Genomic DNA, 115,343 nt, shown 5'->3' on the forward strand with positions numbered 1-115,343 from the left:
TTCAAATCGTTTAAGATTCAGAAATCAGAAATAGAAGCTCTTGAACGTGCCCGCAAGCAACACCAGCTTAAACAGCCCAATAATAAAGACCGTATTAATGCCGCCTTTTACCGCGCGTGGGAACCACAGGCTTATAACTCGCTGGTGGTAAATATCAGCCACCTGGATATGGTAGTGAGCGAAGGTTTTTTCATAGCACCCAAAACCGATACTATTGTTACCAAGCTCGATACCGGGTTGATGAACCTTAACAAAAAATACAATAAGCCTATTATTGTATCGCTGTCAAACTACGTAAACATTGACAATGCTCATGGAGGTTATGACACTAAGGATGTTGATCGTATTGTTAATAACAAAACCCTTCGTAGCAATTTCATCAATAGCATAGTCAACTCGCTCACTAAACATAAGCTGAAGGGTATCAATGTTGATTTTGATGAACTGCGCGACCGCAACAGCAAAAACTATATCGCCTTCCAAAACGAGCTTTATAATACACTGCATGCCAAAGGCTTCCTGGTTACGCAAAACGTAGTACCCGAAGATGAAAGCTTTGATATTACGAGACTTCAACATGTAAACGACTTCCTGTTCATCATGGCTATTGATGAACACTATGAGGCCACTAATGCCGGCGATCTTTCAAACCAGCGCTGGGTTGAACAGATTCTGGATGATGTGTGCTCAAAAGTGCCGTCAGAGAAAATCATCTTAACTTTTGCTGGTGGCGCTTATGACTGGCCCGAAAACAGCGTAGGTAAAACCATCGGTTACCAGCAGGCAATCAGTACCGCCGAAGAGCAAAAAAGCAAGATCACTTTTGATCCAAACTCGGCCAATCTGCACTTTACATACATGGACAAGGACAGCCTTGACCATACCATTTACTTTACCGATGCCGCTACCAACTTTAACGTGATCCGCATGGCCGATGACTGGGCAACCGGAGGTGTGGCTTTATGGCGTTTAGGTGCCGAAGATCCTCGGTTGTGGACCTTCTTCCAGAAAAACCTGTCGATAGATTCGTTGAAGAAAACCGGCATCGACATGCGCAAACTTACCTCGGTAGGCTTGAACAACCGCGTAAATGTTGACTATGATGGCGATGGAGAGGTGCTCGACCTCATCACTACCCCTACTACAGGTGTAATCGATGTAAAAATGGACAGTTCCACTTTTACCATTCTTGATCAGCATTATATCAAATTGCCAACCAAGTATGTGATCCGCAGATATGGTTATGCACCTAAAAAAGTGGTTTTAACTTTTGACGACGGTCCGGATCCCGACTTTACCCCACGTATTTTAGATATTCTTAAAGCCGAAAAAGTACCGGCGGCATTCTTTGTTGTGGGCTCAATGGCCGAAAAGAATATGCAGCTGCTTCGCCGCGAGTATGAAGAAGGTTATGAAATAGGTAACCACACCTTCTTCCACCCCGATATTTCAACAATCAGCTTAAAAAGGGTAATACTGGAGCTTAACTCCACCCGCAAGCTTATTGAGTCGGTAACGGGACGAAGTACTATCCTGTTCCGCCCCCCATTTAATGCCGATGCCGAACCGCAGACACTTGCCGAGGTTATCCCGGTTGCTGAAAGTCGTCGCCAAAGCTATATCACCATTGGCGAGTCTATCGACCCATGGGATTGGCAGCCAGGCGTAACAGCCGATAGTATCATTGCCCGTACCATCAGGCAAAAAGATAACGGTTCGATGATCTTGCTGCATGATGCCGGCGGCGATACCCGTGAAGAAACGGTTAAGGCCCTGCCCGAGATCATTCATTACTTTAAATCGCACGGTTACGAGTTTACTACCATTGCCGATGTATTGGGCAAAACCAAGGATGATTTGATGCCGCCAATTAAAAATGATCCAAGCACGGGAATTTTCGGTCCGGCGTATGACGTTTTTGTACATGGCTATTATTACATTAATTGGGCACTGATCTATATTTTCCTTTCAGCGATATTCCTGGCCATTGGTCGTATTGTGCTTATTGGCATCCTGGCTGTAAGGCAGCGTAGCGTAGATAAAAAATCTAAAAAGCTTGATCGTGATAAAGACACGATGCCAGCAGTGAGCATCATTGTACCGGCTTATAACGAGGAAGTTAACGCGGCAGCAACCATCCAGAGCTTACTCAAAACCGATTACCCATCGTTCGAGATCATCTTTGTTGATGACGGATCAAAAGATAAAACATTTGAGGTTGTGGAAGCTGCCTATAAAGGTAACCCACTAATCAAAATCTTAACCAAACCTAACGGTGGCAAAGCATCCGCGTTAAACTTTGGTATCACTCATGCCCAAAATGATTTTGTGGTTTGTATTGATGCTGATACCCAATTGAAAACAGATGCCGTTTATCAGCTCATGACTTACTTTACAGATGAAGAAATAGGCGCAGTAGCCGGAACGGTTAAAGTTGGTAACGAAACTAATATCATTACACGCTGGCAGTCGATAGAGTATATCACCGCCCAAAATATGGACCGTCGCGCATTTGACCTCATCAACAGTATTACTGTTGTGCCGGGAGCTATTGGCGCGTTCCGCAAGTCGGCTATTTTCCGCGCGGGTGGCTTCACTTATGATACCCTTGCCGAGGACTGTGACCTTACTATGCGCATCTTGAAACAAGGCTATGTGGTACGTAACTGTGCCGAGGCTGTTGCTTATACAGAAGCACCTGAAACCATAAATATGCTGCTTAAACAGCGTTTCCGCTGGAGTTTTGGCGTAATGCAAAGTTTCTGGAAAAACCGCGACGCGCTGTTTAACAAAAAATATAAGTTTTTTGGAATGGTCGGGATGCCTAATATCCTTATTTTCCAAATCATATTACCGTTGTTCTCGCCGCTGGCAGATCTGATGATGCTGTTCGCCCTGTTTGGCGAAAAACCAGAGAAGATGCTGCTCTATTACGTGGCGTTCGTTGTGGTTGACTTCATCGTTGGCATCATCGCCTTCCGGATGGAAAAAGAGGATTACAAGAAACTTATTTACATCATCCCACAGCGTTTTATGTGGCGCCAGCTGATGTACTACGTGCTGTTTAAATCGCTGCGTAAAGCATTAAAAGGTGAATTAAGCGGCTGGGGAGTACTTAAGCGTACAGGTAACGTAAAAGTAGACGGATCAAGCGGCAAAAAAGCGCAGCCTATATATATTGTAATCGGCGTAGCGATAGTTGCTGTGATCATATATTTGCTGTATAAGCATTATAGTTAGACTTGCTTGAGCCTGTAGTTACAAACTACAGGCATACAAATTCGAAGTCAGAGACTTCGAATAGCTTTTTTATTCTTCGCTTCTATTTTAACGCTGTCCGAAGTCTTTGACTTCGGACAGCTATGCCTGTAGTTTGCAACTACAGGATTCAATACAAACAATCTATAATTTGATCTATCTCCGCATAGTTTGACGCGCTCGAATAAATGTAATCTTCCGCACGATAAACCAATCCTGCCCTAACCGGATTTTGATGGATGTAATCTATCTTTTGTTGAGTAACAGCGGGCGAAAAAAGTTCAATGAAATGATTATCATGATCCCAGAGTTGATAGTGCTCATTCCGGCTGTGCCTGGATGCATAATACTTAAACTGATGTAACATCCACTCTTTGCGGCTTTCGGTATTATTTGATTCGATATCCTCTAAAATACGTTTAGCGGTAAACTTCTTACAATCCCTTACAAATGCGCTAATAGTAAATCCATCATCAACAGAAACAATAAGATGCGTATGGTTTGACATAATTACATAAGCATGTAAATGCAATCCCTTATGTTCCTGGCAATACTTTAATGATTCAATTACGATATCGCGATATCGCTGCCTGGAGAAAACATCTATCCAACCTACTACAGTAAAAGTCATGTAATAAATCGCTTGCTGATCACGAATTACATAGCCTTTTTTAAACATATCGCAATAAGTGTTAGGTTTTTATTTCATGTATGTAGTTACAAACTACATACATAATGATTCGAAGTCAGAGACTTCGAACAGCAATTCTTGTCTTTTTTCTATACTATTTATTCGCTATCCGAAGTCTCCGACTTCGGATTTATATGGCTGTAGTTTGTAACTACAGGCTACTCCCGCTCAATCAAACAAACAGCGTAAGCAACTACACCTTCCTCCCTGCCTATAAAGCCCATTTGCTCATTGGTAGTAGCTTTAATAGAGATGTCCTCTTCGCCGATACCGGCGGCTTCGGCTATATAAGTTTTCATTGCCGGAATATGCGGATTGATCTTTGGCGCTTCGAGGCATACCATGGCATCGATATTGCCAATAACAAAACCTTTCTCTTTGATCAGCGCCACCACATGTTGTAAAAGGATCAGGCTGCTGATACCTTTCCAACGATCGTCTTTATTTGAAAAATGGAAGCCAATGTCGCGCAGATTTGCAGCCCCAAGCAGGGCATCGCAAATGGCGTGTAACAATACGTCGGCATCTGAGTGGCCATAGGCACCCGCATGGTGCTCAAGCTTTACTCCGCCTAAAACAAACGGGTGATTTTCTTTTAACTGATGTACATCAAACCCAAAACCTACCTTAATTTTACCCATTATCTTCTTGAAGCATTTGTTGTGCCACCAAAACTTGCCGACAAAGTGAAGCGCAAAGTATTGGCCAGGGCACTATTTTGCTGGCTGGCCGCCAGGTATGAAAAGTCGAAATCAAAAACACTATACTTAAACCCTAAGCCCATGGTAATATAATGCCTGTCGCCTTTGTTAGGGTTTTCGTAAAAATAGCCCGCCCTCAGCGCAAACTGTTTATTATACCAATACTCAACACCGGGCGAAAAACTGATCTCTTTCAGCTCTTCACTGAAACCACCCGGCGCATCACCAAATGATTGAAAAAGACCGGCAGGAACTGATACATTATCATCCTTGCCTTTGATGATATTACCATTCTGATCGCGCAGAGGCGGGGTAGGAACTAACAGCTTGTTGATATCAAAAGTTGCAGTAAACTCGTTAACATCATCTAACTGCCAGGTATTAGCCACACCCAACTTAAGGTTGGCCGGTAAAAAATATTTATTACCTACATCGCTGTAGCTGATTTTGGTACCAATATTTGATATGTGTGCTCCAAAGGCAAAAAGATTGCCATCACCATAAGGAGCTGTATAGTATAACGAAACATCAGCAGCGAAAGCATTGCCCGCTTTTGCGGCCTGGCTTGAGCCGGTAGCAAACGAGATGCTTGAAATATTAGAATGTATGTACCGCGCGGTTAAACCTAATGAAAAATTATCACCAAACTTACGGGCAAATGAAACATCTAACGAGTACTCATTAGGAGTATAGGTGCCCTGATCGTTGGTATTATCATCAGTAAGCTGGATAGAACCGTAATTGAAATACCGGAGCGAGGCGCCTAAAGTATTGCGCTCATCAATTTTATGGGCATAGCTTAAATATGACAAGCTGATATCAGGCACCAAATGCCTTAACCACGGGCTGTATGAAACCGATAACGCGTCATTACTTTCCAAAAACGCAAGCTTGGAAGGGTTCCAGAAATTGGCATTAACATCTGGAGACAGCGCCACACCCGCATCACCCATTGCTCCCGAACGCGAATCGGGCGAAATATTTAAAAAAGGTACTTCGGTAGGGATTGCATTAATATTACTCCCGTTAGGATTTGTTTGCGCCGAGGCTGCAAAAGGTATTAAAAAGGGGGTAATAAAAGCAAGGCCTCGAAATGTAAAAAGCTTCATTTGTAGGAGTTAGGTTGCAAAATTTTATTGTATGGTATGTAATAGTAACGTGCATTGCCCGTTTTATGTTACATCCCATTTGTTGAAAGTTAAATCAAAAATTCAAATCAACGCAACTAATTTCATCAATTTTTCGTTAAAACCCCTGATAACTGTACTATTTATTTATAAATAATGATTTACGAGCGTAAGCAACGTATCCATTTTTTTATAAATTTACCACACATTAGAACTGTAAAAATATGAAAATACTTTTTACTAAAACTGCTTTGGGATTGTTGGCTTTAGGGGCCGTGCTTAGCAGCTGCAGTAAACGTGAGCAATCGCAAAAAACGGGGATAACTTATAACGATAAAAATAACGGCGGTTACGAGCGTTTCAGACAAAGTCATCCTTCTCCGGGCCCCGGATTGGTGCCTATTGAGGGCGGTACCTTTGTTATGGGTGGTAGCGCAGATCAGGATATTACTTACGATTATAATAATGTGCGTCGCAGGGTTACCGTACCATCTTTTTACATGGACGAAACGGAAGTATCAAACCAGGATTGGCTTGATTACCTGCACTGGATCAATATTACCTTCCCTCAGGACCGCGAATTATATTACAACGCAACACCTGATACCTTAGTTTGGCGCCATCCTTTATCATACAATGAGCCTTATGTAGATAACTATCTGCGTCACCCTGCATTTCAGGATTATCCTGTAGTAGGTGTAACCTGGGATCAGGCACAAGCTTATTGCGCATGGCGTACCGATCGTACAAACGAAAATATTTTACGTGAAACCGGTAAACTGGTAGCATGGAAAGATCAGGGCAAAAAAGGCGGCGGCGGTGATGCCGGTGCTGCAATTAATGGCCAGCCTTTCAATACCGACATTTATCTGAACGGTCAGATGACAGGTGCAGGTATCGATGGTAAAAAAATGATGCCAAACCTGAGCCCTAACGCCCAGGCTGGTACAGGTAAAGGCGGTAAAGCCGTTAGGCCGGTACGTATGGAAGATGGTATCCTGAAACAAGCTTACCGCTTGCCTTCAGAAGCTGAATGGGAATACGCCGCATTAGCACTTGCAGGTAACACCCAATTTGAAAATATCGACGACGGTAAAATGTATACCTGGAACGGTATGGGTGTACGTTCGGCAAAAAGCAAAACCCGCGGCTTAATCATGGCTAACTTTAAACGTGGCAGCGGTGACAATGCCGGTGTTGGCGGTTACCTGAATGATAAAGCCGACATTACAGCTCCTGTACGTTCTTACGCTCCAAACGATTTTGGTTTGTATAACATGGCAGGTAACGTTAACGAGTGGGTTGCCGATACCTACCGTCAAACATCATTTGAAGAGTTTGAAGACTTTAACCCTTTCCGTGGTAACGAGTTTACAAACAAGCGTCTTTCAGATCCAAGCAAAGGCCTTTATGCTAAAGATAAATATGGCAAGCCGATCAAGGATCCTGCACATGCTAACAAAAAATTAAAATATAGCGAGCTTTTGGCCTTACAACAGCAAACTACAGCTGCGCAAAGTGCTAATCCAAACGCGCCGCTTTCAACTACGCAAACAGGTTCGCTTCCGGTTGATTCATTGTTGCCTAAAAATTCAGGTAAAGCATATAACCCTGACGCGAGAGGTGACAAAGATGAAGTTAACAAAGCCCTTTACGGTACAACCACCCTGGTTAACGACCACTCTAAAGTGTACAAAGGCGGCTCATGGAACGATATGGCCTACTGGTTAAATCCTGCCACCCGCCGTTTCATGGATCAGGACGAATCAAGTGCCGAAGTTGGTTTCCGTTGCGCAATGACTCTGGTAGGTGCTCCTGAAATTAACCCTAATGGTAAACCTCATTATCCGGTAAAAAAGGCAAAACCTTTTAAAGCAAGATAATTTTAACGCATAATACATGCAAGGCCTTTTCAGAAATGATAGGCCTTGTTTGTTTTATACCACGTTCATTGCTTCAAACATTACATTATCCGTCAATAGGCTCAACCCATTGGCTTCGCCATGCAGGGGCTTCAAAAGGATCAGCAAAGTACTGCGTTTCATGTATCACCTTCCCATCACGAAACTCCATAATACTTACCGTGTATGCCGGCTTTTCCTGGTAGTTAATGGTATATTCGGTAATCCACGTATCCCCGCTTCCCAGGATCCTCCTTACACGAAAACCTGACGGTTTACCGGGGTGATGCTCTCGCAAGGCTTGTAAGTTCGTTCGCCCAAAAATCCGCTCGCCCGATTGTGGATAATCGCAGATTACATCATTATCATAAATATCATGCTCCGCGTTGATATCACCGTCTGCTGATGCCTGCCAATGTGCATTCAGGGCTGCAAATATTTGCTCATCTTCCATGGTGTTTTAGGTTTCGGTTAGATTTTGTTTTTATAAAAAAATCCCGGTGACGTTTCGTCACCGGGACATAAGCATTTTAAATCATATAATTATTGCTAATAGCCTTCATTTTGTACCAGGTTTTTGTTAGCATTCATTTCCTGCAAAGGTATCGGGAACACTAATTTAGGTGAATTATATGGCAATGAAGCAACATTTTGCTTAAGGCGTTTTGCATCATGCAAAAAGAAACCACCCTCAAATGCTAACTCCAATCTTCTCTCTTTTAATATTTGTGCAAGAGTAACTGATGTAAGAGAGCTTAGGTTAGCCCTATTTCTGATCACGTTAATGTCGGCAACAGGTGTAGCACCTGTAGATGTGCCTAATCTTGAATTTGCTTCGGCACGGATAAGATAAAGCTCTGCCAAACGTATAACGCGCACGTTTCCGTACAAATTATCAAATTTATCTACCCTTAGCGATCCGTCTGAATCCTCATTATATACCGATAAACGGTCATCCCCTTCTTCAAATTCATTAAGAAAGCTACTCTTTAAGGAAATATCGCCACGGCCACCGTAATCAGCAGAGCCATAAAAAGTATTTAAATCGTTGATACCTTGCTGAGCGGTAACCTGTATAGCAAATATATCTTCAGAAGTGTTATCAACATGCGCTGCATTTTGATTCGGGAAAGGGAATTCATCAGCATAGTTTGCAACTAAACTATAAGCACCGCTGCTAATTACTTTAGTGGCTTCTTGCGCCGCTTTAGCGTATTGCCCCTGTTGCAGGTAAATACGTGCAAGGATTGCCGATGCTGAATAACTATTTGCATAAAACGAAACGCTCGTACCAGCTTTAGCTTCTGCATCAGTAAGATCGGAGATAGCTTGTGCATACACAGCTGCTACAGTTGCTCTGGCAGGGTATGAACTGGAGTTGACTTCAGTTGTAGGCGTTAAAACTATAGGTACGGCCAAATTTGTATTAGGGTCACCATCGTTCCATGACTTACCAAATAAACGTGCGAGATCAAAGTAAATCAAACCCCGTAAAAATTTAGCTTGCCCCTCCACTGAGTTTTTATTTGCTGCTGTAACCTTATCAAGGTTGGCCAGCACGTTATTTGCCTGGTTGTTTATGCGATAGGCATCAAGCCATAATGTATTCACATAAGCATTGTTGATGGGAATTTGCTGGCTTACCATCTGTGTAAGCTCCTGATACGTGCCCGACCAATCTATTACGCTTTGGCTTGCCATTAAATCTGGCATCAAAAAAATATCGCCTCCGTATACAAATGATAAACCGGCACGGTTGTAAGTACCCACTAATGTACTTTGTACATCCTTTTCAGTTTTGATGGCCTCGCCTGATTCTATGTAATCAAACGGTTTAAGTTCCAATTGTTTTTTGCAGGCCCCGGCTGTAATAACAATACCGAAGCCAACAATTAATTTAATATATGATGTAAATCTTTTCATTTCTTTAGCTTTTAGTTATTACAAACCTATGTTTACGCCAAAAGTGATTGTACGAGGTTGGGGCGCTGAATAAAAGTCGACACCAAGATTAATATTACTTGCCTGGTAGTCTGAATTCACCTCCGGATCCCAACCTTTATACTTAGTTATCAGGAATAAATTGTAAGCGTTTACAAAAACACGAGCCCTGTCGATTTTTATTTTCGACAAGATATTTTTAGGAATATTATAACCTAATGCTACCGTTTTTAAGCGAACATACGAGCCTCCGGATAAATAACGGCTTGAGGCATTTGCACCATTTGAATAAAACAGTCGGGGTTCTGGAACATCAGTAATATCTCCGGGCTTATTCCAGTACGCCAATTGATCAAGTGTTTGGTTATCAAATCCGTTACTTCCATTATCGCTCATATATTGGCCAGCACTGTTAAAAATCTTATTACCAAATGAACCCTGGAAAGTAAATGCAAGATCAAATCCTGCATATGACAACGTATTGGTTATACCGCCGGTAAACTTAGGGGTTGGGTTGCCCAAAACAACGCTTTCGGCTTTATTATAGTCATTGGTCTTTGTGCGGTCAATTACCTTACCGTTAGCGTCATGAGTGTTAGTCCAATATAAAGCATCTCCATTAGCCGGATCTACACCTGCATATTCAGGTCCGTAAAACACACCTATAGGCTGTCCTTCTATTACTCTGTTTAAATCATTGGTACCAATGATCAACTTATTCACATTTGTAACAACGTTTTTGTTATACGCTATGTTAAATGCTGTTGACCATTTAAACTTACCTACAAAATTATCTGACGATATGGTTACCTCATATCCCTGATTGTACAACTTACCTATGTTTTGGGTCTGAGTTGCAATACCCAATGTCTGTGGAACATTGACATCAAGCAATAAATCACGGGTGTTTTTTCTATAATAATCAAACGTTGCTGTTAGCCGATTATTGAAAAAACCAAGTTCAAGGCCCGCATCGATCTGCGCAGTAGTCTCCCACTTTAAATTGGGATTAGCCAACTGATAAAAGCGTTGTCCGGGAACTCCGTTATAACCAGCGTCTCCGGAAAATAAACCTAAAGATGCATAGTTTGGAATTTCGGCATTACCTGTTAAACCGTAACTTACTTTAAGTTTTAAATTGCTTAAATACTTCGAGTTTTTCAAAAAGTCTTCCTGACTAATCACCCAGCCTGCAGAAGCCGCGGGATAAAAGCCGTACCTGTTATTTTTGCTAAACCTTGATGAGGCATCGGTACGTGCACTGGCAGATAAAAGGTATTTACTCTTATATGCATAATTTGCCCGTGCAAAATATGAAACGAAACTATATTCAGACTGAGATGAATATCCTCCTGATTTTATTGCGGCAGAAACTATCTGCTTGTATGCATCTGAAGGAAATTGGGTTCCCTGAATATCATTACCCATGTAATGATTATATTCATAGCTTGTACCCAAGGTAGCATCTAAGCTATGGTCTGTTCCGAATAAAGTCTTATATGAGAAATAGTTATTTATTGTGTAGTGAATTATGCTGGTATTGGTATTTTCCCCAAATCCATTTGCCTGGCTTGTATTCCTAAAAGTTGCAGTTCCAGAATAGTTGTCCTCATTTTGATTTGTTTGATCGATACCAAACTCCGATCTGAAAGTTAAGCCTTTTGCTATTTGCAGGTTTCCGTAAATATTTCCTAATGTCCTATAGATGTTAGTATGAAAATAAGCATTATCAACATTAATTAACGGATTATAATAAACCGGATAATTACTTGATGCTCCGGGAGGTGTACCACTCAACAGACCGCTGCGAGGGTCGATAATAGGTGTTACAGGCGATAATGCAACAACTTGTAACGGGGTACCAAAAGAGTTATCGTTATCAACGCGCTTATTTAATGAGTGGGTAAAATTAAAGTTCATTCCCACATCAAGATTCTTATACAACTTGGTGGTTAAATTTAAACGACCCGATGCCCTTGTGAAATTGTTTCCTTTAAGAATGCCTGTCTGGTCAAGATATTGGCCGCCAATATAGTACGTTGTTTTTTCGCTCCCGCCGGAAACATTTAAGTCATATTGTTGCTGTGGTGCATGCTGAAATGCCTGCTTTTCCCAGTCGGTGTTGGTTTTAGACCAATCTGTACTTCCGGCCGAATATCTTGTAAACCTACTTTCAACAAATGACTTTTCATCAGCAATTGCGTCTTCAACAGTAGCATAATCTGGGTTGTCAGGATCCTGATTTAAGAAATCCTGTTTACCGGCCCCTTCGGCCGCACGTTCAAATAAAGCGAGCCATTGTGTTGTATTAAGAAACTTCCTATGACGGGAAGGGTTACTTGTACCCCATTGTGCCGTAAAGTTCACTTTGGCATCACCGGCTTTACCCTTTTTTGTCGTAATCAATAAAACACCATTCGAAGCCCTTGCACCATATATAGCGGAGGCCGATGCATCCTTCAGTATTTGTACCGACTCCACATCGTTAAAATTAATATCTGCAAGTGGATCGGTAGCTGCCGAAGTCGTTGATATATCGCTGCTCGTTATGACAATTCCGTCAACAACAACCAATGGCTGATTGCCGGCGGTTATAGAAGCATTACCACGGATACTAATTTTAATACCCTGCCCCAGCTTACCATTGTTCGCCTGGATGTTTACACCTGCCGCCTTGCCCTGAATGGCCTGCTCAAGTGTAGTAACAGGTGTGTTTTGTATTTCTTTCGAACTAACCGTTGCTATAGACCCTGTAATTGCCTGACGCTGTTGGGTTCCGTAACCTACTACTACTACTTCAGTAAGCTGTTTGGAATCGCTTTCTAATTGCACATTAAGCACCGAACCTGTAACAGCAAGTTCAGCTCGCTTAAATCCTAAAAAACTAAAAGTCAAAATTTTTGCTGTTGCCGGCACGCTAAGCTTGTAGCTACCGTTAATATCGGTTTGGGTGCCCACCCCCGTAACACCTTTTACGGTTACGCTTACCCCAGGTAAGGGCGAGCCGTCTTTCTGATCTGTTACTTTACCTGTAATAACCCGGTTTTGAGCAAAACCAAAGGTAATACAAGTACATAACAACAGGATTGTCAGTAAATGTTTCTTCATAAAAGTTAATATTGTTAATTAAGAAAGTAAGTTCGTAAAAAAAATGTGTAGAAACAACAAATACCTCAAAATCACGTTGCGTTCTTTACAAAAATGTTATTATCGCACATTTAAAACCATGACAATCAAATAAAAACACATTACCACCTTTCTTTTATCGGCTCGATTTTCAGCGGTTTATCAATATGTTTTTTTAATTGTGCTCTCTTCCGGTAATTATTGGAGCCCTTAATTTCCATTCGGGCAGATGCAAAGCAGCCAACGCAACACCACAACACAAACCACTCATTTACAATAATTTTCACAACAAACCTTGTGATTACAATCTTTACTTCGCTGGTATTGGCGATATTCAAATCCCTTATTTCAAATTATTCTTACCAAAATCAGCCGGGGTAAAACGATTAACCTTTATTTTATTCACATTTTCCCTCCTGTTAAAATTAACTATCAGGAAATTATAACAACGCACTGATTAATCCATTACCAGCCATTAATACTTGATCTGTAAAAGAGATGGTTTGCTACACAGCCGATAACTAAATTGCGTCGGCGTTGATATAAAACTAAGCATATAAATTTTATCAATGGCGGTGCAATGGGCAAACTCAACCCTTAATTGACAGTACAGGAAAAAAAATTGTCGGAAGGAAAGCCGCGGGTAAAACCGGTGGCTATTGAGTGAAGATATACTGAATTAAATTTGCGCCCATTTTTAAGGCTTTCTGGCGGGCTTCCTGGGTATCGCCGGCATAAGTACCATAATCTTCCCAACCATTGCCTAAATCGCACTCATAGGTGTAAAAACAAACCAGCCGGCCTTTGTATATTAAGCCAAATCCCTGCGCACGCTTACCATCATGCTCATGAATTTTGGGTAGTCCGTTGGGGAAGTCGTATTTTTGATGGTAAATGGGATGATTTACAGGTAGCTCCACAAAGTCAAGTTCGGGAAATACCTTTTTCATTTGCGGGCGGATGTATTGATCAAGCCCATAGTTATCGTCAATATGCAAAAAGCCGCCTCCTGTAAGATATTTGCGAAGGTTACGGGCTTCCTGATCGGAGAAGATCACATTGCCGTGCCCGGTCATAAAAGTAAAAGGGTAATTGAATAACGAAGAACTACCCACCTCAACAACCTCGTCATCATCGTCAAAATTAGTTTTGAGATTTTCGTTGCAGAATTTGATCAGGTTGGGTAGTGCCGTGCGGTCGCCATACCAGTCGCCACCGCCACTGTATTTAAGCCGGGCAATTTTATAAGCAGGCGCATTAAAGCTGCTCATCGCTATAGCTGCAAACACAACAACCAACGCTACCCATATTCTTTTCATATCCTGTTTAAAAAATTCACCTCAAAGCAGGCTTCCAGCGCGGCAGTTTCTGTACGCAGGCGACTTGTACCTAAAGATATTGGTTTAAAGCCATTTTGCAAGGCCTTGTCGATCTCCATGGAAGTAAAATCACCTTCCGGGCCTATCAGTATCAAATAACGTCCCTGCAGGCTTATTTCGTCTTTCAGGCTAAGCTTTTCTCCAGGCTCGCAATGGGCAATAAACTTTTGACCATCGAAAGGCTTATCAAGCAGTTGGTTTAACGTCACCGGTTCGTTTAATACAGGATGGTATGCTTTAAGGGATTGCTTGATTGCAGCCGTAACAATTTTATTTAAACGCTCAACCTTGGCTTCCTTACGTTCCGATCTCTGAGTGATGATCAGCGATACTTCGTCTATACCTATCTCTGTGGCTTTTTCCAAAAACCACTCCAGGCGTTCGATATTTTTGGTTGGCGCAACCGCTATATGAAGGTAATGGTTCCGTTTTTCAAATTCGGTACTTACAGATGTTATCTTAAGAATGGTGCGCTTAGGATGCGCATCATGAATTTGAGCAGTATAAAGGCCTCCCCTGCCGTCAATTAACTGCACCTCATTACCCACTTCAAGACGCAGCACACGTATAGCGTGTTTGCTTTCTTCTTCGCTCAGAAAGTATTGTGGATGCGAGGCATCGATATCAGGTGTATAAAAAAGTTGCATTATGGAAAAGCAGATTAATGTAAATCTACTGCATCTTCTTCATTTATCAGTAATTCGAGTTTAACTGATTCGATATTCTGGTCGGATTTTTTTAATACAGTGATGTTATATCCGTTAGATTCCTTTTGCTCGCCAACATCCGGGATCTTTCCGAAGATATCGCCAAGCCAGCCGGATACGGTATCAAAGTCGCCATCTTCGGGTAAATCATGAGGCAGGTGTTCGTTCACATCGTAAATAGAAGCAAGCGCGTTTACGATAAACTCACGTTCATTTACCTTTTCAACAATAGGCTTTTCTTCATCGTATTCATCCTGGATTTCACCAACAAGCTCTTCAACAATATCTTCGAGGGTAACCATGCCTGCAGTGCCGCCAAATTCATCAAGCACAATGGCTATCTGAATGCGTTTCTGCTGCAGCTCGGCCATCAGATCGTTGATCTTCTTTGTTTCAGGGATGAAGTATGGTTTACGGATAATGTCTTTCAGAACAATTTCCTCGTTGCGGGCCAGTAAGGGCAAAATATCTTTGGCATGTACAATACCAATGATCTTATCAATTACATCATCATAAACGGGCATACGTGAGTATCCTTCATCGATGATCATATCCAATAACTCTTCTTTTGTTGAAGCGATATCAACGCCCGATATTTTGGTACGGGGCACCATGATATTTTTTACAACACGCTCATTAAAATCAAACACATTCTGGATCAGTTCGTGTTCATTTGAATCAAGCGCACCGGTTTCTTTACCCTGCTCCAACAGGTATTGCAACTCTTCAGAACTGTGGTGTGTTTCTCCGCCCTCAACAGCGCTTATACCTAACAGTTTCAGAATGAAATTGGCAAAGTTATTTAGCACCCATATAAATGGCCTGAAAACCACAAAGAAGAACCTCAGCGGCAATGAAACAGCCATTACTGTACGCACCGATTTTTGAATAGCTAACGACTTAGGCGCAAGCTCACCAAAAACGATATGCATAATGGTAATAAAACTGAAAGCTAAGATGTGACTGGCAGTAATATACCCGGGAGAAAGGGTTATACCTACACCCAGGAAGGCGCGGATAACAAGGTTAGTGGCAACCTCTTCACCCACCACACCAAGGGCCAGTGAAGCAATGGTAATACCCAGCTGCGTTGCAGCCAGGTAACCATCTAAATTATGTAGTATGCCCCGGGCAACTTTGGCTACGCCGCTGCCGCCTTTGGCCTTAATTTCAATTTGCGAACCCCGAACCCTCACCATGGCAAACTCCGCGGCTACAAAGAAGCCATTGAGTAAAACCAAAAATATGGTAGCGAAAATGTAAAATAAACTAATCTCGTAATGTGCGGGGTCCATTTATTTTTTATGATTGATAAACAGGGAACGTCGATTTGTACAGCTCCAAACTTTCGTTAATCACTTTGTGGGCATAACGTACGCCTAACAGATGCTCGATAGTTACGTTTTTGCCTTCCAATTTTTTGTAATCTTTAAAAAAGCGAACAATCTCAGTCATAGCGTGCGGAGGCAGCTCATTTAAATCATTGATGTAATTTACCGACATATCGTTCTTAGCTACTGCAATAATCTTATCGTCCTGCTCGCCGTTATCAACCATGTGCATTACACCTACCACTTTAGCCTCGATGATTGACATTGGGAAAACGTCAATTGAGCAAAGTACAAGGATATCCAAAGGGTCTTTATCGTCGCAGTAAGTTTGTGGGATAAAGCCATAATTAGCAGGATACATTACAGATGAAAACAACACACGATCAAGCTTTAACAAACCCGATTCCTTGTCAATTTCATATTTTGCTTTTGAACCTTTAGGGATTTCAATGATAGCATTTACTACTTCAGGAATATTATCACCTGGTGAAACCTGGTGCCAAGGATGTTGAGTACTCATTTATTTTTTTATTATATAAAATTATTAACTAATCAGTTTATTCGCCCTTCTCGGTAAATTTCTTCTTAAGATAAGCAATAACCAGCGGAATTGTTGTAACTACAATTAATCCAAGTATGATATATTGCAAATAATCTTTCAATTGCGGGAACCTTCGCCCTAAAAAAAAACCACTTAAAGTAAATACGCACACCCAGGTTACGCTGCCGATAAGGTTGTAGATCGAAAATTTCCTGATATCAACCTTAACCACTCCTGCAAATATAGGAGCAAATGTCCTAACTATAGGGAAAAATCTCCCTAAAATAAGCGCCATCCCCCCATGCTTGTTGTAAAATTCGCTTGCTAACACTACGTAGCGCTTCTTGAAAAAGAGCGAGTCGTTTTTATTGAATAACACCGGCCCCGTTCGGTAGCCAAACCAATAACCGGTAAAATTTCCTAATACCCCGGCCCCTATTAACGATAGTACCAGTGTGGTTATAGATACATCAACCTTACCCGCCGCGCATAATAAACCGGCCATAAACAGCAGGTAGTCGCCGGGCAAAAAGAAACCGAAAAATAAACCGGTTTCAGCAAAAACAACAATAAGCAAGAGATAAAAACCACCCCTGCTTATTATGGATTGAGCGTCAGTTAAATTTTGAAGGTATTCCCAAAAACTTTCCATTCACTATATCTGTAAAACTACAAATATTATATCAATTTGCAGTTATCATTACTGATTATATGAAACGGGCTATAAGATCGGGATAAACACCTATAAGAATTGTAGCCAGGGCTGATAGCGCGAATACAACTTTGTAGTAAACCGGCACTGTAAGTTCGGCGCGTTCGTCGGCACGGAAATACATCGCTATAATAACCCTGAAATAGTAGAAAATACTAATGATAGCATTAATTACGGCTATAATAACCAAACCTATATGGTAACGGCTTACCGCTCCCGAAAACATGAAGAACTTACCAATAAATCCTGCAGTAAGCGGGATACCTGCCAATGACAACATAGCAACGGTTAATACAAATGCAAGGAAAGGGTTCCTTTTGCCAAGCCCGTTAAAGCTTTCAAAGTTATCGCTTCCGCCTTGCTGTTGTACTAATATCAAACCACCAAATGCTATAATTGAAGCAATTGAGTAAGCCGTAGCATATACGAATACCGAGTTACCAGAAGCAGCACCTAATGATACTATTGCAAATAACAAGTAGCCTGCGTGTGAGATACTCGAAAACGCAAGCATTCTCTTAAAGCTTTGCTGATACAGCGCGGTGATATTACCAATAAATAAAGTGATAATGGTAATTACCAATAATATTGGCGTCCAGAAATCTGATAATGGTTGGAAGCAGGCAGAGAACAAACGCAGAAATGCCGCGAAGCCTGCAGTTTTAACCACTGTAGACATGAATGCAGTAATCAATGTTGGCGCCCCTTCATATACGTCCGGAGTCCAGAAATGGAATGGAGCAGCGCCTACTTTAAAGCATAAACCTACAATTAAAAGCGCTATACCTGTATAGAACATCGGGTCGATATGAGGGTGGTTAACCACATATTCCCTGATAGCGTCCATATTGAACGAACCAGATGATCCGTATAACAGGGCCATACCAAACAACAGGAAGCCGGTTGAAAAAGCGCCCATCAGGAAGTATTTTAAAGCAGCCTCATTTGAAGCAAAATCACTCTTTTTAATACCTGCCAGGATGTACAAACTAACCGACATGATCTCGATGCCGATAAACAACATCACCAGGTTATTGAAAGATACCATTACGATGATACCTGCCAACGAAAACAGGATAATGGCATAATACTCGGCAGTGTGCCTGCTAATGCGTTCAAAGTAACCTTTTGATAATAACAGGATCAGTATAGTTGATACGATGGTAACACTTGAAAATACAACAGAAAAATTATTGAACAACAGCATGCCGGTATAAATCGGCGCGGCTGTATCTTTTGCAGTCCATTGGCAAATTGCGCAAGCTAAGGCAGCCAGTAAGCCTATAACGGTAACCGGAAGCAAAGCCTTTTGCGCTTTATATAACCCTAAATACAGAAGCACTATAGGTAAAACAGATATGATGATTATAGTATTCATTCTTTTCTTTAAAATCTTAAACCTACATTGTAAACTTTGAACCTATCTGGTTTACCAACTGCGTAACCGCAGCCTCAGATATATGCAGAATAGGCTGAGGATAAATACCTAATGCGATTACAAGTACACAAATCAAACACAAAGTAAACTTTTCGGTACCGCTAACATCAGCAAAAGTTGCTGTAAGCGGGTTGGTTTCGCCTTGCATTACATTTTTGTACATGCGTAACATATAAACCGCTCCAAAAATAATGGTAAGACCAGCTATAATTGCTAATACCAGGTTTACATAATGCTGTACACTAAAATCAAATACGCCTTTCAGCAATAAGAACTCGCCGATAAAACCATTGGTAAGCGGTAAGCCTACTGTACCCAGTAATATAATAAGGAAACCTATTGCAAACCTTGGAGCCACCTTAGCAATACCGCCAAGCTGGTCAATCTCGCGGGTATTTAGCCTGCGGCTGATGATATCCCAAATAAAGAACATACCAACAACGTTGATACCGTGGTTAAGCATCTGAATCATGGCGCCTTGAACACCGGCAATGTTCCATGCAAAAATACCTGCTGCTATTAAACCAACGTGCGCTATTGATGAATAAGCAACAAGGCGCTTACCGTCTTTTTGTTTAAAAGCAATAATTGAAGCATATACCACACCTATTACACCAAGGATCATGGCCAAAGCCTGAAAATGGAAGAAACCAAGCGGAGCATTCGGGATCATCCAGCGGATAACACCGTAAATACCCATTTTAAGCATGATACCCGATAACATCATAGTACCGCCTGATGGCGCTTCGGTATAAGTATCCGGCTGCCAGGTGTGGAAAGGGAACAAAGGCATTTTGATAGCAAAGGCCAGGAAAAACGCCCAGAATACCCAGCTCTGGTGTTTCACATCCAAAGTCATTTTATAGAAGTTATGGATGTCGAAAGTTTTATCAGGCGATTGCAGGTACAGGTAGATAATACCAACCAGCATAAACAGCGAACCGGCAAATGTGTAGATGAAAAACTTGATAGTGATACGAATACGGTTTTCACCTCCCCAAAGGGCGCATATAAAGTAGATGGGGATTAGTGCAGCTTCCCATCCAACGTAAAATAAAAATCCGTCGAGGGCGGTAAACACAACCAGCATACCTGCCTGCATAAATAAAATAAGGCCATAAAAAGCGCCCTCGTTTTTATATTGATGCTGATAGGTTGTTAAAATAATTAAAGGCACAAGTACTGTGGTTAATAAAACCAGCACCATGCTGATGCCGTCGATACCGGCACTAAAGTAAATTCCATAACTGCTGATCCATGGCACATCAATAACAAACTGGGTTGATGCATCCGGAACAAACTTGCTTAAAAATATAAGCGCTATTACCAGTTGGGCAACAGAGAAAAATAATGCTGCATGTTTAGCTATCCCATTTTTAAGCAGGGCAGTTATAACAGCGGCAACTATTGGCAAAAAAAGTAATATACTAACGGTCATTTTTATGTTGCTAAACGCTTATCGTTTATATTTTAGTTAATCCAAATACACTATACAGAAGTACCGCGATAATTCCCAGTACCATGATAAATATGTAGAAACCCACATTACCGGTTTGCAGCAAACGCAGGCCTTTACTGGTTTCAATTGTTCCACGGCCAATCCCGTTCACTAAACCATCAATACCTAATTTGTCTATTACGTTATAGAAGAAAGTTGAAAGCCAATCGAGCGGTTTACGAACTATAAAGTCATAAAGCTCGTCCAGGTAAAACTTGTGGTACGAAAGGCTTGTCAATGCAGGGCGCTCCTCAGTATCAGCAACCGGTACACTACCATTTTTGGCATATTTCATGTACGCATAGGCCATGGCAGCGAAAGCCAACACTACCGAAGTAGCCATTAACGCATATTCAAGTGATTCAGACAAATGATGCTCGCCTAAAATCTCGTTTGATTTATGGAAAACAGGCTCAAGGAAATGTGCCAGTTCATGATGTCCGTGTAATACTTCCGGCACGCCTATAAAACCGCCCAAAATTGAAAGGATGGCTAACACAATAAGCGGAATAGTCATTGTTGGAGGCGACTCATGCAAGTGGTGCTCCTGCTCATGTGTACCGCGGAATTTTCCGTAAAATGTAAGGTACATCATCCTGAACATATAGAACGAGGTTAACATAGCGGTTAATACACCTACAGCCCAAAATATAGGGCTATGCGCATAAGCATGTGCTAATATCTCATCTTTTGAAAAGAAGCCTGCAAACGGAGGGATACCTGCGATGGCTACTGTACCAATCATCATGGTGGTGAAGGTGGTTTTGATCTTTCCTTTTAAAGCACCCATTTTACGCATATCCTGCTCGCCGCTCATCGCATGGATCACAGAACCAGCACCAAGGAACAATAAAGCTTTAAAGAAAGCGTGAGTTAACACGTGGAAGAAAGCACCGGTATAAGCACCAACACCCAAACCTAAAAACATGTACCCTAATTGAGATACAGTTGAATAAGCCAATACCTTTTTTATATCCGTTTGCGTTAACGCGATGAGTGCCGCGATAAGTGCCGTTGCTAAACCTATATAAGCTATCAGCTCCATGGTAAAAGGTGATAAAGTATATAAGATATTTGAACGGGCAATCATATAGATACCAGCTGTAACCATGGTAGCTGCGTGGATCAGGGCCGAAACGGGGGTCGGGCCGGCCATCGCGTCTGGTAACCAGGTAAACAATGGTAACTGCGCTGATTTACCGCAGGCACCGATAAATAATAATATGGTAATTATTAACAGCGGACCTGCGCCTGATTTCATAGTAGCCGCCTTTGGAAAGATCTCCGCAAACTGGATACTACCGAAAACGTAAATTATACTGAAGATACCTAATAAAAAGCCAAGGTCACCGATGCGGTTCATCACAAAAGCTTTTTTAGCGGCATCAGCATAATCCGGGTTAGTGAACCAGAAACCGATAAGCAGGTACGAGCATAAGCCTACACCCTCCCATCCAATAAACATGATGAGATAGTTTGAGCCTAAAACCAGTAACAGCATGAAGAAAACGAATAAGTTCAGGTAAGCAAAAAACTTTCCGAAACCTTCGTCGTCATGCATATAACCGATAGAATACAAGTGGATCAGGAAACCAACGCCTGTAATGATCAGCAGCATAATAGCACTTAACTGATCTATCAGAAACGCGAAAGGGAATTTTAATGCACCAACCGCAAACCAAGTAAAGTAGTTAACGTTGATGGGTACACCAGTTGATTTTACCTGGAAGAAAACGGCAAGACTTAAACCAAATGATACCAGTACGATTAAACTGCCAATAAAGCCGATTACGCTTTTTGATAACGAATTACGGCCAAGTCCGTTTATAACAAAACCGGCTAACGGTAATATAGGAATAAGCCAGATATATTTATCCATGTTCGATGTTGTACGTTTTACGTGTTACGTTATACGTTTTAAATTATCAGATCCATCATTACCAGGAATAAGTAACCCCTTTCAAACATCTCTGTATAGCCGGGGATTGCTTCGTACCTCGCAATGACGCTTTTAATATTTATTAGAACTTATCAAATCCGAAATCGAAACTCCGAAATCCGAAATCACAGATCTACCATTTTAATCTGTTCAGTACGTTGATATCAATTGAGTTGGTGTTACGGTAAATCATCACGATGATAGCTAAGCCTACCGCCACTTCGGCAGCGGCCAGCGCCATGATAAAAAACACGAACACTTGCCCGGTAGCATCCCCCCTGTATACCGAAAACGCGGTAAGGAGCAGGTTAACCGAGTTAAGCATCAGCTCAACCGACATGAAGATCACGATAGCATTACGGCGAATTAATACGCCCATTACGCCTATAGCAAAAATGATGGTGCTTAATAATATGTAATGATTAAGCGGCACGGCGTGCATAGTATTTGTTAAACTTTCCATTATGCTGCTTTAGGTTCTTTTTCTTTAGTGGCCAATAATACCGCGCCTACCATTGCCGATAGCAACAATACCGATGACACTTCAAATGGCAATAAAAATTCGTTGAACAATACTTTACCTAAGTTTTTTACAAGGCCCAGATCAGGATTTTGTAACAATACAGGGTTTGATGCTCCAATCAGTTTAAGTGATGATGCTACAGCAACAGCCAATATGCCACCACCAAAAACACCTGCTACTTTAACCATAAATGGTTTTACAGGTTCCGACTCCTTATTAAGGTTGATCAGCATCAGCGTATACAGGAACAATACCAATATAGCGCCCATGTATACAATGAAATTTACAATCGCCAAAAATTGAGCGTTAAGCAAAATGTAGTGGATGGTGAAAGTAAAAAAGGTAAGGATCAGATAAAGGATACTATGTACCGGATTTTTGGCCGAGATTACCAATATCGAAAAGAATATGGACAAAAATGCGATGAAGTAAAATGTACTCATGTTTTTATTTACAAAATACCTTTACCCTTTAGGTAGGGCAAAGGTATAAAACTTCTTTATTGATTTAAGGGTGCTTCTACTAATTTGTCTTTACCGTAAATAAAATCCTTCCTTAAATAATCAGAAGGTACAATATCACCGTCAAGATAAATAGCTTCTTTAGGGCAGGCCTCTTCACACAAACCGCAGAAAATGCAACGCAACATGTTGATTTCATAAACTGCTGCATATTTCTCCTCGCGATACAGGTGCTCTTCACCTTTCTGACGCTCAGCAGCTGTCATGGTGATAGCTTCAGCAGGGCAAGATAACGCGCAAAGGCCGCAAGCTGTGCAACGCTCTTTACCGTTCTCATCGCGCTTCAAGGAGTGCATGCCGCGGAAGTTTTCCGAAAATTCACGCTTCTCTTCAGGATAGCTGATGGTTACCGGCTTTTTGAAAAAGTGTTTCATTGTAGTGGATAAACCGCCTACAATAGCCGGCAGGTAAGCACGCTCTAAAAAATTGAGAGGCTTAACTTCCAGTACTTTTCGTTTATTGCTTAATGATTCCATTTTTTTAAAACTCCAATCTATTTAAGTAATGTACTAATCACGCCTGTAAGCACGATGTTGGCAATAGCCAATGGAATTAATATTTTCCAACCCAAATCCATCAACTGGTCATAACGGAAACGCGGGATTGTCCAGCGTACCCACATAAAGAAGAAGATTGAGAAGAATATCTTTCCAAATAATACCACTACACCAAATATTGCCGCCGGATTTGGCCCAGCCCAAGCAGCAAAATTATCCATAAACGGGTAGTTATAACCACCCCAGTAAAGGGTAGCCATTACTGCCGATGAAATGAACATGTTGATATATTCGGCAAACAGGTAAAAACCTAATTTCATTGATGAATACTCGGTGTGATAGCCACCTACAAGCTCGGTTTCGCACTCAGGTAAGTCGAACGGTGAACGGTTGGTTTCGGCAAAAGCACATACCAGGAACAGTATAAAACCAAGTGGCTGTCTCCAGACGTTCCAGGCAAAACCATGTTGCTGCTCAGCAATTTCTTTAAGGCTTAAAGTACCGGTAAGCATCAGCAGGGCGATGATAGATAAGCCCATCGAAATCTCGTAGCTGATGTTTTGCGAAGCAGCACGGATAGCACCCAACAAGGAGTATTTATTGTTTGATGCCCAGCCACCTATCATGATACCGTAAACACCTAATGATACTACACCAAAAATGTACAGTACACCTACGTTGATATCGGTAACCTGCAGATCAAATGTATGACCGCCTATAGCAATAGCTGATCCCCATGGAATAACAGCCGACCCTATACAAGCAGTTAAAATAGCTAATGAAGGTCCCACAATGAACAGGAAACCTGTTGCATTGGTCGGGATGATCTCTTCTTTTAAAAACATTTTACCACCATCGGCAAGGGGTTGTAAAATACCCCAGGGGCCGGCGCGGTTAGGGCCTATCCTATCCTGGAAAAATGCGGCAACCTTACGTTCAGCATAAGTTGAGTACATAGCTACAACCAGGCTGATAGCGAAAATCACAACGATCAGTACGATCCTGAATATTAAATCGGTAGTTTCCATTATAAGCGGGTCTCCCTTTCAAATTGTTCTTTATTAGCCTCCATCAATACCGGGTTGGTTTTAACAACCGGCAGTGGCGTAAACTCGTAATGGTTAGCACTGATCACTGATTGATGAGATACCTTACGCGGACCTTCAATTACCCAATCGGCAGTTTTCTTTTTATCGAAACGGCAGGTATTGCAGATAAACTCTTCAACCTCGCCATAAACATCCTTGCGGCCTGTTACCCTGATCACGTCTTCGCCTTTGTACCATAAGGTAACTTTACCACAGCACTTATCGCAATCACGATGTGCTTCAACCGGTTTAGTAAACCATACACGGTTTTTAAAGCGGAAAGTTTTATCAGTTAAAGCGCCTACAGGGCAAACATCAATCACGTTGCCAGAAAAATCGTTATCAACAGCTTTGCTGATGTAGGTAGATATTTCTGAATGATCGCCCCTGTTAAGGATACCATGTAAACGGGTGTTAGTGATCTGATCGGCAGTGAACACACAACGGTAGCAAAGGATGCAACGGGTCATGTGCAGCTGGATCTTATCACCAATATCGATCTTTTCAAATGTACGGCGGTCAAACTCGTAACGGGTTTTTGCGGCACCGTGTTCAAAGCCAAGATCCTGAAGATGACATTCGCCGGCCTGGTCGCACACAGGGCAATCAAGCGGGTGATTGATCAGCAGCATTTCTACCACACCTTTACGGGCTTCAACAACCTCAGGCGACGTGATATTTTGTACCTCCATACCATCCATAACACCGGTACGGCAAGAAGCTACCAGCTTAGGCATAGGGCGCGGATCTTTTTCTGATCCTTTGGTAACCTTAACCAAACAGGTACGGCATTTACCGCCGCTGCCCTGCAGCTTAGAGTAATAGCACATTGCAGGCGGAACAATATCGCCACCTATCTGCCTTGCGGCATTTAGGATGCTTGTTCCGGGTTCTACATCAACGGTTATTCCGTCTATTGTTACTTTCATTGACATTTAATAATAACGTCGTTTGTTAATTTCTAAAACTTTTTGTTTTCAAACCCAAGTCTGAAAACTGCCGTCATTGCGAGGAACGAAGCAATCCCCGATTTGTAGGTACGCCCTGTATTTTAGGGATTGCTTCGTACCTCGCAATGACACTTTTATCTCTTACGCGGTCTCAACAACTTTCAACGGATCGGCGTAATGTGCCAAACCATAGTTTCTTGAAGTCGCCTCGCTCGCGTTAGTTACGTGCCATTCAAATTCGTCCCTGAAATGGCGGATAGCGCTGGCCACAGGCCATGCTGCCGCGTCACCCAGCGGACAAATCGTATTTCCTTCTATTTTCTTGGATACATCAACAAGCAGGTCCATGTCGCTCATTTTGCCATGGCCATATTCCAGGCGATGTAATACTTTTTCCATCCAGCCAGTACCTTCACGGCAAGGCGAACATTGTCCGCAGCTTTCATGATGATAAAAACGGGCAAAGTTCCAGGTATTACGTACGATACAGGCATCTTCATCATAAGCGATGAAACCACCAGAACCTAACATGGTACCACTTACGAAACCACCATCTGATAATGACTCGTAGCTCATCAAACGGGCTTCATTGTTGATGGTTTTCAGGATCAGGTTAGCCGGTAAAATCGGCACAGATGAACCACCGGCAACAACAGCTTTCAAGCGTTTGCCATTGGCGATACCACCGCAATACTCATCCGAATAAATAAATTCTTCAACAGGTACGCCGAGTTCAATTTCATAAACTCCTGGTTTTTTTAGGTTACCACCTGCCGAAATCAATTTGGTACCTGTACTACGACCGATACCTATTTTAGCATACTCGTCGCCGCCTTCGTTAATGATAGGTACAACAGCCGCGATTGATTCAACATTGTTAACTACCGTAGGGCAGCCATATAAACCTGCAATAGCCGGGAAAGGCGGTTTAATGCGTGGGTTACCACGTTTACCTTCCAATGACTCCAACAAAGCAGTTTCCTCGCCGCAGATGTAGGCACCACCGCCTGGCTGAACGTAAAGTTCAAGGTCATAACCGGTACCTAATATGTTTTTACCTAAAAAGCCTTTTGCTTTTGCTTCCGCGATAGCTCTTTCCAGGATCCTTACCTGTGGCATCATTTCGCCACGCAGGTAGATATATGACGTATTAGCACCAAGCGCGAAGCTTGATACAATCATACCCTCTATTAATAAGTGAGGGATGTAAGTCATCAAATAACGGTCTTTAAAAGTACCGGGTTCAGATTCGTCACCGTTACAAACCAGGTAACGTGCTACGCCTTCGGGTTTAGCCAAAAAGCTCCACTTCATACCTGTAGGGAAGCCCGCACCACCGCGGCCACGTAAGCCCGATTTTTTAACCTCTTCAACAATCGCCTCGGGCGACATGGTTTTTAATGCTTTCTCAACAGAAGCATAGCCACCTTTTGAGCGGTAAACATCAAATGTATTGATGCCGGGTACGTTTATATGTTCTAAAAGTAATTTCCGTCCCATAGCTTAGTTCTTAGCTTTCGCCTTTAAATCACTGATCAATTTATCTACCGACTCGTTGGTCAGGTTTTCATAAAAAGTATATTCAGGGCCAATTTGTAATACAGGGCCAAAACCGCAGGCAGCAAGGCACTCCACCCCTCTCCAGCTAAATAAGCCGTCGGGAGTAACTTCACCTTCTTTTACGCCAAGGGTTTCCTCAATATGATCCATGATCTTTTCGGCACCTACCAGGCAGCAGCCGCTTGTACGGCAAACTTCCAGTACGTACTTACCCTGCGGGCGTAAAAAGTACATGGTATAAAATGTAGCAACCTCATAAACCTCAATAGGCAGGATGCTTAAATATTCGGCAACTTTATCCATTGCAGGCGCACTTACCCAACCAAACTCCGCCTGTACCAGGTGAAGGATTGGCAATAAGCCCGATTTTTGTTTTCCCTGCGGATAACGGCTAACTATTTCATCAAATTTGGTGATCAGTGCCGGCGAAAATTCAACCGGTTCCTGAGCTTCGTCAACTCTAAGCATCTAACTCTCCGGCTATAACGTTTAAACTACTCATGTTAATAATAGCATCTGATAATAACATACCACGGCTCATTGGCGCATACATCTGGTAATTGATGAAGCTTGGCCTGCGGAAATGCAAACGGTATGGCGAACGGCCACCGTCATTAACCAGGTAAAAACCAAGTTCGCCGTTAGCACCCTCAACCGAATGATAAACCTCGGTAGTTGGGGTTGGAATTTCGCCCATCACAATTTTAAAGTGATAGATCAAAGCTTCCATGTTGTTGTATACTTCCTCTTTCGGAGGCAGGTAAAACTCAGGTACATCAGCGTGGAAAATATCGCTCGGTTCCTTATCAAGCTTGGCTAATGCCTGCTCAATAATCCTTAAGCTTTGCCACATCTCTTCGTTACGAACCAAAAAGCGGCTGTAAACATCGCCATTATCACCTACCGGTACTTCAAAATCAAAGTCCTCGTATGATGAATATGGGTTCATTGCCCTTACGTCGTAATCTACACCTGCAGCACGCAAAAGCGGGCCGGTCCAGCTGTAGCTTAAAGCTGTTTCTGCCGATACAGCAGCAACATCACGGGTACGGTCAACAAAGATCCTGTTACGGTTAAACAGGCTTTCAAACTCTTTTAGGGTTTTAGGGAAGTTCTTTAAAAACGCGCGAAGTTTGTCAAAAGCACGGCTATTAAAGTTACGTTCAAAACCGCCTATACGACCAATATTGGTTGTTAGACGTGAGCCGCAAACCTCCTCGTATATTTCATAAATAGCCTCGCGGTGCTCCATCATGTACAGGAAGCCTGTAAACGCGCCGGTATCCACACCCAATACACCATTACAGATAATGTGATCGGCTATACGGGCAAGCTCCATCACAATTACACGCAGGTAATCAACACGCTTAGGAGTTTGGATATTTAAAAGCTTTTCAACCGTCATGTGCCATCCCATATTGTTAATAGGCGAAGAGCAATAATTTAGACGGTCGGTTAGTGGAGTGATCTGGTAAAATGGCCTGTGTTCGGCAATTTTTTCAAATGCGCGGTGAATATACCCAATGGTTGATACACCGCTAACGATACGTTCGCCATCAAGTTGGAGCACGTTTTGGAACACACCATGGGTGGCCGGGTGCGTTGGGCCCAAATTCAGGGTCGATAGCTCGCTTTGCGGATCGTTATCTGTATATACAGGATGATTTTGCATCAGTATTGTTATTAGCGTCTAAGAACAAAGAAGGCAGGAATCAGGATGAAGACTTGATCTTACTTCTTAATTCTCAAATTCTTGTTTCTCGATTCTCAATTTCTTAATTCTATATTTTACTATCTTCCGAAATAGAAATCCTTTTTGTCAACACGGTTAGGATCTTCCAATGGGAACTCCTTACGCATTGGGAAAGCGGTCATATCATCTACGTTCAAAATACGACGAAGATCTGGATGACCATCAAAAATAACCCCGAAAAAATCGTAAGTTTCGCGTTCCATCCAGTTAGCACCATCCCAAAGTACAGTAGCAGTCGGGATATGCACATCAGTGTTTTCTAAAAATACTTTTATCCTGATACGGGTATTAGTAGTTAAGCTGTGCAGGTGATAAATAATCCCTATCGGCTTTTCCTGCTCAGGGTAATGAATGCCTGTAATATCTGTCAGGAAGATGAATTTTAGTTCCGGATCTGTTTTCAGGAAAGATAACAGATCGATGATTGTTTCACGACCGGTTTCTACAGTAAGCAGTTCGTACGGCTCACCAATAACCGTTACTGAAGTATCAAATTTATCGGCTATAGCTTTTATAAGCTGTTCGTTAGGTATCTTAGCCATTATTGGATTCCGTATTTAGCTAATAACTCCTGGTATTTAGGCTCATTCCTGCGGCGCAGGGACTCTGTCTTAACCAGTTCCTGAATATTCATAAAACCATCAATAATTGCCTCCGGCCTTGGCGGGCAGCCTGGTACATAAACATCTACCGGGATAACCTCGTCAATACCTTGTAAAACGGAGTAAGTATCAAATATACCACCGCTTGAAGCACAAGCACCAACAGCCATAACCCAACGTGGTTCGGCCATTTGCAGATATACCTGACGCAGTACTGGGGCCATCTTTTTAGCAATGGTACCCATAACCATCAGCAAATCTGCCTGACGTGGTGAAAAGCTCAAACGCTCTGCACCAAAACGCGAAAGATCATAGTGAGATGCCATGGTGGCCATAAACTCGATACCGCAGCATGAAGTAGCAAAAGGTAAAGGCCATAATGAATTTGAGCGAGCTATACCTATTACTTTATCAAGCGAGGTAGCAAAAAACCCGGCGCCTTCAACTCCGGCAGGGGCATCAACTAATTGAATATCACTCATTGAACTAAATTGATAGAGAAAATACTATCTGCTAAATGCAGATAATGAGAGCAAATTTACAATAATAACGATGTAAAATGTACACTACGGGCGTACAGGGGGTATATTTAGAATCAATCTAAATTTAATCCCAATCTAAAGCACCCTTTTTTATTACGTAGATAAAACCCAGTAAAAGTGTAGCCATGAAAATGAACATTTCAATAAGGCCGGTAGTACCTAAAGCCTTGAAATTTACAGCCCATGGGTACATAAATATTACCTCCACATCAAACAACACAAACAGGATAGCTACCAGGAAGTATTTAATGGAGATTGGTGTACGGGCATTACCCACCACCTCAATACCCGACTCAAACGGGGTCAGCTTATCTTTCGTTTTCCTTTTAGGCCCAATTTTGTGTGTTACAAACATAGTTGTTACCACAAACCCTAAAGCAACCACCATTTGAAATATGATGGGCAAATAATTAACCGGTAAACTTTGTGCTTCCATGCTGCAAATATACTAATGCCTTAATAATAAAAAAGTGTGTTTTACAAGCTTATCAATCATTTCTGCAATTCATTATTAATCTTGATAGCAAACTGCCGCTCAAAAATCAATTCCCAAATCAGGCAAACAAAAAAGGCCTCTTTTTCAAGAGGCCTTTTCGTATCAGTTTGATATTTTATTACTTTCCTTTTCCAGCACCACCTTTGTGTTGGAAATAGGCTGCAGCACTTTTATTGGCGGGATCCAACTCACGCGCCTTGGCAAAATTTTCAGAAGCTTTAGCGTCGTCTTTTTCTTTATACTGGTAAATAGTACCCAGGTAAGCATAAGCTTCCGCTAAGTTTTTCTTAGTTTTTTCATCTGGGGCACCCTTTGCGTTAACTACTTCAATATACTTTTCGTAGTATGGCTTCGCATAGCCTGAAATGTTATTACGATCTTTTTCTTTCAGATCATTAACACGTGCACGATATAAGAACGCATCGGCAAACGGGCTTGTAGCAGTTTTAGCAATAACGTAGCTAAATGCACTGTCAGCGCGGGTTAGTAATGAATCGTTTGGAGCTTTTGTATCGTAACCGTAGTAGTAGCTGATACCCTCATAAAAGTAGTCGGTCAATTTAACACTATGACCACCTTTAACGGTAACTTCTCTGTAAGCATCACCAGCTTGTGCATATTTCTTTTGGCGGAAATATGATTTAGCTATCTCAGCATAAACATCGGTTTGAGTGCTATCAAGGGTAAGCGCTTTTTGAAGCGTGATAATACCAACAGAATCCTGGTTAAGGGCGATTTGTAAACGGCCCAGGTACAAATAATCACGAGGGATAACACGTTTTGGATCGGCTTTCTGGAACCAGGTATTGATAGCGGTTAAGCCGTTTGAGTAATCTTTGTTTTCGTAAGCCGCATAAGCTAAATAACGGTAAACCCTTGCATTTGTACTTGCTGATTTTGACAGATCAGTAGCTACCTGTTGTAAGGTTTTGTAATCGCCTGCAAGGATCAGGAAGTCGGCATAACGCATTTGAGACTCTACAGACTGATCTGTTAAGCTCAGGTATTGTTTGTAATGATCAACCGCTTCCTTGATTTTAGCTGAAGCCATTTTAGGATCAGTTAAAGACCAACGCAAGTCGGTTTCAGCCCACTCGCGGTAAGCAGGGCCGTAGTTAGCATTGATAGCCAAGGCATCTTTAAACTGTTGCTCAGAACCGTCAAAGTTGTTAGCGAATTTGTACAATACACCTGTTGCAACTTTAGCTGCAGGGTTTTTAGGATCAAGTGTAGAAGCGTCAGAGTAGTTTGAGTAAGCTTCGTTGCTTTTCAATACTGAACGGTAAGCATCACCTAAAGCGATAAGCAAATCAACGTCTTTCGCATTGATAGCTTTTCCTTTGGTAAGTACAGCGATAGCAGCATCAGCATCGGCAGGGGCTACTTTCTTATCAGTAGTTGTAGGCAATAAATAAGATAAACCTACATAAGTATAAGGTTTTGTATCCTTAGCAGCTAAAGAAATAGCCTGGTTAAAGTTTGTAGTAGCACCGGCGTTGTCTTTATCTAAACGGGCAACAGCACCTAAACCTGCATAGTTTAATGCTGATTTTGGATTTGCAGCAATCCCTTTATTGAAAACGACTTTCGCCGAGTCAGAATAGTCCTGTTTAATGTACACCCAACCCAAGTAAAAGAAGTTTTCGTCTTTAGTTGGCTGAGTTGTAGTAAGCGTTTTGAGCATCGACTCTGCTTTCTGATATTGTTCGGCGTCAATAGCTTTTTTGGCGTCGGCAAGACTTTGCGCAAAAACTGATGATGAACCTAAAAATACCAGTCCTAATGAAGCCTTAGCTATTTTACTGATCATTTTCATCTTTATTTAGTTATAGTTTACTTTTTAAATTTATCTCTCTTGGCGGAATTGAATCAGGCAATAAACCTGATTTTAAAATAATTCTCTGCCCCACATCACTTGCTAAGAACGTAACAAATCCGGCCGCTAATCCGTTCTTACTTGAGCAGTTAACCATATATAAAGTTCTGCTCAAAGGGTACTGTTTTAAGACAAGTGATTCTTGCGAAGGTTTAAAATACTCGCTGGCATACTGTTTATTGCCTTCGTCTTTAACACCTACAATTTTCACTTTATCAACATAATCAGCGTAAGCTTTTTCCGGATTGTTAAGCCAGCTAAACCCTATAATTCCCAATGCATCGGGATGCTCACTTACGTATTTAATAACCTCAATATTCGATTTAAGCGCGTAAATGTTTTTCTGCTTAAACTCCTTATTACCAGAGAAATCCTTCAAATATCTTACCAAACTTGAGTTTGGATTATCAAAAACGATAGTTTTATTTCCGCTACCCTGCCCGTTAAGTTCTTTCTTTAATTGGGCAATTGTTATGGTAGTATCATTGGATGCATTGTTCACTACCAATGTAACGGCATCAACCGCAAATGGCACAACTTCAACACTCAACGAACGGCGGGTAATTATATTACGTTCCGCGGTATCCAGATCACGCGATAATACCGCAACCCTTACACTGTCATTTAACAACATATTTACAGCCTGGTTTTCGGTTTTATAAACAAAAACAGGATCGGCGTTGGGGTACCGGCTTCTGTAAACATACTCTTCCTGCCCCATTATAGGCGAAAACGATTCATCGGCCACAAAAGTTGCTTTTCCGGCGTTGAAGCTATCGGTTGGTACAGACTTTACTTGCTTTTGCTTGCATGCCTGTAAACCGGCTATTGAAGCAACTAAAACCAATACATATACAACCTGTAATTTAATCTTCATACTGATCCTTCTTAAACAATCTTGAAAACCTTAAAACCGCGTAACATATAATGAACCCACCGAAAAGTAAACGTTGATAATGTTGCATCTGCAACGGGAGGGCGTCCCAGAACATGATCATGAGACCTAAAACCACGAAGCAGATAAATGCAGCGGTTCCTAAAATAAGCAAAAACCGCCTTTTGGGCGATTTTTGCTCTTTATTGTAATTAAATGGCATTCTTTATTCTTCAGATGCTAAAGTAAAGCTGATTGGAACGCTGTACTGTACACGCACCGGACGACCGTTTTGTATACCAGGTTTCCATTTTGGTGAATTTTTCAATACACGAACCGCTTCTTCGTCGCAACCGCTGCCGATGCCCCTAACAACTTTAATGTCTGTTAAAGAACCATCTTTTTCCACAACGAAAGTACAAATTACACGACCTTGTGTATTGTTTTCACGTGCTACAGCCGGATACCTGATGTTTTTGCTCAGGTACTGACCAAATTTCTCTAAACCGCCGGCAAATTCTGGAACCTGCTCAACCGAAGTAAAGATCTGGTTAGGATCGGCTTCTACCACTTGTTTAACGTCTGAGTTACCTACCGGCTCATCAATCCTGATGTCGGCGTTAGGATCACCTTTTTGGTCTTTCTGACCTGGATCCGCAACAGCAAGTTCTTTTACTGTTGGTGGATCTTTCTCCTTAACCTCGTTATCTGGTTTTACAACCGGAGGAGGGAAACGTACCTGGTCAACCTTCGGTTTTGGTGGTTCAGGTGGCGGCGGAGGTGGTTTTTTGGTTTGGTCAACCGGCGGCGGAGGTAACAGAACCACGTCTGTTATCTTCACCTTTTGGTCTTTCTCAGGGATAAGACCTTTGATCTTGTTGATGATAGTAGGCAAAGAAACCACAAAAACGAAGAACACAATAGCAAGAATTAAAGCCTTACTTGTATTTTTTGAATTGTCTTTCCTTAGCTCGTAAGCGCCATAGGCCTTGTTACGATTACTAAAAACAACGTCGATCCATTCCTGCTTTAGTATGTCTAATTTTGATCCTAACATCTGTTAAGGCTTTAATGGAAATTAATAACGTTATTTAATACTATTTATTATCGTTGTACAGGCCGTCTTTCTTCAACAGGTCAATCTCCGGTTGAGATATATCAACAATACCATAACTTTGAATATTGGCAATGTTGATTTCGTCAAGCGTGCTCACCATATTTCTATATTTCGACTTATCGCTTGGTTTAATAACAACAAACATAAATTTGCCTGTTTTTTGCTGTACTTCTTTGCTTTTTTCAATTAACGTTTTACGTAATCCATCCGGACCGAAATTGTCAATTGTTGGCGGAGTTTTTCCTGGTTCACCGATATACCACTCCAATTTGTCGTCGCTGCCCAATAAAATGGTCATTGAACGTGAAGCGGCAATATCCATCTGATCCTTCGTTTTCTCATCTTTATCAGGCATGGCCAAGTCCATCGCTTTTGCTTTCGCAAGCGTAGTGGTCATGATGAAGAAGGTGATCAACAAGAAAGCCAAATCCACCATCGCGGTTAAATCTACACGGGTTGATTGCTTTTTACTGCGAACCTTCCCGCCTTTGTGTTTGCCTCCCCCGGAGGTATCTAATTCTGCCATGATCTTTTATTTTTTAGCAGCACCACCGGCACTACCCAAATCCGTAATTAAACTAAACTTGTTAACTTTTTGCTTTTGCAAAATACCGATAACATCCTTAATAACCGGATATTCTTCTTTGCTATCACCTTTAATAGCTAAACGAAGCTCCTTGTTATGTAAAGCTTTTGTAGCTATACGGGCCTGGCGGATCCAGTTAGTTAACTCACCTGATACAGAATCACGAGGTATACCCGGTTGGGCAAACTTCTTTTGCTGATCAGCAGTCAAAGCAATAAATTGCTTTAATTGGCTCATTGGCACGCCAAATGAAGTGATGGTAGAAAACCTTGTTTGCTCCTCAGGAGTAAAGGTCATGTGATAAATTGAACCCATTTGGTTCAATGTTTCCTTACGGATATCAACACCTTCAACACCGAAGAATGCTTTTTGAGCACCTACAGATATTGTAGCAAAGTCAGATTCAGGTACCGGCTGCTGGATTGAAGATTTTGGTATATCAATAGGTACCGGATCTTCGGTTTTTACTTTTGCAGTTAATATAAAGAAAGTAAGCAACAGGAACGCCACGTCGCACATAGCGGTCATGTCAATTGCGGTGCTCTTTCTTGGGACTTTTATCCTTGCCATGTTAAATTTCTTAAAAATATATAGTGTTTCAGTATTAACTATTTTGCCCCTAACTTATTGTGCATGAGGCATAAGCACTACTATATTTTTATTTGTTTTTGTGCGATGCTGCAAATGTTTGAACGATGCTGAAACCAGTTTCGTCGATAGCATAAGTCAATTTATCAATTTTTGATGTAAACACGTTGTACATGATAATTGAGATAGCTGAAGTACTGATACCGAATGCAGTGTTGATCAAAGCTTCAGAGATGTGTGAAGAAAGTTCAACCTGGTTAGGTACACCTGCTGTTGCTAATGAAGAGAACGCACCGATCATACCCACAACCGTACCTAATAGACCGGTTAATGTACCGATAGATACTAATGTAGCGATGATAGTTAAGTTTTGCTCAAGCATTGGCATTTCCAAAGCTGTAGCTTCTTCGATATCTTTTTGGATAGCTAAAGTTTTTTGATCTACGTCAAGGTTTGGTTCAGCTTCCATTTCACCATATTTTTTCAATGCTGATTTGATAACGTTCGCAACAGAACCTTTTTGTTTGTCGCACTCTGCAGAAGCACCTGCAATGTTACCAGCATTTAAAAGAGCTTGAATTTTCCTTACAAAGCCATCAACACTACCAGTACCAGAAGCTTTACCGATAACTACGAAGCGCTCGATTGAGAAAACGATAACCATTAATAAAAATGACATGATCAAAGGTACAATTACACCACCTTTGTGGATTGTGCCGAAGATATCAGAAGGGTATCCGTTAACTACGTCGCCGCCTTTGAAGTGGCTTGGATCACCAAGGACGAAAACGAATATGCAAATAGCTACTGCCAGACAGATTGGAATAGTTAAAGAAGCAAACATGCCCGATGCACTTGAGCTTTCTTTCTTAACAGGAGTAGTTGGTTTTGTTGGTGCGTTTGCCATTACTTTTGAATTTTTAGTTTTTGTTTTTGTTTATTTTATAAGTTAGTTAAAATGCGCTGTTTGTTGGGAATAACAAAAATAGAATTTTATTGAATTAAAAAAACCATTTATGTTATTCTTTACAATTTTTTAATACAGAATATCATTCTGTGTATTGTTGGTGTTTATAAACGCAACAATACAAATTTATTGTGTGTTACCAACACAATTATTTGCAATGAAAACCATTTTTTTTAAAAATAGCAAGTGATAACATATAAAATTTGTGTTACCAAGCTAAAATCGGGCATTTTTTTTCAAAGTTGCTAAAACGTAGCCGGTATATTTAACTACGATGCAAGCTTTGTAACACATAGTTTTACCTTTTGTTTAAAAATGCGGCTTCCAAATAATTCTGTTAAACTACGGTTTATAATGTTTATTTAATGTTATCCGCCCGCTTTTTTGGCTTTATAGCCGTCGGTTTGGAGTAAAGTTAACACTTTGTCCCTAAAATCACCCTGAATCAGGATCTCGCCATCCTTAACTGAACCGCCAACTCCGCATTTAGATTTTAGCTTTTTCCCAACCGCCTCCAGATCGGCATCGGCCCCTATAAAACCGCTGACACGCGTAACCAGCTTGCTGCCACCTTTACGATCAAGGTATATTTTAAGGTTTTGTTGCTGTGGTGGTAATGTTTCGGCATCCCCTCCCCCATTTTCCTGGTATTGAAAATCAGGGTCGGTTGAGTAAACTACGCCTGTAAAATTTTTCTTTGCCATACTATCAATTTTTAAATGTGTGGCCTACTATTACTTTTAACGACTCCGGCAGTATATTAATATCTATACCCGTACCCGCCATCTGCGGTTCGCCATCCAGGTGGATGGGGCCGGTATGTTCTCTTTTTATCAGGATCTGCTTTCCGCGAATGATCTTCACGTATTTTGAACTTTCGGTTGCTTTGATCAGCATACGCAAACTCATTTCCGGGAACCTCCACAACGGGAAAGGCTTAATCACACACACATCCAGCAAACCATCCTGCAGGCTTGCCTTAGGCGAGATATGCACATTATTGCCATATTGCGATGAATTGGCTATACTCAACATAAACGCCTTATAATCATATTTCTCGCCGTCGATATCCAGGTGATAGTTTTGCGGCTGATAGCCAACCACCTCTTTTATAGATGATTTAATATAACTGATAAAACCACGCTTTTTACCATGCGAAAAAATCTCGCTGATATGGGCATCAAAACCCATACCTGCCATGTTAAAAAACGCCTGCCCGTTAACCCTGGCCGAATCAATAACTTCCATCCGGCCTGTTGCCAGGTTTTTAATAGCCTCCTTGGTATCCATCGGAATGCCCAAAAACCTTGCAAGCCCGTTGCCCGAGCCAAAAGGTACTATACCAAGCGAGGTATCGGTACCCACAATGGCCGATGCCACCTCATTAACTGTACCATCGCCGCCAACTGCCACTACGGTATCAAACTTACCAACTGCTTCTGACGCGATAACCCTTGCATGTGCCACGCCGTCGCTAAAAGCTATAACCGGCTCCATAACAGTAGCATCAATTGTATCCTTGATCAGTTCGGGCACCCCGTCCTTCTTCTTCCCGCCCGAAATTGGGTTTATTATAAATAACGCTTTCCGTTTCAACTATATATATTATTTCAATCGCCAAAAGTAAATGTATTTTCGGCTTTGTGAAATTTGTTTTATTTTTACCGCCCGAATGTGGACTGATTTAATGCTCCTTTTACGATGGGGCCGGATTGCAACCACGTAAAAAAGTGCTAAAACCATGCTTCTTTTTACCGCTCAATCCGTAATAAAGCCCTCCCACTCGATTTTAATTTTACTTATTTAAATTTTATGTCATATTTATTTACTTCAGAGTCCGTATCAGAAGGTCACCCGGATAAAGTAGCTGATCAGATCTCGGACGCGCTGATTGATCATTTTTTAGCATTTGATGCCGAATCGAAAGTTGCCTGCGAAACGCTGGTAACCACAGGCCAGGTTATTTTAGCCGGCGAAGTAAAATCAAAAGCCTATCTGGATGTACAGAAGATTGCCCGTGAGGTGATCAACAAAATCGGGTACACCAAAGGCGAATATATGTTTGACGGCAGTTCATGCGGTGTGCTTTCGGCCATCCACGAACAATCGCCCGATATTAACCAGGGTGTTGACCGCACCGCCAAAGAAGAGCAGGGTGCCGGCGACCAGGGTATGATGTTTGGTTACGCAACCGTTGAAACCGACAATTATATGCCGCTTGCCCTTGATATCGCCCACGCTTTATTAATTGAGCTTGCAGCCATCCGCCGCGAAAACAACGAGATCAAATACCTTCGCCCGGATGCAAAATCGCAGGTTACTTTAGAGTACAGCGATGACAACAAGCCACAACGTATCGACGCGATTGTTATCTCAACTCAACACGACGATTTTGAAGAAGAGCAAGCTATGCTGGCTAAGATCAAAGCTGATATCATCAGCATCCTGATCCCACGCGTTAAGGCTAAATACCCTAAATATGCCCACTTCTTTAACGACGAAATTAAATACCATATTAACCCAACCGGTAAATTTGTGATCGGCGGTCCGCATGGTGATACCGGCTTAACCGGTCGTAAAATTATTGTGGATACCTATGGTGGTAAAGGCGCTCACGGTGGTGGTGCTTTCTCTGGTAAAGATCCATCAAAGGTTGACCGCTCGGCTGCTTATGCAACCCGTCACATTGCTAAAAACCTGGTTGCTGCCGGTTTGTGCGATGAAGTACTGGTACAGGTATCATACGCTATCGGTGTTGCACAGCCAATGGGTATCTACGTAAACACTTACGGTACTGCTAAAGTTGACCTGCACGACGGCGAGATCGCAAAAAAAGTGGAAGGCATTTTTAACATGACCCCTTACGCTATTGAAACCCGTTTTAAACTGCGTAACCCAATTTACAGCGAAACCGCGGCTTACGGCCACTTCGGCAGACCGAACGAAGTTGTTACCAAAACTTTTGTTGGCCACGACGGCAGCAAACTGGAGCGCGAAGTTGAACTGTTTACCTGGGAAAAACTTGATTACGTTGACCAGGTTAAAGCAGCCTTCGGTTTGTAGTTAGCTACACCTATATAATATAAGGCAATAGCGACGGGTAACCCTGTCGCTATTGTTGTTTACGGGGGATATATAAACAAGTATTTTAGGTAAAGGCTCCTTTCGTATTAAATTATAAATACATACATTTATCACCCTAATCCCCCGAACCCTAATTTAAATGCCCAACAACACCTGGAACGCCGTAACCGCTATCCTTTATTTTTCTGTATCTGTTATAATTACTGCCTGGTTTATTGAGCAGAAGTTTGGCTATGTGGCCACGCCCGAAGCTATATTATTATCCAACATTGTAGCGGCGAGTAAATGGGTGGTTATTACCATAGCCGCCCTGGTCATGCTTGAAGAAAATAAATGGATCTTTATCAGGCGTACGGCATTTGCCGCGCTGGCAGGCAGTTGCGCCATGTACTCCACCTACGCGTTAAGGTTTTTCCCCATTAGCAGCTGGCAGCAATTTACCTTTGCCATGGCCTTAGCCATGCTGGTGATGGTAATCTTCTTTTTAAAGGCTGTTACCGATACCAGGCTGCCGCTTAAGTGGTTTGCCGTGTGGATGGCATGCCTGCTGATCAGTGTTATTATGCAAACCAGGGTGGTATTTAGCTTACACCCGGATCTTGTAACAAATGGGGTGTCCCATTTTTTTGATTCCCGAAAAAAAAGTGAAATTTCCTGAAGGCTCGTTTTCCTTTAAAACCCAGGTGTTCCATTTTTAAAAAGCAGAAACGCGGAACAGTATTTTTATGAAGCACGTTAAAAGTCAAACAGTTAACTTTTTACATAAAACACTATAAAATAGTTGATTATCAGATACTACATCTTTTAAAGCGTTATTTGCACTATCCATCAAACAAGGCCCTTAATTAATTTTCCGCGCTACATTTTCTCTATTTTTTGTTGTTTTTTGGGGCGATTTCTATTTGGCCCCGAATTTTATCATAAGGTACTGACAAAACAGCGCCACCAATATTGCGAAAATCTGCGGGTAAATTTGAGCCTCACCCACCCTCTCCTCCGGAGAGGGCTTATAAAAAACGCCCCGGTGAGAAAACCCCAATATGATTAAAAAAGATGGAAGACCGTTGGTGGTGGAAATAATCCGCACCGATGTCCGCGATGCCGCGCGAAGAGATGCTAAAAGAGGCATACGCCCCAGAGTTTATGATCCTGACGCTATTCCTCCCGACGCGTTTATTATTCACCAAGCCAGCACATGGATAGCGATGGAGCGCGAGCGCCAAACGCCACGGATGCTGTTTGGTGAGTTTTGGCTGGAGGGCGAACTGTGTATCCTGTTTGCCGATACCAATATGGGCAAAAGTTTGCTGGCAGTACAACTGGGCGACAGCATTGCCCGTGGACAGGCTATAACACCTTTTAAAATGGACGCCGAACCCTGCGCCGTATTATACATTGATTTTGAGCTAACCGGCAAACAGTTTGAACAACGTTACACCGATGGCACCGCCACCCATGCCTTTCATGAAAATTTTTACCGCGGCGAGTTTGACCAGATGACCGGCCTGCCGCAGGACTTTAAAACTTTTGATGAGTTTATCACGCACGCGCTTAGTCGCGCTATTAAGCGTACCGATGCCAGGGTGCTTATTATTGATAATATTACCTGCCTGCGCAACGGCACCGAGCGCAGTAGCCAGGCACTCTCGCTCATGAAGCAGCTCAAATTGCTTAAAACACGGCATGGCCTCAGCATACTGGTGCTGGCCCACACGCCCAAGCGCAACCCGGCGCTCCCCATTACCCGCAACGACCTGCAAGGCAGCAAAATGCTCATCAACTTTTGCGACAGCGCCTTCGCCATGGCCGAAAGCCAGACGCTGCCGGGCTACCGCTACCTAAAACAAGTAAAACAACGCAGCACCGCCGAAATGTACGGCAGCCATAACGTATGCCTCGGCCGACTGGAAAGGCAAAACGGCTTCTTAAAATTTGTATTCTCCCATACCGATAATGAGGTTAAACACCTGCGCCGCTACAGCCAGGTAGAGCGCCAGCGCCGTGCCGCCGATGTACTCGCGCTCCATAAACAGGGTTTGAGCCAAAGGCAAATTGCCGGCAGGCTGGAAATGAGTTTATCGGCGGTGAATAGGGTGTTGGGGGTTGCGAGGGGATAGGTTTTATTTGCTATAGCAAGTTTTATTTGTTACCGTAAGCGTCCTCGCTTATAGGCCTTATGCATGAGCACTCGTTTAATTTTCCACGTGGTTACCTAAACGCTACCACAAGCGAGGACGCTTGCGGTAGCGGGGGCTATGCAGCGATGCCTGGCCGCGAAAACCCCCAAAATATAGGGTAAACTCCATGTGGCATTTCGGCGAAAGGCCATTTTCTAAATTTTAAATAATATTCATAGCCAAATGCCCATTTAAACGATTGTTCGACTGCATAACTACAGGTTAACCCCCTATTAAATCTAATATCACCTGGAAATGTATAACATATTACTCCGTCGACTAACATATGAACTTCAAGATTCACATTAATTTTAGGCGAAAGTAATCGCAAGACAGGTGTTTGCCATTGAATCATCGACGCATCGGTAATTAAAGTATTAAAAACTTCAAATTCATAATTATGCTTTAAATCAGAGTCCCTAACAAAATAATTTATTATTATCGAATCTTCATTACTCTTTATTTTAACAAAATCAAAATCCGATAACGATTGAAGATGGACAAACCGGTCAGCTTCTCTCGTTAAATAGCTACGAATCGTTTTAAAATTGCTCATAGCCATAAAACTTAGTAGGCGTAATGTTATGTCCTACAGTACCTAAAACTCCAGATCTCGAAATAGCAGCTTCGTCCCTTTTCAATGTTTCAATTTTTTGATTGAATGAATTAGTTGTAGCCAACGGATTATAATCATAATCAATCTCGATTCTCGAACCATCTCGCGATACAAATTGGTAGCTATCCAGTAAAAATCTTTGCCAATCAAATTCAAATTGCCTATAATTTGGCTTTTCGAATATTAAAGGCACTTCTTCCCCCTTGTTTATACGAACTTTAGAATATGTATTCAATGATGGTACCCTGACTAAAAGATTATCACCAATCATTATTCCGTTTTGTCCTGCACAAGCTTGCATTTTGGGAGCCAAACTGGTATGCAAGCTTACTGTGGTAAGTTCTGAACATCCATTAACACCAAAAATATACCAAGAAACATCTTGATCGTCTCCAAAATCTATGCCGGCACGAGTATAAATTTGATCAAGCTCATTCGCGTCAAATATGCTCGGAAGTTCATATTTCATAAAATAAGTAAAGAAACTTACTGCTTTCAAAGCATCGTCTATCGCTTGTTCTTTTGATTTCCGTCTTCCTCCAAAATATAAAAACAATCCATCGTACTGTTGCCTTTGAATATGCCCATCAAACAAAGAACAAGTATGTATTGCTGCACTTTGTATGGTTTGAATAATCAAAGCAATTTGGTCATGGTTGTATTTACGAAAAAAATGAGTTGAATTTTTGACATCTACAAATACTGATACGATGTAGTGTTTCTCAGTAACCTTTTGGCTGTGCCTCAAATATTCGAAATCTGGATGATCTCCTGAACTTATTTGTATTGGATAATCTTTACCCAATAGCCTTTTTAAAGATGACAAACCTGTTTCCACAGAGAGGTCATTTACATCTTCAAGGAGTAATTTAGCGCTATGATTTCCTACCTTTGCGCTAAAATTCATTACTTTATTCGCCAATAAAGTTGGCTCATTGATCGCGCTTCGAATTTGGTTTAAATAGGGTTGGTATAGGTTTTTTGACATTTTATTTTCTATTTATAGTTAACAGCATTAGAATTGGAAGAAGAAGTACAAATTCTGCAAGAATTAAGCTACCGGAGATAGTAAGCAGTCGATACTTCTTTTTTAAACCAACAGCCAAAATGTGTAGTTGGGTGCAAATGTCATCTTTCAAATCCTTCTCATCGATTTCTTCAAATCTGCTCTTGAAATCTGAGCAACTAAATTCTGAGACGCTACCATAGTAAAAAATACTTTTAGGTTTCCCGTAAGTTTCACCACTCTTTAAAAACGGGTTTATGGCAAGCAACGTGCTAATAATAGCCGAAAAGCAGCTTAGTAAAAACAGGCAAATAAAGAATGCTGTCAGTTCTGTAACAACAAACTTATTCTGTATCCAATTAAGTCCGGTAATTGACAATCCAACGAAAAAGGTATTTATCGTCAAATAAAATGCGCCTTTAGTGTTAACACTATTAAAATAGGCGTCATATCGTGCAAAACTAAATTTTGATCGCTCGAAAAAATCTTTCATATTATAATTTAAAAATGCTACACAATTAAAAAGCTGTATCCTAAAGGTTAATAAGTCTTAATCAAGAAGGATATTAAAAAATCGACTATCATTCACCCGAAGACCCCTTGAATGAAGGCGTAAATAAATAAGTTAACTAATAATATTAAGCCTTGAAAGATTCTTACAATTAACTGTATACTAATAATATCCATTTCAAATATCACACTATACAAATACTTAAGTCTTTACTGGCATTCCTCTATTGGCACCTCAAAAAAATCCATAACTAACTTATATACAACCATTAAAATTTAACCCCACTTAACTTCGTTCAAATAGACAATCCTTTTGCCAAATATTTTACTAAAAAATAAGGCATATCCTGTTAAAAAAAATTAAAAATATTTGGCACATAACTTGCATGCCTTAATCAAAAATTAAAATCGCGGAATAATATCCTCAAATCTTATCGTATAATTAATTAACTATCGACATCAAAAGTTAATTATTATACGGCTAAGCAATTAAATATTAGACAAAAAATACTTATAAACATGTCATCACAATTGTGAGCACATGACAGGCAGACATATTGTCATATATTTTCACATAGTAAGCTATGCTATTGTCACAATTACTTCACACCTTTAGTGCAAAGTGGACCACATAGACTTTAGTAGTTGGCGCATATGTGACTCCCCCTGCTACCGCAAGAAGCTTCGACGCTAAGCCTACTTACCACAAGGCACAGCCTTGCGGTAGCGATGAAATAATTTGAAAAAGCGTTGCGGTAGCAAAAAATTAAAATCGCTGCCCCTGCTACCGCAAGCAACTTCGACGCTAAGCATACTTACCACAAGGCACAGCCTTGCGGTAGCGATAAAATAATTTGAAAAAGTGTGCGGTAGCAAAAAATTAAAATCGCTGCCGCAAGGCTGTGCCTTGTGACCCGCGTGCAAGGTATAAGCCAGGCTTATGCATCATAAAAAGCACAAACTATGCACCTGTATTAAGTAGTTATCACTTCAACCAAACCCTTTGTACCAGAATAATCACGCGCGCTGCTGTGCAAGTACTCGTAATCGCTTTCCACTAATCCGGCAACTACGGGGTTATCATGAACATAATCTATCTTTTGCTGAATTACAGCATTACTCCAAAGTTCAATAGGCTTGTTATGTTGCTGCCAAAACTGATTACCGGGATTATTGCTATTTTTAAATCCGGCTTTTTTAAAAGCATTCAACATCCATTCCTTCCGGCTTTCCTGGTTACTTTCGTTAATAAGTTTGATAAGTTGTTTTGAAGTCTGTGATTTAAAATCTCTCAATAAATCTTCAGGTTTCTGAATTGTTGATCTGTACACTAAATGAATATGGCTTGGCATTATGCAATAGGCATAAATTTCCATCCCTTTATTGGCCACACAATAATTTAAATTCTTAACCAGGCAGTCAAAGTATTCTAATCGTACAAAAACATCTATCCAAAATACTGTAGCAAAACTCACAAAATATAGGCCTTCAGAATTATGAAATTTATAATTACGACTCATGAATTAAAAATACATTTTTCTCCGGCTGCAGCAAGCAATTTCAATACTTAGCAAATTTCCACAAGGCACAGCCTCGCGGTAGCCAAAACATTAAAAGTAATACCAACAACAAAGGCTAACCGTTTCCGATTAGCCTTTCACATAATTACTACGCTTAACCTATTACATTTAACATTCATTTTCATCTGTACTGTGCGCTACAAAAAAACCACATATTGCACTTGCTGTAAGTGCTATTAATAACGTAATCATAGTGTTCAATTTTAGGTGAATAATTAATTAATACTATAATTAGTACGAATAAAAGTGCTTAAAGTTTTATCAGACAACCCTTTTTTAGCATAGCAAATGCACTTTTGCAATTATTATTTCCTAAAGGTTAATAAATTAGGATTTTGTTATTAATATCTCTAAATAGCTACTAAACTTAAAATCGATTTTGCCCTCGTAACTGCCCGGAATATGGGGTGTATAGCCCGAATAGGTAGTTTCTGTCATAAAAGGAACCGAGAATACATAAAAATTGCCTTGCCGGCTACAAGGTATTCAAGGCCTTATACAAATCTTTGGCGTTCGCGACGGTATTATGCATATTATCCAGCTTCATTACCTTTTGCAAAAAGTCCTGGATTTTGGCTTTGTTCACTTTTAAAACGCTGCCGTGCATATTTTGCAGCACAACCACAGTATTAAAAATACCGTTGGCATTAGTCATGTTTTGCGACGCGTAGTCTACCAGTTGCGGTACTATACTGGCTGTTTTGTACCAATTTACCATAATATCGTTGGCGCTGTTAGTACGGGTGGAGGCGTTTTCAGAAAACAGACCGGCCACCAGTTTACCCTGCGTACTATCTAAAGCGGTTTGATATTTTTTGGTATTTGCCGGATCGGAAGTAATTGCCGTTTTTAAAAGCTCCGGGGCATCGTTCGGTAATACTTCGGTAATAACTTTGGCTGCGTAAACCCGTTTCTGCGGATCGGGATTGTTCACCATAATATCCAGCAGTGGGGTAACAAACTTATAGGTTTCCAGGCGCTGGTTTTGGATAGATAGCTGCATCTGCTGCTGGTACTGCTGATTAGCCACGGCATCATGATCGCGCGATTGCTCCATATCCTGCTTCTTGATGGCCTGCGAAAACCAATAGCCCGATGCCGTGATAGCCAGCGGCAAAAAGATAGACGAAAAAAACTTGAGCCAAAAATCCTTCTTCTTCTCCTCGTCCGAAGTTTCTTTGAGTTTGGCAAGTTTTTTTTTAAGGTCGTCTATTTCTGTTGTTAACTGTTCTGTAGTCATAGGTAAAGGTTGATGTAGAACATTAAGAAATCCGGTTATAAATATAACTTATTAATTAATAAGACAATACATTTTGTTTGTCCTGTGCGGGGAAGTTGCGTGTATTGTTCTTTATTGAAAATAATAGTCTGTTAAAAAGCAATTCCCTTCCTTGGGAGGGGTGCGGCAGGATCGCGTGTTGGCGGGGAGTGGTTTATACGCCATTTAAACAAATGGAACGTATTTCGCTGAAACCCCTCCCTGCACCCTCCCAGGGAGGGAATCGCACGGCCCAATCCTCATAAATCCATCTTAAGTGTCAATGTATGAGCTACCGGCTCCTGTTAGCTCCAGCCCTCTCTCATCATCTTGTTACAAAACACTTCTTTAAAACATGCTATCTTTGTGATACCGCTTTAATCAATACAACAACCAATTGTTATCAAAGCCATGACACAAAGCAAAAACACTAAATCACTACGCTCAGCACTAAGCCTGATGATGATGGTGGTTTTCCTGGTGCTTGGTTATTGCCCGGTAAGGAATGTTTTGTGCTCGCTCGCCAGCCACGCATCTCAAAACAATGAGCAAAAGGCACCGCGCGATATTAAGGCAATTGTTGAGGATGTATGCAACGCCTATAATAGTGGCGACAAAATTATCCCCTACCAGGAAGTTGTAGCAAAAACAACGGTCCCTTTGTTGCTGGCGGTTGTCGTAGCGGCAGTGTTTTTTGCAGGGATTGTCCTGTTAAAAAAGCTTATTGTTTTATACCCTGACACCCTTGCCTTTAACTTAAGCGCTATTCCGCTTTATTTGGCAAACAGGGCATTGCTCATCTGAATCCACCCTTTTTCAAATGCTTATTGCCCGGCAGTCAATTGCGCCGTGGCCTGATTAATGCATTCCTGCTTGGCCTTTTCGGCTATTTGTATTTCACATTTTTTTGATGATCATCTGGCTTGCTCCGTCATTGTTGTTGCTGTTTGCAGCGGCATTTATACTTGGCGCACCTCAATAATCATCACGTATCAATTATTTTTTTCAATCATGATCAATCCTATTTTTTCTATAGCCGGCAAAAATTACCGGCAAATGGCTCCCCTACTTTTACGCATGACCGTTGGCTTCGGCTTTATGGCGCACGGCTGGGCCAAACTGATTAAAGGCCCCGAAGCTTTCGGAAATCTGCTGGCTCAAATCCACGTGCCCTTTCCTCATGCTATGGCGTGGATCTCTACCTTAACAGAACTGATTGGCGGTCTCGCCATGTTTATCGGGTTCATGGTAAGCATCACCGCCCTCCCTCTTATCGGTATCATGCTTGTAGCTATGTTCGGCATTCAGGTTCATTACGGTTACAGTTCGGTAAAAACCATCGGCTTAACTCCCGGCGGACCAATTTTCGGTCCGCCGGGCTATGAGATCAATTTATTGTACATCGCCGCGCTTATCTCGCTACTGATTTCGGGAGGTGGTATGTTTTCTGTCGATTCCGTTCTGGCTCCAAAGCGAGGCACCAATTAAATCATAAAAAATAATAACCTATTGATCATTATGCCACTAAGGCAAATGATCAATAGGTTTAATAAACATCAATATGTACACTGTTTTTCTTTACATTTTTATCATCAGTTTCATTGCCACCCTGGTACGTTCAACCTTTGGCTTTGGCGAATCGCTGGTAGCTGTACCTTTACTAAGTATTTTTATCCCTCTCGGCGTTGCCGTTCCGCTTTCGGTACTTATTTCTGTTTTGGTTGCACTGGTGGTGGTGATCCAGGATCATAGCAAAATCCAGTTGAACAGCGCGAAATGGCTCATCCTTTTTGCCTTGCCGGGAATCCCGATAGGCGTACTGATTCTGATTTACGGCAACGAGCTTTGGGTAAAAACCGGGCTGGGAACCCTTATTATCCTCTACTCGTTATATGCCATGTTTGGTAAAAACAGCTTTCAACTTCATCAGGATAGTAAGTTCTGGCTGTTTATCTGTGGTTTTTTGTCGGGAGTTTTGGGAGGAGCCTATGGCGTTAACGGGCCGCCGCTGGTTGTTTATGGTAACATGCGCAAATGGAGCGCAAAAGATTTCAGGGCCACGCTTCAGGGCTATTTTTTGCCAGCAAGCTTAATTGGGGTAATGGGCTATATTTTTAAAGGACTAATCACCACCGAAGTATTAAAATATTTTATGGTATCGCTTCCGGCTGTTTTCCCGGCTATATTCTTAGGGCGATACCTTAATCACAGGCTCAATAACGCTTCGTTTTTTAAGTATGTATACTGGGGCTTACTGCTCATCGGCGTATTTTTAATTGTGTTTTGCCTGTTCAACATAAAAACCTGATGTACAAGCTATCAACAAAACCCCTATCTTTAAATTGCAATTATTTACCTGGACTTATCTGCCCGTTATGGAACCTACTGCACAAGCCCAAACTATCGATCAGATCATTGAACAACTGGAAGCCATTATTGCCGATGCCATAAAAACCGACAGCCGGGCCGGTTTTTTCGCGGCGCTGTACCATAAGGTTACCTGCAAGGTGAGGGAAGGTATTCAAAACAAGGAGTTTGAAAATCCTGCACGTATGGAGCAGTTGGATGTGATCTTCGCTAACAGGTATATTGCCGCCTATCATTCCTGGCAGCAGAAACAGCCTTGTTCCAATTGCTGGCAGCTGGCGTTCGGCATTTTTAATAAATCATCAAAATTGGTATTGCAGCACCTGCTCATTGGCATGAACGCGCATATCAATCTTGATTTGGGTGTTGCCGTTGTAGAGGTAGCCCGCAAACTTAACCAGCCGCTCACCGAGGTTCATAAAGATTTTAATTCCATCAACACTATACTTTCGGCCCTTACTTACGAGGTGATCAGCGAACTGAATCAGATTTCGCCCCTATTATCGCTGGCTGGTCTGCACGCGCAAAATAACTCTATCCTAATCCAGTTTGCCCTCAGCAATGCTCGCGACGGCGCATGGTGTTTTGCCGAAGACCTGTTTACCCGTACCGGAGATGATTACCCCAAGCAGATAGCCAGCAGGGATAACGACATTAATAAACTGGGGCTGGGTATTGTTAACCCGGTGGGGATGCTGCGCTTTACAGTATGGATCATCCACCTGTTTGAAAAACGCGATCCATCCAAAATAACCGAGATCCTGACCTCATATAAAAAGACTTATTTAAAGGTAAACCAGTACCCTACCGATGGAGCGAAATAAATGATAAGTTAAATCTCAAGAAACTATTATTTTCCAATTGCAATCAACAGAAAAAACAATACCAGCATTCCTAAACCAATAAATCTTACATAATGGTCAAGCCATTGGGGTACATAAAAAAGCCATCGGTAAGCAGGAACTTTTTGCCCGGTACAAACCGCACGCACCACCCTATAAATATATAAAGGGATATTGCACAGGTATACAACAAGTAAACCAATTATTTCGAGCGTTGATCCTATATGCAACACGGCTTAGGATTTTAATTATTTACGATACAATAATAACACAGTCAAACTAAAATATGAGTCCTTGTTGAAAGTAATGGTCAGACTTGTTGTATGTCTTCCAGGATTTTACGGGGCGATTGCGTAATAATTTTATCGCATTTTTCCGGGCTGATATCTTTCTTAGCCGCTTCCTTTACACTTTCCTTTAGTAACTGTTTGTCAACTTCGTTTGTAAGCCATTTAGCACCGGCAACGCCAACCAAAAAGGCCCCGGCAAGCGCCGAAAAAGTCAAACTGATATCCTGACGTGCAGTAGCCGTCGTTTTTGCCAGCTCTATCGAAGCCCCAGATCCGTAAAACGACCATGAACTGAAGGCAGACGTCGCCCCGATCAAAATATTTGACAGAAAGCCCGGGCAAAGGATCCCATTCTTGATTTTAGGCACAATAAACTTGTTATCTGTTAACAGTGCATTAACTACTCCCCCAACCATCCCGGCCAGGGAAATTAAAAGTGCGCAAATCCAGGGGTTCATAACTTATGGGGGTTATTGGTTATTGTTGATAGATCACCATCCTGATAACAAGAAGATATTCGCAATAGATTTGATTTGCCGCTTGGAATACTATTTCATTTTTTGTGCGGCAGATAAAAGGTTGTTTTTATAATCTACTTAAAGTTAACAGATTACAATCCACAAAGCAATAGTTAAAAACACGCTATTTAACAGTGGGCTTTCTTTCGATAAGCGCCGCACCGAACATGATGAAAACACAGCGCTCATCAAAAATCACTATCTTTGCGCCTCAACCGCTGATAATGACAACATAAATCAGTGAGATCATCAAAAGGCAAGCAAAGTGGAACAGCAAACAATAACAACCTGGGAAAAAGGCTATAACAATTACGGGCCATGGCTTAAGGAAAAATACAAAGGCCATCGTGTGTTTAAAGTAATTGTTGATGGTGGTTTTACCTGCCCTAACCGCGATGGTTCAAAAGGCTACGGTGGTTGTACCTATTGTAATGTTGATTCGTTTACGCCTTCGGTTAGTCGTAATGCCCCTACTGTGCGCCAGCAGGTTGAGGAAGGTATGGAGCGTGCCCGTAAAGGCAACAAGGCCGATAAGTTTATTATTTACTTTCAGCCCAATACCAATACCTACGCCCCGGCGCATTACCTTAAAATGCTTTATGACGAAGCCTTAAGCTACGGCACTGAGGATATTGTAGGTCTTTCGGTAGGAACCCGTCCCGACTGTATCGACGCTGAAAAGATTGCCCTGCTGGAAAGCTATACCGACCGTTTTGATGTTGATTTGGAAATGGGGATGGAAAGTATCTATAACGATACCCTGAACCAGATTAACCGCGGCTGCAGCCACGAAGAACTGGTAAAAGCCCTGAGCCTGGTAGAAAATTCAAAACTGGATATTTGTGTGCACACCATTTTCGGTTTCCCCTGGGAAACTAAGGAGATGATGCTGAAATATGCCGATGAGATCAACCGTTTCAGGCAGATCAAATTTGTAAAATTCCACCACCTGCATATTGTCGAGGGCTCGGTAATGGGCGTAAAATATAAACGCGAACCGTTTCACCTGTTTGGCATAGAAGAATACGCCGATTTCCTGTGCGAGCTGCTCCCGCTTGTTCGCCCGGATATCGTAATCCAACGCCTCTTCGGTCTCAGCGACCGCGAACTGCTCATTGCCCCCAACTGGGGATTAAAAAAATCAGAGATCCAGTATTATATCGATCAAAGGATTTTGAGCAAAGGCGTGGTACAGGGAAGCAAATATATTTGAACCATGATTCATAGGATTTAAGGATTGGCAGGATTTTTTTGCCACCCGTGGCCGTGTCCTGACGGCCATTCGTTCATTAACTATCATCCAATACGATCCGTGAGGACACGGATCGGGGGAAGTAAGAAAAATCCATCAATCCGGCAAATCCCCCAAATCCCGGTTCTGATTAACGAATAAGCAAATCCCTTACTGCTACTAAAAACTGCCACTGCTACTTAATTCAACCCTTACTTATTTAACAATTGGTATCCCTTTTGCAAATATTTACGTATAATTAAATTGATCTAAAAGTTAAAATACGTCTGTTTTGTCACAAAGAGCGCAATCCAATTATATTCCTGCATTAACCGGTGTGCGGGCCATGGCGGCTTACCTGGTTTTTATCTCGCATTTTGCGTATGTATTTGATGAAAAATTTCCCCACTCCGTGCAACGTTTCTTTAACGAGTTTCATATTGGGGTTACCATTTTCTTTGTGCTTTCGGGTTTTTTGATCGCTTTCCGGTATTTTGACAGTTTTAAATTAAGCAAGGAGTGGTTTCTGCAATACCTGAAAAACCGGGTGGCGCGGATCTATCCCATGTACGCCCTGCTCACTATTGGTGCATTCATAGCTTATCATTTCACGCAAAACCAAACGGTAACTGATGGGCAAAATCCTGTAGTGATGTTTTTCATGAACATCGTTTTTCTGCGTGGCTTTTTTGATCAGTTTAAGTTTACAGGCATAGCGCAGGGATGGTCGCTTACGGTGGAAGAATGCTTTTACTTTTCGGCCCCATTCATTTTCCTGATAGCTACCAAATACAAAAAGTTTTATATCCAGCCCATAGCGGTTACAGGTTTAGGTGTTTCGCTGGTGCTCATTTTTAGTCATTTTAACTGGTTTGGCTTCTTCGGCAACTTTACGTTTATGATGCTGTATACCTTTTTGGGCCGTTGCTTTGAGTTTTTCGCCGGTATTCAGCTGGCGTTAATTGTTCGTAAGCAAAAACTGGATGGCAGCAGTAAAAAGAAGTTTACTTACCTCGGTTTTTTCCTCATTTTCTTTTGTGTGTGGATTATGTCTACGCTTACCATTCCACAAGGCTATGAAGCGGGTTTGCATAACCTATGGGGCATTGTAACGAATAATTATTTCCTGGCTATATCTATAACGATATTCTTTTACGGTTTACTTACCGAAACTACCCTGCTTAAAAAATTCCTGGCGCATCCTTTTATCGAACTACTGGGCAAAAGCTCGTACATATTTTACCTTATCCACCTGGGGTATATGTACAACTTTATACACCATCTTATGAACAACCTCAACGATTATGTTTTCGAACTTTATGATAAGTGGGGCGTGGACTGGCATTCGCCGTTTGAGTACGATAGTCTAAACCTTTTATACGCGTTCATCGTTTTAAATATCATTTCAATAACGCTGTTTAAATTAATTGAAGAGCCGCTTAACCATTACATCCGCAAGTCCGATTTTTTGGTTAAACATAAGGCCGTACGTGAAAAATCGATAGTTTAACAGTGCTACCTAAAACTATGTCTATCTATCAATGAAGAAACAACTACGCTGCATTTTAAGCATCTTACTGCTAACGGGTATGCTGCTGCCACAAAAGCTGTACGCGGGATGGCCAATTGGCAAATACAGGGACTTAGTTATCCCATCCATGTTCCTCTACCACCAAACCGACCGTTTTGACATCGATGGACGGCGCATTAAAGGCGATCCGGGAGCCAGCTTTACTTCCTACTCGGCCAACCTTTATGTAGGCTACGGCTTATCTCGCCGGCTTGATCTTATAGCCAGTGTACCATTTGTATATTCGCAAAACAGGTTATTTGACGGCAGAACTATCACCAATCGCGGTCTTGGTGATTTGTATATGGGGCTGAGCTACAACCTTGTTAACTTTAATTACGTACGTTTCCTGAGTTTCCAGGTATCGGGTATAGCGCCGCTTTATAACAGAAAAAATCCGCTGTCAGATTTGGGCTACGGCAATTACGGTGCCGAGACCAAGCTGATGTACTGCGGCAACCTGCCTAAAAGCATCGCATCAAAGGGCTATTTTAATACAGAGCTATCGTTCCGCAGATATTTTGACGAGCAGGGGCCAAGCCAGGTAAGCCTGAGCGCTATGGTTGGCTACCCTGTAAGCAGGCATGATCAGTTTGGGTTGGAGCTTTTGTACCTGCGTTCTATCAGCTCAAACAAAACGTTCAATGCCAATATCAACAACGCCCGCGATTATTCCTTTTTTAAGCCGACGCTTAATTACGGTCACCAGTTCAGCCGCCGGTTCTCAACCTTTTTAGGTGGCTATTATACCCCAATTGGCCGTAACACCGGTGTAGGTTACGGAGGTTCATTACAGTTAATATTTAAAATATGATGTTGATGAAAAAGTTTAATATCAGTTTTACCCCCATTATATTTTTTTCAGCAACACTTTTATTGCTATCATCAACCAACGTTTTCGCCCAGGATAAGGATGACAGCGACGGCGAAATGTTTATCGAGGCCAAACCGCGTAACAAGAACGGCATTTTTAAGGGCGATGATGAGATCAGCTACAAGCTTAACATCAAAAGCACTTATAAAGATAAGCAGGAAGGTAAATTCAAATACGTTATCACCACGGATGAAGGCAAGCCTGTATTCAGGGACTCTTCAAATTTTTCTATCGGTGCCGGTTCGTCAAAAAGCCTTAATGTAAAAGTTAATGCTAAAAACGCGGGGTTCTATCATATCGATTTTATGTTTAACCTATCGGCTTATGATGATACCGTGCGCAAGGTGTTTGGATTAAACCCCGAATCCGTTACCTCGCAATTACATAAACCTGCCGATTTTGATAGCTTCTGGCTGCAAACCCGCCAGCAACTGGCCGACGTAAAACCGCAATACAAGGTATTGGAACGCAGGGACCTATCCACCAAATACAAAAAGGTTTACCTGGTTGAGATGAAATCGTACGATAACCTGCTGATCCGCGGCTGGCTGGTGATCCCTACCGATGGCCGCAAGTTTCCGGTACATTATCGTGTACCCGGCTATGTGGTTGAATTAAAGCCCAACATGGACAATGATGATTATATCGCTTTCGATATCAACGTGCGTGGTAATGGCAACAGCAAGGATGTGGTGCACATTAATACAGACAATTACAATGTTACCAATATTGAGGATAAGAACAAGTACATTTATCGCGGCGTTTATATGGATTGCCTGCGCGGGCTCGATTTCCTTTACTCGCACAGTAACCTTGGTATTGATACCTCAAAAATTTATGTAGAGGGCGGTAGCCAGGGCGGTGCGCTGGCAGTGGTAACCGCGGCACTTGACAAAAGGATTAAAGTGTTAACCATGCAGGTGCCGCTATTTGCCGATATCCGGGATAATTACAATATTTCGGCTTCGTACAAAGAACAGGTTGTGCCGTTCAAAATGTTCAGACGGTATAAGGCTTCGCGTGCTGAGTTTACCTGGGATAAGTTTTTTGAGAACTTTGATTATTATGATCCGCAAAACTTTGCGCCAATGGTAAAATGCCCCGTGTTGATGGGCATAGGCTTGCTTGACCAATTTTGTCCGCCGCGTTGCAGCATGTCATTGTATAACCATTTGGGTACAACCAATAAGGAGTGGGTAAGTGTACCAAACTCAACCCACGAGGTTGACCTGAATTATTTTATGTTTCAAAATCTCTGGATCCGGGAAAAGTTCCGGATTCCATAAATTGTACTTTTTTAATGAACTGTTTTAATTTCCTGATCACAATTAAATTTAAGCCGTACTATCTTGTTTTAGCTGTATGTTTTTTGTTGTTCAACGCCACAGAGCCAGTTCTGGCCCAGAACAAAGAAGATGGTGAAGAAGTATCAACCGTACTTAACATCAACGATAAGAACGGCACTTTTAGCTCAACCGCGTCATTCAGTTTCGAGATAAAAAACAACCACGATACCAACCAGGAAGGTACCATCTCATACAATATCACTACCGAAAAAGGGCAGGTTATTAAAACACTGTCAAAACCGGTAAACCTTGCCAAAAAGAGCTCTTCAAAATATGACTTTGATGTTCCGGGTTTAAAGGCGGGCTTTTACAAGCTTAACATGATGATCAACGTAAGCGACTATGACGATACTACCCGTCGCGCTTTCGGGATTAAACCAGACGACATCAGGTCGCAGTATGCTAAACCTGCGGATTTTGACCAGTTTTGGCAAACCGCCAAAGATGAACTGGCTAAGGTGAAGCCCAACTACAAACTCACCGAGCTACCCGACAGGCAAACGGAAAATCGCAAGGTTTATCAAATTGAAATGAAATCGCTTGATGATATTCTCATCCGCGGTTTTATGACGGTGCCTATCACTAAAAATAAGGACAAAAAGTTTTCGGTACTGCTGGGTTTGCCCGGTTACCAGGTTAACCTGCAGCCCATAGTTGGTGACGACCCTGACCTGGTGATCATCACCCTGAATACCCGCGGCCAGGGAACCAGTAAAGACGTGGTGCATACCGAGCGCGATGCCTTTATCTCCTATCATATTGAAGATAAAAACAAATACGTGATGCGCGGCGTGATCATGGACTGCGTTAGAGCTGTTGATTTTATTTTTGCCCAGCCTAACCTGCGTCATGATCAGATCCTTGCGAGTGGTGGCAGTATGGGTGGCTTTCTGTCATTGGCTGTTTCGGGCCTTGATCACCGCATAGCTTTATGTTCGGCACAAAACCCCATCATGAGCGATGTACATAACCTGGTTGGCGCGGTAACATGGCCAATTAATGATATCAGGAAATACTGCAACAGCAAAGCCGGGGTAAGCTTTGACCAGGTGATCAACAACCTTGATTATTACGATACCAAAAACTTTGCAAGCAGGATAAAATGCCCTACGCTTATTGGTTTAGGCTTACTTGACCCCTTCGTACCCCCTGCCAATGGCTATGCCGTTTACAATTCATTGAATGGCGATAAGCACATGATCATATTTAAAAATCTGGGCCACGAAGTAAGCGTTGAGTACAAAGAGTACGAGGGCCGTTGGATGCGTGATACATTTGGTTTATTTTAGCACGTTTAAACCATGGGCCTGAAGTTATCCATTTCAAAATATTTTCTGTTTACAGCAATTACGCTTGCTGCTTTTATACCTGCTAAAAGCTACGGCGGCGGTTTCCCGGTACGTCCGGGCAGGATCACGCTTACGCCATCAGCAACCTACTTTTTTGCCAATAAAGCCTGGGACGAAAACAGCCATAAAGGATCCTTTGCCAATAACGGCAAGTTTACTTCCTGGAGCTATGCCTTGTATTCGGAGGTTGGCTTAAGTCGCCGGTTTACGCTATCGGTACTGGCCCCCTATGTCATGAATACTTTCGCGACAGATCTTGGTACCAGCAAAAGCTCCGGCTTTCAGGACCTTGAAGTAGGCATCAGGTATTACCTGGCCAATATTAATTATAAATATTATTTCAGCTTACAGGGTACAGCCATTGTACCTATGTACACCAATACTGCATTGGGCTATAACCAAAAAGGAGCCGAACTCAGACTGGCCTTTGCAGGCAGCGGGCACCTGTTTAGCAAAAACTCATTCTTTATTCTCGAAAACGGCGTACGCGAATATTTTGGCTACGAAAGTGTTTTCCAGGACAGGTATAATGCCACTTACGGCCTAACGCTCGATAAAAAATTCCACGAGCAAATTTCATTAAGCGTAGGCGGATTTTATGCCACCAGTATCAACAAGGAATTTAACGTAAACCCAAGTGCCAGCAAAAACTTCGCGTTTAACCAGGTTGCGTTAAGCTACGGGCATTCCTTTGCCAAAAGCCTATCGATGTTTTTAACAGGGGGCACGTTTGTTACCGGCCGTAATACCGGCGCAGGCAGCAACTTGTCGGCGTCGCTTATTTACCGGATAGATACTAAATAGCTTTGTAAAAGCTCAAAGCCAATTGCCAAATTATCTAAAACAGCAAAAATTGCGCTACACTAAATCAGCAGCGGATTTTTCCGTTTCAAACAGATTTAATACTTCATCCCAATTGTGAACGCGTACGTGCTGGTGTTCATGCTTGTTGTGATGCGCATTGAACATGATGGCTTTACCGCTGCAATAATCAAGGTTTTTGCAATGATCATCTATCAGGTAATCGGTATTGATGATGCTTTTATCGCCACACAGCACAATATTACGCCAGCTGATAAAAGGAAAATACTCCTGTAGCCATTCCAGCTTCTCGAATAATGATAATGGAAACTCGGTAGCAGCCGATACAATGTACACCTCATAATCTTCCGTCAGCTTTTTAACAGCCTCAACAGCGCCGTGCATAACAGGCAACGTGCGGAAAAAACCCGGCAGGTTCAGGGAAGCTTTGGTAGCGGCATCCAACGGAAAAGCCTCCGCATGCGATAAGCCCTCAATAGCTTCAAGGGTTGTTGTAATGCCATACAACTGCTCATAATATTTGATCAGCTGCGGCTCGACATCGGCCATAACGCCGTCCATGTCGATTGCGATAGTTTTTCTTTCATGCAATTTCATGCAGCAAAACAAAACATTTTTGCAATATTTTGCAAATTATTTATAACTTTGCATTATATTGCAAACATGGTAAGAGAAGAAAGACTCCAGATCATATTAGATCACGTATCAAAGGATAACAAGGTTATGCTTACCGAATTGAGCGAGAAGCTCAATGTTTCGGAAGATACCGTACGCCGCGACATCAAAGTACTGGCCGATCAAAAGCTATTAACTGCGGTAAGGGGCGGCGCTGTTGCCCACTCCCCTATCCCGCACCATTACCGGGCAAGGGAAAAACACGATGTAGCATCAAAAAAGGTGATCGCATCTAAAGTATTAAGCTTTTTAAAAGACGGACAAGTGGTAATTTTTGACGGCGGTACATCAACACTGGCCGTTGCCGAAAGCCTGCCCGACGATTTAAGGATCACCGTTGTTACCAACAGTTTCCCCGTGGCAAACGCGCTGGAAGATCATCCAACGGTTGAAGTGATATTTGCAGGCGGTCGGCTGTACAAATCATCCTTCACCACTATTGGTCATGAAACCATCAACGCTTTCAGGAACATCCGGGCCGATCTGTGCATTTTTGGGATCTGCAGTGTGCACCCTACCATAGGCATCACCACCCGCGATTACGAAGAGGCAGAGATCAAGAAAACGATGATCGAAATATCAAAGGAAACCATCGCGCTCTCCACCTTAGAAAAAATAAACAAAGCTGATTCTTACTACATAGGCCCGGTTACAGAACTGGCCACTATCATTACCGATGTATCTCCCGACGACGAACAACTATCGGTATACAGGGAAGCAGGCATCAACATCTTTTAACATCCAACAACGTGAAAAAAAGTTTACTACCGCTTACCTTAGGCGGCCTCGGCATAGGCACTACCGAATTTGTAATGATGGGCATGCTGCCCGATATTGCCAATGATTTTCATACCAGTATCCCTGTTGCAGGGCACCTTATTTCGGCTTATGCTTTAGGCGTGGTTATTGGCGCGCCACTGTTGGTAGCATTTACCAGCAGCTATCCCCCTAAAAAAATCCTGACCGTATTGATGATCATTTTTACAGTCTTCAATGCCTGTTCGGCCTTTGCGCCAAATCATTATGTGTTGTTGTTTTCGAGGTTGTTAGCAGGCTTACCGCACGGCGCGTTTTTTGGTGTAGGCTCGGTAGTAGCTACCCGCCTTGCCGAAAAAGGTAAACAGGCGCAAGCCATTTCCATCATGTTTGCCGGTCTTACTATTGCCAACCTGCTTACCGTTCCTTTGGGTACTTATATAGGTCACCATTATTCATGGCGCTATACCTTTGGGATGATCGCTGTAATTGGCTTGCTCACTTTAATATTTATCCAATTATGGCTGCCGCAGTTAGCACCCAACAATAGCGGCAACATCCGCTCTGAGCTTACATTTTTCAGAAAAAAGCAGGCCTGGCTTATCATTGGCCTTACGGCTATTGGTACCGGCGGTCTTTTTGCATGGATCAGTTACATAGCCCCACTCATGACCGAAGTATCTAAGTTTGCGGCCAGCAGTGTTCCTTATGTATTGGTTTTAGCTGGTCTGGGCATGGTAGTAGGCAATGTTATTGGCGGTAAACTGGCGGATAAAGTTTCGCCAGTAAAAGCTTGTTTAATATTGATGATCACCATGGCCATATCATTAATCGTGATCTTCTTTGTTTCGCAAAATCAGATCCTGTCGCTGGTAATGACATTCATAACCGGTGGCCTTTCAATGGCCATAGGTTCGCCTATACAAACATTGATGATCAATACAGCCAAAGGTGCCGAAATGCTTGGCGCGGCTGCTACGCAAGCAGCCTTTAATATCGGTAACGCCTTAGGCGCTTTCCTGGGTGGCTTACCTATTGCCTGGGGATTAGGCTTTACCTCGCCGGAGATAGTAGGCGTAATTATGGCCTCAACCGGTGCTTTGTTTGCGTTGACACTAAGCAGGCAAAAGGTTAAGATTGTTGAGGAAGAAGTGGTGTTGGCGGGGAGTAAAATCTAAAAAGCTACCACGAACATATAATATGTCATTGCGAGCGAAGCGTGGCAACCGCACGGGAGCATATCCGCTCTGTACAGCGTGCGATTGCTTCGTCGTTCCTCCTCGCAATGACATGGAGCAGATTTATGGCAGGTATTTTCCAAACAGATCCTCAATCACCTTGGTACGATAATCAAATATCTGCTCAACTTTGCTTTTAACAAAAACGGCATTGGCAAACCTGCCAATTGCACCATAAGGGATAGCGTAGTGCAAAAGATCGGTCATGTGTACACCTCCGTCTATCTCCTTAAAATGGTGCTGGTGATGCCATAGGGCGTAAGGGCCAAAACGCTGCTCATCAACAAAATACTTTTTATCATCAACATGGGTGATCTCGGTCATCCAGTTCATTTTGATACCCAGCAATGGCGATATTTTGTAGGTGATGATCATGCCCGCATACATTTTGGTATCGGCGGTATAATCAGATGTAACTACAAAACTCATATCCTTCGGCGTGATCTTGGCCAGGTTTAAAGGGGACGAAAAAAAATCCCAGGCATCGTTAAGGGTGATGGGGAGGCTTTGTTCTCTTTTTAAAACGTATGTTTTCACTATGGGGTAACAAGGATGAAGGGGGAATGTTATAAAAACACAAAAGAAACTGGAGCCGCCGCTCGCATCCTTGCGAGTAGCAACTATCAAGCGGCCTCCCGGCCGCCGGGCCACGGAGGCCAGAGGCCTGGAAATAGTTGCCGCTCGGCTGGAGCCGAGCGGCGGCAAAATTCACTAATTTATCTATCTCTCTTCCTTCCCTATCGGCAAATCCCTTCTTGACCATTCGCTCCATGAACCCACATAAAGCTTGGCACCAGCGATACCGGCATAATCCAAACCCAGCAAAGTATGGCAAGCTGTAACACCCGATCCGCAGTGAACAATCACCTCATTATGCGCCACATCGCCAATAGCGGCATCGTAGGCTTTGCGCAATTCATCGGCAGGTAAATATCTGCCATCGGCACCAAGGTTATTGGTATAAGGCAAGTTAAGCGCACCAGGTATGTGCCCGGCAATCAGATCCAAAGGCTCTGTCTGCCCTAAATATCTTGGTGTTTCGCGAACATCTATCACTACACGCGAAGGGTCTTTGGCCGCTTCGCCTGCTTCATCAATCAAAACCGTATTGGCATACTCATGCGTTACCGGGTACGGGTCAACCGGGGTTGGCGTGTAAGCCTCGGTGATTAGCTCAACACCGGCATTTTTAGCCGCCTGCAAACCGCCATTCAGTACCTGCACATTTTCATGGTCAATAGCCCGCAGCATCCACCATAAACGCGAGGCCGCAAACGCGCCCGACTTATCGTCATAAACCACCACATGGCTTTGAGGCGTAACACCCCAGTTGCCTAACTGTACAGCAAATTCCTGTATGTTGGGCAGCGGATGCCTGCCGCCAAAAGCGGGATCTTCGGGTTTAGTGGTAAGGTGCTGGTCGAGGTCGGCGAATATCGCGCCTTTCAGGTGACCGGCCAGGTAACGCTGATAGGAGTCTTGCCCTGCGCGGGCATCAATGAGAATAGTATCCTTGCCGGCCAAAGCCGGATCGTTGATTTCAATTAATGACGACATAGGTATATCTGATATGTTTAAATATCAAATATAGATACACCGCTTTTAGTTTGGCAAATTTACTGCACTATTTTGTTGGCGCAGTATGAACTTGCAAAAGCCTCGGGTTTAGCCTTAAACACAAAACCCATGCTCAGGATGTAACCCATGGCCTCATGCAGGGCCGCGTTACTTTTAAACATCGGGTTGGTGTTAATGTCGGCATGTACCTCAAGGTCTACATCGTACAGGTCAAGCAAATCGCAAAGCTTGTAAGCAATGTCAATTGATTTTTGCACTTCGCTCAGCATCCTTTCTTTGATGCTCATTTTTTGCGATGTGCGTTCCTGATGGATAAACATAAAGGCACCACGTTTTTCGCGCAGAAACACGATCACCGTTGCGAAATCTGTAATAGATCCCTTAACTTGAGAATCGGTGCCGATACATACTTTGAGTTTGTTACCAAGGAGGGCTTCGCGTTCAATTGCCTTTTCAACCTCTTCCATAATGGGCGATTGGATTACTTCGCCGCTGAATTTTCTCCAGGTCATAAAAATTATTTTAGGTAAATTTTAGGCGACCTTTTTTATGGGTCTATAAAAATAAGCGATTAGCTTTCATATTAACGTAAATAACATGTGATTTATTTGTTAACATTTATCTGATTGTTAACACGTTGGAGGATTTTAGGTAAAAGGTAAAAGGTGAATAGTACCCAACGCATGTGGGCTCCGACCGGGTGTTAGCAGAAAGGTTGTCTGAATCCGAATTTATCTAATTAAAGAATTTTTCGAATCTTCTCAATTCTGACCATTCCACAAATTCTAAAAATCCGAGTTCAGATAACTGTAGCGAGGACGCGAGCGGCGGCGGGAAGTCACTGTTTGAAGTCATTAACAGAATCGCCTACAGCTTTCCCTTAGCCTGTAGTTCAAGCGGGACAACATCAATCAGCTCAAGTGATTTTACCATATCCTTAGTTCCAATTTTATATTTTTTAAAATGTGACGTTTGTAAATGGGCTTTGTATGCAACCGTATCGGCATATATTTCAAAAACAGTGATATGAGCGGGGTTGTTCTTATCGGCCACGGCATGCAGGGTCAAAACGCCGGGTTCAACACGTACTGCCGTCTCAATTTGTTCTTTCAGGAAAACTTTATAATTATCGAGCTGGGCAGGGTCTATTTGTAATTTGGCAATGTGCACAACCTTGTCACCTTGCTGGGCCGAAGCATTTTGATTAGTAAATACCATAATTAAAAATACCAATGTGATTGGCAACAATGCCTTGATGTTTATTTGTTTCATTTTGAGTTGGTTTGAATAAATGGATAGCAAGGATGTATATTCAAATATGCCGATATTTTTCAGGCCGGGTATTATACCAATTACTGTTTTATTTACCATTATCACTGTTTAGCCCGGTAAACAAAATCATAAGCTGTAATTTTGATCTGTTTAACAACAACTATAAAACAACACTATGGAAATTAAACGAAACGGCTCACAGGCATCTGGCAAAGGTCCGGCCGAATATTTTACCGGTTCTGTACGTATCGATCCGCTGATGAGCCCACCAGAACCTTCACGTGTGGCTATGGCCTTGGTTACCTTTGAACCGGGTGCCCGTACGACCTGGCATACCCATCCATTTGGGCAAACATTAATTGTTACTGCCGGTGCAGGATGGGTACAGCGCGAAGGCGATGCCAAACAAAATATTTACCAGGGAGATGTAGTTTATTTCCTGCCGAACGAAAAACATTGGCACGGCGCCACCGATACCACTGCCATGAGCCACATAGCTATACAGGAAAAATTAAACGGTTCGCCGGTTGATTGGATGGAGCAAGTGAGCGAGGATGATTATAAGGGGCAAGGTTAACAAGTAATTAATATTAAACCCTTTAACCAACATGTCATTGCGAGGCACGAAGCAATCGCACGGAGGCACGACCGCTTTGCATAGCATGCGATTGCCACGCTATCGCTCGCAATGACATGGTTTTTAGTTTAAATCAAGCTAACGCAGCTTTAATCCTATTCTCGGCCTCAAGCACTAATTCCGCTACCGGAGTTTTACCGGGTTCGATAGGCTCTAACACTGTCCACGTTACTGCGGTAAAAGTATTAAGAGGAAAGTAGCCGTATTTCATAACCTTCCAAGCATTATTTATTGCAATTGGAACAAGCAAGGCGTCGGGACATTTTTTTAGGATAGCGGCAATACCTGCCGAGTGAAATGGTTTAACCGTACCGTCCTTTGAACGGGTGCCTTCAGGAAATATCACCGCCGACCAATTATTTTCCTTCATCCTTACGCCCAACATCATTAATTCGGTCATGGCTTGCCGCTGATCTTTCCTATCGATATTAGCACCGCCACCATGTTTCAGGTTATAGCTGATAGAAGGGATATTTTTGGTAAGCTCAATCTTAGAAACAAATTTGGCGTGATATTTACGCAGATAATAGATAAGCGGGGGGATATCAAGCAAACTCTGGTGATTGGCCAGAAATATAATAGGGCGGCCTACCGGTAAATTTTGCTCATTAATAAAAGTTACAGTATCGCCGAGTAAATAAAAGGTTCTTAACAGGAACAGGTTTAGTATATCAACAACCTTTTTATGCGCAGTGTAGCCAAACACACGAAAACTAATCCACTGCAAAGGATGAAATATAACTAAACACAAGGAAAATGCAATGGCGGTTAGCGGTGTTAAAATGTAGCCTAATAACTTTTTCATCAGTGGGCAAAGTTATATTTTTTTAAACAAAGCGGTAATTTACAAACGGTTTTCTGTGAGGAGCAGCTGTACTTTGAGCACCGCTGCAACCGTCATGGCATCGGTAATTTCGCCATCACAAACCATGCGGTACATATCGGCAAAGGGTACTTTTTTTATGATAAGCTGCTCGGTTTCCTCGGGTTCGGCCTCAAATTGTTCAAGACCACGTGCCAGGTATAATATACTCAACTCGTCACTTACCGAATTGCTGAGGTGCAGGCGTTGAATCTCTGTCCATTGGGACGCTTTTAAACCTGTTTCTTCCAGCAATTCTCGTTTGGCCGATTCAAGTGGATCAGTACCTTCCGGACCACCACCTTCCGGCATTTCCCAGCTATACTGGTTTAATGGAAAACGGTACTGCCCCACAAGGTAAGTGTTCAGCTCTTCATCTAAAGGTAAAACGCCTATAGCTAAATTTTTATAATGAACCTTGCCATAAATACCGGGATTACCGGCGGGATTAATAACCTGGTATTCGGTAACATTGATCCAGGGATTATCATAAATATTTTGTTCGGAGGTTATTTTCCAGGGATTATCTTCAGGGTGATGCATGGCCTAAAAATAATGGATTAGGCTTTGATTGCAGGAATAAAGTTGAATTAAATAAGTATGGTGGTTGTGAGGATAAATACCATACTTCTATACGAACGTCATTGCGAGGCACGAAGCAATCCCAAACTATACAGAGCCGCTCTGCTAATCGGGGATTGCTTCGTTCCTCGCAATGACATATCTGAGATGTTACGCCGCCGCTATCGCTCTCTTCAGCGTAAAATAAAACGTACTGCCCGATCCTATTTCGCTATCTACACTGATCTTGCCAGCCTGGGCCTCAATAAAATCTTTGGCAATGGCAAGGCCTAAACCTGTTCCGCCCTGCTCAGATGTGGTGTTAGGCACTTTAAAATAGCGCTCGAACAACCGGGGCAGATATTGATCTTCAATACCCTTTCCGTGGTCTGTTACCGAAAACTCTATTTCATCGTTTTTATGCTTTTTAACCACCAGTTCCACAGTCGATTTTTCGTGGCTGTATTTGATAGCGTTCGAGAGTAGGTTAATGAGCACCCAGGTAGTTTTATCCAGATCGGCATGCACTTTGGGCAAACTTTCATCACATTTCACTTTAATCTCTACTTGCTTTTGATCTGCAATAAACTTAATGGCTTTCACCGCGTAATCCACAATATTTTGCGGGTGCGTACTGCCGAAGTTGAGTTGCAGCTTACCGGTTTCAACCTGGGCCATATCCAACAGTTCACCCGTAATGAGCAGCAAGCGGCGGGTATCATCATCAATATTACTGATCAACTGGCGTTGTTCGGGGTTCACATCGCCAATGCGTTCGTCTTCCAATAACTTCAGGCTCATTTTTATCGATGATATCGGCGTTTTTAATTCATGCGATATGGTTGCGATAAAATTGGTTTTAGCCTCATCCAATTGCTGATATTCGGTAATATTTTTCAGGATGATCACCTTCCCTATTACTTTATCCTTGCTGCTTACCGATAATGACTCGCGCGAGTAGAAACCCTCATGATTATCGGCAAAGATGCGCAGCTTGGCCTGGTCGTTTACCAATAGTTTCCGCATCAGGTCGTTCTCTAAAGCAATATCGGGAGCATATTCGCCATTAAGCTGGCTGGCCTTCATACCTATCAGGTTACAGGCCACCTGGTTGGCAAATATGATCACTTGTTTTTCATCCAAACCGATGATGGCGTCCTGCATAGAGTTAATAATGGTTTCAATCCTCCTTTTCTCAAACAGGATACTGGCCAGGTTGCTGTTCTCAAATTCGTCAAGCTTACGGGTCATGTTATTAAAAGCCTCTCCCAGCTCTCCAAATTCGTCGTTAGATTCAAAATGGATCTGCTGATGATAATTTTTATTTGATACTTCTTTGATCCTTACTGTAAGCTCCTTGATAGGGTTAGCAATGTAACCCGGAAAATTAACCGCGAAGCTAAAGGCTACCAAAAATAAGAAAGCACCCAAAAAAGCAACCAGTAACGAACCACGTTTGGAAGTAGCATTAGCAATATCGTTTTTGCGTGATATGGCATCCATGTTAACGCGCATAACGCTGTAAAGGTGCTGGCGAAACCTTAAGCTTAACTGGCTTTCCTGAAACTCGTTGTTGCCGGCTTCCTTCAGCTTTTCAAAAGTGAGCCTTGCCGAATCGGTAAATTGCCGCTCGCCAACCTCAGTTACGTTGCGGTCTTGCAGGGCCATATTTTTATCAATGATTTTGATTTGCTCGGGCGTAAGTTTTCCAGGGTGCGAATCAATCGTCGACAGTACATTTTGAACGTACTGCACACTTTTGTAGTTATCTTTCAGTATGGCGCCCGCGTCTGAAGAGAGCTGATTAAGAAAGTATATCGACATTCCGCAGCAAATTAATGCCAGTGTAAACAGGAAGCCTATCCCTGCCCGGAGTTTATTTTTAATTGTCATGGCTATGAGAGTATTACAAGGTCAATATCAGTTTTGGACATTTTATTTAGTAGCTGTGTAAACACGGCTGTTTTCATAATAAGCTGGTAAAATTTAAACCTCGGCTTGCCAATGCAAATCGTGGTGATATCATATTTTTCGGCCGTTTCCCAAATGGTACGGGCCACATTATCGTCTTTTACTTTAAGTACCTCGCCGCCCAGCTGCGTGGCCAGCTTCATGTTATTGATGAGGTGCCTTTGCGCGGCTAAGTTAATCTTATCACTGCTCTCGCGCGAGGTTTGCACATAAAGCAAATACCATTTTGAGCGATAATATGACGACAACCTTGCCGTTTTGCGGATAATGACCTTAGCCGACTCATCATTGGTGCTGATACAGGCCAAAAACAGCTCCGGCCGCAACTTAATGGTTTTAGGCACCTCAATGTCAATCTTCCGCTCCACCTGGTGGGCCACCTCGCGCAGGGCCAGTTCACGTAACTGCAATATCCGCTCCGCCTGGAAAAAATTACTCAGCGCGGTAGGGATTTTTTTTTCATCATAGATCTTACCTTCTTTCAGGCGCTCAATCAGTTCATCGGCAGTTAAATCGATGTTTACTACCTCATCAGCCAGTTGCAGCACTTTATCCGGAACCCGCTCATTGATGGTAGCTCCGGTTATCCGCTGCACCTCCTCATTAAGGCTTTCCATATGCTGAATATTTACCGCGCTGATCACGTTAATACCCGCGTTCAGGATCTCCATCACATCCTGCCAGCGTTTTTCATTACTGCTGCCTTCAATATTGGTATGAGCCAGTTCATCAACTATAACCACTTCGGGCCGTAAGCTGATAACGGCTTTTAAATCCATCTCCTCCAACTCCTTCCCTTTGTAAAACAACTTACGGCGGGGTATAACAGGCAGGCCTTCCAGCAGGGCGTGGGTCTCTTTCCGGTTATGCGTTTCGATGTAGCCAATTTTCACGTCGATACCGTTGCGCAGCAGGGTCTGGGCCTCTTGCAGCATCCGGTAGGTTTTACCCACACCAGCGCTCATGCCAATGTATACCTTAAACTTTCCCCGGCGCGATTTTTTAATCAGCTCCAGGAAATGCTCAACTGAATGCTCTTTGGTTTCTTCGCTCATAAGGCAATCCCTTTAAAAGGGGAGACTTTTAAATTTATCAATTTTATTTTTCAATTCCCCTCTTGAGAAGGGGAGCACTGGAATGGTGCGGTTGCAGGGGTGTGTTTCATCGCGTGACGAATAACACACCCCTCCGCCCCTCTCAAGAGGGGAATTGCATAGTCCCGGCGCATTTGCTTTTAGATTCGTTGTTGATAATCATCAAACCATGTCATTGCGAGGCACGAAGCAACCGCATGTTATACAGAGCGTCTTTGCTTCCGTGCGATTGCTTCGCGCCTCGCAATGACATAGTTTATATTTTTATTTCTTCAAACCATCCAAAGCCACATTCAGCTTCAATACATTCACTTTAGCCGGGCCAAACAGGCCTAACCACGGGCCTTCGGTATGTTCGTCAACCAGTTTGTTTACAGCATCAGCAGAAAGTCCGCGAACTTTAGCTACACGGGCTACCTGCACTTTTGCACCTGCGGGAGAAAGATCGGGATCCAGGCCACTGCCGGATGCCGTAACCAGTTCGGCAGGGATCTGTGAGCGGGTTACGCCAGGGTTGTGTTTCATAAAATCGTCGATACGGCCTTCAACCTGTTTCAGGTAATCAGGGTTTGACGGGCCCTTGTTTGAACCTCCCGAACCGGCAGCATTATAATCAACCGCAGAGGGGCGGCCCCAGAAGTATTCGTCTTTAGTGAATTTTTGACCGATGTTGGCATAACCAACCACGCGGCCTTTGTAAGTAATGGTTTCACCATCGCCTTTGCCCGGAGTAAATTTACCTATACCGGCTATAGCTAAAGGATATATGCCCGCTGTTAATACAATGAGTATTAAAGTTAGCTTGATGGATGGCAACAAATATGTTTTCATTTTATTTAATTTTTTAGAGATGAGTTTGGAAACGTGGGGTTTGTGACGGATGGTAGTTAAAGCTTATCTGTCGCCCTAAATCCATGCCCCACGTCCCCGGCTCATTTTTTTATATGAATAATGAAACTGCTAAATCAATTAATTTTATGCCTATAAAAGGTATAATTATACCGCCTAAACCATAAATAAGCAGGTTACGGCGTAACAGCGCACTTGCACCAATCGGCTTGTATTCCACACCACGCAAAGCCAGTGGTATCAGCAGCGGAATAATAATGGCGTTAAATATTACCGCCGAAAGAATGGCCGATTGCGGACTGTGCAGATCCATAATATTCAGCGCCTTTAAAGCCGGCATAGACACCATAAACAAGGCCGGTACAATGGCGAAGTATTTGGCGACGTCGTTAGCAATACTGAATGTGGTGAGCGTACCACGGGTCATTAATAACTGTTTACCTATCTCCACAATCTCAATCAATTTAGTTGGGTCGTTATCAAGGTCAACCATGTTACCGGCTTCTTTGGCGGCTTGTGTACCGCTGTTCATGGCTACGCCAACATCGGCCTGGGCCAGCGCGGGGGCATCATTTGTACCGTCGCCCATCATGGCTACCAGTTTACCGCCCTGCTGTTCTTTTTTAATGTAGTTCATTTTATCCTCCGGCTTAGCCTCGGCAATAAAATCATCTACACCGGCCTTTTCGGCAATAAATTTGGCGGTAAGCGGGTTATCACCGGTCACCATCACCGTTTTAACTCCCATTTTACGCAGACGCTCAAAACGTTCGGCAATACCGGTTTTGATGATATCCTGCAGTTCGATAACCCCCATAATCTTTTCGTTTTTTGCAACCACCAATGGGGTACCACCGTTTGACGAGATCTTTTTTACTTGTTCTTCTACATCGGCAGGAAATGGGTTACCGGCTTTCAGGGCCATGTTACGGATAGAGTCGAAAGCACCTTTACGGATCCGCAACCCATCCGGAGTATCCAAACCACTTGAACGGGTTTCGGCAGTAAACTTGATGAAAACCGAATCGGCAGGGGCATGAATTTTCAATTTATGAGCGCCTGTTTCGGCAAGTTCCACTATCGATTTACCTTCGGGGGTTTCATCAGCTAAAGAACTCAATACGCAGGCCATTACAAATTCCTGTTCGTCCACACCGCTTGCAGGCCAAAAGTTGGTGGCTTTACGGTTACCTATAGTAATGGTACCGGTTTTATCCAGCAGCAAAGTATCTAAGTCGCCCGCGGTTTCAACAGCTTTACCGCTTTTGGTGATCACGTTGGCACGCAAAGCCCTGTCCATCCCGGCAATACCGATGGCCGATAAAAGGCCACCGATAGTGGTAGGGATCAAACAAACAAACAACGATATAAAGGCGGCTATAGTGATGGGCGTATTAGAGTAATCGCCAAAGGGCTTCAGGGTAACACAAACGATAACGAAGATCAGTGTAAAACCTGCCAGCAAAATGGTCAGGGCAATCTCGTTAGGGGTTGTCTGGCGCGATGCACCTTCTACCAGCGCGATCATTTTATCCAGGAAGCTTTCACCAGGCTGGGTAGTTACCATCACTTTTATCCTGTCGGATAGTACCTTGGTACCACCTGTAACCGATGATTTATCACCACCTGCCTCGCGGATAACCGGGGCAGATTCGCCTGTAATGGCCGATTCATCAATGGTAGCGATACCCTCAATGATCTCACCATCGGTAGGGATGTTATCACCGGTTTCGCAAATGAACACGTCGCCTTTTTTAAGCTGTGACGACATTACCCTTTCTTCCTTACCGTTAACCAGTAAACGGGCGGGTGTTTCTTCGCGGGTTTTACGCAAGCTTTCGGCTTGTGCCTTACCACGTGCTTCGGCAATGGCCTCGGCAAAGTTGGCAAACAATACAGTTAGTAATAATATGATAAATACGGTAAAGTTGTAACCAAAGCTGCCCTGGCCTTTATTGGTAAGCGAAAACAAGCTTACAATGAGCATTACAACCGTACCAATCTCTACGGTGAACATCACCGGGTTACGGAACAGGACGCGTGGGTTTAGTTTAATGAAGGACTGTTTTAAAGCATCCCTCATCTGATCGCCCTGGAACAATGTATTTTGAGTTGAGTTCATGATTTTCTATTTTTTGTTCCCCTCTTGAGAGGGGGCGTGTTGGGATTGTGCGGTTTGCAGGGGTGTGTTTTTCGTACGCTGAGTAACACACCCCTCCCCCCTCTCAAGAGGGGAATCGCGCTATCCTTTGCTTTTTCTTTTTTAATACAGCCTCATTATTTTAATGAAAAATGTTCAGCAATAGGACCTAAAGCCAGTGATGGGAAGAATGACAGCGCCGCAATGATCACAATCACCGCGAAGATCATCAACCCAAAGGTTGAGGTATCGCTCTTTAGGGTACCGGCTGATTCCGGGATATATTTTTTGTTGGCCAATAAACCGGCTATTGCCAGCGGACCAATTATTGGCAGGAACCTTCCCAATATCATCACGATACCAGTGGTGTAGTTCCAGAAAATATTACCATCGCCCAGTCCTTCAAAACCTGAACCGTTGTTGGCTGCTGATGAAGTGTATTCGTACAGCATTTCGGAGAAACCATGTGTGCCCGGGTTATTTAACCACGCCGAAGGTTTAACAGCCCAATCGGCACCGGCTACGTTAACCGCAACGTATGATGAAATGGCCAAACCTACCAGGATAATGAAGGGGTGAAGCAAAGCTATCAGTGAAGCAATCTTCATTTCCCGTGCCTCAATCTTTCGGCCTAAAAACTCTGGCGTACGACCAACCATCAATCCTGATATAAACACCGCTACAATAATGAAGATGTAGAAGTTAAGGAAACCTACACCGCAACCACCGTAAAAACAGTTGATCATCATGCCCAGCATCATCATGGTGCCTGAAACCGGCATAGCGCTGTCGTGCATAGAGTTTACAGAACCGGTAGAAATAATGGTGGTCATGATGCTCCAGTAAGCTGAATTGGCTGGGCCAAACCTTACTTCCTTACCTTCCATAGCACCCGTAGGCTGGCTGATGCCCATTTTTGCTATGGCAGGGTTGCCCTGCAACTCTGCATTCATGGTTGGGATCAACAACATCAGCATTCCCAGCGTCATCACGCCGAAGATTACATAGGAGAATTTCTTTTTATTGAGGTAGAAACCCAACGCGAATACCAAAGCGATTGGAATAACACATTGTGCTACCAGCTCTACTGTATTAGTTAAATAATTAGGGTTTTCGATTGGGTGGGCAGAATTTGCGCCAAACCAGCCACCACCATTAGTACCCAGGTGTTTGATAGCAACCAGTGGGGCAACCGGTCCGCGGGAAACGTGAACGGTATCACCCTGCATGCTGATGAAAGTATCTTTACCTGCGTAGCTGGTAGTCATACCATTGAAAGCAAAGATCACGGCTATTACAAATGAGATAGGTAATAATACACGGGTGATAGATTTTACAAAGTACTCCCAAAAGTTGCCCAGCTTATCGGCAACCTTATCTTTCATGGCCCTGAATACTACCACCAGCGCGGCAATACCTGTGGCAGCCGATACAAAGTGCAGGAACATGAATACAAAATGCTGGGTAAAGTAAGTAGCACCGCTTTCGCCCGAGTAGTGCTGCAGGTTACAGTTAACCAAAAAGCTGATAGCGGTGTTAAAAGCCGTATCTGCCGACTGCCCTGGATTTGCATCGGGGTTAAGCGGCAAATGGCCTTGTGCCATGAGGCAAACAAAAGCATATATTAACCAAACGCTGTTGATGGTAAGCAGGGCCAGCAGGTGCTGTTTCCAGTTCATTTCGCGTTTGGTGTCGATACCGCTGAAGCGGAAGATAAAACGATCAAGCGGGGCAAGAAAATCAAGCCAGGTTTTTTCGCCCTTAAATACCTTAGCTATGTAGCGGCCAAGGGGAATGGCGATGGCTAAGGTGAGCAGGTAGGTGAAAATTACACCCATTAGTTCAGTGTTCATAGTTTAATTTTAAAATTTTTCGGGTTTGAGAAGTACGTATACCATGTAAATGAACACGGCTATTGCTACGATGAATAATGCGGCCATGACTTTAGATTTTTTCGAAGTATGTTACAGATTTAAAGAAGATCCAGAATACCACTACAAATGTGGCCAGGTAAGCGATTGTGAGTAAAGCATCCATTTTTATGTGTTTTGCAAAGGGCTTTGCCAAGGGGATGCCAAGAAATTTAAAACCTATATAAATAATTGATTATTAATTATTTATATAGATTAAGAAATAGTATTTTATTTATTTAAGGGGATTTGAGCTATCATTTTGATAGTTGATTATCAAAGTGGGATTGCATATAAAGGATGGCATTGTGCGATTCCCCTCTTGAGAGGGGTGTAGGGGTGTGTTTCGCAAGTAGGGTTGAAATAGCTGCTAAACACACCCCTGCCAGTGCTCATTTCCGACGCGCGCCCTCTCAAGAGGGGAATTTAAAATCTTTTGCTGCCGCTCGCGTCCTCGCGAGAGGCAACTATTTCTAGGCCTCTGGCCTGCGTATTCTGGCGGCCAGAGGCCGCTTGATAGTCGACGCTCGGCTGGAGCCGAGCGTCAGCGTAGGATGGGGTGGGCTGAGAGAAAATTAAAAATCCGAAATCGAAATTCCGAAATCTGAAATTACTCCAAATTATATTCCTTTAGCTTCCTGTACAGCGTAGCTACGCCAATATTTAACAGGTGTGCAGCTTCGGCGCGGTTACCGTGGGTGTGGTTTAACACCCGCTGAATATGCAGTTTTTCTACAGAAGAAAGGTCAAATGCCGAAATCGGGGCGCCGCTTTTTACTTGTTGCTGCTGAACTTCATAAGGCAGCAGGCTTTCATCAAGTACATTGCTATCGGTAAGGATCACTGCGCGCTCTACAATGTTTTTCAGCTCGCGGATGTTGCCGGGCCATGGATAGGCTTCCAGTTTTTCAACAAACTCGTCGCTAAGGGTATTTACCTGCTTTTTTACTTTAAGGGCGAAGTGCTGCATAAAGAACTCGGCCAGTAGTTTGATATCTTTTTTACGCTCGCGCAGGGCAGGCAGCGTGATCTGGAAAACTGAAAGACGGTAATACAAATCCGACCGGAAATGGCCATCATTGATCTCGTTCAGCAGATTGCGGTTGGTAGCCGCAAGTATGCGTACGTTAACTAGCGTAGGCTTGGTATCCCCTATTTTAATGAACTGCTGCGATTCCAGTACGCGAAGCAATTTGGCCTGCAGATCATGGTCGAGCTCACCTATCTCATCTAAAAATATGGTGCCGCCGTTGGCCTCTTCAAAAAGTCCTTTTTTATCTTTTACAGCCCCGGTAAACGAACCTGCTTTATGACCGAACAATTCGCTCTCCAATAATTCCTTGGTGAACGCGCTGCAATTTACCGCTACAAATGATTTTGCGCTACGGTTGCTGGCCTGGTGAATAGCCTCGGCAAAGATCTCTTTACCGGTACCTGTTTCGCCTAATAATAAAACTGTGGTATCGGTAAGGGCCACCTTTTGGGCCAGCTTAATGACATCGGTAATGGCGTTAGATTTTCCTATCAACCTGTCGAAACCAAACCGGTCATTCAGTTTACTTTGCAAGTCCATTACTTGCTGTTGCAGCAGGGCTTTATCCATGGCCTTGCTCACCAGCGGAATGATCTTTTCATTATCATCGCCCTTGGTGATATAATCAAATGCCCCGGCCTTAATGGCTTTTACGCCATCATTAATGGTACCATAGGCGGTAAGGACAATTATTTCAGTAGTCGGGTAATTTTTCTTGATGGTTTCGGACAGGGTGATGCCATCAATATCGGGCAGCTTAACATCGCTCAAAACCACCTGGATGCTTTCATGCTGCAGCTTTTTCAAGCCTTCCTTGGCAGTGCCGGCAGTAATAACCTCATGGCCTTCCAACTGTAAAATGCGCGCCAGCAGGTTGCGCAGGCGTTCTTCGTCGTCGATAATTAATAGCTTACCTTTTTGCATCGTGGCAAATATGGTAAATTATTTTGAACCTTGATTTTCGGGATTTTAGGATTTCCTGATGATTAGTAATGTGTAACCTATCATCTCAAACAATTTCAGCCAACAGCATCAGGGAATCCTTTAATCAGGCTAATCATGGTTCCTCACCACCTCGCCCTTCTTGTTGCCCGCATTAGTTGCCTGTGACGTTTGGCGTCATAGTAATCGCTGGTTACCAATATGGCATGGATTACGCCCGGAATCCAGAAAAACAGGGTTAAAAATATATTGAGTATAAAGGCACCAATCCTGCCTGTAGTAAGGATGGCAGCAGGTGGGAATAAAAAACACAGAAAATATCTCATGGCTACAAATAATCTTATTGTTAAGTTATCTGTTAGACCATCAATAGCAAGTTTTGTTACTGTTTAATTTCTTCGCCCAGGTTAGGCGGCAGCTGATCACCGTAAAACAGTGCTTTTAATTCGGTGGCATCGTTAGGATTCATTTTACCGCCCAGTATCAGCCTCAACTGGCGGCGGCGAAGCGCACCTTCAAATAATGCCTGTTCTTTTTCAGTTTCAGGCAATAACTCCGCTACGGCTGTTTTCTGACCGTCTTTATCCAGGGCTACAAAGGTGTAATAAGCCTCATTGCTTTTTACTTTGGTGCCGGATGGTATATTTTGGGCCCACACGTCCATCCTTACTTCTACCGAGGTAGTGAACGCCCGGGTAACCTTAGCCTCAATGCTTACCACATCGCCCAGCTTAATAGGGGCTTTAAATGATACGTTATCTACCGAAGCGGTTACCACAATACGATTGCAATGTTTCTGCGCGCAAATGGCAGCAGCAATATCCATCCAATGCAACAGGCGACCGCCCATCAGGTTATTCAATGTATTGGTATCGTTGGGCAATACCAACTCGTTCATGATGGTGTATGAGTCCTGCGGCGATTTTGTGGTCATTTTCAGTCAGATTTGGGGCAAAGATAGGAACCTGGCTGTAAAAAGTGTCATTTCGATGCGAGGAACGAGCGAGAAATCTTATACGACAAGCTTTTACGAGTACTATGCTGCTTTGCAAGGCGTATAAGATTTCTCTTTCGCCCCATCGCACATTCCAACCCTCTGCTCTATCGAAATGACAAAAACTATTAATTGGGTTTAGGGCGGGCTCTACCTCTTAGTCACCAATTCCCTGAAACCTACCAGTTCATCCCATCTTGCACCGGGCGGGCGATAGTAGGTCAGCATTTGGTATTCGTTCTCAGTTTCAAAGTGACTGCCCTCAAATGGTACATCGTCGGCTTTGCCCGTTTTGGCATCCAGCCAAACATATTCATAGTCGTACACGCCTTGTTTTAACAGCATGTTTACGGTGTACCTTCCATTATCAAGTGGGTGTAGTTTGTTGCTTTCTTCGAGGCGATAGTTGTTAAACTGACCTACCACATAAGGAGCACCATCTTTGGGATCTTTGTTTGTCGACAGCGTGAAGTATACATGCGCGTAATCGGCGTCGGTAGCCGGGGTTGTGCCATCGTTGTTCAGTATGTAAAATTTACCATCATTATCATACTGAAAAACATAATTAGGCTGATCGCGAACGGGATCGCCAAGCAGCACAACTACGTTTGTTGAGTCTTTATAAATTTTGGCTACCCTTTGCGAGTTGAGCTTTAATGTGCGTGTATCAAACAGCCGGAACTCGTTACGCCCTGGAAAATCGTTAATAGCTACATCATTATAAATCAACTGCGTTCCACGAATGTAAGTAGGCTGCCCGTTAAGTACTGCGGTTTCTGTGCGGGCATTTTGCATAATAAAGGTACGCAGGGCATAAGCCGGGTTTTGTACCACAAGTCCGGAGTAATCAACTGTAAAATTGATCTTCTGATTGGTTTGGCGGGTTACATTATTAGCCGAAGGTACCAGGTCTGCCGCTATTGATACTCGTTTCCCCAGCACATACAACCTGCGGGTAAGCACCATTTTGTTTTGATCGCCATCTTCATAAACCTTCAGCACATAATTACCCGATATTTTAGGGGCGATATTATTGTTGGGAAGCGAGATTTCGTAGTGTGTATATTTCTGCATGGTACCGGTTGAATAGTTGTAATTGTACAACCTATCGTCGGTAAAGCTTTGCAGATATTCGGCAGATGAAAGATTTGATGAGTTCCAGTTGGCATCACAATGCTCAATGGTATAATAGTAATTACGGCTACCGCCGCGCAAGTCATCAAAGGTCAGCAGCACTTTTTCGTCCGATCCTAAATTGATCACCGGGAAAGAACCCTGCTTAGCTGTATTATAAAACTCAACGCTTTTTATCGCCGGTGAGTAAACGTTGTTGTTATAAGAGGATTGCGCGAAGGTTTTTAGTGACAGGATGATGAACAGAACGATGTAAAGCTTTTTCATATAAACCTGTTAATTTCATTTTAAAGCACAAAAACATCCGTCATTGCGAGGAACGAAGCAATCGCGAACTATACAGAGAAACTTGTGCAGCTACTCTGCCAATTGGGGATTGCTTCGTGCCTCGCAATGACGGAGGGAATTACAGTAACACTATAAAATCACGTTATTGCGAGCGATTGCTTCGTGCCTCGCAATGACATAAGAGGGTTTACGATTCCAACTCCAAAATCTGCTCGGCCAGTGCTTCCCACTTTTCCTGAATTTGTTTCAGTTCGGCTTGTTTAGCGGCGTAGGCGGCGTTGGTTTGTTTTAGTTTGGCGTTATCGCTATATATTTTCTCGTCGGCCAGCTGGGTTTCAAACTGCTTTACCTCTTTTTCGAGGTTAGCAATCTGTTCTTCCATTTTAGCCAGGTCCTGGTTCAGTTTTTTAAGCTGCTGGTGCTTGTTTTCGCCTTGTGGCTGTTTAACAGGCTCAGGCTTTTTCTCTTCCTTTTTAGGCTGAGGTGCGGGTGCGGCAGCTTTGGGTTCCAGTTTGCGTTTGGCGTTCCATTCGTCAAACTCGGCATAAGTACCCGGATAGATCTTAATCTTTTGATCTTCAATAAACCAAATCTTGTTGGCTACGTTATCAAGGAAATACCTGTCGTGCGATACCACAATGAAAGTACCTTCGTACTGGTCAAGCGCCTGGATCAGGATATTTACCGATTGCATATCCAGGTGGTTGGTAGGCTCATCCAGTACCAGGAAGTTAGCATCGGCAGTAAGCGCTTTAGCCAATGCTACACGCGATTTTTCACCACCCGATAGTACTTTGATCTTCTTGAACACATCATCGCCGGTAAACAGGAACGAGCCTAAAATGGTACGCAACTCGGTATCGGTATGTTTTGGAGCGAATGCCTGCAGCTCCTGAAGGATCTGGTTTTCGAGGTGTAATGACTCCAACTGGTGCTGGGCAAAAAACGTAGTAGTTACGTTATGGCCTGTAGTCATGGTACCTGTATAATCCTTATCGGCCGAGGCGATGATACGCAACAGGGTTGATTTACCTTTACCGTTGGCACCTATCAGCGCAATTTTATCGCCTTTTTCAATTACAGCCTCGCCGCCATTTAAAATATCAATTGCAGGGTATTTTTTAACGATATCCTCTAAGGTTACCACGTGCCTGCCCGATTGTTTAGAGAAGCGGAAAGCGAAGTTAACCGATGGGTTATCATCATCAACATCATCAATACGCTCCATTTTATCCAGCATTTTGATGCGGGACTGCGCCATTTTAGCTTTTGAGGCTTTGGCACGGAAACGCTCGATCAAACGTTCTTCCTGTTTAATTTTTGATTGCTGATTTTTAAACTCACCACGCTGAATTTCTTCGCGCAATGCTTTTTCTTCGAGATAGAAAGTATAGTTGCCAGCGTAAACGGTTAGTTTACCTTTGCGTGATTCAACAGTACGGTTGATCACCTTATCCAGGAACCACCTATCGTGCGATACGATGATGATAGCACCTGTAAAAGCTTTCAGATAGTCTTCCAGCCACTGGATAGATGGTAAATCGAGGTGATTGGTAGGCTCATCCAGCAACAGGATATCCGGGGCCTGCAAAAGGATTTTGGCCAGCATTACACGCATACGCCATCCACCCGAAAAAGTGCTCAGCTTACGTTTGCAATCCTCATCGCTGAAACCTAAACCCGCTAAAATTTCGTGGGCTTTGTATTCGATATTGTAGCCGTCAAGCAGTTCAAACTCGTGCTGCTTGTCGCTCAGTTTATTTAATAGTTCTTCGCTATAATCCGTTTCCAGCTTTTTAAGCAGGTTTTCGATCTCATCGTGCAACTGGTTCTGGCGCTCAAAAGCTTCCATGGCCACATGTACGATGTTTTTATCAGATGAATAAGAGAGCAAATCCTGGTTAAGGTACCCCATGGTAAGGTCCTTTGCCATTGAAACAGTTCCGGAGGTAGGCTTGTAATCGCCTACAATAATTTTTAAAAGGGTGGTTTTACCAGTACCGTTGGCACCAATTAAACCAATTTTTTCACCGGGTTTAATATGCCAGTTGGCTTCATCATATAAGGCCCGCGCACCAATCTCGAACGTAAGGTTATTTATAGCAATCATTTACGCGCAAAGATACGCTTTTTGTTTTAAGGCGAAAGGTGAAAGGTTAAAGGCGAAAGGTTTCCAAAATCAGTTAATAAAGAAAGGCAAAAGACTCTGTAAGCGAAGCTGCAGCTACCTTTTGCCTTTCACCTTTAGCCTTTTACCTAAAAAGAAGACCTTTATCCTTTTACCTTAAAACCATCTTTAGCCTTTAAACAGCTCCTACCGCTTTCAGCCATGTTTGAGCCATGAGGGCTTCACCAGCTACGCTGGGGTGTACACCATCAAGGTTCCAGTAGGTGGCCGGGGCGGTTTGCTCGGCTTTGTCAAACGCTGATTGATAAGGCACAAATACCGCGTCGAACTCGGCAGCTATATCTTTAGCCGCTTTGCGGAACAAATCAAACGTTGGGTACCATTTATCGTCAACTGCCTTTACATTTTTTTCGGCGAAGGGTTCACAGATCACCAGTTTAATATCCGGCAAGGCTTGTTTGGTACGGGTAAGCAGTTTTTTATAATCGGCGATATAAGTATCAATTGTGCCGGTATAACCGCCGGTAAGCGTATGCCAAAAGTCGTTAACGCCAATATGGATGCTCAGTACATTTGGTTTCAGGGCTAAACAATCGGTATCCCAGCGCTCGGCTAATTGATACACTTTATTACCGCTGATACCTTTATTGTAGATCTTTAAACCTTTATCAGCGTGTCTTAGCAACAATTGCGAAGCGGTAAGCAACGCATAGCCGGAGCCTAAAGCACTGGTAGTATTGGGTTCGGTTTTGTTATGATCGCGGCCCCAGTCGGTGATGGAATCGCCCTGAAAAAGCACTACATCGCCTTGGTTAAAGGTTAATTTCTTCGCCGGTTTTTCTGCAGCCAATGCCGATGACACGATGGATGGAATGCCAATAGAGGCGATAGTGCCTACAGCAGCTGTCTTTAAAAAATGGCGGCGATAGTTTTGTTCGGTATTTTTCATTTGTGGATTATAAAAGGTATTTGCCGAATTTACTGATTTGCCGCAACTATGGAAACTTTGCTCGGTTTAGTATCAGTATTTGTAAAAGGAATATTACTTAAGTCCTCGGGGTCCTCTGCGAGAGACCCTGAGGGGACAGATAAAGGAATATTACTTGCACCTACAATCTGCCGCGGGTTTTTAACCCGTGGTGACACATCATTGAAGCTTCCAGCTTCAAGGCGAAGCTGAAAGCTTCGGCTATACTCAACCACGGGTTACGCTTCGCTAAACCCGCGGCAGTTATTCTTTTATTTATCAGCCACAAAATTTATAGGCTTTGCCGGATCATAGCTAACATAAACCCGTTTCCAGGGGGCATCATCAATTAATTTCCATTTATGTGCTGTACCTGTGGTATCCTGTGCTATCAGGATCTCGCCGGGTTTCAGAATAAACTTTTCGCCGGGATATGTTTCAAATTCAAGTATTCCTGTAATAGAAATCACATATTGATGCGTAGGGGCATTGTGGTAATCATAAAACGCATACGGTTCAGATTCCTGAAACCTAATGGCCAGCGCCTCATTCAGCGGCCCTAATTCAACCATACCTTTTTCTATGTGCGAATGGCCATCTTCGCCGGTGTATAACCTGTAGGCTTTTATCATGGTGGCTAAACTAACATTTAACTGTTAATACCAACTCCTTGCTGTGTAATTATTGCAAAACGGTTGCTATGTCGCCACAAAACGTTCATTTTGTTTAGTTTTAAAAATTATAGTCGCGCTGTGAAACTTCCGGCCCTGTTAACGGTTCAATAAAACATTATGCCAGTAGCTGCATCTACCAAACGTTTTCAATTTTTGCCGTATCTTATCAGTCTGCTGATTGTTTTGGCTATCGGATTTGTGGCCTCACTGGTAACCCGGCCCGAAATTGCGGGTTGGTACAGTACCCTCAAAAAGCCTCCGTTTAATCCCCCACCCTGGCTATTCGCGCCGGTTTGGACGGTAATTTATATCATGATAGCAACCTCGGCTTACCTGGTTTGGAAACAACGCAGCCGCAAGCCCGCATATATCATAGCGCGCTCAGTGTACTTTATTCAGCTGATTTTAAATTTTTCATGGTCAATCATATTCTTCGGCATGCACCAGATAGCCGGGGCCATGATCGTGATCATTTTACTGTGGATCAGCATTATCGTAAATATAAATTGGTTTAACAAATTTAGCCGGACTGCCGCATGGCTACTTGTCCCCTATTTGTTATGGGTGAGTTTTGCCAGCGTGCTTAACGTGAGTATTTATTTCCTTAACCGATAGCTCATAAAAAACACTATTTTTATTGCAGATAATTACAGCATCGATAAAGAAGCTTTCTATCAACCATGAAAAAACTCTTACTTATTTTTTGTCTTATTACCGCTGCACACAGCTTTGCATTTGCCGATAAAACCGCCATTAACAACTTTGTAGTTAAAGAAAACCCCTTCGCTGTTGACGAGGTTGCCGTAGTAGCCACCGACACCGCGGGCGTAATACAGGAAAATGTAAACGGCGTTTTCACCTTTGTAATGAACGGTTTTACCGAAGAGCTGAAGTTTGATAAAGGCACGGCCTTCTATCGTCACAAGCTTGATCGTTCAAGCTTCCTTTACGCCAAACACATGAACGATAGCGGTACACATGCCATATTGTATTACATCTACAAACACGATAGTAAACTAAGTCCTTTCCATATCAGTTGGGTACTGTTGGTGGCTGTCCCGCTTTTGCTGGTGTTGCTGGCCTATATGTTTAAGCGCTTCATTATTATTGCGGTAGTGATCTTCTGTATTTTCTTATACTTCAATTATCACAACGGCTTAAGCATTCCAACCTTTTTCGAAAGTATTATTGACGGATTGAAGAATATGTTTTAGACTCGGAGAGGAGGTAAAAGGATAAAGGTGAAAGGCAAAAGGTAGCTGCAGCTTTGCAAATCAAGTAGCAAAAGATTGCAGTGGCTTTACGAATTATTTAAACGAGGCTTATCATCTGATTTTCAATACCTTTTACCTTTCAGCTTTAACCTAACTAAAACGGCAATCCTATACCAAAGTTAAGCTGCATAAAGTTGTAGCTTTCGCCTCCGTTGGCTGCTTCGTAAGCTTTTTTGAACGAGCCTTTGCTGAATAATTCGCCTGCATGGTTAACCAATACCCATTGGTCGCTGCCATTAAACTGAGGGTCTTTAAATTTAAAGGCGGCATCCAGCCTGAAAACAAAGAAGCTTAAATCAAACCGGAGACCGGTACCTATGCCCATTGCTGTTGAGCTTAAAAAATTACTGAACTTGAACTGACCATTCGGGTTATCCGGCTCATCATGTAAGCGCCATACGTTACCTGCGTCAACAAAAAATGCGCCTTTAAGCTTCGCTCCAAAAAAGTTATCGGCAAGCTTATAGCGGTATTCGGCATTGGCGACAAATTTAATTTCACCAAACTCATCAAGATATTTTAAGCGGGCCCTTGTGGTATTATCCGCACCATAATAGGTTCCCCGGTTAAATTGCCCCGGTCCAAGGGTGCGCGGCAACCAGGCCCTGATATCATTGGCACCACCGGTATAGAAGTTCTTCTCAAAAATAAGCTGATTACTATTACCGTAAGGAATACCAATACCTGGGTTAATACGGAACACAAACTGCCTTTCGCCGCCTAAGCTGCGGTAAAAACGGGTATCCAGTTCAACCTTGGTATATTGGGCAAAAGTGTAGCCAAAAAGTTTATGCTGTCCCAAAGTATCTTTAGGAGCGTTGGTAATATTACTGATGAGGTTAAGAAAGTTGCCGCCAAGATCTAAACTACCGCGGAAATAGGTAAAGTTTTCGTAGCTGTTAAGCTTTATGGCATTAACCTGGTAAGTGTATTGGCTTCCTGCCGTAAAAACGGTACGGCCGATAAGATAAACGTACGAGTACCTATTTTGCTTAAGTAAGGTATCACGTGCCGCCGGATCAATTATACCTCTGGAAAACTCAATGCTGATGGGCGTAATAGTATGTGATTTGTAGGGTGTATCAAAAAAATCGTAAGTAATAGAGTTGATAAAACTTTCGCGCTTAACCAGATCTTTCTGGAAAAACAACGAGTAGTTTGACGAGAATGTAGTATGAGGAACAGCGAATTTACCCAGGAAAGGAAATTTAAACGGCAGTAAAAGGCGCGGATAAGTAAGCTGCGCCCCTGCCCTAAACTCCTGATTTTGGATACTGCTGTGATCGTTACCCACAGTATTGCCATTATCAAAAAGGATACTCCAGTTAACCTTTAATTGCAATATAGCGGCCTGTTTAAACAAATTCCTATCGGTAAAAGTATTACCTACGTTATAACCAAAACGCCCCCCACTAAACAGCACCTCGCCTTCCACACGGTCGCTCATGCGTTTCAGGGGCACTATATCTATCCTGGTATTGAGCCTGTTGGAACTGTCTTTCAGCTTTTCGTAAACCGGGTTGGGCACATTTCTGAAAACGTTTAACTCTGATAAGCGCGTGGTGGTACGCGTTTGCTTATCAATATCATAGATCTCGCCCTTTTTCTGGAAAACATAATCGGTTACTACCCTTGGCTTAAACCTTTTTGAATAATCAACAAACCTGAATTGTGAGTCGACCTGTATGGTATCAACTTTACCCAGGGTACGTCCCTGGCTGTTTGATATGGTGATTAAGGTGTTATTGATGGTATAAACCGGGTGCTGGTTTTTCCCTGCCGGGTTATCAATGATCATTTTAACATCAACAACACTGCTGTTAAAGGTTGAATCATAAGTAAAGTTGATATACTGACGATAAAAATCATAGTAGCCGTTATGCTTCATCAGCAGATAAAGCTGATCACGGTCGTAAGCTAAGCTATCGGTATCAAAGCGCCCGCCTGGTTGTATATGCGTAATTTTATTGCGGTTGGCGTTGTATAGGTTTTTGATGTTGTTATCGCCGATACTATCGGTAAACTTACGAATGCGGAACATCGGGCCTTCATCGGCAGTAAAAACCAACTCCGCTTTTTGTTTTTTGATCACCACACTATCGGTAACCCTGCCTTTAAGATAACCACGGCTACGGATAAACTTTTCCATTTGCAGGCGCGAGTACTCAATCAGGTTGCTGTCCACAACCACGGGGGCTTCACCAATATTTTTTTTACCTTTTTTACTGAAAGTATAGTAAAGCTGTAAATTGAGCCAATTGTTGGGTTGCTGCTCCTTATCTACATAATTTATAGCTGCTTCAGAAAATTCCTCGTCGATACCTTTAATGGTAATTTTACGTACCAGCGCCTGGTCTTTGCGGATGCCACGGGTAATACTGCAGCCCGAACCGATAATAACCAGCAAAATACTTAATATTGTAAGGCGGTAAACAGCAGGTTTAGTATATGCTTTCAAAATCACAGATCAGTTTATTAAAGTCCTTACAACATAAAAAATTCCGTAAAGAGCATGGCTTGTTTTTGGTTGAAGGCTACAAATCGGTTATCGAGTTTGTAAATGCCGCATACCAGGTTGATACTATATACCATACCGCCGAAACTGCTCCAAAAATGCTGAATTTATCCCGAAAAATAAATTTTCAGGAAATTTCATCGGCCGACCTCGAAAAGATCAGCAGTTTGAAAACCCCGCAAGAGGTAATTGGTTTGGTTAAAATACCAAAATGGCCCGCATTAAATTACAACTTACTGAAAAACAAGTTTTCGCTGGTGCTTGATGGCGTGCAGGATCCCGGCAATATGGGTACCATTATCCGCACGGCCGACTGGTTTGGCATTGCCGATATTATTTGCTCTGAAGATACTGTTGACGTTTACAACCCGAAAGTGGTACAGGCCACCATGGGCTCCTTAGCAAGGGTAAACGTACACTATGGCGATCTGCTAACCATCCTCCCCCAGATAAAACTCCCATTATTTGGCGCGATGCTGGATGGCGAAAATATTTATAGTACAAATTTCGGAACAGAGGGCCTATTGGCCATGGGAAACGAGGGAAATGGCTTACGCCCTGAAATACAGGAGTTAATCAATAAAAAAGTAACTATCCCGCGCGTAGGACAAGCCGAATCATTGAATGTTGCCATAGCCACAGCCATACTTTGTTCAGAAATTAAGCGAAATTCGTTCAAATAAATTTGTTCGCTAAAAATAATTGCTATCTTTGCAGTCCTTAAAAAAGGGTCGGATGGCCGAGTGGCTAGGCAGAGGTCTGCAAAACCTTTTACAGCGGTTCGAATCCGCTTCCGACCTCAGGGTTAAAAAATATTTAAAATACAAGACAATGGGCGTTACTCGTTTAAAAAGAAAAGACAGGAGAAATAAAACTTTTTCACGTTTAGAAGTTCAGTTCCTTAAACTGGCTACTAACCTGGAATACGGAAGCCGTTCTGCTGAGTCAAAACACAGCCAGATAGCTAAAAACAATGCAGCTTTAGATATCGCATTAGGTAAATAATTTTTCTCCTTCTTCTTCAGAAGAAAAAGACTTAAAGTCCTGCCGGTTTCCGGCGGGACTTTTTTTATGCCTGAATTTGAACCTTGATATTTAGGATTTAAAGATGGACATGATGCTTCCCCAGAGTCCGTGCCCTCACGGGCTCACGTTAAAAAAAGACATCGATGTTTCCGTGGGGACACGGAAACGGAGAATTTGGCATTAGAATGAATATATCAGGGTAATCCTCAAATCCTAAAAATCAAGGTTCAGAAGCTTCTTATTAATCCTGCCAATCAACCCCGGCCCTTCATAAATAAAGCCAGTATAAAGCTGCACTAATGACGCACCTGCATTCAGTTTCTCAATAGCATCTTCGGCTGAATGAATCCCTCCTACTCCTATAATGGGGAATGAACCGTTCGATTTTTTATGCAGATAAGCGATTACTTCAGTTGAGCGTTTGGTAAGTGGCTTACCGCTTAACCCACCCATCTCTTCTTTTAATTTTGATGGGGATGACAGGTTTTCCCTGCTGATCGTAGTATTAGTAGCTATTAACCCTGCTATACCTGTTTGCTGCACGATATCAACAATATCATCCAATTGGGAGTCTGTCAAATCGGGGGCAATTTTTAGCAGTATCGGTCGGCTGATACTGTTTTTATTATTGCGTTGTTGCAGGGTATTCAGAATTTCCATCAACGGACCTTTCTCCTGCAGGGCACGCAGGCCAGGGGTATTAGGTGAGCTTACGTTCACAACAAAATAATCAACCACATCAAACAAGCGGTCGAAGCATTTGATATAATCGCTTACCGCATCCTCATTAGGGGTAACTTTGTTTTTGCCGATGTTTCCGCCAATGATCAAACCTTTATTAGCGTTTTTAGGATCGCGCCTGAAGGCGGCAATGCGCTCGGCAGCTATATCCACACCAAAATTATTAAAGCCCATGCGGTTAACAAGCGCGCCATCTGCCGGTAAACGAAACATACGCGGCTTATCATTACCCGGTTGAGGCAAGGGTGTAACAGTACCAATCTCCACAAAGCCAAAACCCATATTAGCCATCTCGCCCATCATTTCGGCATTTTTGTCAAAACCCGCGGCAAGACCAACAGGGTTCCTGAATTTAAGACCAAAAACTTCACGTTCAAGCTTTGGATCTGTTACATCCCAGATTGCCTTGCTCAATGCTGTACCGCCTGGGAAACGGTTAAAACGTTTCAGGTTGCGGGTAACAAAGTAATGCACATTCTCGGGATCGAACTTAAACAGGATGGGTTTTATCAACTGATACATGCCGCGAAGTTAGCACATTCCAGCGCGTTGAACAAACGGGATATGTGGAGGTGATTGACATTTAGGTGTTCGGGGCTTGTTATCCTGAGCCAGTCGAAAGACGCGCGCAGAGGCCCTATCCACCCATGCTTCGACTGGCTCAGCATGACACCCGCTTTTAATTGTGCCATTACATGGCTTCAAATGCCGACCAATTCCAGACTTACGAAGTTTTGAAAACTTCTTAAGTCTTCAAAAGACACAAGGTGTAGTATCCTCTCAATCCATGTAATTTAGTTAACAACCGTGTACAAAATACACCACAATTTTTAACGGATTTTAGCGCATCAAAACCCAACTGAAATCCCGATTTAAATTCGATTTAAATTACTAATAATCAATAAATTAAAAACAAAAAATATTTGGTATTGATGCGTATCATTTTTATTAAAACGGGTATAAATCCTAATAATTTATATTTCGCATTTTGCTTTTTTCTGATTAAGTTTAATAAATTTGACAACTCCGGTTAGCCATAGTCCAGGCTCATAACCAAACCGGCAAGCCTATTTAATTAAACTCATGCAAAAAAAGTATTTAATTGCCTGTTTCATAGCGGGCGGATTATTAAAGGCTGGCTTTGTCAGCGCTCAGAGTAAAGCCCCGTATTCGGCAGCAGGTAAATCTGTAAAAGTGATCGTATCTGAGCAAAATGCCGGATACAAGTTCAAAGAAACCGAAACACTGAAATTTGCCGACAAGCCGCAACCTGCCGAAACCGAGGTAGCAGTATTTATTGATCCTGCCAAAACATTCCAAACCATGATTGGTATTGGTGGCGCCCTTACCGATGCTTCTGCCGAAACTTTTGCCAAACTACCTAAGGATAAGCAAAAGGAATTTTTAACCGCTTATTATGATAAAGCCAGGGGCATTGGCTATTCATTTGGCCGTACCAACATTCAAAGCTGCGATTTTTCGAGTGATAGCTATAGCTACGTAAAAGACGGCGACAAGGAGCTAAAAACCTTCGATATCAGCCATGATAAAACCTACCGTATTCCATTTATTAAAGCAGTCACGGCTGCCGCTGGTGGCAAACTTACTATGTTTGTATCGCCATGGAGCCCTCCTGCTTTCATGAAGGACAATAACGACGTACTACATGGCGGCAAGCTTAAAAAAGAGTTTGACCAAAGCTGGGCCAACTTTTATGTGAAGTTTATCAAAGCTTACGAAAAAGAGGGAATCCCAATTTGGGGGCTTTCGGTACAGAATGAGCCTATGGCTAAACAAACCTGGGAATCATGTATGTACACCGCCGAAGAAGAGCGTGATTTTGTAAAGAACTTTTTAGGCCCAACACTGCAAAAACAAGGCTTGGCAAGCAAAAAACTAATTGTTTGGGACCACAACCGCGATTTGCTTTATCAGCGTGCCAGCACCATCCTGGAAGATCCTGCTGCTGCTAAATATATCTGGGGTATTGGTTTCCACTGGTACGAAACATGGACAGGCGCGGGCCAAAACTTTGAAGCTACCCGCCGTACCCACGAAGCATTCCCTAACAAAAACCTGGTATTTACCGAAGGTTGTATCGAAAAGTTTGATTTCAATAAGATCAATGACTGGTCGCTTGGTGAACGCTATGGTTTATCAATGATCAATGACTTTAACGCCGGTACCGTAGCCTGGACCGACTGGAACGTATTGCTTGATGAAAAAGGCGGACCGAACCACGTTGGTAACTTCTGCTTTGCGCCGGTACATGCCGATTTGCGTAACGGAAGCCTGATCTACACCAGCTCATACTACTACATCGGTCATTTCTCTAAATACATTCACCCGGGCGCTAAACGCATCAGCGCCGTGGCCAGCCGCGATAAACTGCTAACAACCGCTTATCAAAACCCGGATGGTTCAATTGCCGTTGTGGTAATGAACAAAACCGACGAAAAAATAGATTACAGCCTTTGGATAAAAGGAAAAGCGGCCGGCACTACTGCCCTGCCGCATTCGATTGCTACACTTATTGTGAAGTAATCTTTATAACGATCTTAGTTAATCAATCAACTAAATCTCTGGTATGGTGGGTCATTTATGATCCACCATTATCATTACCGGGAAATGGTCGCTTGGCTCTTTAGCCTCATATTTGTCGCTCCCTTTTGCCTTTGCCCTATAGGTATCTGTTAAAATACCGTACCGTTTCACTTTAAAATCTTTGGTTACAAAAATATGGTCTATCCGGCCAGTGGTTTTGTCGTTAGCGTCAAAATCATTAAACGTTCCGTTAGTGGCATATTTAATGGGCGAAAGTTCGTAGCTATCTTTTAACACGCCCGAAGTGTTGATCACCGCGTAACTATCAGATGTTTGGTCAACATTAAAATCGCCCGATAAAATGGTTGGCGAATTGCCGCCCATTTCCTTTACTTTTTTCAATACCAGCTTAGCACTTTCGCGGCGGGCCACCACACCAATATGATCCATGTGCAGGTTAAAGTAGTAAAATTTAAAGCCGGTTTTTATTTCCTGAAAATATCCCCATGAACAGATCCTCGGCAGTGCCGCGTCCCAGCCTTTGTTTGGTTTATCCGTAATTGGAGCCATCCAGAAATCACCATGCTTCAACAATTTAAATTTGTCCCTTTTATAAAATATAGCCGAAAACTCCCCTTCTGTTTTACCATCGTCACGGCCTATCCCTGTGTAGGTATATTGCGGCATGGCTTGTTTTAAACCGTTAAGCTGGTGCACCAGCCCCTCCTGAGTACCAAAGATGTCCCAATCATGAAAACGGATAAGCTGAGTGATAACGGGTAGGCGCTGTTTCCAGCCATTCCCACGTACAGAATCATCGTTTGTGGCATTATCATTGCGCAAATTGTAAGTAGCCACAGTAAGCTGATGCTGACCATAACTTACTGAAACAGAAAGCATAGTCATAAACACTAAAGAAAGTACTTTTTTCATAGGTAAACAGTTAATTCAAATGCCGCCTGCATTTGAACAAATTAAAAGCGAATATTGAGTTATATTTTTTAAGACCAAGATTATTTCCAGAAAAAGTTAATAATTAATTAAAAATATTCTTAATTGGTGTGCGGATTAACCCGCGTCTTAAACATTGTTGCTTTATGTATAAACAGTCATTTGCAAAAACGCTTACACCTTTGGTGTGCCTGGTTTTGGCGCTGTTTTTACACACCAATGTATCTGCCCAAACAGCCGATATCAGCAAGCTGAGGCAACAAATGGCCCAAACAAAAGATAGCATCACCTATCTTAACCTGTTTAACAAGCTGGGCTTTATGCTGCATATGGAAAGTGCCGATAGCTGCTTTTACTACGGTATAAAAGGAAATGCCATGGCTACCCGCCTTCATAATGAGCCCGGCAAGGCCGATGCCTTAGCCAATATTGGTGCGGCACTATCCCTTAAGGGTTTGTATAGCCAGGGTTTAACCTATTACAGCCAGGCCCTGGCAATTTATAAAAAGTATGGCAATCACGGCGAGGTAGCGTCAATGCTCATGAACTCCGCCATTACCTATAGTTTTATTGGCGACAGCATTAAATCAATGCAGTTTACCAAAAAGGCACTTAACGAAATGTTAAAAGCCCCGGCAGATACCATGGCCAGCATGCTGTACGCCAACTATGCCGATATGAACCCGGTGCTTGCTCCGGACTCAGTAGCCTATTACCTGAAAAAGGCAACGGATGTAGCCAATCATTTTAAAGACAACCGCACCCTTCTGGTTATCGATCAACTTTATGCCGACAGGCTCATGCAGCAAGGCAAACATGAACAGGCTTTGCCTTTTATAAAGCATTCGCTGCAAATTGCCCGAAATAAAAACTGGGAATACCACGAACTGGAGGCCTATAACGCCTATGCCGATTATTACCTCGCAAAAAAACAGGTTGACAGTGCTATAGCCGAGTATAACATCATTTATAAAACGGCAATGGCCAATAAGTTTATTTATTGGCAAACCGAGGTTTTAAAATCATTACTGCACTGCTATGAACTTAAAAATGATGCTGCCAGCCAGGCTCGCATTAATAAGCTGCTGGTAAAATCGCTTGAGCAAAGTAACATCAACAGCAATGCCTTTTTGGGCGATTACATCGCCTACAATAATGCCCAACAACAGGTAAAAAGCCTTGAAGTAGTTAATAAAAATAATAGTGTAAAGATTTGGCTCCTGATTGCACTCAGCGTATTGGGCTTCGTATTTATAGCCTTACTATCGCGCATGAATGGCAAGGTGCGCCGACACTCGCGGATGCTATCGGTACTTAATGAAAAAATAGCCGGGCAAAATGAGGAACTAAAGCTTACCGACGAATTTAAAGGCAGGCTGATATCTATGCTGGCCCATGATTTCAGGGCACCGCTGGCTTCAACAATTTCGATGCTCCGTTTGCTGCGCGAAGATGAGGGCGATTTTGAAAAAGAACAATTAACGGGATTGTACGACCAGATAGAAACCGATATCCAAAACATCTTGCTCACCTTTGATAATATCCTGCAATGGATCAAAAAGCAGCTTTCGGGGTATGTTTTCAATGCGCAAACACTATCTGTAAAAGAACTCATTGATGACGCGGCCTCCATGTTCAAGCTCAGCATCGACGCAAAAAAAATTGCGTTCAGGAATGAGGTACCCGATGATCTGAATTATTTTTCGGACAAGGAGATCATCCAATTCATTAATCGCAACCTCATCCACAATGCCATCAAGTTTTCGCCAGCAGGAGGTGTAATTACAGTAAAAGCGCAGGTTAACGCCAATGAACTCATCGTATCTGTAAAAGATGAAGGGCGAGGAATAAGCGAAAACATGATGAAGCAGCTGTTCTCCTTCAACAACAATCAAAAAACCGATTCGCTTGATAAAGGAGCCGGTATAGCCTTAACCATTTGCAAGGAGTTCATCAATAAAATAAACGGCCGCCTTTGGGCCGAAAGCAAGGAAAAGAAAGGTACTACGTTTTATTATGCTTTGCCGTTGAGCTAAGCAGATTTTTCTCATTCACCGGTTTATTCATTCCCTCCCTCGGGAGGGGCGCGTTAGCATTGTGTGTTGGCAGGGAGGGGTTATACGTATTGCGAGATTGAGCATCTTGCAGAAACCCCTCCCTACACCCTCCCAGGGGAGGGAATCGCACTTTTCCGCCCGCTTTAAATCCTACCCAAACACCACCGTTTTATTCTTAAACACAAACACCCGGTCTTCAAAAACAAGTTTCAGAGCTTTGGCCAATACGGCGGTTTCAACCTCCTGACCGGCTTTTACCATATCTGTCCAGCTGTAGGAATGGTTTACCGGGACAATCTGCTGGGCGATGATCGGTCCTTCGTCCAGTTCATTTGATACGTAATGCGCGGTAGCCCCTATCAGTTTAACACCACGTTCAAATGCCTGCTTATATGGATTAGCGCCTATAAACGCCGGTAAAAACGAGTGATGGATATTGATGATCTTCATCGGGAATTCGGCCACAAAAGCTGGCGACAGGATCCGCATAAATTTGGCCAATATTACATAATCAGAAGTGTACTGCTTGATAGTCGCTATTACCTGCTGTTCAAACTCAGGCTTGCTTACCCCTTCATGGCTGATGTAATAAAAGGGGATATCAAAGCGCTCGCATATGTCCTGTAGCTTGGCATGGTTACCAATAACACATTGAACACTTGCACCGAGGGTATTAAAATGGTTGCGTACCAGGATATCGCTCAGGCAATGATATTCTTTAGTGGCCAGCACCACTACCTTTTTAACAGGTTCGGGGTTTACTGAAATGTAGGCTCCCTCGGGTAAAATTTTCCGTAATGAATCTTCAATCCCGGAATCTTCGCCGTCTTCAACCTCCAGGCGGGTAAAGAAAACATTTTCGTTATGATCAACATGCTCACGCATGGAAACTATGTTAAGAAGGTGTTTGGCTAATGTTGCAGATATGGCAGCCACAAGGCCCACTTTGTCTTTACACTGTATTACAATTATCATGCTTTAATGATACAAAGAATTTTGCTGAATATGCAAGAAGCATTTTCTTTAAATTATTTACAACGCATTGTAGCAAAGTGAAATAATATGCCGTAAAGTATTTTATAAACCCACAATTATGAAAAATATCCTGCTATTAATCTCCGCGATTGTATTATGTAGTATCACAGCTTGCAATAAAGACAATATTCCCGGCGTGGGCAGCAACACCATCATTGGCAAATGGCGCTGGGTAAAGTCAGTTGGCGGCATCGGCGGCTCTACCAGCACACCACAAAGCAGCGGCTATACTATTCGTAACGAATTTAACGCGGATAGTAGCTATAGTAGATTCCAGGACAACAAATTATTGCTTAATGGCAATTTCCGTACAATCAAAAATTATAAAGTTAGCTCAACACAAACAATAGATGCATTGTTGATATCCGGCCCAACTCTTGATACCCGCCCCGTTGCGTATCTTGTCAGAAACGACAGCCTTTTTATAGGCGATATTTATATAGCCGACGGTTATAATGAAATATATGTAAGGACGAAGTAAAGCGGTGTCAACCAGCAACCTTATATTAAAAACTTCCTTTTAATTTTTGTCATCCTGAGGTACGAAGGATCTTCTTCGCTATGCACGGCGGCTTTGCATATTGAAGAAGATTCTTTGTTCTTGCTACCCATGACAAGTTTCAAAAAGGGTGTCATGCTGAGCCAGTCGAAGCATGGTGGGCAGGGCCTCTGCGCGCGACCCTTCGACTGGCTCAGGGTGACACCCTCCTTTTGTCATTTCTCCTTTAGAGGTCAAGGGATTTAAATCACCCAGAATGACAAGGGTTTTTAAATATGCTATCGCTGACAATAATTTAGGCTATTTATTACTATGCCCCACCTTCATCATATCCCTTACAGCACGCGCTAATGAGATCTTCTCATTATTATCCAGTTCCTTTTTCTTTTCGCCGTCATTAAATTGATAGGTGATGCGGCCATTGTGATCACTTTCTGCGCTTATTTCAAAATCGTCATTTTTATATTTCACCTTGCCATTAGGCGAGATCTGTGCGATGCTTGTGCTATCGGCCGAGAAATATACGCGTCCCCAGTATTCAATGCGCCTTTCTTTACCATTACCATTTTCAACAATAACCGTGTGCCTTCCGCCAATGCGGCAGCCATCTAACAGTGCTATCACGCCTATTACAATCAATACGTATCCTAATTTTTTCATGTTATTATTTTTTAATGATGATTATTTTAATTGATGTTGTTGTTTACTATTGAGCAGTTTTATAAAACAAGCGGCCATCGATATAAACCATACCGACCAACCCAAATGGGCAAACCTTTGAATGAGTCCGGTATAATTGTTTTCAATAGTGGCCGAAGGAATAAAACGGATAAAAATGAGCAGCATAATACCAAGACTTAGTAACGAGAGCCTTCTGATTTGTGTAAAGCTATCTCCCCGCCATAAAATAACAGATAACAGCGCGCCTATATAAAGCAGCAAAAACACCGGCCCCGATGCCGAATGCAGGTGATTACCCGAGTGAAAAATAGCCGCCCAGCCAAACATAACCGGGAAACCTATTACCCCAAATACAGGCAGAATATTAAGCTGTAACTGACTGCATGCTATAAACAAACCAGCCATAAAAAACACGCTGAGCACCGTGCAAAGCAGCGTAAATGTCTCCATCAAGCTTTCGGATTTTGTGCCGATGGCTCCTAACTCGCTTATGGTATTACTGATATGATTGTAATTGCCATGTATAAAACCGCAAACAATGGTTGAAAGCCAGAATATAATGGGAATGATAATGCCGGTGTAGAGCAGAGGTTTAGTGTCCATTTTAATAATATTAAAATTGTTTTCTTCTGATTAAAACAAAGTTAATATTAAACATGGTACTATACAATACATAGTACTATATTTTTCAAATTTATTTTTTAGAGAGATGGCGATGCTGTCAAAGAGGCGATATGCGGTGTCAACCTGCCTCCAAAGCCATAATTTTCAGTCAACAAAAAAGGCAGCACATAATGCTGCCCTTTAAAGAGTTACTACAAAATGTCATTTCGAATGAGCGCAGGTGAAATAGAGCGCCGGGGCGAAAGAGAAATCTTCTACGTCTTGCAAATTCGATCTGCATAGCCTCTTTGCTGCTTGTATAAGATTCTCCTCGTTCGAAATGTCAATTGCTTTTTATCAATCGATGTTTAACTAAGCATAATGAACACCCTCGCCTATCGCCTCAAGAACCTTTCGGTTAAATCCCTCCAGGTCATCATAGAGGCGACCGGTAACCAGCCCGTTATCAACCATAACTTCTTCATCAACTCAATCGGCACCAGTTTTTCTGAGCTCGGTTTGTAACGATGGAATAAGGTTAGCCTTTTGTCGTTGATCATTCCTGTTTCAATGAGCAATTGCACTCCGTGGCAGATGGCTGCTAACGGCTTTCCCTCGTCCAAAAAGGAGAGGCAAACGCAACAGCGTCCATATTGTGCAACAGTTTATCGGGGTTGAGTACTCACCGGGCAAAACCAGAGCATTGTAAAGAGGTTATAAGAGCTTATTAACCAAGCTTTAAAACACGTGAATTTCGTTTAATTCGAGCATTATAAAATTTTCTCTCTGTAAAATTTTAAATGTTGCTGAGAGATCGCTCCATTCACCGTTTATTGGCAAGTCATAACAAACAGCTCCTATTATAGTCATATTATGTAGTTTATGAGGTTTCTTCGCCAAATCACCATAAAACTCGATGTCCTTATAGGGGTGAATATTGTTTTTGATTATTGCAGTGTCAGAGGCAGTGACTCTGTATTTTTCTTCCAGCATTTCATCCGGCAATCCATACCCGTTAATTACACTCTTGATGTTTGGCGAATTCCATCCATAATAAGGATCATGGAGAGTTAACCGATAAGCCTCGTGGTATTTTCCCTCCGCCAATAATTCAATCCAATAAAGAACTGCTTTTTCTATTTCAATCTTATCAGTCGAATATATCTTAAGAGGCATTAGTGAAAATTAAATAGCGCTACCCCCGATATGCTGCAAGGCGTAGTTTATAAAATTGCTCGTCAACCCATAGTCCTCAGTGCCTTTGCGACGGATAAAGAAGAAATCGCGGGTAATTTTCAAGCCTTCAATAGGTACCTCAACCAGGTCGCCTTCGGCAAGCTGACGGATAATTGACGGTCGCGGCATAAAGCCAAGGCACTGATCGGCCAGCAGGAAGTTTTTCAAAGCCTCGGTACCTCCTAAGCGGATCTTTACCGAAAGGTCGGCCGGTTTTATATGCAAGGGTGAAAGTGCTTTCAATACCGCATTCAATGTACCGGAGCCACGTTCACGTACGGCTAATGGCGTTTTTACAAACTGCTTTAAGGTTAATGATTTACCCGCCAGTGGGCTCTTAGCCGAGCAAACCGGAATCACCTCATCGCTCATAAAAGGTTTGTAGGATACCGTGGTGAGCTTATTATCTACCTCCATGATACCGATATCAATCTCGTGGTTAAGTAAAGCATTCAGGATATATTCGCTGTTACGGTTTACCAATTGCACATCAACATTGGCGTACTCGCGCTGAAAACCCGAAAGTATCGAAGGTAAAATATACAAGGCGATGGTGGTACTGGCCCCCAAACGCAAATGACCTGCCGCCTGCGACAAGTTACTTAACACCGAAAGATCGTACTCGACCTTCCGTTCAATCTCTGTTGCCTGCTGCAGGTATTCGTTTAGTTTATTACCTGCCTCGGTAAGCAAAATACTGTTGCCTTTACGCTCGAACAAGGGCACTTTATATTGATCTTCAAGTGCCTTTACATGCTTACTAATGGCAGGTTGCGTGATAAACAGCACCTGGGCAGCCTTGCTGAAACTCAGATTGGCGGCAACTTCCATAAATACACGGTGAGCGAATGAGATCATGCGGCAAAGTTAGTTTTTTACCCGTTCAAAATACTTGCCGGTAAATTTATATACGATATAGTCGCGGGTAACCTGTCGTTTTGCATTAACTAAGGGGCTATGGATGGTTTGTGTTTTGGCATCGTAATAAATAGTCGGGATCACCTTCATATCAACCACCGACAGAAAATTGTAGTCAAAATACAGCTTGCTATGCAAACCCGTTGTGGTTTTAACCAACAGTATTGCACCGTTCAGTTTAGCGTTCTCGATAGCAAAAAACTGAATCCCCTGCGTGGCGTCAACACTCGACCGAACCGAATTATACGCTGCAAGGTAATAGGTTTTGCTCCCCGCTTTAAGCGTGTAGATTTTTGAATACCAAAACACCGGGTTATGCTTTTTCCCTACCGAATCCATTTTTAAGGACGAGTAAACCTGGCCGTTAAATTTGTACTGCAAAACGTTATCAAAATCATACCCGGTACTGCCCAACCTGGTATCCCATGAATAGGTACGGAACAAACCATCGGCAGATGAGGCAATCACTACCCGCTCTTTAACCAGTTCGGTAAAAGGATAATTAATGGTTTCAGGATATTTGGAGGTATAATACTTTAGCTTAAAGCCAAAGATCTTGTTCATTTTTTCTAATGAATCAATAGCCTTCCACTCTTTTTTGTGGGAGCCGTAATAGTTTACCCTTTTAAAAATCCGTAACAGATCGGCCTCAATGGCCTGCGGACTTTGGGCAAACAAATTTGCTGAGTAAAAACAGCAGCAGAAAACAATTATAAACTTAAAGGTTTTCATCGGTAAACAAGATACGCAAAAAAAGCAAACCGGGTGGATATTCTGTTATCATCGTTGCCAGTTACCTGTTTTTTAGCTTTTTATTTTTTCAAAATATTGCCCGTTAAATTTGTAGGTGATAATATTGTCGGTTACTTTACCATCGCCAATAACAACAGGAAATGTAATTATTTTTTGTTCCGGATGGTATTCAAGCCCGTTTTGGAGTTCCTCCCCAACATGATAAGTATAATATAATTTATGAGTTAATCCGCTCCTGGTTTTTATCAGTTTTGCCTTATCATTCAGTTTACCATTCTGAATGGCAAATACCCTGATCCCGGCTCCCATGTCATATGTATGGAAAATACCATAATAAGTAGTAAGGTAATAGGTTTCGCTCCCAACCTTCAAAGTATGTAACTTATTATAGGCATATATGTAATCATCGTCGTTTTTTACAGTATCTACAATAGTGAAGGTTTTACCTGCCGACTTATATTGGATAATATTTTCATAAGCATGTTGCGTACCGCCGGTCATGGTATCCCATGATAATATCCTGAATAAACCATCGTCGGATACAAGACCTATGTTTTTAAACGCCTGATCAAGTGCTGCAGGGCATTTTTGGGTATAAGATTTCACTTTTGCTTCAATCTGCAAATTGGCAGTAAATAACCCGTCACCATTGGTGTCTTCAGATGAATGCTCACTCCAATAGCTAATCTTTTCAAATGCTTTGTCAAAATCGGCCTCAATGGCTTTGGGAGTCTGCGCAAAGAGACGGGTAGAAAGGGCGCAAAGAATTGCAATAAGCTTTAGGATTTTCATATTAAATATTACGGCATAAAAATAGGGATAATCAAATGACTATCCCTATCCTATTCTTTTGAAAAGAAAAGTAATATCTACTTACGCCTCAACCGGCTGACCGATCAGGTGCTGGGCAGCAAGGTACTCGGCAATTTGTACGGCATTGGTAGCTGCACCCTTACGCAGGTTGTCAGATACAATCCAGCAGTTAAGTGTATTATCCTGAGTTTCGTCACGGCGGATACGGCCTACAAATACTTCATCTTTATCATGCGCGTCAAGCGGCATTGGGTATTTCAGGTTAGCGGTATCATCAACCACAACAATGCCCGGCGCGTTAGCTAACAGCTCACGAACTTCGGCCAAGTCAAAATCATTGGCAAACTCAATGTTAACCGACTCAGAGTGACCGCCCATAACCGGGATACGCACTGTGGTAGCGGTTACTTTAATGCTATCATCGCCCATGATCTTTTTAGTTTCGAGGATCATTTTCATTTCCTCTTTAGTATAACCGTTTTCGGTAAATACATCAATCTGCGGGATCACGTTTAAATCGATAGTATAAGGGTATACTTTCGGTCCATCAATACCTTTACGCTCGTTAAATAACTGATCAACAGCTTTAACGCCTGTACCAGTAACCGACTGGTAGGTTGAAACTACCACCCTTTTAATTTTGTATTTATCGTGCAGTGGTTTTAAAGCCACTACCATTTGTATGGTTGAGCAATTTGGGTTAGCAATGATCTTATCTTCGGCTGTAAGTACATCAGCGTTTACTTCGGGCACAACCAGTTTTTTGGTTGGGTCCATACGCCATGCCGATGAATTATCAATAACAGTTGTACCAGCAGCCGCAAATAAAGGAGCTTGCTGTAATGAAGTGCTTCCGCCGGCCGAGAAAATCGCTACGTCCGGCTTCATCTTAATCGCATCCTCAACAGAAACCACCTTAAACTGCTTACCCTTAAAAGTAATTTCTTTACCAATACTTTTTTCTGAAGCTACGGGAATTAATTCTGTAACGGGGAAGTTGCGTTCTGCAAGAACCTGCAACATTTTGGTGCCTACTAATCCTGTAGCACCTACTACTGCGACTTTCATTTTTTAAATTGTTTTTGAAATGTATCAGGCTGCTTCACAGCGCCTGTTTTTAATTAATTATGTGTTTTAAATGTTAAACCCTCAAATATGCACATTTTTTCGGTATCCTGAAAATATAAAGTCTATGGTTTTTATGGGGTAATTGTTTTTAGGTGAGTGGTTTCTTTTTAGGTGAGTGGTTGATTGGGTTGATTAAGTGAGTGGTTTGCCTGATTCTCTTTCTGGCGCAAGCCTTGAGCGAAAGGCTGATACGCGGCTGACTTGTGACTTCTGAAGGCTATTAATTTGTCTGAACCAGAATTTTTGGAATTAAGCGAATTAATAGAATGCAAAGCAAAATCCAAGAAATTCTAATAATTCGTTTAATTCGAGTCCAGATTTCTGAGCAATTCTGTAAATCCTTAAATTCTGTAAATTCTGATTCAGACAGAAATCAACGGTCAAAAAATCAGCGTAATCAACGCAATCAAAAAATAATCAACGGTCAATTTCCTACCTTTGCGCGGTAAACTCAAAATTGCATGAGCGAAAAGATTTTAGTGATAGGCGCCAATGGCCAGATAGGCACCGAACTGGTAATGGCTTTGAGAAATATACATGGAGCAGAGGCTGTTGTAGCTTCAGATATTAACAGTCCTACCTATGCCATGCGTGGCAGCACCGGGCCGTTTGAACTGATCAACGTGCTTGATAAAGATAACCTGCACCACATATTTGACAAGCATCGCCCCACGCAGGTTTACCTGTTGGCCGCCATTCTTTCGGCAGTAGGCGAGCAAAAGCCTAAAATGGCCTGGGACCTCAATATGACCGGCTTGCTGCATGTGCTTGATTTCGCAGTGGAGTTTAAAACAGCTAAAGTTTTTTGGCCGAGTTCGATAGCGGTTTTCGGTCCGCATTCACCACAGCATGATACACCGCAGTATTGCGTCATGGATCCTAACACGGTTTATGGTTTTAGTAAACTGGCCGGCGAACGCTGGTGCGAATACTATTTTAATAAATACGGACTTGATGTACGCAGTATCCGCTATCCGGGCTTAATAGGCTGGAAAGCTAACCCCGGCGGTGGCACTACCGATTATGCGGTACATATTTTTCACCACGCATTAAAAACCGGCAGTTATGAAAGTTTCCTGGCCGAAGGCACCGCCCTGCCCATGATGTATATGGACGATGCCATCAGGGCTACCATCAGTTTGATGGACGCGCCAGCTGACCAGATCAGCATCCGGTCATCATATAACCTTGCAGGCATCAGCTTTACGCCGGAGCAATTGGCAGAAGAAATAAAGAAACTGATTCCTAAATTTGAGATCAGCTACAGCGATAATGATCCGCGCCAGGCCATAGCCGATAGCTGGCCAAAATCAATTGATGATAGCTACGCGCAAAATGATTGGGGCTGGAAACTGGAATATGACCTGCCCAAAATGGTAGCCGATATGCTGACCAATTTGAAAACGATAATTTAAGGTAAAAGGCGAAAGGATAAAGGTTAAAGGTTTTTATCCGCCTTTTTATAAACAAATATTATATTTACCGCCTTGTCTTTATAGGGCAAAGCTTTGTAAAACAACAAGGTTGATCCATGAACCATCAACCATGAACAATGAACTAAAAACACATGGGAAGAGCATTTGAATTCCGCAAAGAAAGAAAGTTTAAGCGCTGGGCCAAAATGGCAGTGCAGTTTACCCGTTTAGGGAAGGAAATTGTAATGGCTGTAAAAGCCGGCGGCGGCGATGTTAACACCAATTCGCGTTTACGTACCGCGGTACAAAACGCCAAAGCGGTAAACATGCCTAAAGACCGTGTTGAGGCAGCCATAAAACGTGCCAGCAGCCGCGATGAAAAAGATTACGAAGAGCTTGTTTACGAAGGCTACGCATCATACGGCGTTGCTGTTTTGGTTGAAACCGCAACCGATAATACCAATCGTACAGTTGCCAACGTACGCAGCTACTTTACAAAATATGGTGGTTCCTTAGGTAAAACAGGCTCGCTTGATTTTATCTTCACCCGTAAATCGGTTTTCACTTTTGAGCCCGGTGACCGTGACCTGGAAGAGCTTGAATTTGAATTGATTGATGCAGGCCTGGAAGAAATATTTGTTGAAGCCGACGAAAACGGCAGCGATGTTGCGGTAATCCACACCGCTTTTGAAGATTTTGGCAAAATGCAAAAGACTTTGGAAGAAATGGGTATCGAAGTAAAATCGGCCAAGTTGGAGCGTATTCCACAGTCATTCCACGCTGTTAGCGAAGATCAGGTTCCTGAAATCATGAAATTGATTGACCGCCTGGAAGAAGACGACGACGTTCAGGCGGTATACCACAATATGGCGGAGTAATTCTGATATCGGATTTCGGAATTTCGATTTCGGATTGGTTTAATCATAAATAACACGTCATTGCGAGGTACGAAGCAATCCCAAACTGTACAGGGCGAACCTGCTAATCGGGGATTGCTTCGTACCTCGCAATGACGGTTTAAATAACATATCATGCCACTATTAAACACACGAAAAGGCGAGCGGAAAGTAAAGGTAACCTTTGCTAACGGACTGCTATTTGTTGAAACCGATGGTGGCAAACCCCAGGCTTTCCCGTTAGAATGGTTCCCGAAACTACTAAACGCTACCGACGAAGAGCGTGAAGACTGGAGCCAAACCGAAAAAGGCATCCGTTTTAATAAGCTGGATGTGGATGTAACGCTGTAGTTTAGAATCAAGACAGCAAGAGCCAGGAAACAAGAAACAACAACAATCGGAATCACGAAAACAAGACTTAAGAATTGCATTTTTCTTATTGTTTTGACTCCTGATTCTTACCTCTTAACAAAAATGGTTTTTGAAGATTTTTTAAAGAAGAAAAGAATTGACCTTGTGGCTCTTGAACAGGGTGAACCGGCTTTATTTTCTGAATTTAAAGATCATTTTGAACAGATGGGCGAAAAAAGTTTCGACCATACCAAAAAGTACTGGTTTAATAAATTGAGGCGTCAGTTCCCGATCCCGCTTGAAGTTAAAACCGAAAAAGTACACATCAAAAACCCACTTGCTGAGCAAACCATTACCGAAAGTCTGATAGAACCGGGTACAGCGTCCAAAATTGGTTTTACGCCAAAGTTCCGCGCAGCAGCCGCACCTAAACCGGTGACTCCTGCCGAAGAACCTAAAACAGAATCAACAGAACCCGCCACACCGGAAACCCAATCGGCAGAAACTACACCAAAGCCGGCATTCAAACCACGCTTTAACCCGGCCATGGCAAAAGCTAAACCGGCAACAAGCGAGGCATCGCCTGAAACAGATAAAGAACAACAAGCTGAAGCTCCAGCTTCAGAAACACCTGCAACAACTGCCAAACCTGGTTTCAAACCGCATTTCAACGCAGCTATGGTAAAACCGAAACCTTCGGAAACGGATATACCACAGGCTGAGGATAAAAAAGAGGAAGCTGCGGCTAAAGAACCTCAAACTCTCGCTTCGGAAACACCGGCACCTAAAATGGGCTTTAAGCCACGTTTCAACGCAGGTATGGTAAAGCCTAAGCCCGCAGAAAACGAAGCGCCTGCTGAAGAAGAAAAACCTGCTGAAGAGCCTAAATCACAGGTATCCGAGGCACCTGCTCCTAAAATGGGATTCAAACCCCGCTTTAACGCGGCTATGATGAAACCAAAACCAGCTGAACCGGAACAGCCGCCAGCGGAATCTACCCAGTCAGCCGTTGAAGAAGAAAAACAGAACTCTGAAGCTCCTGCACCAAAACTTGGCTTTAAACCACGCTTTAACGCAGCTACAATGAAGCCAAAAACTCCTGAAGCTGAAACACCGGCAGAAGATAAAAAAGAGGGTACCTTACCTGAAGAGCCTCAGACACCTGCTACAGAAGCACCTGCACCTAAATTGGGGTTTAAACCACGCTTCAACGCCAAAAACCTTCCTAAAAAATCAGAGGGGGAAGAATAGGTCAATAACTTTCTCATTCAAATTAAAAGTTCATGTCATTGCGAGCGAAGCGTGGCAACCGCATGCTATACAGAGTCGCTTTGTTATCTAACATTTTGTAAATTAACAGCATGAAACTACACCAATACTCTGTTTACATTATAGCTAATCAATCAAACACTGTGTTATATATTGGTGTAACCAATGACGTTAAGAATCGCGTTTCTGAACATAAACTGAAAATATTTAAGGGTTTTACTGCGACGTATAATTGCAATAAACTTGTTTACATCGAAGATTTCCAGTGGATTCAGGATGCTATTGCAAGAGCAAAGCAGTTAAAAGCGGGTTCACGTCAAAAGAAAATTGATCTGATAATTACAGAAAATCCATTATGGAAAGATCTAAGCGATGGTTGGTACGATTGAGAAAAACGGGCTTGTACTTTATATAAAAACTCTGTATAGCATGCGATTGCTTCGTCGTTCCTCCTCGCAATGACATAGTTTTTATGTCTCCCATTACTTACTATGGGAAAACAGCCAGTGCAGCAGATCCGGTTCCTTAAAAGCGTTATCCCAGCTGTTATGGCCAACGCCTGGATATAGGGTGAACCTTGGGCTACCTCCCGCTTCTTTAATGGCATCAACCATTACCTGCGAATGATCTGCAGGCACCACTGGGTCATTATTACCGTGGAAGATCCAGAGCGGAACTTTTTTGGCGTATTTTTTGGCGTTTAGCGTATTATCGCCTCCGCAAATAGCAAAAGCGGCTGCGAACACCTTAGGCTCGCGGCCAATGATCTCAAATGTACCCATTCCGCCCATGCTGAGGCCTCCTACGTACACTTTATGCTTATCAACAAAAGGTTTATCTAAAAATTGCTCTACAAGGCCCATAAGCATGATCATAGCCATAGTTGGCGGCGCATCTTCCTGGAAAATAAATTTACGCTTATTGCTTGCCGAATCGGTAACCTGCTTTACATTGCTCCAGTAACTTTTTGCCGGACATTGCGGAAAAACCACTATCGACTCATACATTTCCCGTACACTATCCTGCAAAAACCTCTGAGCGCCATAAGCCAGCTGCGATTCATTATTATTTCCGCGCTCGCCCGAGCCATGCAGTACAAATACCAAAGGATATTTCTGTCCCGGATTAAAGTGTTTGGGGAATAAAATGCGGTATGGCAGCGTATCTACTTTGTAGATATAACTCCCCCTGTCAAACGACGTCACGTTCTGGGCCTGGGCTGAAAAAGAGAATGCTAAGAGCAAGCTTAGCATTCCGGTTACAAGTATTGTTTTGATCATGGGCTAAACAGCGTTTTGTTTTATAACCAATATAATCACTGGTTATTGCTTTAAAACAAATTTAACTGCTTTAACCGCGTTTTGTTTATCAACTATACTGATTTAATTTTTAGCGATAGCCGGACTTTCAAAGCCAAGCTTTTTCAATCCGCCCTGAACTTCGGGGCAACTCATGAAAAGTTTCCATAATAATCCTGTACGGTAGTTTTCAATCATTACAACGATAGGGCCCTGGTCAATAGCCAGGTACGACTTTGCATACCAGTTGTGCGATTCGCTGAAGGCATCCGTAAAACCGTATTCGCCCCAGATCTTATCACCCAGGTCATAATAAAAATGGCGCAGCGCCTTCATCGAATATTCCGGAGTATAAGGAAATGCTGATAGCGCCGCTGTTGGCGTAATAACCCCCAGATCGTTAGTTGGCGAATGCGCGTTGTAGCCTTCAAAGTTATCGCTGGCAGTTAAGCCCCAGCAGTTTTCGCCGTACCCTTTAAATTTTTTAGGGTTATCAACACAGTACGCGTGGTTTATTAAGGTGTGATTTTTGTTTTGCTCCCAATAGTCGGCATACTGATCTTTTAGTCCTTTAGGATTTAAGCCAAGGAACGAGTACTGAGAAAAGAACAGCGGACCACCATAATCAAATCCCAGCGGCAATTTAAAGCCATAAAAAGTTCTTCCGTTTTTAAAGAAATCGCTTTGTGCCCAGCCCCGGTGATACACGTCGGCGCTAACCGGGTAGCGCTCGGCAGATGCCGCAAGCACGTAAGTGATCAAACATTCATTAAAACCGTGGATCGGGAAATTCATAGCCCAGCCGTTATTAGGGCTCCAGTGCCAGTAAAGAGCGTCACGGCCATCGCGGGTGTACCAGCTCCATTCCATTTCGCCCCACATCCAGCTAATTACATCACGAATGCGGCGCTCTTTGGGGGCATCGCTGTTAAAATACTGCCTTGCACATAACAATCCCTGGAAAAGGTATGCCGATTCAACAATATCCCCACCATCATCCTTACGGCCAAAGCGGATCACTTTACCGGTTTCGCCATTTAACCAATGCGGGAAAGCACCGTGAAATGCGTCGGCCTTGTATAAAAAGTTAACGATCTTCACCATGCGGTCAACCGCCTGCTCATGGGTGATCCATTTGCGGCTATCGGCCACAATGAGCGACATAATGCCAAAACCAGAACCGCCCGTAGTTACCACCTCACTGCCATAATCAAAAGAAGTATTGCTGCGCTCGCGGGCCAGGCCGCTTACCGGGTGACCAAAATCCCAGAAATAACGGAATGTTTGGCGTTGCACCACGTCAAGCAGGGAACTATCCGTCAGGTTTTTAATAATACCAACAGGCTTAATGCCATCTTCTGATTTCTTTGCTGCTTTTTGGGCAAAGCAGCAAATGGCAGCCAACATAAGTATCGGGGTAATTAATAGTTTTTTCATTAAGCTTTTGCGTTTGAATATGAAAAACAGGGTTTTCATTAAAAAAGAGAGGTTGCCCGTTAAACCCAACAAGGCAACCTCATAATCAAATCAACTGTGTGTATTGTTATCGGTTAATTAATAACCAGGATTTTGTGTTAATGCACCACCGCTCAGGTCGATCTCGGTTTGAGGCACAGGCCAAACTTCGTTTTTGCCCGCTGTCCAACCACGTGAACCGAAAACTGCAGTACCCCTGCCCTGGCGGATCACGTCAAAATAACGTTCAAATTCCATAGCCAGTTCAACCCTTCTTTCCTGGTATATAGCAGTACGAAGCGTAGCCTGATCAGTTGTAGTTACTTTTGGCAAAATAGCGGCATTACTGCCGCGGGCGCGGGCGCGAACCTGCTCCAACGGAATTAACGCTGCTGCAGAGTTACCCAATTCGTTATTAGCTTCAGCGTTCATCAACAACACATCGGCATAGCGAAGTACAATTTTATTTTGCTGACAACCTTCGTTAAAGCCAGAAACATACATACTGAACGGAACGTATGATTTTTGGTTGTACATCGGGTTATCGCCTGTTGCAGGGATCTTATCACCTTCTGGCGTAGTTTCGCCCCTGAAAATGATAGTAGCGTCGCGACGTGGGTCGCCGGTTTCGTAAGCAGCAGCTAAACCTGCGCTTGGTACGTTAAAGCCCCAGCCACCGCCTGTAACACCACGTACACCCTGTACCTGCGAGTATTGTGAGTTTGAAGCATCCGGATTATTAGGAATTAAAGCGCACTGTACTTCAAATACCGATTCCTGGTTGTTTTTATGATTAGTACGGAACATTTGTTCATAATCAGGGAACAACGAATAGCCCATACCCATTACCTGGTTTGTGTAATTTAATACATCTGTCCATTTTTTAAGGTACATAGCTACTTTGGCATGTAAGCCAATAGCAGCACCCTTGGTAGCATGGCCTATATCGGCAGCGCTGTAGGTTTGCGGCAATACATTGGCAGCATCATTTAAATCTGTTTCAATAGCTGCCCAAACCTGCGCTTTGGCAGTACGTGGCAGGTTGTATTCCGACGCACTTTTAGGTAAAGTTAAACGCAATGGCACATCGCCAAAAGCCCTAACCAACCTGAAATATGCATAAGCCCTGATAAATTTAGCTTCGGCCAGGTATCTTGCTTTTAAGGTTTCGTCCATGGTGATGCCAGGAACATTGGTCAGGATCTGGTTGGCAAAGTTGATAGTTTGATACTGTCCTCTCCAGAAACCACCTAATTGAGCATCGCCCGAAGTAATGGTAAAATTGTGGTAGTCATTAAAAAAGGTAGCATCGCTGGCGGTACTGCCTTTTTCCACATCGTCAGAGCCCATGCTTTCTACAGCGATAGGCGCAAAAGCGATGTTGTTCCACTCGCGCAGGTTAGCATACATGGCACTAACCGCTTTAGTGGCATCATCTTGCGTTTTGAAAAACTGGGTTGCCGCGGTATTTTGAGCCGGGTCAACATTTAAGAAGCTTTTTTTACAGCTCTGGAACGATATGATTGAAGCGATAAGACCTAAAGCAACGACCTTACGCGAATATTTTGTACTATTTTTCATCTTTATATTGATTAAAAAGTAACGTTAACACCAAAATTATAGGTAGCAAACAACGGATACACACTTGCATCAATACCACGGCTGCCTACATCGCCACCAATTTCTGGCGAGAAGCCTTTATAGCCAAACAGGTTGATTGCATTCTGCGCATTTGCATAGATCCTGACTTTTGAAATATTCAGTTTCTTCAGGAAATCGCCCGGTATGGTATAACCCAACTGCGCATTCCTCATCCTGAAGTAAGCACCACTTTCAACATAAAATGAGTTAGGGGCTGAGTTAGCTGTTTTACCAACGTTTACTGATGGATAGGTATTTGAAGTACCCGCACCATGCCAGCGGTTTTGATAAAAGTCTTGCGTGAAGTTTTCATTACCAAAACGGTAAGCGATATTGGCATTATAAACACTTACACCGGCAACACCTTGAAAATCTAAAGCAAGGTCGAAGTTTTTATAGGTGAATGAGGTGTTAATACCGTAGTTATATTTTGGCAGTGGGCTACCCAGGGCTACGCGGTCGCGGCTATCCAATATACCATCGTTATTGGTATCCTGGTAAATGAAATCGCCGGGAGCTGCACCTTTTTGTTTTGAAGCAGCAACTTCCTGAGGTGTTTGGAATATACCGGTTACTTTATAACCATAAAACTGACCAATTGGCTGGCCAACCACAGTACGGGTGGCCAATGCGCCGTTGGCAATACCTTCGCCACCATCGTAAATTGGGTTTTGGCCGGTTACTACGTTAAGCACTTTATTGTTGTTGATACCAAGGTTAGCGCTAACGCTGTAATTGAAATCTTTAGACGGGTTATCTCTCCAGCCTAATGAAAACTCCCATCCCCTGTTTCTGATGCTTGCCTGGTTACCTATCAATGAGCTGTTGTTTGTACCCAATGAACCGGCTACCGGGATTGCGAAAATAGCGTCCTGAGTTTCCCTGTTATAGTAATCCGCTTCAAAAGTTAACTTGTTATCAATTAATCCGCCTTCGATACCAAAATCAGATGATACTGTTCTTTCCCAAACGATAGATGGTGGTACTATAGAATTAATACTTGCACCCGGATAAGTTGTAAGCGGGTTACCGAATAAACCTGTCAGGTAAGGATCAGTCGCGATAACCTGTACGGTTGGGTTAATTGGTACGCCTGAGTTACCTACTTTACCCCAGCTTCCGCGTAATTTCAGGTTGCTGAATACTTTCTGATCTTTCATGAACTCCTCGTTGGTAATTACCCAGCCGGCACCAACCGAAGGGAAATAACCGTAAGTATGATCGCCATAAAACTGAGAAGCACCATCACGACGAATAGAGGCGTTCAATAAATATTTATCTCTGAACGAGTAATTAACACGGGCAAATTGTGATAACGCGCGGGTGTGGATCTGGCTGCCCGGAGTTGCAAAGAAATTCACATTGGTTGTATCAGGGAATGAGCTCCTGATGCTTCCGTTTTTCACATACGGAACATAATCGGCCTTACCATCTATTTGCCTGGTGCGGTTGTTCTGGGCACTGTAACCTACCAAAGCTGTAATTTTATGATCTTTTATTTTAACATCATAGGTAAGGGTGTTTTCCCAAATCCAGTTACGTACATCGGTATGGTTGATATCCAGATTGGTTTTATTGCTTTGCTGACGCAGGGTGGCCATATACTCAGGCGTAAATGCCCTTACTTCATTCTGGCTGATATCGCCGCCAAAGCTTGATTTAAATTTGAAGTTTTTAAGGAAGGTAACCTCACCGTAAGCATTGTAAGTAAAACGCTTGTTTTTTGTTCTCTGGTTAAAGAAATCAATAGTAGCCTGCGGGTTATAGTTATTACCGTCGCCGGTGTTGTAATCGTTAGGATCGCCGTAGCTGCCATCAGCTTTACGTACAGGTAATGTAGGGGCGGCGCCAAACAACTGGTGGAAAATAGCGCTGTTAACATCGCGCGATACATCAGATAAAGCACTTGCAGTATAACCGAATTTTACGTTTTTAGTCGGCTTAAAATCATTTGACAAGTGAACGGTGTAACGCTGATAGTTATTTGTTTTTGCTATACCATCCTGGTTAAGATAACCGAACGAATAGTTGTAGGTATACTTATCGGTACCACCGCTTATTGATGCTTCATGATTTGTAGTGAATGCTTTGCGCAATATTTGCTTGTACCAATCGGTACCTGTACCGTACGATGCAGGATTGGTGAATATAGGATCGCCACCGTTTAATGCAGATAGCTCATTTACCGCTGTAGCATATTCGCTGGCATTTGCCATTTTAACCTGGTTGGTAACAGCCTGCAAACCTACGTAGCCATTATAATTAATAACCGGTTTGCCTTTGGTACCACGTTTAGTGCCTATCAAAACTACACCGTTAGCTGCACGGATACCATAGATAGCAGTACTTGACGCATCTTTCAAAATGCTGAAGCTCTCGATGTCCTGTGGGTTAAGGAAGCTGATATCATCATACCAAACACCATCAACTACAAACAGAGGTTTGGTATTACCATAAATAGTACCTAAACCACGAATGGTAATATCCGGCGACTTACCCGGCGTACCGCTGTTGGTGATTTGTACGCCCGATACTTTACCCTGTAAACCGCTTAACGCGTTGGGTGAAGCCTGCTTGGCAACATCGGCACCTTTAACCGTAGCTATGGAACCGGTTACGTCAAGCTTTCGCTGGGTACCATAACCAATAACAACTACCTGCTGCAATTCGTTGGTTTGTGGCTGAAGGGCTACGTTTATGGTTGTTTGCCCGTTAATGGCTACCTCTTGTGTAGCATAACCTATATAAGCTACTGATAAAGTTGCATTGCCCGGGGTTTTAAGTGTAAAAGCTCCGTTTACATCTGTTTGGGTGCCTATGGTTGTTCCTTTAACTGATACAGACACGCCTATTAAAGCCTCGCCTGTTTTGCCGTCAGTTATTTTACCTTTTATTGTAACGTTTTGTGCAAACGCCGCGTCATAACAAAGTAACAGTAACAACATCAACCCTGAAATAGTAAAAATTCTTTTCATAGTGGTTAATAAATAATACGGATTGAAAAAATAATTGGTTTATTGATTTGCAAAGCTGAACAGATAATCAGCCTTTAACAAATATTGTAACTCAACATTAATACATCTGTATAAGAATACTTTCTCAAGAAATGTTTTAACCAAGTATAACAAACTATTTAACAGCGAGTTAAAAGCACCGACACTACTACACAGAGTGCATAGCAGTCAATGCCTCAAATTGACACAATGAGAGGTAATGATGTAGTGTTAAAGCTCGATGAGAAACTCGGTGAGGTTCTTGTCATGCTCCAGATTTAGCTTTTTGCGCAACCTGTAACGACGAATTTCGACTCCGCGCAGCGAGATGTTGAGCAGTGAAGCGATCTCCTTGCTATTCATATTCATGCGCAGGTACGCGCACAGTTTAAGGTCATTTGGCACCAGGTCCGGGTGACCAGCTTTTAGCTTTTTAAAGAAATTTTCATGGGCCTCGTTAAAACTGGTTTCAAAAATATTCCAGTCACGATCGTCACTCATGCCCTCGTCAATCACTTTTTGTATGCGGCGCAGCTGCTCGTCGGCAAGCTTCTTACCGTCGCCTCCTTTCAGGTGAGTTAGCTCATCGCTTATCTTTTGCAGCAGTTCATTTTTATAAACTATGTTCATGGCCGAATTGGCAAGCTCACGGCTTTTGCTGGCCAGGTCGGCCTGCAGCTGTTCGTTCTTTATATTGACGATATGCTGCTCATTAGCTATAGCCTCCTGTTTCAAAAACTCTTCCTTCTCTTTCTGTAGTTTTTGCTGAATCTGCTGCTGATGTTTTTTCAATTTAAGCCCGTAGTAATACCTAATCACATAAAACAGCAATACAGCCAGCAGCACATAAAACACCATGGCTAATTTACCGGCATACCATGGTGGCAATACTGTAAAGGTTATTGTTGAAACAGCCGACTGATATTGGTCATTGATCTTAGCCCGCACCTTGAAATTATAGGTGCCCTGGTTAAGGTTGGTAAACTCCTTCTGGCTTTGCGGCGCCCATTCGCTCCATTGATGGGAGTATCCTTCCAAATAATACTGAAACCTGATTTTGGCTTGCGTGTAATAGGGCAAAGAGTAACTTATGCGGATGTTATTCTCGGCGTAGGGTATTTCAATGTTATTACTATCCTCCGCTGCTTCGCTTATTAACGATACTTTATCGGTAACATTCTCTATCCTGCGGATAAGCACATTGGGTATTTTGACCATATTGGGCAGTTGGGCATCGGCATCATTCAATATCACAAAGCCGTCATCAACACTTATCAAATAAGTTGAGTTATTAATGCGGTTGATGGTTTCATAATGCTGTACCATTTGCCCGTTGAGGATAGAAAACCTATTGGTATCGATAGTGAGCTTCCCGGTAACAGACATATCGGCCAGGCCTACCCTACCCTGGTTAATAAACCAGTATTTTTTACCTATTGCCTTAATGATTTTGCTTGAGGTTGCAAACGTGCCCAGCTTACTGTTAAGCTGCTGGTATTTATAAAAACGGTCGGTAATATCATCATACACATAAAACCCCGAATCTGACGAGAAAACGGTGCGGTTATCAAGGTCAAATACGTTAATGTTGTAGCTGCCCGGCAAGCCATGTTTTTGATCATAATAAACGTGAGATACCACAGTGCGCTGATCGGCGCTTAAAGTGAGTTTATAAATGCCTTTATAAGCGTGGCTCACCCAAATCTGGCCTTTGGCATCGCGTTCAACATAGCGCGAGGGTTCACTAAAACCTGCCAATTTATGGCTGTATTGCCAATTGCCCGCCGCGTCTTTCCGGTAGATCACCAAGCCGGTATAAGTACCCTGCATCAACATATCGGGTGCCATTTTCTTGATGTTCCATCCGCCTGTTATATCCGAGATCTTTTTTATGGAGGCTCCGTTTACCTGGTAAGTCCCGTCATTATGGCCGCAAAGCAACCTGTTATCCTGCAGCGACAAATCCCATACCTGCCCCTGCGAACCTGGAATGAGCTTAAAGTCGAACGTTTGAAAGGGGCTGTTATGGCTATCAGGCAGCCAATCGCTGTAAAATAATCCCTGGTTGGTACCGAGATAGATCTTCTTATCGAAAATGATGCTTGAATAAACCGTACCGAATTTGCCCGTTTTATCGAAATAAAAATACAAAGGCGAGTTAACTTCAATTCTGTCGATACCGTTATCCAATCCGGCCCAAAGGTTTTGGCTGGCATCGGTATATAAGCTTAACACGGTATTGTTTTGCATACCGCTGGCCTTATTGATGTGCTGTACTACACGCCCCGTGGTATCAATGATTACGATACCGTTCAAAATAGTACCATAGGCGAAATACCTACCGGCGATGGCGGCACCATTATTTAGTTGGTAAGTTGTTAAAAAATCATTAGCCTGGTTGGCCCAGGGTTTAACCGTTTTGCCATCGTAAATAAACAAACCGTTTTTTGCCGTGCCGATGAGATATTTCCCCTGTTGAAATGGCAAAATAGATAACACACCACTTGCGCCTAAAATATTGCTGCCTTCAATATATTCAGTCTTTGAGCCTTTAAGCTCAAAAAGCCCTTTGGTTAATTGTTCTACAAAAAAACGGTTACCGCTTTTAAAAAGGAACAAATAGGGCTCACGCGTTTTCACCACCTCTATTTTACCCGCCGAATAAATGTAAATGGCACCAAATGATTGGAAAAGCACCCTATTGTTATCGCAATATATTTTCCAGATTTCTTCGGTTACCGGCAAAAAGTTTTTAGGTACCAGGTTAATTAGCGAGGTATATTTTAAAATGCCTTTACCATCATTATGCCAATAGCCAAATTCACCATAGCCACCGGCATATACCCTGCCCTTGCCATCGGCACTAACCGAGCGCACTATTAAGCCGTTAGGCATGTGGTATTGCTGCCAGTATTTGCCATCAAAGGAGAGCAGGCCTTCGGCGTTGCCAAAGTACATGATATCATGCTCATCGCGCGTTACCGACCAATTTTGATTACCAAACTGATAAGTTGCCTTGGTATAGTTTTGAATGTAAGGAACACCTACACTTTTAATATCTAACGACCACGCCGGCCAAACCGATATAAAAACAAGAACGATAATAATACACAGGGTTTTACGCATAAAATATAGCGGCTCAGTTTACTAAAGTAGTGTTTGTACCCGACAAAATAAAAAAGCCTACCCTTAAGGGTAAGCCTTGTATAATTAATTGTACCACAGCTATTATGCTATTGGCTGTAGTTTGCTTTTATTGACGTTAACCGGCTGAGGAA

General features: G+C 42.7%; 107 protein-coding genes and 1 tRNA gene (2 of these 108 running past the window's edge). 32 read left to right on the plus strand and 76 right to left on the minus strand.

Annotation, left to right across the window (positions count from 1 at the left end):
- Positions 1-3,240, plus strand: partial view of a glycosyltransferase gene (locus tag EAH55_RS21355; RefSeq protein WP_121811454.1) — the 3' portion only. Its footprint begins 216 nt before the window's first position; only the last 3,240 of its 3,456 coding nucleotides appear in the window; its start codon lies off the left edge, out of view; it ends in the stop codon at positions 3,238-3,240.
- 148 nt (positions 3,241-3,388) lie between these two features.
- Here EAH55_RS21355 and EAH55_RS21360 read toward each other — a convergent pair whose 3' ends face one another.
- From EAH55_RS21360 to porV, 3 genes are all read right to left on the minus strand, one after another.
- Complete coding sequence (locus tag EAH55_RS21360) at positions 3,389-3,937, minus strand: REP-associated tyrosine transposase (RefSeq protein ID WP_121811455.1); 549 nt, start codon at positions 3,935-3,937, stop codon at positions 3,389-3,391.
- Between the two features lie 170 nt (positions 3,938-4,107).
- Positions 4,108-4,590, minus strand: a complete 483-nt coding sequence (gene ispF, locus EAH55_RS21365) for a 2-C-methyl-D-erythritol 2,4-cyclodiphosphate synthase (RefSeq protein WP_121811456.1) — start codon at positions 4,588-4,590, stop codon at positions 4,108-4,110.
- Complete coding sequence (porV, locus tag EAH55_RS21370) at positions 4,590-5,759, minus strand: type IX secretion system outer membrane channel protein PorV (protein ID WP_121811457.1); 1,170 nt, start codon at positions 5,757-5,759, stop codon at positions 4,590-4,592. Before porV ends, ispF begins: the two co-directional genes overlap by 1 nt.
- A gap of 242 nt (positions 5,760-6,001) precedes the next feature.
- Between porV and EAH55_RS21375 the strand changes: the two genes are divergently transcribed.
- Positions 6,002-7,660 (plus strand): SUMF1/EgtB/PvdO family nonheme iron enzyme, encoded by a 1,659-nt coding sequence (locus EAH55_RS21375; RefSeq protein ID WP_121811458.1) that lies wholly within the window; start codon positions 6,002-6,004, stop codon positions 7,658-7,660.
- 85 nt (positions 7,661-7,745) lie between these two features.
- Here EAH55_RS21375 and EAH55_RS21380 read toward each other — a convergent pair whose 3' ends face one another.
- The 30 genes from EAH55_RS21380 to EAH55_RS21535 all read right to left on the minus strand — a co-directional run bounded on the left by EAH55_RS21380 (position 7,746) and on the right by EAH55_RS21535 (position 38,426).
- Positions 7,746-8,132: a nuclear transport factor 2 family protein gene (locus EAH55_RS21380; RefSeq protein WP_121811459.1), complete on the minus strand. Its 387-nt coding sequence runs from the start codon at positions 8,130-8,132 to the stop codon at positions 7,746-7,748.
- A 95-nt stretch (positions 8,133-8,227) separates the two neighbouring features.
- The gene (locus EAH55_RS21385) at positions 8,228-9,601 is read right to left on the minus strand and encodes a RagB/SusD family nutrient uptake outer membrane protein (protein WP_121811460.1); all 1,374 of its coding nucleotides are present in this window, start codon (positions 9,599-9,601) and stop codon (positions 8,228-8,230) included.
- Between the two features lie 18 nt (positions 9,602-9,619).
- Positions 9,620-12,727, minus strand: a complete 3,108-nt coding sequence (locus tag EAH55_RS21390; protein WP_121811461.1) for a SusC/RagA family TonB-linked outer membrane protein — start codon at positions 12,725-12,727, stop codon at positions 9,620-9,622.
- 674 nt (positions 12,728-13,401) lie between these two features.
- Positions 13,402-14,064: a DUF4159 domain-containing protein gene (locus EAH55_RS21400; protein WP_121811463.1), complete on the minus strand. Its 663-nt coding sequence runs from the start codon at positions 14,062-14,064 to the stop codon at positions 13,402-13,404.
- Positions 14,061-14,771 carry a 16S rRNA (uracil(1498)-N(3))-methyltransferase gene (locus EAH55_RS21405; protein ID WP_121811464.1) on the minus strand — a complete coding sequence of 237 codons (711 nt, stop codon included), beginning with the start codon at positions 14,769-14,771 and terminating at the stop codon, positions 14,061-14,063. The genes EAH55_RS21400 and EAH55_RS21405 overlap by 4 nt, the downstream gene beginning before the upstream one ends.
- 14 nt (positions 14,772-14,785) lie before the next feature.
- Positions 14,786-16,126, minus strand: a complete 1,341-nt coding sequence (locus tag EAH55_RS21410; protein ID WP_112575926.1) for a hemolysin family protein — start codon at positions 16,124-16,126, stop codon at positions 14,786-14,788.
- A 7-nt stretch (positions 16,127-16,133) separates the two neighbouring features.
- Complete coding sequence (locus tag EAH55_RS21415; RefSeq protein ID WP_112575925.1) at positions 16,134-16,682, minus strand: inorganic diphosphatase; 549 nt, start codon at positions 16,680-16,682, stop codon at positions 16,134-16,136.
- A 37-nt stretch (positions 16,683-16,719) separates the two neighbouring features.
- A complete protein-coding gene (locus tag EAH55_RS21420) occupies positions 16,720-17,355 on the minus strand; it encodes a DedA family protein (protein WP_121811465.1) in 636 nt (211 codons plus the stop codon).
- A gap of 55 nt (positions 17,356-17,410) precedes the next feature.
- Positions 17,411-18,793, minus strand: coding sequence for an NADH-quinone oxidoreductase subunit N (locus EAH55_RS21425; RefSeq protein ID WP_112575923.1), 1,383 nt, complete (start codon positions 18,791-18,793; stop codon positions 17,411-17,413).
- Between the two features lie 22 nt (positions 18,794-18,815).
- Entirely contained in the window at positions 18,816-20,291 is a 1,476-nt protein-coding gene (locus tag EAH55_RS21430) for a complex I subunit 4 family protein (RefSeq protein WP_121811466.1), read from the minus strand.
- A gap of 25 nt (positions 20,292-20,316) precedes the next feature.
- Positions 20,317-22,230: an NADH-quinone oxidoreductase subunit L gene (nuoL, locus tag EAH55_RS21435; RefSeq protein ID WP_121811467.1), complete on the minus strand. Its 1,914-nt coding sequence runs from the start codon at positions 22,228-22,230 to the stop codon at positions 20,317-20,319.
- Positions 22,231-22,423: 193 nt separating this feature from the next.
- Positions 22,424-22,753: an NADH-quinone oxidoreductase subunit NuoK gene (nuoK, locus tag EAH55_RS21440; protein ID WP_090533902.1), complete on the minus strand. Its 330-nt coding sequence runs from the start codon at positions 22,751-22,753 to the stop codon at positions 22,424-22,426.
- On the minus strand, positions 22,753-23,256 hold the full coding sequence (locus EAH55_RS21445) for an NADH-quinone oxidoreductase subunit J family protein (protein WP_112575920.1): 504 nt from the start codon (positions 23,254-23,256) through the stop codon (positions 22,753-22,755). The genes nuoK and EAH55_RS21445 overlap by 1 nt, the downstream gene beginning before the upstream one ends.
- A gap of 56 nt (positions 23,257-23,312) precedes the next feature.
- Positions 23,313-23,810 (minus strand): NuoI/complex I 23 kDa subunit family protein, encoded by a 498-nt coding sequence (locus tag EAH55_RS21450; RefSeq protein WP_112575919.1) that lies wholly within the window; start codon positions 23,808-23,810, stop codon positions 23,313-23,315.
- A gap of 17 nt (positions 23,811-23,827) precedes the next feature.
- Positions 23,828-24,859, minus strand: coding sequence for an NADH-quinone oxidoreductase subunit NuoH (gene nuoH, locus EAH55_RS21455; RefSeq protein WP_121811468.1), 1,032 nt, complete (start codon positions 24,857-24,859; stop codon positions 23,828-23,830).
- A complete protein-coding gene (locus tag EAH55_RS21460; protein WP_394339788.1) occupies positions 24,859-25,848 on the minus strand; it encodes a 2Fe-2S iron-sulfur cluster-binding protein in 990 nt (329 codons plus the stop codon). Before EAH55_RS21460 ends, nuoH begins: the two co-directional genes overlap by 1 nt.
- Positions 25,849-26,010: 162 nt before the next feature.
- Positions 26,011-27,369, minus strand: coding sequence for an NADH-quinone oxidoreductase subunit NuoF (gene nuoF / locus EAH55_RS21465; protein ID WP_112575916.1), 1,359 nt, complete (start codon positions 27,367-27,369; stop codon positions 26,011-26,013).
- Between the two features lie 3 nt (positions 27,370-27,372).
- Complete coding sequence (locus tag EAH55_RS21470) at positions 27,373-27,897, minus strand: NADH-quinone oxidoreductase subunit NuoE family protein (protein WP_121811469.1); 525 nt, start codon at positions 27,895-27,897, stop codon at positions 27,373-27,375.
- Positions 27,890-29,101 carry an NADH-quinone oxidoreductase subunit D gene (locus tag EAH55_RS21475; RefSeq protein ID WP_208644902.1) on the minus strand — a complete coding sequence of 404 codons (1,212 nt, stop codon included), beginning with the start codon at positions 29,099-29,101 and terminating at the stop codon, positions 27,890-27,892. Before EAH55_RS21475 ends, EAH55_RS21470 begins: the two co-directional genes overlap by 8 nt.
- 119 nt (positions 29,102-29,220) lie before the next feature.
- Positions 29,221-29,724 carry an NADH-quinone oxidoreductase subunit C gene (locus EAH55_RS21480; protein ID WP_121811470.1) on the minus strand — a complete coding sequence of 168 codons (504 nt, stop codon included), beginning with the start codon at positions 29,722-29,724 and terminating at the stop codon, positions 29,221-29,223.
- Positions 29,724-30,266, minus strand: coding sequence for an NADH-quinone oxidoreductase subunit B (locus EAH55_RS21485; protein ID WP_091175781.1), 543 nt, complete (start codon positions 30,264-30,266; stop codon positions 29,724-29,726). The genes EAH55_RS21480 and EAH55_RS21485 overlap by 1 nt, the downstream gene beginning before the upstream one ends.
- Before the next feature lie 124 nt (positions 30,267-30,390).
- Positions 30,391-30,762, minus strand: coding sequence for an NADH-quinone oxidoreductase subunit A (locus EAH55_RS21490; protein WP_090533920.1), 372 nt, complete (start codon positions 30,760-30,762; stop codon positions 30,391-30,393).
- Between the two features lie 178 nt (positions 30,763-30,940).
- Positions 30,941-32,638, minus strand: coding sequence for a tetratricopeptide repeat protein (locus EAH55_RS21495; protein WP_121811471.1), 1,698 nt, complete (start codon positions 32,636-32,638; stop codon positions 30,941-30,943).
- A 10-nt stretch (positions 32,639-32,648) separates the two neighbouring features.
- Positions 32,649-33,575, minus strand: coding sequence for a PstS family phosphate ABC transporter substrate-binding protein (locus EAH55_RS21500; protein ID WP_121811472.1), 927 nt, complete (start codon positions 33,573-33,575; stop codon positions 32,649-32,651).
- Positions 33,576-33,798: 223 nt separating this feature from the next.
- Positions 33,799-34,629, minus strand: a complete 831-nt coding sequence (locus EAH55_RS21510) for an energy transducer TonB (protein ID WP_112575909.1) — start codon at positions 34,627-34,629, stop codon at positions 33,799-33,801.
- A 40-nt stretch (positions 34,630-34,669) separates the two neighbouring features.
- The gene (locus EAH55_RS21515; protein ID WP_112575908.1) at positions 34,670-35,215 is read right to left on the minus strand and encodes an ExbD/TolR family protein; all 546 of its coding nucleotides are present in this window, start codon (positions 35,213-35,215) and stop codon (positions 34,670-34,672) included.
- Positions 35,216-35,221: 6 nt separating this feature from the next.
- On the minus strand, positions 35,222-35,845 hold the full coding sequence (locus EAH55_RS21520) for an ExbD/TolR family protein (RefSeq protein ID WP_112575907.1): 624 nt from the start codon (positions 35,843-35,845) through the stop codon (positions 35,222-35,224).
- An 88-nt stretch (positions 35,846-35,933) separates the two neighbouring features.
- The gene (locus EAH55_RS21525; RefSeq protein ID WP_112575906.1) at positions 35,934-36,770 is read right to left on the minus strand and encodes a MotA/TolQ/ExbB proton channel family protein; all 837 of its coding nucleotides are present in this window, start codon (positions 36,768-36,770) and stop codon (positions 35,934-35,936) included.
- 428 nt (positions 36,771-37,198) lie between these two features.
- Positions 37,199-37,534, minus strand: coding sequence for a translation initiation factor (locus tag EAH55_RS21530; protein WP_121811473.1), 336 nt, complete (start codon positions 37,532-37,534; stop codon positions 37,199-37,201).
- A 4-nt stretch (positions 37,535-37,538) separates the two neighbouring features.
- The gene (locus EAH55_RS21535) at positions 37,539-38,426 is read right to left on the minus strand and encodes a diacylglycerol/lipid kinase family protein (RefSeq protein ID WP_121811474.1); all 888 of its coding nucleotides are present in this window, start codon (positions 38,424-38,426) and stop codon (positions 37,539-37,541) included.
- A 216-nt stretch (positions 38,427-38,642) separates the two neighbouring features.
- On the opposite strand from EAH55_RS21535, the gene metK reads away from it, so the two are divergent.
- The 3 genes from metK (at position 38,643) to EAH55_RS21550 (ending at position 42,031) form a co-directional block, all read left to right on the plus strand.
- Positions 38,643-39,893, plus strand: a complete 1,251-nt coding sequence (gene metK, locus EAH55_RS21540; RefSeq protein ID WP_114938949.1) for a methionine adenosyltransferase — start codon at positions 38,643-38,645, stop codon at positions 39,891-39,893.
- A 160-nt stretch (positions 39,894-40,053) separates the two neighbouring features.
- Positions 40,054-40,572: a hypothetical protein gene (locus tag EAH55_RS21545; RefSeq protein WP_121811475.1), complete on the plus strand. Its 519-nt coding sequence runs from the start codon at positions 40,054-40,056 to the stop codon at positions 40,570-40,572.
- Positions 40,573-40,954: 382 nt separating this feature from the next.
- Complete coding sequence (locus tag EAH55_RS21550) at positions 40,955-42,031, plus strand: AAA family ATPase (protein WP_121811476.1); 1,077 nt, start codon at positions 40,955-40,957, stop codon at positions 42,029-42,031.
- A 136-nt stretch (positions 42,032-42,167) separates the two neighbouring features.
- Here the strand turns inward: EAH55_RS21550 and EAH55_RS21555 are convergent, their stop codons facing one another.
- From EAH55_RS21555 to EAH55_RS21580, 5 genes are all read right to left on the minus strand, one after another.
- The gene (locus EAH55_RS21555; protein WP_121811477.1) at positions 42,168-42,647 is read right to left on the minus strand and encodes a hypothetical protein; all 480 of its coding nucleotides are present in this window, start codon (positions 42,645-42,647) and stop codon (positions 42,168-42,170) included.
- On the minus strand, positions 42,634-43,695 hold the full coding sequence (locus tag EAH55_RS21560; protein ID WP_121811478.1) for a hypothetical protein: 1,062 nt from the start codon (positions 43,693-43,695) through the stop codon (positions 42,634-42,636). The genes EAH55_RS21555 and EAH55_RS21560 overlap by 14 nt, the downstream gene beginning before the upstream one ends.
- A gap of 1 nt (position 43,696) precedes the next feature.
- Positions 43,697-44,206 carry a Pycsar system effector family protein gene (locus EAH55_RS21565; RefSeq protein ID WP_121811479.1) on the minus strand — a complete coding sequence of 170 codons (510 nt, stop codon included), beginning with the start codon at positions 44,204-44,206 and terminating at the stop codon, positions 43,697-43,699.
- A 991-nt stretch (positions 44,207-45,197) separates the two neighbouring features.
- Positions 45,198-45,743: an REP-associated tyrosine transposase gene (locus tag EAH55_RS21575; RefSeq protein ID WP_112575896.1), complete on the minus strand. Its 546-nt coding sequence runs from the start codon at positions 45,741-45,743 to the stop codon at positions 45,198-45,200.
- A 535-nt stretch (positions 45,744-46,278) separates the two neighbouring features.
- The gene (locus EAH55_RS21580) at positions 46,279-47,043 is read right to left on the minus strand and encodes a hypothetical protein (protein ID WP_121811481.1); all 765 of its coding nucleotides are present in this window, start codon (positions 47,041-47,043) and stop codon (positions 46,279-46,281) included.
- Between the two features lie 429 nt (positions 47,044-47,472).
- On the opposite strand from EAH55_RS21580, the gene EAH55_RS21585 reads away from it, so the two are divergent.
- The 4 genes from EAH55_RS21585 (at position 47,473) to EAH55_RS21600 (ending at position 50,252) form a co-directional block, all read left to right on the plus strand.
- On the plus strand, positions 47,473-47,865 hold the full coding sequence (locus EAH55_RS21585) for a hypothetical protein (RefSeq protein WP_121811482.1): 393 nt from the start codon (positions 47,473-47,475) through the stop codon (positions 47,863-47,865).
- A gap of 207 nt (positions 47,866-48,072) precedes the next feature.
- The gene (locus EAH55_RS21590) at positions 48,073-48,549 is read left to right on the plus strand and encodes a DoxX family protein (protein WP_121811745.1); all 477 of its coding nucleotides are present in this window, start codon (positions 48,073-48,075) and stop codon (positions 48,547-48,549) included.
- A 73-nt stretch (positions 48,550-48,622) separates the two neighbouring features.
- Complete coding sequence (locus EAH55_RS21595) at positions 48,623-49,369, plus strand: sulfite exporter TauE/SafE family protein (RefSeq protein WP_121811483.1); 747 nt, start codon at positions 48,623-48,625, stop codon at positions 49,367-49,369.
- A 67-nt stretch (positions 49,370-49,436) separates the two neighbouring features.
- Complete coding sequence (locus EAH55_RS21600) at positions 49,437-50,252, plus strand: DUF5995 family protein (RefSeq protein ID WP_121811484.1); 816 nt, start codon at positions 49,437-49,439, stop codon at positions 50,250-50,252.
- A 328-nt stretch (positions 50,253-50,580) separates the two neighbouring features.
- On the opposite strand, the gene EAH55_RS21610 is transcribed toward EAH55_RS21600, so the two are convergent.
- A complete protein-coding gene (locus EAH55_RS21610; RefSeq protein WP_162996998.1) occupies positions 50,581-51,018 on the minus strand; it encodes a hypothetical protein in 438 nt (145 codons plus the stop codon).
- Between the two features lie 325 nt (positions 51,019-51,343).
- On the opposite strand from EAH55_RS21610, the gene EAH55_RS21615 reads away from it, so the two are divergent.
- The 6 genes from EAH55_RS21615 (at position 51,344) to EAH55_RS21640 (ending at position 58,252) form a co-directional block, all read left to right on the plus strand.
- On the plus strand, positions 51,344-52,291 hold the full coding sequence (locus EAH55_RS21615; protein WP_244228292.1) for a TIGR01212 family radical SAM protein: 948 nt from the start codon (positions 51,344-51,346) through the stop codon (positions 52,289-52,291).
- 310 nt (positions 52,292-52,601) lie between these two features.
- Positions 52,602-53,819 carry an acyltransferase family protein gene (locus tag EAH55_RS21620; RefSeq protein WP_162996999.1) on the plus strand — a complete coding sequence of 406 codons (1,218 nt, stop codon included), beginning with the start codon at positions 52,602-52,604 and terminating at the stop codon, positions 53,817-53,819.
- A gap of 31 nt (positions 53,820-53,850) precedes the next feature.
- On the plus strand, positions 53,851-54,693 hold the full coding sequence (locus tag EAH55_RS21625; RefSeq protein ID WP_162997000.1) for a hypothetical protein: 843 nt from the start codon (positions 53,851-53,853) through the stop codon (positions 54,691-54,693).
- A 5-nt stretch (positions 54,694-54,698) separates the two neighbouring features.
- Positions 54,699-56,039 (plus strand): acetylxylan esterase, encoded by a 1,341-nt coding sequence (locus tag EAH55_RS21630; protein ID WP_162997001.1) that lies wholly within the window; start codon positions 54,699-54,701, stop codon positions 56,037-56,039.
- 14 nt (positions 56,040-56,053) lie between these two features.
- Positions 56,054-57,388 (plus strand): acetylxylan esterase, encoded by a 1,335-nt coding sequence (locus tag EAH55_RS21635; RefSeq protein WP_121811490.1) that lies wholly within the window; start codon positions 56,054-56,056, stop codon positions 57,386-57,388.
- Between the two features lie 12 nt (positions 57,389-57,400).
- Positions 57,401-58,252, plus strand: a complete 852-nt coding sequence (locus EAH55_RS21640; RefSeq protein ID WP_121811491.1) for a hypothetical protein — start codon at positions 57,401-57,403, stop codon at positions 58,250-58,252.
- Between the two features lie 54 nt (positions 58,253-58,306).
- On the opposite strand, the gene EAH55_RS21645 is transcribed toward EAH55_RS21640, so the two are convergent.
- On the minus strand, positions 58,307-58,867 hold the full coding sequence (locus tag EAH55_RS21645) for a 5' nucleotidase, NT5C type (RefSeq protein ID WP_121811492.1): 561 nt from the start codon (positions 58,865-58,867) through the stop codon (positions 58,307-58,309).
- Between the two features lie 66 nt (positions 58,868-58,933).
- Here EAH55_RS21645 and EAH55_RS21650 point away from each other — a divergent pair, with 66 nt between their 5' ends.
- A complete protein-coding gene (locus tag EAH55_RS21650) occupies positions 58,934-59,683 on the plus strand; it encodes a DeoR/GlpR family DNA-binding transcription regulator (RefSeq protein WP_121811493.1) in 750 nt (249 codons plus the stop codon).
- An 11-nt stretch (positions 59,684-59,694) separates the two neighbouring features.
- Positions 59,695-60,879: an MFS transporter gene (locus EAH55_RS21655; protein WP_121811494.1), complete on the plus strand. Its 1,185-nt coding sequence runs from the start codon at positions 59,695-59,697 to the stop codon at positions 60,877-60,879.
- Between the two features lie 123 nt (positions 60,880-61,002).
- Here EAH55_RS21655 and EAH55_RS21660 read toward each other — a convergent pair whose 3' ends face one another.
- The 4 genes from EAH55_RS21660 to EAH55_RS21675 all read right to left on the minus strand — a co-directional run bounded on the left by EAH55_RS21660 (position 61,003) and on the right by EAH55_RS21675 (position 63,789).
- The gene (locus EAH55_RS21660; RefSeq protein ID WP_121811495.1) at positions 61,003-61,476 is read right to left on the minus strand and encodes an SRPBCC family protein; all 474 of its coding nucleotides are present in this window, start codon (positions 61,474-61,476) and stop codon (positions 61,003-61,005) included.
- A gap of 183 nt (positions 61,477-61,659) precedes the next feature.
- On the minus strand, positions 61,660-62,496 hold the full coding sequence (locus EAH55_RS21665; protein WP_121811496.1) for a sulfurtransferase: 837 nt from the start codon (positions 62,494-62,496) through the stop codon (positions 61,660-61,662).
- A 59-nt stretch (positions 62,497-62,555) separates the two neighbouring features.
- Positions 62,556-63,029: a ribonuclease H-like YkuK family protein gene (locus EAH55_RS21670; RefSeq protein WP_112575879.1), complete on the minus strand. Its 474-nt coding sequence runs from the start codon at positions 63,027-63,029 to the stop codon at positions 62,556-62,558.
- 355 nt (positions 63,030-63,384) lie between these two features.
- Positions 63,385-63,789, minus strand: a complete 405-nt coding sequence (locus EAH55_RS21675; RefSeq protein ID WP_121811746.1) for a putative quinol monooxygenase — start codon at positions 63,787-63,789, stop codon at positions 63,385-63,387.
- A 175-nt stretch (positions 63,790-63,964) separates the two neighbouring features.
- Between EAH55_RS21675 and EAH55_RS21680 the strand changes: the two genes are divergently transcribed.
- Positions 63,965-64,366 (plus strand): (R)-mandelonitrile lyase, encoded by a 402-nt coding sequence (locus tag EAH55_RS21680; protein WP_121811497.1) that lies wholly within the window; start codon positions 63,965-63,967, stop codon positions 64,364-64,366.
- A gap of 133 nt (positions 64,367-64,499) precedes the next feature.
- Here EAH55_RS21680 and EAH55_RS21685 read toward each other — a convergent pair whose 3' ends face one another.
- From EAH55_RS21685 to EAH55_RS21755, 15 genes are all read right to left on the minus strand, one after another.
- Positions 64,500-65,231 (minus strand): lysophospholipid acyltransferase family protein, encoded by a 732-nt coding sequence (locus EAH55_RS21685; RefSeq protein ID WP_121811498.1) that lies wholly within the window; start codon positions 65,229-65,231, stop codon positions 64,500-64,502.
- Positions 65,232-65,270: 39 nt separating this feature from the next.
- Complete coding sequence (locus EAH55_RS21690; RefSeq protein ID WP_112575876.1) at positions 65,271-65,831, minus strand: NUDIX domain-containing protein; 561 nt, start codon at positions 65,829-65,831, stop codon at positions 65,271-65,273.
- 189 nt (positions 65,832-66,020) lie between these two features.
- On the minus strand, positions 66,021-67,742 hold the full coding sequence (locus EAH55_RS21695; RefSeq protein ID WP_121811499.1) for a HAMP domain-containing sensor histidine kinase: 1,722 nt from the start codon (positions 67,740-67,742) through the stop codon (positions 66,021-66,023).
- 2 nt (positions 67,743-67,744) lie between these two features.
- The gene (locus EAH55_RS21700; protein WP_121811500.1) at positions 67,745-68,875 is read right to left on the minus strand and encodes a sensor protein KdpD; all 1,131 of its coding nucleotides are present in this window, start codon (positions 68,873-68,875) and stop codon (positions 67,745-67,747) included.
- Positions 68,876-69,178: 303 nt separating this feature from the next.
- Complete coding sequence (locus EAH55_RS21705; RefSeq protein WP_121811501.1) at positions 69,179-69,745, minus strand: K(+)-transporting ATPase subunit C; 567 nt, start codon at positions 69,743-69,745, stop codon at positions 69,179-69,181.
- Positions 69,746-69,854: 109 nt separating this feature from the next.
- The gene (kdpB, locus tag EAH55_RS21710) at positions 69,855-71,885 is read right to left on the minus strand and encodes a potassium-transporting ATPase subunit KdpB (RefSeq protein WP_121811502.1); all 2,031 of its coding nucleotides are present in this window, start codon (positions 71,883-71,885) and stop codon (positions 69,855-69,857) included.
- Between the two features lie 155 nt (positions 71,886-72,040).
- Entirely contained in the window at positions 72,041-73,756 is a 1,716-nt protein-coding gene (kdpA, locus tag EAH55_RS21715) for a potassium-transporting ATPase subunit KdpA (protein ID WP_121811503.1), read from the minus strand.
- 9 nt (positions 73,757-73,765) lie between these two features.
- The gene (kdpF, locus tag EAH55_RS31560) at positions 73,766-73,843 is read right to left on the minus strand and encodes a K(+)-transporting ATPase subunit F (protein WP_083879072.1); all 78 of its coding nucleotides are present in this window, start codon (positions 73,841-73,843) and stop codon (positions 73,766-73,768) included.
- A gap of 580 nt (positions 73,844-74,423) precedes the next feature.
- Positions 74,424-75,770: a sigma-54-dependent transcriptional regulator gene (locus EAH55_RS21725; protein WP_121811504.1), complete on the minus strand. Its 1,347-nt coding sequence runs from the start codon at positions 75,768-75,770 to the stop codon at positions 74,424-74,426.
- 143 nt (positions 75,771-75,913) lie between these two features.
- The gene (locus EAH55_RS21730) at positions 75,914-76,114 is read right to left on the minus strand and encodes a YqaE/Pmp3 family membrane protein (RefSeq protein ID WP_112572312.1); all 201 of its coding nucleotides are present in this window, start codon (positions 76,112-76,114) and stop codon (positions 75,914-75,916) included.
- A 56-nt stretch (positions 76,115-76,170) separates the two neighbouring features.
- Positions 76,171-76,722 carry an acyl-CoA thioesterase gene (locus tag EAH55_RS21735; protein ID WP_112572314.1) on the minus strand — a complete coding sequence of 184 codons (552 nt, stop codon included), beginning with the start codon at positions 76,720-76,722 and terminating at the stop codon, positions 76,171-76,173.
- Positions 76,723-76,932: 210 nt separating this feature from the next.
- Positions 76,933-78,183 (minus strand): type IX secretion system plug protein, encoded by a 1,251-nt coding sequence (locus EAH55_RS21740; protein WP_121811505.1) that lies wholly within the window; start codon positions 78,181-78,183, stop codon positions 76,933-76,935.
- Between the two features lie 208 nt (positions 78,184-78,391).
- On the minus strand, positions 78,392-80,314 hold the full coding sequence (abc-f, locus tag EAH55_RS21745) for a ribosomal protection-like ABC-F family protein (protein ID WP_112572318.1): 1,923 nt from the start codon (positions 80,312-80,314) through the stop codon (positions 78,392-78,394).
- A gap of 193 nt (positions 80,315-80,507) precedes the next feature.
- Complete coding sequence (locus EAH55_RS21750; RefSeq protein ID WP_121811506.1) at positions 80,508-81,281, minus strand: SGNH/GDSL hydrolase family protein; 774 nt, start codon at positions 81,279-81,281, stop codon at positions 80,508-80,510.
- Between the two features lie 290 nt (positions 81,282-81,571).
- Positions 81,572-81,931, minus strand: coding sequence for a cupin domain-containing protein (locus EAH55_RS21755; RefSeq protein ID WP_121811507.1), 360 nt, complete (start codon positions 81,929-81,931; stop codon positions 81,572-81,574).
- 159 nt (positions 81,932-82,090) lie between these two features.
- Here EAH55_RS21755 and EAH55_RS21760 point away from each other — a divergent pair, with 159 nt between their 5' ends.
- On the plus strand, positions 82,091-82,588 hold the full coding sequence (locus tag EAH55_RS21760; RefSeq protein ID WP_121811508.1) for a TspO/MBR family protein: 498 nt from the start codon (positions 82,091-82,093) through the stop codon (positions 82,586-82,588).
- Between the two features lie 65 nt (positions 82,589-82,653).
- Complete coding sequence (locus EAH55_RS21765) at positions 82,654-83,187, plus strand: hypothetical protein (RefSeq protein WP_114936536.1); 534 nt, start codon at positions 82,654-82,656, stop codon at positions 83,185-83,187.
- A 154-nt stretch (positions 83,188-83,341) separates the two neighbouring features.
- Here EAH55_RS21765 and tamL read toward each other — a convergent pair whose 3' ends face one another.
- The gene (gene tamL, locus EAH55_RS21770) at positions 83,342-85,705 is read right to left on the minus strand and encodes a translocation and assembly module lipoprotein TamL (RefSeq protein WP_121811509.1); all 2,364 of its coding nucleotides are present in this window, start codon (positions 85,703-85,705) and stop codon (positions 83,342-83,344) included.
- Between tamL and EAH55_RS21775 the strand changes: the two genes are divergently transcribed.
- From EAH55_RS21775 to EAH55_RS21785, 3 genes are all read left to right on the plus strand, one after another.
- A complete protein-coding gene (locus EAH55_RS21775) occupies positions 85,696-86,445 on the plus strand; it encodes a TrmH family RNA methyltransferase (RefSeq protein ID WP_121811510.1) in 750 nt (249 codons plus the stop codon). The genes tamL and EAH55_RS21775 overlap by 10 nt on opposite strands.
- A gap of 46 nt (positions 86,446-86,491) precedes the next feature.
- Positions 86,492-86,562, plus strand: a tRNA-Cys gene (locus tag EAH55_RS21780).
- Between the two features lie 31 nt (positions 86,563-86,593).
- Positions 86,594-86,767: a spore protein gene (locus tag EAH55_RS21785; protein WP_090527770.1), complete on the plus strand. Its 174-nt coding sequence runs from the start codon at positions 86,594-86,596 to the stop codon at positions 86,765-86,767.
- A gap of 234 nt (positions 86,768-87,001) precedes the next feature.
- On the opposite strand, the gene EAH55_RS21790 is transcribed toward EAH55_RS21785, so the two are convergent.
- On the minus strand, positions 87,002-88,051 hold the full coding sequence (locus tag EAH55_RS21790) for a quinone-dependent dihydroorotate dehydrogenase (protein WP_121811511.1): 1,050 nt from the start codon (positions 88,049-88,051) through the stop codon (positions 87,002-87,004).
- A 561-nt stretch (positions 88,052-88,612) separates the two neighbouring features.
- Between EAH55_RS21790 and EAH55_RS21795 the strand changes: the two genes are divergently transcribed.
- Positions 88,613-90,073, plus strand: coding sequence for a glycoside hydrolase family 30 protein (locus EAH55_RS21795; protein WP_112572333.1), 1,461 nt, complete (start codon positions 88,613-88,615; stop codon positions 90,071-90,073).
- Positions 90,074-90,124: 51 nt separating this feature from the next.
- Here the strand turns inward: EAH55_RS21795 and EAH55_RS21800 are convergent, their stop codons facing one another.
- The gene (locus EAH55_RS21800) at positions 90,125-91,006 is read right to left on the minus strand and encodes an endonuclease/exonuclease/phosphatase family protein (protein ID WP_121811512.1); all 882 of its coding nucleotides are present in this window, start codon (positions 91,004-91,006) and stop codon (positions 90,125-90,127) included.
- A 164-nt stretch (positions 91,007-91,170) separates the two neighbouring features.
- On the opposite strand from EAH55_RS21800, the gene EAH55_RS21805 reads away from it, so the two are divergent.
- Entirely contained in the window at positions 91,171-93,060 is a 1,890-nt protein-coding gene (locus tag EAH55_RS21805; RefSeq protein ID WP_121811513.1) for an ATP-binding protein, read from the plus strand.
- A 171-nt stretch (positions 93,061-93,231) separates the two neighbouring features.
- On the opposite strand, the gene purU is transcribed toward EAH55_RS21805, so the two are convergent.
- Positions 93,232-94,056 (minus strand): formyltetrahydrofolate deformylase, encoded by an 825-nt coding sequence (gene purU / locus EAH55_RS21810; RefSeq protein WP_121811514.1) that lies wholly within the window; start codon positions 94,054-94,056, stop codon positions 93,232-93,234.
- Between the two features lie 118 nt (positions 94,057-94,174).
- Here purU and EAH55_RS21815 point away from each other — a divergent pair, with 118 nt between their 5' ends.
- Positions 94,175-94,597, plus strand: a complete 423-nt coding sequence (locus EAH55_RS21815) for a hypothetical protein (RefSeq protein WP_121811515.1) — start codon at positions 94,175-94,177, stop codon at positions 94,595-94,597.
- A gap of 318 nt (positions 94,598-94,915) precedes the next feature.
- Here EAH55_RS21815 and EAH55_RS21820 read toward each other — a convergent pair whose 3' ends face one another.
- Together EAH55_RS21820 and EAH55_RS21825 are read right to left on the minus strand one after the other, a co-directional pair.
- A complete protein-coding gene (locus EAH55_RS21820) occupies positions 94,916-95,275 on the minus strand; it encodes a hypothetical protein (RefSeq protein WP_121811516.1) in 360 nt (119 codons plus the stop codon).
- A 21-nt stretch (positions 95,276-95,296) separates the two neighbouring features.
- Complete coding sequence (locus tag EAH55_RS21825) at positions 95,297-95,899, minus strand: DUF998 domain-containing protein (RefSeq protein WP_121811517.1); 603 nt, start codon at positions 95,897-95,899, stop codon at positions 95,297-95,299.
- 381 nt (positions 95,900-96,280) lie between these two features.
- On the opposite strand from EAH55_RS21825, the gene EAH55_RS31305 reads away from it, so the two are divergent.
- Positions 96,281-96,424 (plus strand): hypothetical protein, encoded by a 144-nt coding sequence (locus tag EAH55_RS31305; RefSeq protein WP_244228294.1) that lies wholly within the window; start codon positions 96,281-96,283, stop codon positions 96,422-96,424.
- Between the two features lie 213 nt (positions 96,425-96,637).
- Here EAH55_RS31305 and EAH55_RS21835 read toward each other — a convergent pair whose 3' ends face one another.
- The 5 genes from EAH55_RS21835 to EAH55_RS21855 all read right to left on the minus strand — a co-directional run bounded on the left by EAH55_RS21835 (position 96,638) and on the right by EAH55_RS21855 (position 100,687).
- Positions 96,638-97,075, minus strand: coding sequence for a hypothetical protein (locus EAH55_RS21835; protein WP_121811519.1), 438 nt, complete (start codon positions 97,073-97,075; stop codon positions 96,638-96,640).
- 9 nt (positions 97,076-97,084) lie between these two features.
- Positions 97,085-97,993, minus strand: coding sequence for a LysR substrate-binding domain-containing protein (locus EAH55_RS21840; RefSeq protein ID WP_121811520.1), 909 nt, complete (start codon positions 97,991-97,993; stop codon positions 97,085-97,087).
- 9 nt (positions 97,994-98,002) lie between these two features.
- Positions 98,003-98,785 (minus strand): hypothetical protein, encoded by a 783-nt coding sequence (locus EAH55_RS21845; protein WP_121811521.1) that lies wholly within the window; start codon positions 98,783-98,785, stop codon positions 98,003-98,005.
- A gap of 72 nt (positions 98,786-98,857) precedes the next feature.
- On the minus strand, positions 98,858-99,598 hold the full coding sequence (locus EAH55_RS21850; RefSeq protein WP_121811522.1) for a hypothetical protein: 741 nt from the start codon (positions 99,596-99,598) through the stop codon (positions 98,858-98,860).
- An 81-nt stretch (positions 99,599-99,679) separates the two neighbouring features.
- Entirely contained in the window at positions 99,680-100,687 is a 1,008-nt protein-coding gene (locus EAH55_RS21855; RefSeq protein WP_090534105.1) for an aspartate-semialdehyde dehydrogenase, read from the minus strand.
- A gap of 521 nt (positions 100,688-101,208) precedes the next feature.
- On the opposite strand from EAH55_RS21855, the gene EAH55_RS21860 reads away from it, so the two are divergent.
- The 5 genes from EAH55_RS21860 (at position 101,209) to EAH55_RS21880 (ending at position 105,067) form a co-directional block, all read left to right on the plus strand.
- Complete coding sequence (locus tag EAH55_RS21860; RefSeq protein ID WP_121811523.1) at positions 101,209-102,162, plus strand: NAD-dependent epimerase/dehydratase family protein; 954 nt, start codon at positions 101,209-101,211, stop codon at positions 102,160-102,162.
- A 152-nt stretch (positions 102,163-102,314) separates the two neighbouring features.
- Entirely contained in the window at positions 102,315-103,040 is a 726-nt protein-coding gene (locus EAH55_RS21865; protein WP_121811524.1) for a YebC/PmpR family DNA-binding transcriptional regulator, read from the plus strand.
- A 153-nt stretch (positions 103,041-103,193) separates the two neighbouring features.
- A complete protein-coding gene (locus EAH55_RS21870; RefSeq protein ID WP_112572358.1) occupies positions 103,194-103,409 on the plus strand; it encodes a DUF2442 domain-containing protein in 216 nt (71 codons plus the stop codon).
- A gap of 123 nt (positions 103,410-103,532) precedes the next feature.
- Entirely contained in the window at positions 103,533-104,660 is a 1,128-nt protein-coding gene (locus tag EAH55_RS21875) for a hypothetical protein (protein WP_121811525.1), read from the plus strand.
- Between the two features lie 110 nt (positions 104,661-104,770).
- Complete coding sequence (locus EAH55_RS21880) at positions 104,771-105,067, plus strand: GIY-YIG nuclease family protein (protein WP_121811526.1); 297 nt, start codon at positions 104,771-104,773, stop codon at positions 105,065-105,067.
- A 93-nt stretch (positions 105,068-105,160) separates the two neighbouring features.
- On the opposite strand, the gene EAH55_RS21885 is transcribed toward EAH55_RS21880, so the two are convergent.
- The 6 genes from EAH55_RS21885 to trhO all read right to left on the minus strand — a co-directional run.
- A complete protein-coding gene (locus tag EAH55_RS21885) occupies positions 105,161-105,958 on the minus strand; it encodes a carboxylesterase family protein (protein WP_121811527.1) in 798 nt (265 codons plus the stop codon).
- A 102-nt stretch (positions 105,959-106,060) separates the two neighbouring features.
- Entirely contained in the window at positions 106,061-107,413 is a 1,353-nt protein-coding gene (locus EAH55_RS21890; RefSeq protein ID WP_121811747.1) for a glucoamylase family protein, read from the minus strand.
- Positions 107,414-107,530: 117 nt separating this feature from the next.
- Positions 107,531-109,012 (minus strand): RagB/SusD family nutrient uptake outer membrane protein, encoded by a 1,482-nt coding sequence (locus EAH55_RS21895; protein ID WP_121811528.1) that lies wholly within the window; start codon positions 109,010-109,012, stop codon positions 107,531-107,533.
- A gap of 11 nt (positions 109,013-109,023) precedes the next feature.
- Complete coding sequence (locus EAH55_RS21900) at positions 109,024-112,047, minus strand: SusC/RagA family TonB-linked outer membrane protein (protein ID WP_121811529.1); 3,024 nt, start codon at positions 112,045-112,047, stop codon at positions 109,024-109,026.
- Between the two features lie 249 nt (positions 112,048-112,296).
- Positions 112,297-115,191, minus strand: coding sequence for a triple tyrosine motif-containing protein (locus EAH55_RS21905; RefSeq protein ID WP_121811530.1), 2,895 nt, complete (start codon positions 115,189-115,191; stop codon positions 112,297-112,299).
- 102 nt (positions 115,192-115,293) lie between these two features.
- A protein-coding gene (gene trhO / locus EAH55_RS21910; RefSeq protein ID WP_121811748.1) for an oxygen-dependent tRNA uridine(34) hydroxylase TrhO crosses the window boundary here: on the minus strand, positions 115,294-115,343 show its 3' portion. It continues 907 nt past the right edge of the window; the window shows 50 of its 957 coding nt (coding positions 908-957); its start codon lies off the right edge, out of view; it ends in the stop codon at positions 115,294-115,296.

Origin of the sequence: Mucilaginibacter kameinonensis (genome assembly GCF_003675385.1) — a bacterium.
Taxonomy (GTDB): domain Bacteria; phylum Bacteroidota; class Bacteroidia; order Sphingobacteriales; family Sphingobacteriaceae; genus Mucilaginibacter; species Mucilaginibacter kameinonensis.

Bases quoted from the DNA above. Each gene is read 5' to 3' on its own strand.
- EAH55_RS21360 (WP_121811455.1), bottom strand. From the start codon at position 3,937: ATGTTTAAAAAAGGCTATGTAATTCGTGATCAGCAAGCGATTTATTAC.
- ispF (WP_121811456.1), bottom strand. From the start codon at position 4,590: ATGGGTAAAATTAAGGTAGGTTTTGGGTTTGATGTACATCAGTTAAAA.
- porV (WP_121811457.1), bottom strand. From the start codon at position 5,759: ATGAAGCTTTTTACATTTCGAGGCCTTGCTTTTATTACCCCCTTTTTA.
- EAH55_RS21375 (WP_121811458.1), top strand. From the start codon at position 6,002: ATGAAAATACTTTTTACTAAAACTGCTTTGGGATTGTTGGCTTTAGGG.
- EAH55_RS21380 (WP_121811459.1), bottom strand. From the start codon at position 8,132: ATGGAAGATGAGCAAATATTTGCAGCCCTGAATGCACATTGGCAGGCA.
- EAH55_RS21385 (WP_121811460.1), bottom strand. From the start codon at position 9,601: ATGAAAAGATTTACATCATATATTAAATTAATTGTTGGCTTCGGTATT.
- EAH55_RS21390 (WP_121811461.1), bottom strand. From the start codon at position 12,727: ATGAAGAAACATTTACTGACAATCCTGTTGTTATGTACTTGTATTACC.
- EAH55_RS21400 (WP_121811463.1), bottom strand. From the start codon at position 14,064: ATGAAAAGAATATGGGTAGCGTTGGTTGTTGTGTTTGCAGCTATAGCG.
- EAH55_RS21405 (WP_121811464.1), bottom strand. From the start codon at position 14,771: ATGCAACTTTTTTATACACCTGATATCGATGCCTCGCATCCACAATAC.
- EAH55_RS21410 (WP_112575926.1), bottom strand. From the start codon at position 16,126: ATGGACCCCGCACATTACGAGATTAGTTTATTTTACATTTTCGCTACC.
- EAH55_RS21415 (WP_112575925.1), bottom strand. From the start codon at position 16,682: ATGAGTACTCAACATCCTTGGCACCAGGTTTCACCAGGTGATAATATT.
- EAH55_RS21420 (WP_121811465.1), bottom strand. From the start codon at position 17,355: ATGGAAAGTTTTTGGGAATACCTTCAAAATTTAACTGACGCTCAATCC.
- EAH55_RS21425 (WP_112575923.1), bottom strand. From the start codon at position 18,793: ATGAATACTATAATCATCATATCTGTTTTACCTATAGTGCTTCTGTAT.
- EAH55_RS21430 (WP_121811466.1), bottom strand. From the start codon at position 20,291: ATGACCGTTAGTATATTACTTTTTTTGCCAATAGTTGCCGCTGTTATA.
- nuoL (WP_121811467.1), bottom strand. From the start codon at position 22,230: ATGGATAAATATATCTGGCTTATTCCTATATTACCGTTAGCCGGTTTT.
- nuoK (WP_090533902.1), bottom strand. From the start codon at position 22,753: ATGGAAAGTTTAACAAATACTATGCACGCCGTGCCGCTTAATCATTAC.
- EAH55_RS21445 (WP_112575920.1), bottom strand. From the start codon at position 23,256: ATGAGTACATTTTACTTCATCGCATTTTTGTCCATATTCTTTTCGATA.
- EAH55_RS21450 (WP_112575919.1), bottom strand. From the start codon at position 23,810: ATGGAATCATTAAGCAATAAACGAAAAGTACTGGAAGTTAAGCCTCTC.
- nuoH (WP_121811468.1), bottom strand. From the start codon at position 24,859: ATGGAAACTACCGATTTAATATTCAGGATCGTACTGATCGTTGTGATT.
- EAH55_RS21460 (WP_394339788.1), bottom strand. From the start codon at position 25,848: ATGAAAGTAACAATAGACGGAATAACCGTTGATGTAGAACCCGGAACA.
- nuoF (WP_112575916.1), bottom strand. From the start codon at position 27,369: ATGGGACGGAAATTACTTTTAGAACATATAAACGTACCCGGCATCAAT.
- EAH55_RS21470 (WP_121811469.1), bottom strand. From the start codon at position 27,897: ATGCTTAGAGTTGACGAAGCTCAGGAACCGGTTGAATTTTCGCCGGCA.
- EAH55_RS21475 (WP_208644902.1), bottom strand. From the start codon at position 29,101: ATGCAAAATCATCCTGTATATACAGATAACGATCCGCAAAGCGAGCTA.
- EAH55_RS21480 (WP_121811470.1), bottom strand. From the start codon at position 29,724: ATGGCTAAGATACCTAACGAACAGCTTATAAAAGCTATAGCCGATAAA.
- EAH55_RS21485 (WP_091175781.1), bottom strand. From the start codon at position 30,266: ATGAGTGATATTCAATTAGTTGATGCCCCTGCCGGAGTTGAAGGCGCC.
- EAH55_RS21490 (WP_090533920.1), bottom strand. From the start codon at position 30,762: ATGGAAGCACAAAGTTTACCGGTTAATTATTTGCCCATCATATTTCAA.
- EAH55_RS21495 (WP_121811471.1), bottom strand. From the start codon at position 32,638: ATGAAAATGATCAGTAAAATAGCTAAGGCTTCATTAGGACTGGTATTT.
- EAH55_RS21500 (WP_121811472.1), bottom strand. From the start codon at position 33,575: ATGAAGATTAAATTACAGGTTGTATATGTATTGGTTTTAGTTGCTTCA.
- EAH55_RS21510 (WP_112575909.1), bottom strand. From the start codon at position 34,629: ATGTTAGGATCAAAATTAGACATACTAAAGCAGGAATGGATCGACGTT.
- EAH55_RS21515 (WP_112575908.1), bottom strand. From the start codon at position 35,215: ATGGCAGAATTAGATACCTCCGGGGGAGGCAAACACAAAGGCGGGAAG.
- EAH55_RS21520 (WP_112575907.1), bottom strand. From the start codon at position 35,845: ATGGCAAGGATAAAAGTCCCAAGAAAGAGCACCGCAATTGACATGACC.
- EAH55_RS21525 (WP_112575906.1), bottom strand. From the start codon at position 36,770: ATGGCAAACGCACCAACAAAACCAACTACTCCTGTTAAGAAAGAAAGC.
- EAH55_RS21530 (WP_121811473.1), bottom strand. From the start codon at position 37,534: ATGGCAAAGAAAAATTTTACAGGCGTAGTTTACTCAACCGACCCTGAT.
- metK (WP_114938949.1), top strand. From the start codon at position 38,643: ATGTCATATTTATTTACTTCAGAGTCCGTATCAGAAGGTCACCCGGAT.
- EAH55_RS21545 (WP_121811475.1), top strand. From the start codon at position 40,054: ATGCCCAACAACACCTGGAACGCCGTAACCGCTATCCTTTATTTTTCT.
- EAH55_RS21550 (WP_121811476.1), top strand. From the start codon at position 40,955: ATGATTAAAAAAGATGGAAGACCGTTGGTGGTGGAAATAATCCGCACC.
- EAH55_RS21555 (WP_121811477.1), bottom strand. From the start codon at position 42,647: ATGAGCAATTTTAAAACGATTCGTAGCTATTTAACGAGAGAAGCTGAC.
- EAH55_RS21560 (WP_121811478.1), bottom strand. From the start codon at position 43,695: ATGTCAAAAAACCTATACCAACCCTATTTAAACCAAATTCGAAGCGCG.
- EAH55_RS21565 (WP_121811479.1), bottom strand. From the start codon at position 44,206: ATGAAAGATTTTTTCGAGCGATCAAAATTTAGTTTTGCACGATATGAC.
- EAH55_RS21575 (WP_112575896.1), bottom strand. From the start codon at position 45,743: ATGAGTCGTAATTATAAATTTCATAATTCTGAAGGCCTATATTTTGTG.
- EAH55_RS21580 (WP_121811481.1), bottom strand. From the start codon at position 47,043: ATGACTACAGAACAGTTAACAACAGAAATAGACGACCTTAAAAAAAAA.
- EAH55_RS21585 (WP_121811482.1), top strand. From the start codon at position 47,473: ATGACACAAAGCAAAAACACTAAATCACTACGCTCAGCACTAAGCCTG.
- EAH55_RS21590 (WP_121811745.1), top strand. From the start codon at position 48,073: ATGATCAATCCTATTTTTTCTATAGCCGGCAAAAATTACCGGCAAATG.
- EAH55_RS21595 (WP_121811483.1), top strand. From the start codon at position 48,623: ATGTACACTGTTTTTCTTTACATTTTTATCATCAGTTTCATTGCCACC.
- EAH55_RS21600 (WP_121811484.1), top strand. From the start codon at position 49,437: ATGGAACCTACTGCACAAGCCCAAACTATCGATCAGATCATTGAACAA.
- EAH55_RS21610 (WP_162996998.1), bottom strand. From the start codon at position 51,018: ATGAACCCCTGGATTTGCGCACTTTTAATTTCCCTGGCCGGGATGGTT.
- EAH55_RS21625 (WP_162997000.1), top strand. From the start codon at position 53,851: ATGAAGAAACAACTACGCTGCATTTTAAGCATCTTACTGCTAACGGGT.
- EAH55_RS21630 (WP_162997001.1), top strand. From the start codon at position 54,699: ATGAAAAAGTTTAATATCAGTTTTACCCCCATTATATTTTTTTCAGCA.
- EAH55_RS21635 (WP_121811490.1), top strand. From the start codon at position 56,054: ATGAACTGTTTTAATTTCCTGATCACAATTAAATTTAAGCCGTACTAT.
- EAH55_RS21640 (WP_121811491.1), top strand. From the start codon at position 57,401: ATGGGCCTGAAGTTATCCATTTCAAAATATTTTCTGTTTACAGCAATT.
- EAH55_RS21645 (WP_121811492.1), bottom strand. From the start codon at position 58,867: ATGAAATTGCATGAAAGAAAAACTATCGCAATCGACATGGACGGCGTT.
- EAH55_RS21650 (WP_121811493.1), top strand. From the start codon at position 58,934: ATGGTAAGAGAAGAAAGACTCCAGATCATATTAGATCACGTATCAAAG.
- EAH55_RS21665 (WP_121811496.1), bottom strand. From the start codon at position 62,496: ATGTCGTCATTAATTGAAATCAACGATCCGGCTTTGGCCGGCAAGGAT.
- EAH55_RS21670 (WP_112575879.1), bottom strand. From the start codon at position 63,029: ATGACCTGGAGAAAATTCAGCGGCGAAGTAATCCAATCGCCCATTATG.
- EAH55_RS21675 (WP_121811746.1), bottom strand. From the start codon at position 63,789: ATGAAACAAATAAACATCAAGGCATTGTTGCCAATCACATTGGTATTT.
- EAH55_RS21680 (WP_121811497.1), top strand. From the start codon at position 63,965: ATGGAAATTAAACGAAACGGCTCACAGGCATCTGGCAAAGGTCCGGCC.
- EAH55_RS21685 (WP_121811498.1), bottom strand. From the start codon at position 65,231: ATGAAAAAGTTATTAGGCTACATTTTAACACCGCTAACCGCCATTGCA.
- EAH55_RS21690 (WP_112575876.1), bottom strand. From the start codon at position 65,831: ATGCATCACCCTGAAGATAATCCCTGGAAAATAACCTCCGAACAAAAT.
- EAH55_RS21695 (WP_121811499.1), bottom strand. From the start codon at position 67,742: ATGACAATTAAAAATAAACTCCGGGCAGGGATAGGCTTCCTGTTTACA.
- EAH55_RS21700 (WP_121811500.1), bottom strand. From the start codon at position 68,875: ATGAGCGAAGAAACCAAAGAGCATTCAGTTGAGCATTTCCTGGAGCTG.
- EAH55_RS21705 (WP_121811501.1), bottom strand. From the start codon at position 69,745: ATGAAAACATATTTGTTGCCATCCATCAAGCTAACTTTAATACTCATT.
- kdpB (WP_121811502.1), bottom strand. From the start codon at position 71,885: ATGAACTCAACTCAAAATACATTGTTCCAGGGCGATCAGATGAGGGAT.
- kdpA (WP_121811503.1), bottom strand. From the start codon at position 73,756: ATGAACACTGAACTAATGGGTGTAATTTTCACCTACCTGCTCACCTTA.
- kdpF (WP_083879072.1), bottom strand. From the start codon at position 73,843: ATGGCCGCATTATTCATCGTAGCAATAGCCGTGTTCATTTACATGGTA.
- EAH55_RS21725 (WP_121811504.1), bottom strand. From the start codon at position 75,770: ATGCAAAAAGGTAAGCTATTAATTATCGACGACGAAGAACGCCTGCGC.
- EAH55_RS21730 (WP_112572312.1), bottom strand. From the start codon at position 76,114: ATGAGATATTTTCTGTGTTTTTTATTCCCACCTGCTGCCATCCTTACT.
- EAH55_RS21735 (WP_112572314.1), bottom strand. From the start codon at position 76,722: ATGACCACAAAATCGCCGCAGGACTCATACACCATCATGAACGAGTTG.
- EAH55_RS21740 (WP_121811505.1), bottom strand. From the start codon at position 78,183: ATGAAAAAGCTTTACATCGTTCTGTTCATCATCCTGTCACTAAAAACC.
- abc-f (WP_112572318.1), bottom strand. From the start codon at position 80,314: ATGATTGCTATAAATAACCTTACGTTCGAGATTGGTGCGCGGGCCTTA.
- EAH55_RS21750 (WP_121811506.1), bottom strand. From the start codon at position 81,281: ATGAAAAATACCGAACAAAACTATCGCCGCCATTTTTTAAAGACAGCT.
- EAH55_RS21755 (WP_121811507.1), bottom strand. From the start codon at position 81,931: ATGATAAAAGCCTACAGGTTATACACCGGCGAAGATGGCCATTCGCAC.
- EAH55_RS21760 (WP_121811508.1), top strand. From the start codon at position 82,091: ATGCCAGTAGCTGCATCTACCAAACGTTTTCAATTTTTGCCGTATCTT.
- EAH55_RS21765 (WP_114936536.1), top strand. From the start codon at position 82,654: ATGAAAAAACTCTTACTTATTTTTTGTCTTATTACCGCTGCACACAGC.
- EAH55_RS21775 (WP_121811510.1), top strand. From the start codon at position 85,696: ATGCTTTCAAAATCACAGATCAGTTTATTAAAGTCCTTACAACATAAA.
- EAH55_RS21785 (WP_090527770.1), top strand. From the start codon at position 86,594: ATGGGCGTTACTCGTTTAAAAAGAAAAGACAGGAGAAATAAAACTTTT.
- EAH55_RS21790 (WP_121811511.1), bottom strand. From the start codon at position 88,051: ATGTATCAGTTGATAAAACCCATCCTGTTTAAGTTCGATCCCGAGAAT.
- EAH55_RS21795 (WP_112572333.1), top strand. From the start codon at position 88,613: ATGCAAAAAAAGTATTTAATTGCCTGTTTCATAGCGGGCGGATTATTA.
- EAH55_RS21800 (WP_121811512.1), bottom strand. From the start codon at position 91,006: ATGAAAAAAGTACTTTCTTTAGTGTTTATGACTATGCTTTCTGTTTCA.
- EAH55_RS21805 (WP_121811513.1), top strand. From the start codon at position 91,171: ATGTATAAACAGTCATTTGCAAAAACGCTTACACCTTTGGTGTGCCTG.
- purU (WP_121811514.1), bottom strand. From the start codon at position 94,056: ATGATAATTGTAATACAGTGTAAAGACAAAGTGGGCCTTGTGGCTGCC.
- EAH55_RS21815 (WP_121811515.1), top strand. From the start codon at position 94,175: ATGAAAAATATCCTGCTATTAATCTCCGCGATTGTATTATGTAGTATC.
- EAH55_RS21820 (WP_121811516.1), bottom strand. From the start codon at position 95,275: ATGAAAAAATTAGGATACGTATTGATTGTAATAGGCGTGATAGCACTG.
- EAH55_RS21825 (WP_121811517.1), bottom strand. From the start codon at position 95,899: ATGGACACTAAACCTCTGCTCTACACCGGCATTATCATTCCCATTATA.
- EAH55_RS31305 (WP_244228294.1), top strand. From the start codon at position 96,281: ATGAACACCCTCGCCTATCGCCTCAAGAACCTTTCGGTTAAATCCCTC.
- EAH55_RS21835 (WP_121811519.1), bottom strand. From the start codon at position 97,075: ATGCCTCTTAAGATATATTCGACTGATAAGATTGAAATAGAAAAAGCA.
- EAH55_RS21840 (WP_121811520.1), bottom strand. From the start codon at position 97,993: ATGATCTCATTCGCTCACCGTGTATTTATGGAAGTTGCCGCCAATCTG.
- EAH55_RS21845 (WP_121811521.1), bottom strand. From the start codon at position 98,785: ATGAAAACCTTTAAGTTTATAATTGTTTTCTGCTGCTGTTTTTACTCA.
- EAH55_RS21850 (WP_121811522.1), bottom strand. From the start codon at position 99,598: ATGAAAATCCTAAAGCTTATTGCAATTCTTTGCGCCCTTTCTACCCGT.
- EAH55_RS21855 (WP_090534105.1), bottom strand. From the start codon at position 100,687: ATGAAAGTCGCAGTAGTAGGTGCTACAGGATTAGTAGGCACCAAAATG.
- EAH55_RS21860 (WP_121811523.1), top strand. From the start codon at position 101,209: ATGAGCGAAAAGATTTTAGTGATAGGCGCCAATGGCCAGATAGGCACC.
- EAH55_RS21865 (WP_121811524.1), top strand. From the start codon at position 102,315: ATGGGAAGAGCATTTGAATTCCGCAAAGAAAGAAAGTTTAAGCGCTGG.
- EAH55_RS21870 (WP_112572358.1), top strand. From the start codon at position 103,194: ATGCCACTATTAAACACACGAAAAGGCGAGCGGAAAGTAAAGGTAACC.
- EAH55_RS21875 (WP_121811525.1), top strand. From the start codon at position 103,533: ATGGTTTTTGAAGATTTTTTAAAGAAGAAAAGAATTGACCTTGTGGCT.
- EAH55_RS21880 (WP_121811526.1), top strand. From the start codon at position 104,771: ATGAAACTACACCAATACTCTGTTTACATTATAGCTAATCAATCAAAC.
- EAH55_RS21885 (WP_121811527.1), bottom strand. From the start codon at position 105,958: ATGATCAAAACAATACTTGTAACCGGAATGCTAAGCTTGCTCTTAGCA.
- EAH55_RS21890 (WP_121811747.1), bottom strand. From the start codon at position 107,413: ATGAAAAAACTATTAATTACCCCGATACTTATGTTGGCTGCCATTTGC.
- EAH55_RS21895 (WP_121811528.1), bottom strand. From the start codon at position 109,012: ATGAAAAATAGTACAAAATATTCGCGTAAGGTCGTTGCTTTAGGTCTT.
- EAH55_RS21900 (WP_121811529.1), bottom strand. From the start codon at position 112,047: ATGAAAAGAATTTTTACTATTTCAGGGTTGATGTTGTTACTGTTACTT.
- EAH55_RS21905 (WP_121811530.1), bottom strand. From the start codon at position 115,191: ATGCGTAAAACCCTGTGTATTATTATCGTTCTTGTTTTTATATCGGTT.